General features: G+C 34.3%; 106 protein-coding genes, 3 tRNA genes and 1 riboswitch (1 of these 110 running past the window's edge). Of the genes, 46 read left to right on the plus strand and 63 right to left on the minus strand.

What is annotated here, in order from left to right:
- The first annotated feature begins 39 nt into the window (after positions 1-39).
- The 3 genes from ACW9JY_RS00005 (at position 40) to ACW9JY_RS00015 (ending at position 1,823) form a co-directional block, all read left to right on the plus strand.
- Complete coding sequence (locus tag ACW9JY_RS00005; protein ID WP_457283038.1) at positions 40-1,563, plus strand: sensor domain-containing diguanylate cyclase; 1,524 nt, start codon at positions 40-42, stop codon at positions 1,561-1,563.
- Positions 1,564-1,632: 69 nt separating this feature from the next.
- Positions 1,633-1,722 (plus strand) — tRNA-Ser (locus ACW9JY_RS00010).
- A 24-nt stretch (positions 1,723-1,746) separates the two neighbouring features.
- Positions 1,747-1,823: transfer RNA gene (locus ACW9JY_RS00015), tRNA-Arg, on the plus strand.
- 43 nt (positions 1,824-1,866) lie between these two features.
- Here the strand turns inward: ACW9JY_RS00015 and rpmB are convergent.
- The 11 genes from rpmB to ACW9JY_RS00070 form a co-directional block, all read right to left on the minus strand.
- The gene (gene rpmB, locus ACW9JY_RS00020) at positions 1,867-2,058 is read right to left on the minus strand and encodes a 50S ribosomal protein L28 (RefSeq protein WP_103076214.1); all 192 of its coding nucleotides are present in this window, start codon (positions 2,056-2,058) and stop codon (positions 1,867-1,869) included.
- 138 nt (positions 2,059-2,196) lie between these two features.
- Positions 2,197-2,598 (minus strand): chemotaxis protein CheX, encoded by a 402-nt coding sequence (locus ACW9JY_RS00025; protein WP_457282924.1) that lies wholly within the window; start codon positions 2,596-2,598, stop codon positions 2,197-2,199.
- Between the two features lie 96 nt (positions 2,599-2,694).
- Positions 2,695-4,086 (minus strand): cysteine--tRNA ligase, encoded by a 1,392-nt coding sequence (cysS, locus tag ACW9JY_RS00030; protein WP_457283039.1) that lies wholly within the window; start codon positions 4,084-4,086, stop codon positions 2,695-2,697.
- 14 nt (positions 4,087-4,100) lie between these two features.
- A complete protein-coding gene (gltX, locus tag ACW9JY_RS00035) occupies positions 4,101-5,567 on the minus strand; it encodes a glutamate--tRNA ligase (RefSeq protein WP_457282925.1) in 1,467 nt (488 codons plus the stop codon).
- A gap of 30 nt (positions 5,568-5,597) precedes the next feature.
- Entirely contained in the window at positions 5,598-6,128 is a 531-nt protein-coding gene (locus ACW9JY_RS00040; protein WP_457282926.1) for an NUDIX domain-containing protein, read from the minus strand.
- 375 nt (positions 6,129-6,503) lie between these two features.
- A complete protein-coding gene (cdd, locus tag ACW9JY_RS00045; protein ID WP_103076239.1) occupies positions 6,504-6,902 on the minus strand; it encodes a cytidine deaminase in 399 nt (132 codons plus the stop codon).
- The gene (locus tag ACW9JY_RS00050) at positions 6,892-8,241 is read right to left on the minus strand and encodes a hemolysin family protein (protein WP_103899121.1); all 1,350 of its coding nucleotides are present in this window, start codon (positions 8,239-8,241) and stop codon (positions 6,892-6,894) included. Before ACW9JY_RS00050 ends, cdd begins: the two co-directional genes overlap by 11 nt.
- A 17-nt stretch (positions 8,242-8,258) precedes the next feature.
- On the minus strand, positions 8,259-9,155 hold the full coding sequence (locus ACW9JY_RS00055; RefSeq protein WP_103079352.1) for a YitT family protein: 897 nt from the start codon (positions 9,153-9,155) through the stop codon (positions 8,259-8,261).
- Positions 9,156-9,176: 21 nt separating this feature from the next.
- A complete protein-coding gene (gene dnaJ / locus ACW9JY_RS00060; RefSeq protein WP_342750141.1) occupies positions 9,177-10,313 on the minus strand; it encodes a molecular chaperone DnaJ in 1,137 nt (378 codons plus the stop codon).
- A complete protein-coding gene (locus ACW9JY_RS00065) occupies positions 10,313-11,035 on the minus strand; it encodes a nucleotide exchange factor GrpE (protein WP_103079353.1) in 723 nt (240 codons plus the stop codon). The genes dnaJ and ACW9JY_RS00065 overlap by 1 nt, the downstream gene beginning before the upstream one ends.
- A 301-nt stretch (positions 11,036-11,336) precedes the next feature.
- Complete coding sequence (locus tag ACW9JY_RS00070) at positions 11,337-12,344, minus strand: hypothetical protein (RefSeq protein WP_457282927.1); 1,008 nt, start codon at positions 12,342-12,344, stop codon at positions 11,337-11,339.
- 250 nt (positions 12,345-12,594) lie between these two features.
- Here ACW9JY_RS00070 and ACW9JY_RS00075 point away from each other — a divergent pair, with 250 nt between their 5' ends.
- From ACW9JY_RS00075 to ACW9JY_RS00110, 8 genes are all read left to right on the plus strand, one after another.
- Complete coding sequence (locus ACW9JY_RS00075; protein WP_457282928.1) at positions 12,595-14,097, plus strand: UDP-N-acetylmuramoyl-L-alanyl-D-glutamate--2,6-diaminopimelate ligase; 1,503 nt, start codon at positions 12,595-12,597, stop codon at positions 14,095-14,097.
- The gene (gene murF, locus ACW9JY_RS00080; protein WP_103899116.1) at positions 14,097-15,389 is read left to right on the plus strand and encodes a UDP-N-acetylmuramoyl-tripeptide--D-alanyl-D-alanine ligase; all 1,293 of its coding nucleotides are present in this window, start codon (positions 14,097-14,099) and stop codon (positions 15,387-15,389) included. The genes ACW9JY_RS00075 and murF overlap by 1 nt, the downstream gene beginning before the upstream one ends.
- On the plus strand, positions 15,377-16,321 hold the full coding sequence (gene mraY / locus ACW9JY_RS00085; protein WP_103899115.1) for a phospho-N-acetylmuramoyl-pentapeptide-transferase: 945 nt from the start codon (positions 15,377-15,379) through the stop codon (positions 16,319-16,321). Before murF ends, mraY begins: the two co-directional genes overlap by 13 nt.
- The gene (gene murD / locus ACW9JY_RS00090) at positions 16,318-17,613 is read left to right on the plus strand and encodes a UDP-N-acetylmuramoyl-L-alanine--D-glutamate ligase (RefSeq protein ID WP_457282929.1); all 1,296 of its coding nucleotides are present in this window, start codon (positions 16,318-16,320) and stop codon (positions 17,611-17,613) included. The genes mraY and murD overlap by 4 nt, the downstream gene beginning before the upstream one ends.
- Before the next feature lie 453 nt (positions 17,614-18,066).
- Positions 18,067-19,407, plus strand: a complete 1,341-nt coding sequence (rlmD, locus tag ACW9JY_RS00095; protein ID WP_457282930.1) for a 23S rRNA (uracil(1939)-C(5))-methyltransferase RlmD — start codon at positions 18,067-18,069, stop codon at positions 19,405-19,407.
- Positions 19,408-19,651: 244 nt separating this feature from the next.
- A complete protein-coding gene (aspC, locus tag ACW9JY_RS00100) occupies positions 19,652-20,809 on the plus strand; it encodes an aspartate aminotransferase (protein ID WP_457282931.1) in 1,158 nt (385 codons plus the stop codon).
- Positions 20,806-22,158: a GlmL-related ornithine degradation protein gene (locus tag ACW9JY_RS00105; protein WP_457282932.1), complete on the plus strand. Its 1,353-nt coding sequence runs from the start codon at positions 20,806-20,808 to the stop codon at positions 22,156-22,158. Before aspC ends, ACW9JY_RS00105 begins: the two co-directional genes overlap by 4 nt.
- Positions 22,159-22,406: 248 nt before the next feature.
- Positions 22,407-23,270, plus strand: a complete 864-nt coding sequence (locus ACW9JY_RS00110; protein WP_457282933.1) for a deoxyribonuclease IV — start codon at positions 22,407-22,409, stop codon at positions 23,268-23,270.
- 25 nt (positions 23,271-23,295) lie between these two features.
- Here the strand turns inward: ACW9JY_RS00110 and gdhA are convergent, their stop codons facing one another.
- From gdhA to ACW9JY_RS00125, 3 genes are all read right to left on the minus strand, one after another.
- Positions 23,296-24,660 (minus strand): NADP-specific glutamate dehydrogenase, encoded by a 1,365-nt coding sequence (gene gdhA / locus ACW9JY_RS00115; protein ID WP_103899101.1) that lies wholly within the window; start codon positions 24,658-24,660, stop codon positions 23,296-23,298.
- 364 nt (positions 24,661-25,024) lie between these two features.
- Positions 25,025-25,099: transfer RNA gene (locus tag ACW9JY_RS00120), tRNA-Val, on the minus strand.
- A 176-nt stretch (positions 25,100-25,275) separates the two neighbouring features.
- A complete protein-coding gene (locus ACW9JY_RS00125) occupies positions 25,276-26,274 on the minus strand; it encodes an Rpn family recombination-promoting nuclease/putative transposase (protein WP_457282934.1) in 999 nt (332 codons plus the stop codon).
- Between the two features lie 307 nt (positions 26,275-26,581).
- Here ACW9JY_RS00125 and ACW9JY_RS00130 point away from each other — a divergent pair, with 307 nt between their 5' ends.
- Positions 26,582-26,794: a DUF2283 domain-containing protein gene (locus tag ACW9JY_RS00130; RefSeq protein WP_103899099.1), complete on the plus strand. Its 213-nt coding sequence runs from the start codon at positions 26,582-26,584 to the stop codon at positions 26,792-26,794.
- 79 nt (positions 26,795-26,873) lie between these two features.
- Here ACW9JY_RS00130 and ACW9JY_RS00135 read toward each other — a convergent pair whose 3' ends face one another.
- Entirely contained in the window at positions 26,874-29,510 is a 2,637-nt protein-coding gene (locus tag ACW9JY_RS00135) for a tetratricopeptide repeat-containing glycosyltransferase family 2 protein (protein ID WP_103899098.1), read from the minus strand.
- Positions 29,511-29,745: 235 nt separating this feature from the next.
- On the opposite strand from ACW9JY_RS00135, the gene ACW9JY_RS00140 reads away from it, so the two are divergent.
- Positions 29,746-30,564, plus strand: a complete 819-nt coding sequence (locus ACW9JY_RS00140) for a flagellin N-terminal helical domain-containing protein (protein WP_103899097.1) — start codon at positions 29,746-29,748, stop codon at positions 30,562-30,564.
- Positions 30,565-30,902: 338 nt separating this feature from the next.
- On the opposite strand, the gene ACW9JY_RS00145 is transcribed toward ACW9JY_RS00140, so the two are convergent.
- The 12 genes from ACW9JY_RS00145 to ACW9JY_RS00200 form a co-directional block, all read right to left on the minus strand.
- On the minus strand, positions 30,903-31,058 hold the full coding sequence (locus ACW9JY_RS00145; protein ID WP_158245392.1) for a hypothetical protein: 156 nt from the start codon (positions 31,056-31,058) through the stop codon (positions 30,903-30,905).
- 175 nt (positions 31,059-31,233) lie between these two features.
- Positions 31,234-31,767 (minus strand): hypothetical protein, encoded by a 534-nt coding sequence (locus tag ACW9JY_RS00150; protein ID WP_103899096.1) that lies wholly within the window; start codon positions 31,765-31,767, stop codon positions 31,234-31,236.
- Between the two features lie 1,015 nt (positions 31,768-32,782).
- Positions 32,783-33,112 carry a hypothetical protein gene (locus ACW9JY_RS00155; RefSeq protein WP_103898542.1) on the minus strand — a complete coding sequence of 110 codons (330 nt, stop codon included), beginning with the start codon at positions 33,110-33,112 and terminating at the stop codon, positions 32,783-32,785.
- A 20-nt stretch (positions 33,113-33,132) separates the two neighbouring features.
- Complete coding sequence (locus ACW9JY_RS00160) at positions 33,133-33,858, minus strand: hypothetical protein (RefSeq protein ID WP_103898541.1); 726 nt, start codon at positions 33,856-33,858, stop codon at positions 33,133-33,135.
- Complete coding sequence (locus ACW9JY_RS00165; protein ID WP_103898540.1) at positions 33,836-34,321, minus strand: MotA/TolQ/ExbB proton channel family protein; 486 nt, start codon at positions 34,319-34,321, stop codon at positions 33,836-33,838. The genes ACW9JY_RS00160 and ACW9JY_RS00165 overlap by 23 nt, the downstream gene beginning before the upstream one ends.
- 130 nt (positions 34,322-34,451) lie before the next feature.
- Positions 34,452-35,498 (minus strand): dTDP-glucose 4,6-dehydratase, encoded by a 1,047-nt coding sequence (rfbB, locus tag ACW9JY_RS00170; RefSeq protein WP_103898539.1) that lies wholly within the window; start codon positions 35,496-35,498, stop codon positions 34,452-34,454.
- On the minus strand, positions 35,495-36,367 hold the full coding sequence (gene rfbA, locus ACW9JY_RS00175) for a glucose-1-phosphate thymidylyltransferase RfbA (RefSeq protein ID WP_103078798.1): 873 nt from the start codon (positions 36,365-36,367) through the stop codon (positions 35,495-35,497). The genes rfbB and rfbA overlap by 4 nt, the downstream gene beginning before the upstream one ends.
- Positions 36,364-36,888 (minus strand): GNAT family N-acetyltransferase, encoded by a 525-nt coding sequence (locus tag ACW9JY_RS00180; protein ID WP_103078797.1) that lies wholly within the window; start codon positions 36,886-36,888, stop codon positions 36,364-36,366. Before ACW9JY_RS00180 ends, rfbA begins: the two co-directional genes overlap by 4 nt.
- A 186-nt stretch (positions 36,889-37,074) precedes the next feature.
- On the minus strand, positions 37,075-38,076 hold the full coding sequence (locus ACW9JY_RS00185; RefSeq protein WP_457282935.1) for a sulfotransferase domain-containing protein: 1,002 nt from the start codon (positions 38,074-38,076) through the stop codon (positions 37,075-37,077).
- Between the two features lie 24 nt (positions 38,077-38,100).
- Positions 38,101-39,210 carry a DegT/DnrJ/EryC1/StrS family aminotransferase gene (locus tag ACW9JY_RS00190; protein WP_103899371.1) on the minus strand — a complete coding sequence of 370 codons (1,110 nt, stop codon included), beginning with the start codon at positions 39,208-39,210 and terminating at the stop codon, positions 38,101-38,103.
- A complete protein-coding gene (locus ACW9JY_RS00195; RefSeq protein ID WP_103078794.1) occupies positions 39,194-39,619 on the minus strand; it encodes a sugar 3,4-ketoisomerase in 426 nt (141 codons plus the stop codon). Before ACW9JY_RS00195 ends, ACW9JY_RS00190 begins: the two co-directional genes overlap by 17 nt.
- Positions 39,620-39,822: 203 nt before the next feature.
- Positions 39,823-42,147: a glycosyltransferase gene (locus ACW9JY_RS00200; protein ID WP_457282936.1), complete on the minus strand. Its 2,325-nt coding sequence runs from the start codon at positions 42,145-42,147 to the stop codon at positions 39,823-39,825.
- A 794-nt stretch (positions 42,148-42,941) separates the two neighbouring features.
- On the opposite strand from ACW9JY_RS00200, the gene ACW9JY_RS00205 reads away from it, so the two are divergent.
- Positions 42,942-45,848, plus strand: coding sequence for a PolC-type DNA polymerase III (locus ACW9JY_RS00205; protein ID WP_457282937.1), 2,907 nt, complete (start codon positions 42,942-42,944; stop codon positions 45,846-45,848).
- 6 nt (positions 45,849-45,854) lie between these two features.
- Here ACW9JY_RS00205 and ACW9JY_RS00210 read toward each other — a convergent pair whose 3' ends face one another.
- Positions 45,855-46,307 carry a nucleotidyltransferase domain-containing protein gene (locus tag ACW9JY_RS00210; protein ID WP_103899094.1) on the minus strand — a complete coding sequence of 151 codons (453 nt, stop codon included), beginning with the start codon at positions 46,305-46,307 and terminating at the stop codon, positions 45,855-45,857.
- A gap of 507 nt (positions 46,308-46,814) precedes the next feature.
- Positions 46,815-47,024 (minus strand): TrmO family methyltransferase domain-containing protein, encoded by a 210-nt coding sequence (locus ACW9JY_RS00215; protein ID WP_457283040.1) that lies wholly within the window; start codon positions 47,022-47,024, stop codon positions 46,815-46,817.
- 165 nt (positions 47,025-47,189) lie between these two features.
- Between ACW9JY_RS00215 and ACW9JY_RS00220 the strand changes: the two genes are divergently transcribed.
- The 10 genes from ACW9JY_RS00220 to ACW9JY_RS00265 all read left to right on the plus strand — a co-directional run bounded on the left by ACW9JY_RS00220 (position 47,190) and on the right by ACW9JY_RS00265 (position 57,805).
- A complete protein-coding gene (locus ACW9JY_RS00220) occupies positions 47,190-47,618 on the plus strand; it encodes a hypothetical protein (protein ID WP_103078790.1) in 429 nt (142 codons plus the stop codon).
- Positions 47,619-47,702: 84 nt separating this feature from the next.
- Complete coding sequence (rpmE, locus tag ACW9JY_RS00225; protein WP_103076638.1) at positions 47,703-47,918, plus strand: 50S ribosomal protein L31; 216 nt, start codon at positions 47,703-47,705, stop codon at positions 47,916-47,918.
- Positions 47,919-48,162: 244 nt separating this feature from the next.
- Positions 48,163-48,534 (plus strand): S1 RNA-binding domain-containing protein, encoded by a 372-nt coding sequence (locus tag ACW9JY_RS00230; protein WP_103078789.1) that lies wholly within the window; start codon positions 48,163-48,165, stop codon positions 48,532-48,534.
- Between the two features lie 345 nt (positions 48,535-48,879).
- Complete coding sequence (gene hisS, locus ACW9JY_RS00235; protein ID WP_103899092.1) at positions 48,880-50,145, plus strand: histidine--tRNA ligase; 1,266 nt, start codon at positions 48,880-48,882, stop codon at positions 50,143-50,145.
- Positions 50,146-50,171: 26 nt separating this feature from the next.
- Positions 50,172-51,026, plus strand: a complete 855-nt coding sequence (locus ACW9JY_RS00240; protein ID WP_103899091.1) for a hypothetical protein — start codon at positions 50,172-50,174, stop codon at positions 51,024-51,026.
- Between the two features lie 109 nt (positions 51,027-51,135).
- Complete coding sequence (locus ACW9JY_RS00245; RefSeq protein ID WP_103899090.1) at positions 51,136-52,389, plus strand: DegT/DnrJ/EryC1/StrS family aminotransferase; 1,254 nt, start codon at positions 51,136-51,138, stop codon at positions 52,387-52,389.
- The gene (locus tag ACW9JY_RS00250) at positions 52,373-54,268 is read left to right on the plus strand and encodes a polysaccharide biosynthesis protein (RefSeq protein ID WP_457282938.1); all 1,896 of its coding nucleotides are present in this window, start codon (positions 52,373-52,375) and stop codon (positions 54,266-54,268) included. The genes ACW9JY_RS00245 and ACW9JY_RS00250 overlap by 17 nt, the downstream gene beginning before the upstream one ends.
- Positions 54,265-55,338 (plus strand): glucose-1-phosphate thymidylyltransferase, encoded by a 1,074-nt coding sequence (locus ACW9JY_RS00255; RefSeq protein ID WP_457282939.1) that lies wholly within the window; start codon positions 54,265-54,267, stop codon positions 55,336-55,338. Before ACW9JY_RS00250 ends, ACW9JY_RS00255 begins: the two co-directional genes overlap by 4 nt.
- An 89-nt stretch (positions 55,339-55,427) precedes the next feature.
- Positions 55,428-56,960 carry an alpha-amylase family glycosyl hydrolase gene (locus tag ACW9JY_RS00260; protein ID WP_457282940.1) on the plus strand — a complete coding sequence of 511 codons (1,533 nt, stop codon included), beginning with the start codon at positions 55,428-55,430 and terminating at the stop codon, positions 56,958-56,960.
- 68 nt (positions 56,961-57,028) lie between these two features.
- Complete coding sequence (locus ACW9JY_RS00265; protein ID WP_457282941.1) at positions 57,029-57,805, plus strand: inositol monophosphatase family protein; 777 nt, start codon at positions 57,029-57,031, stop codon at positions 57,803-57,805.
- Between the two features lie 62 nt (positions 57,806-57,867).
- On the opposite strand, the gene ACW9JY_RS00270 is transcribed toward ACW9JY_RS00265, so the two are convergent.
- The 8 genes from ACW9JY_RS00270 to ACW9JY_RS00305 all read right to left on the minus strand — a co-directional run bounded on the left by ACW9JY_RS00270 (position 57,868) and on the right by ACW9JY_RS00305 (position 71,561).
- Positions 57,868-58,203 (minus strand): P-II family nitrogen regulator, encoded by a 336-nt coding sequence (locus ACW9JY_RS00270; protein WP_457282942.1) that lies wholly within the window; start codon positions 58,201-58,203, stop codon positions 57,868-57,870.
- A 1-nt stretch (position 58,204) separates the two neighbouring features.
- Positions 58,205-59,530: an ammonium transporter gene (locus ACW9JY_RS00275; RefSeq protein ID WP_457282943.1), complete on the minus strand. Its 1,326-nt coding sequence runs from the start codon at positions 59,528-59,530 to the stop codon at positions 58,205-58,207.
- A gap of 135 nt (positions 59,531-59,665) precedes the next feature.
- Positions 59,666-61,186, minus strand: coding sequence for a glutamate synthase subunit beta (locus ACW9JY_RS00280; protein ID WP_457282944.1), 1,521 nt, complete (start codon positions 61,184-61,186; stop codon positions 59,666-59,668).
- A 30-nt stretch (positions 61,187-61,216) separates the two neighbouring features.
- Positions 61,217-65,797: a glutamate synthase large subunit gene (gene gltB / locus ACW9JY_RS00285; protein ID WP_457282945.1), complete on the minus strand. Its 4,581-nt coding sequence runs from the start codon at positions 65,795-65,797 to the stop codon at positions 61,217-61,219.
- A 117-nt stretch (positions 65,798-65,914) separates the two neighbouring features.
- Positions 65,915-67,240, minus strand: a complete 1,326-nt coding sequence (gene glnA / locus ACW9JY_RS00290; protein ID WP_457282946.1) for a type I glutamate--ammonia ligase — start codon at positions 67,238-67,240, stop codon at positions 65,915-65,917.
- A gap of 425 nt (positions 67,241-67,665) precedes the next feature.
- Positions 67,666-69,993 (minus strand): homocysteine S-methyltransferase family protein, encoded by a 2,328-nt coding sequence (locus ACW9JY_RS00295; protein WP_457282947.1) that lies wholly within the window; start codon positions 69,991-69,993, stop codon positions 67,666-67,668.
- Positions 69,983-70,504, minus strand: a complete 522-nt coding sequence (locus ACW9JY_RS00300) for a methionine synthase (RefSeq protein ID WP_457282948.1) — start codon at positions 70,502-70,504, stop codon at positions 69,983-69,985. The genes ACW9JY_RS00295 and ACW9JY_RS00300 overlap by 11 nt, the downstream gene beginning before the upstream one ends.
- Before the next feature lie 223 nt (positions 70,505-70,727).
- On the minus strand, positions 70,728-71,561 hold the full coding sequence (locus tag ACW9JY_RS00305) for an HAD-IIA family hydrolase (RefSeq protein ID WP_457282949.1): 834 nt from the start codon (positions 71,559-71,561) through the stop codon (positions 70,728-70,730).
- 556 nt (positions 71,562-72,117) lie between these two features.
- On the opposite strand from ACW9JY_RS00305, the gene ACW9JY_RS00310 reads away from it, so the two are divergent.
- The 4 genes from ACW9JY_RS00310 to murJ are packed head-to-tail and all read left to right on the plus strand — an operon-like array spanning position 72,118 to position 76,130.
- Positions 72,118-73,014 carry an aldo/keto reductase gene (locus ACW9JY_RS00310; protein WP_457283041.1) on the plus strand — a complete coding sequence of 299 codons (897 nt, stop codon included), beginning with the start codon at positions 72,118-72,120 and terminating at the stop codon, positions 73,012-73,014.
- A gap of 18 nt (positions 73,015-73,032) precedes the next feature.
- Positions 73,033-73,968, plus strand: a complete 936-nt coding sequence (locus tag ACW9JY_RS00315; protein ID WP_457282950.1) for a 1-phosphofructokinase family hexose kinase — start codon at positions 73,033-73,035, stop codon at positions 73,966-73,968.
- Positions 73,969-73,995: 27 nt separating this feature from the next.
- Positions 73,996-74,625, plus strand: coding sequence for a uracil phosphoribosyltransferase (gene upp / locus ACW9JY_RS00320; protein ID WP_103078773.1), 630 nt, complete (start codon positions 73,996-73,998; stop codon positions 74,623-74,625).
- A 20-nt stretch (positions 74,626-74,645) separates the two neighbouring features.
- Positions 74,646-76,130 carry a murein biosynthesis integral membrane protein MurJ gene (murJ, locus tag ACW9JY_RS00325; protein ID WP_457282951.1) on the plus strand — a complete coding sequence of 495 codons (1,485 nt, stop codon included), beginning with the start codon at positions 74,646-74,648 and terminating at the stop codon, positions 76,128-76,130.
- 3 nt (positions 76,131-76,133) lie between these two features.
- Here the strand turns inward: murJ and ACW9JY_RS00330 are convergent, their stop codons facing one another.
- The 5 genes from ACW9JY_RS00330 to ACW9JY_RS00350 all read right to left on the minus strand — a co-directional run bounded on the left by ACW9JY_RS00330 (position 76,134) and on the right by ACW9JY_RS00350 (position 81,647).
- Positions 76,134-77,147 carry an ABC transporter ATP-binding protein gene (locus ACW9JY_RS00330; RefSeq protein WP_457282952.1) on the minus strand — a complete coding sequence of 338 codons (1,014 nt, stop codon included), beginning with the start codon at positions 77,145-77,147 and terminating at the stop codon, positions 76,134-76,136.
- Positions 77,140-78,129, minus strand: a complete 990-nt coding sequence (locus tag ACW9JY_RS00335) for an ABC transporter ATP-binding protein (protein ID WP_457282953.1) — start codon at positions 78,127-78,129, stop codon at positions 77,140-77,142. Before ACW9JY_RS00335 ends, ACW9JY_RS00330 begins: the two co-directional genes overlap by 8 nt.
- 5 nt (positions 78,130-78,134) lie before the next feature.
- Positions 78,135-79,010, minus strand: a complete 876-nt coding sequence (locus ACW9JY_RS00340) for an ABC transporter permease (RefSeq protein WP_211287799.1) — start codon at positions 79,008-79,010, stop codon at positions 78,135-78,137.
- Positions 79,011-79,023: 13 nt separating this feature from the next.
- Positions 79,024-80,031 carry an ABC transporter permease gene (locus ACW9JY_RS00345; RefSeq protein ID WP_457282954.1) on the minus strand — a complete coding sequence of 336 codons (1,008 nt, stop codon included), beginning with the start codon at positions 80,029-80,031 and terminating at the stop codon, positions 79,024-79,026.
- Positions 80,032-80,141: 110 nt separating this feature from the next.
- Positions 80,142-81,647, minus strand: coding sequence for an ABC transporter substrate-binding protein (locus tag ACW9JY_RS00350; RefSeq protein ID WP_457282955.1), 1,506 nt, complete (start codon positions 81,645-81,647; stop codon positions 80,142-80,144).
- Positions 81,648-82,262: 615 nt separating this feature from the next.
- Here ACW9JY_RS00350 and dnaA point away from each other — a divergent pair.
- Positions 82,263-83,627: a chromosomal replication initiator protein DnaA gene (gene dnaA, locus ACW9JY_RS00355; RefSeq protein WP_103076615.1), complete on the plus strand. Its 1,365-nt coding sequence runs from the start codon at positions 82,263-82,265 to the stop codon at positions 83,625-83,627.
- 108 nt (positions 83,628-83,735) lie between these two features.
- Here the strand turns inward: dnaA and ACW9JY_RS00360 are convergent, their stop codons facing one another.
- The 4 genes from ACW9JY_RS00360 to ACW9JY_RS00375 are packed head-to-tail and all read right to left on the minus strand — an operon-like array spanning position 83,736 to position 85,568.
- Complete coding sequence (locus ACW9JY_RS00360) at positions 83,736-84,533, minus strand: family 1 encapsulin nanocompartment shell protein (RefSeq protein ID WP_457282956.1); 798 nt, start codon at positions 84,531-84,533, stop codon at positions 83,736-83,738.
- 32 nt (positions 84,534-84,565) lie between these two features.
- Entirely contained in the window at positions 84,566-84,928 is a 363-nt protein-coding gene (locus tag ACW9JY_RS00365) for an encapsulin-associated ferritin-like protein (protein WP_457282957.1), read from the minus strand.
- A 50-nt stretch (positions 84,929-84,978) separates the two neighbouring features.
- A complete protein-coding gene (locus tag ACW9JY_RS00370; protein ID WP_457282958.1) occupies positions 84,979-85,356 on the minus strand; it encodes a type II toxin-antitoxin system VapC family toxin in 378 nt (125 codons plus the stop codon).
- Positions 85,356-85,568, minus strand: coding sequence for a DUF2281 domain-containing protein (locus ACW9JY_RS00375; RefSeq protein ID WP_457282959.1), 213 nt, complete (start codon positions 85,566-85,568; stop codon positions 85,356-85,358). Before ACW9JY_RS00375 ends, ACW9JY_RS00370 begins: the two co-directional genes overlap by 1 nt.
- 241 nt (positions 85,569-85,809) lie before the next feature.
- Here ACW9JY_RS00375 and ACW9JY_RS00380 point away from each other — a divergent pair, with 241 nt between their 5' ends.
- Positions 85,810-86,523, plus strand: a complete 714-nt coding sequence (locus ACW9JY_RS00380) for a hypothetical protein (protein WP_457282960.1) — start codon at positions 85,810-85,812, stop codon at positions 86,521-86,523.
- Here the strand turns inward: ACW9JY_RS00380 and ACW9JY_RS00385 are convergent.
- The 11 genes from ACW9JY_RS00385 to thiD all read right to left on the minus strand — a co-directional run bounded on the left by ACW9JY_RS00385 (position 86,520) and on the right by thiD (position 93,839).
- The gene (locus tag ACW9JY_RS00385) at positions 86,520-87,884 is read right to left on the minus strand and encodes an ABC transporter permease (protein WP_457283042.1); all 1,365 of its coding nucleotides are present in this window, start codon (positions 87,882-87,884) and stop codon (positions 86,520-86,522) included. The genes ACW9JY_RS00380 and ACW9JY_RS00385 overlap by 4 nt on opposite strands.
- A 178-nt stretch (positions 87,885-88,062) precedes the next feature.
- Positions 88,063-89,040, minus strand: a complete 978-nt coding sequence (locus ACW9JY_RS00390; protein WP_457282961.1) for a thiamine ABC transporter substrate-binding protein — start codon at positions 89,038-89,040, stop codon at positions 88,063-88,065.
- 27 nt (positions 89,041-89,067) lie between these two features.
- On the minus strand, positions 89,068-89,865 hold the full coding sequence (thiM, locus tag ACW9JY_RS00395) for a hydroxyethylthiazole kinase (protein WP_103899306.1): 798 nt from the start codon (positions 89,863-89,865) through the stop codon (positions 89,068-89,070).
- Positions 89,855-90,517, minus strand: a complete 663-nt coding sequence (thiE, locus tag ACW9JY_RS00400; protein ID WP_211292727.1) for a thiamine phosphate synthase — start codon at positions 90,515-90,517, stop codon at positions 89,855-89,857. Before thiE ends, thiM (ACW9JY_RS00395) begins: the two co-directional genes overlap by 11 nt.
- A 273-nt stretch (positions 90,518-90,790) precedes the next feature.
- A complete protein-coding gene (locus ACW9JY_RS00405) occupies positions 90,791-90,931 on the minus strand; it encodes a hypothetical protein (RefSeq protein ID WP_211292728.1) in 141 nt (46 codons plus the stop codon).
- Between the two features lie 17 nt (positions 90,932-90,948).
- Positions 90,949-91,275, minus strand: a complete 327-nt coding sequence (locus tag ACW9JY_RS00410; protein ID WP_103899307.1) for a thiamine-binding protein — start codon at positions 91,273-91,275, stop codon at positions 90,949-90,951.
- A 3-nt stretch (positions 91,276-91,278) separates the two neighbouring features.
- Positions 91,279-92,115, minus strand: coding sequence for a hydroxyethylthiazole kinase (gene thiM / locus ACW9JY_RS00415; protein WP_457282962.1), 837 nt, complete (start codon positions 92,113-92,115; stop codon positions 91,279-91,281).
- A 1-nt stretch (position 92,116) separates the two neighbouring features.
- Positions 92,117-92,269 carry a hypothetical protein gene (locus tag ACW9JY_RS00420; RefSeq protein ID WP_457282963.1) on the minus strand — a complete coding sequence of 51 codons (153 nt, stop codon included), beginning with the start codon at positions 92,267-92,269 and terminating at the stop codon, positions 92,117-92,119.
- Between the two features lie 4 nt (positions 92,270-92,273).
- Positions 92,274-92,930, minus strand: a complete 657-nt coding sequence (locus ACW9JY_RS00425; protein WP_457282964.1) for a thiaminase II/PqqC family protein — start codon at positions 92,928-92,930, stop codon at positions 92,274-92,276.
- A gap of 1 nt (position 92,931) precedes the next feature.
- Positions 92,932-93,057, minus strand: coding sequence for a hypothetical protein (locus tag ACW9JY_RS00430; RefSeq protein ID WP_457282965.1), 126 nt, complete (start codon positions 93,055-93,057; stop codon positions 92,932-92,934).
- A complete protein-coding gene (gene thiD, locus ACW9JY_RS00435; protein ID WP_457283043.1) occupies positions 93,054-93,839 on the minus strand; it encodes a bifunctional hydroxymethylpyrimidine kinase/phosphomethylpyrimidine kinase in 786 nt (261 codons plus the stop codon). Before thiD ends, ACW9JY_RS00430 begins: the two co-directional genes overlap by 4 nt.
- Positions 93,840-93,910: 71 nt before the next feature.
- Positions 93,911-94,015: riboswitch (TPP riboswitch) on the minus strand.
- Positions 94,016-94,122: 107 nt separating this feature from the next.
- On the opposite strand from thiD, the gene deoC reads away from it, so the two are divergent.
- Positions 94,123-94,872: a deoxyribose-phosphate aldolase gene (gene deoC / locus ACW9JY_RS00440; RefSeq protein WP_457282966.1), complete on the plus strand. Its 750-nt coding sequence runs from the start codon at positions 94,123-94,125 to the stop codon at positions 94,870-94,872.
- A gap of 57 nt (positions 94,873-94,929) precedes the next feature.
- On the opposite strand, the gene ACW9JY_RS00445 is transcribed toward deoC, so the two are convergent.
- Positions 94,930-95,127 carry a cold shock domain-containing protein gene (locus tag ACW9JY_RS00445; protein WP_103067547.1) on the minus strand — a complete coding sequence of 66 codons (198 nt, stop codon included), beginning with the start codon at positions 95,125-95,127 and terminating at the stop codon, positions 94,930-94,932.
- Between the two features lie 313 nt (positions 95,128-95,440).
- On the opposite strand from ACW9JY_RS00445, the gene efp reads away from it, so the two are divergent.
- A complete protein-coding gene (gene efp, locus ACW9JY_RS00450) occupies positions 95,441-95,998 on the plus strand; it encodes an elongation factor P (protein WP_103078761.1) in 558 nt (185 codons plus the stop codon).
- Between the two features lie 44 nt (positions 95,999-96,042).
- Here the strand turns inward: efp and ACW9JY_RS00455 are convergent, their stop codons facing one another.
- From ACW9JY_RS00455 to ACW9JY_RS00465, 3 genes are all read right to left on the minus strand, one after another.
- A complete protein-coding gene (locus tag ACW9JY_RS00455) occupies positions 96,043-97,476 on the minus strand; it encodes an MATE family efflux transporter (RefSeq protein WP_103078760.1) in 1,434 nt (477 codons plus the stop codon).
- The gene (locus ACW9JY_RS00460) at positions 97,477-97,941 is read right to left on the minus strand and encodes a MarR family winged helix-turn-helix transcriptional regulator (RefSeq protein ID WP_457282967.1); all 465 of its coding nucleotides are present in this window, start codon (positions 97,939-97,941) and stop codon (positions 97,477-97,479) included.
- Positions 97,942-98,229: 288 nt separating this feature from the next.
- Entirely contained in the window at positions 98,230-99,594 is a 1,365-nt protein-coding gene (locus tag ACW9JY_RS00465; RefSeq protein ID WP_457282968.1) for an MATE family efflux transporter, read from the minus strand.
- Positions 99,595-99,917: 323 nt separating this feature from the next.
- On the opposite strand from ACW9JY_RS00465, the gene ACW9JY_RS00470 reads away from it, so the two are divergent.
- The 10 genes from ACW9JY_RS00470 to ACW9JY_RS00515 all read left to right on the plus strand — a co-directional run bounded on the left by ACW9JY_RS00470 (position 99,918) and on the right by ACW9JY_RS00515 (position 109,294).
- On the plus strand, positions 99,918-100,355 hold the full coding sequence (locus tag ACW9JY_RS00470; protein ID WP_103078758.1) for a MarR family winged helix-turn-helix transcriptional regulator: 438 nt from the start codon (positions 99,918-99,920) through the stop codon (positions 100,353-100,355).
- Between the two features lie 2 nt (positions 100,356-100,357).
- Positions 100,358-102,019, plus strand: coding sequence for a PEGA domain-containing protein (locus ACW9JY_RS00475; protein ID WP_103078757.1), 1,662 nt, complete (start codon positions 100,358-100,360; stop codon positions 102,017-102,019).
- Between the two features lie 2 nt (positions 102,020-102,021).
- Entirely contained in the window at positions 102,022-104,082 is a 2,061-nt protein-coding gene (locus ACW9JY_RS00480) for a hypothetical protein (RefSeq protein WP_457282969.1), read from the plus strand.
- Positions 104,083-104,097: 15 nt separating this feature from the next.
- The gene (locus ACW9JY_RS00485; protein WP_457282970.1) at positions 104,098-104,892 is read left to right on the plus strand and encodes a patatin-like phospholipase family protein; all 795 of its coding nucleotides are present in this window, start codon (positions 104,098-104,100) and stop codon (positions 104,890-104,892) included.
- 2 nt (positions 104,893-104,894) lie between these two features.
- Positions 104,895-105,668, plus strand: a complete 774-nt coding sequence (locus ACW9JY_RS00490) for a patatin-like phospholipase family protein (RefSeq protein WP_103076594.1) — start codon at positions 104,895-104,897, stop codon at positions 105,666-105,668.
- A complete protein-coding gene (gene lptC, locus ACW9JY_RS00495) occupies positions 105,665-106,291 on the plus strand; it encodes an LPS export ABC transporter periplasmic protein LptC (protein WP_457282971.1) in 627 nt (208 codons plus the stop codon). Before ACW9JY_RS00490 ends, lptC begins: the two co-directional genes overlap by 4 nt.
- 2 nt (positions 106,292-106,293) lie before the next feature.
- Positions 106,294-106,809: a hypothetical protein gene (locus ACW9JY_RS00500; protein ID WP_457282972.1), complete on the plus strand. Its 516-nt coding sequence runs from the start codon at positions 106,294-106,296 to the stop codon at positions 106,807-106,809.
- A gap of 25 nt (positions 106,810-106,834) precedes the next feature.
- Positions 106,835-107,239, plus strand: coding sequence for a hypothetical protein (locus ACW9JY_RS00505; protein ID WP_103078751.1), 405 nt, complete (start codon positions 106,835-106,837; stop codon positions 107,237-107,239).
- A gap of 158 nt (positions 107,240-107,397) precedes the next feature.
- Positions 107,398-108,666, plus strand: a complete 1,269-nt coding sequence (locus ACW9JY_RS00510; protein ID WP_103079385.1) for a HEAT repeat domain-containing protein — start codon at positions 107,398-107,400, stop codon at positions 108,664-108,666.
- A gap of 7 nt (positions 108,667-108,673) precedes the next feature.
- The gene (locus ACW9JY_RS00515; protein ID WP_103079386.1) at positions 108,674-109,294 is read left to right on the plus strand and encodes a ComF family protein; all 621 of its coding nucleotides are present in this window, start codon (positions 108,674-108,676) and stop codon (positions 109,292-109,294) included.
- Here the strand turns inward: ACW9JY_RS00515 and ACW9JY_RS00520 are convergent.
- Both ACW9JY_RS00520 and ACW9JY_RS00525 read right to left on the minus strand, forming a co-directional pair.
- On the minus strand, positions 109,264-110,187 hold the full coding sequence (locus tag ACW9JY_RS00520; protein WP_103079387.1) for a carbohydrate kinase family protein: 924 nt from the start codon (positions 110,185-110,187) through the stop codon (positions 109,264-109,266). The genes ACW9JY_RS00515 and ACW9JY_RS00520 overlap by 31 nt on opposite strands.
- Positions 110,188-110,278: 91 nt before the next feature.
- Positions 110,279-110,809, minus strand: a complete 531-nt coding sequence (locus ACW9JY_RS00525) for a dihydrofolate reductase family protein (RefSeq protein WP_103079388.1) — start codon at positions 110,807-110,809, stop codon at positions 110,279-110,281.
- Between the two features lie 322 nt (positions 110,810-111,131).
- Here ACW9JY_RS00525 and ACW9JY_RS00530 point away from each other — a divergent pair, with 322 nt between their 5' ends.
- The 4 genes from ACW9JY_RS00530 to glmM all read left to right on the plus strand — a co-directional run.
- Positions 111,132-112,373, plus strand: coding sequence for an ABC transporter substrate-binding protein (locus ACW9JY_RS00530; protein ID WP_457282973.1), 1,242 nt, complete (start codon positions 111,132-111,134; stop codon positions 112,371-112,373).
- 105 nt (positions 112,374-112,478) lie between these two features.
- Positions 112,479-113,381 carry a carbohydrate ABC transporter permease gene (locus ACW9JY_RS00535; RefSeq protein WP_103076585.1) on the plus strand — a complete coding sequence of 301 codons (903 nt, stop codon included), beginning with the start codon at positions 112,479-112,481 and terminating at the stop codon, positions 113,379-113,381.
- 13 nt (positions 113,382-113,394) lie between these two features.
- Entirely contained in the window at positions 113,395-114,246 is an 852-nt protein-coding gene (locus ACW9JY_RS00540; RefSeq protein WP_103076584.1) for a carbohydrate ABC transporter permease, read from the plus strand.
- Between the two features lie 6 nt (positions 114,247-114,252).
- Positions 114,253-115,343: the 5' portion of a phosphoglucosamine mutase gene (gene glmM / locus ACW9JY_RS00545; RefSeq protein ID WP_103076583.1), read on the plus strand. Its footprint extends 232 nt past the window's final position; the window shows 1,091 of its 1,323 coding nt (coding positions 1-1,091); its start codon is at positions 114,253-114,255; the stop codon falls past the right edge of the window.

Below are 115,343 nucleotides of genomic sequence, written 5' to 3' on the forward strand. Positions count from 1 at the left end.
TTTCTTACATGATACCAGATTATTTAATCATTTGTTCATATTTCATTTTTTCTACCCACACTTTTTGGAAGAGAACCAAAAGATTTTATCGGTAAAGATATCATAACTTTTTTTGAAATTGACGTTAAGAAACAGATCGAATATTTCTTTAGAAGGCACAATCAGAGCAAGTTGTTGATTTTTAAATCATACTTTCCCAACAGAAATGGAGAAGAAACACCTTTTGAATTCAAATTAGAAAATTTCCGGCCAAACGATGAAAACCTTTACATATTAATTGGAAAAGATTTAAGTGAAAGTGAAAAGTACAAAAAGGAGATCGAAATCATTCAAAAAAACCAAGGAACTATTCGAAAAGCTTTAGAAGTCTCTCAAATAGGAATTTGGGAATGGGATGTGAACTCCGGTAAATTCAATTATGACGAAAGATACAAAGAAATCTTAGGATACACCACAGACCCATTTGAAGGCAAATGGAGCAAATTCGAAGAGTCGATCAATGAAGAAGACACAGAATTGGTAATAAAAAATATGAGAGAACATTTTTTGACTAAAACAAGCAAATTTGAAGGAGCGTACCGCATAAAAGATGTGAACAATAATGACAAATGGTTTCTTTCAAGGGGTAAAGTTTTAGAACGAAACAAGTTTGGACTACCTTTGAATATGGTTGGTACTTATTTAGAACTAACTGAAGATAAGAAACAAATTGAAGAAATGAAGAAAGAGAAAGATTTTATTGAAAAAGTTGTTGAAAACATGGGACAAGGCCTGGTTTTATTAGATTTTGATTTTAACATTAAATATGCTAATAAATCATTCTACAAAATGGTTAAGTTTGAAGAAGAAATCTCAGATTTAAAAAAAGTTATAGATCAAAGACATTGTGAAAGTTTTTATGAAAATATTCAAAATCTAAAAAGAAGCACCCATAATGCAATTTCTTTCGAATCTAACTTAGTTACGAAAAGCGGTAACAAAGTTCCAGTTTTAATTACGGGTGTAACGTATGAAGAAGATGATGGAAGCAGAATTATTTTAGTCATAACAGACATCACTGAAAAGAAAAAAGTTGAAGAAATACTTAAAAAATATGCTACTTTCGACGATTTAACAGGTTCTTATAACAGAAGAGCAGGTTTTTATGCTTTAGAAAAATATTTTCAACTTGCCAAAAGAAGGCAAGAGCCTCTATCTATTGTTTTTATTGATGTAGACAATCTTAAATACATAAACGACAATCATGGCCACGATGTAGGAGATTATATTCTAAAAAAGGTAACAGATGTATTAAAAAGTACTTTAAGAGAATCTGATTTGATAATACGAGTAGGTGGAGACGAATTCATTTTAGGGCTTCCAAACGCTGAAGAAGTTGATGTTCACAAGATTTTTCAAAGAATTTTAAGCCAACTCAAAGAGGTAAAAGTGGATGGTAACATGAGGATTGATTTAAGTTACGGTGTTTCAGAATACAGAGACTTTCAAAAGGATATAAACCTTGAATTATTAATAAAAGAAGCTGATAATAAGATGTACGAAATGAAAAAAGCAAAGAAATGAAATGTTTCCTTGACAGTTGAGAATATCAATGCTATAATATTTCAGGGTTGAATAAGAAGCAAAAATCACGGAGAGGTGGCCGAGTGGCCGAAGGCGCTTGCCTGCTAAGCAAGTGTAGAGGTGACTCTACCGAGGGTTCGAATCCCTCCCTCTCCGCCATTTTTTATCAATTATTGTATTAATGTGCCTGTAGCTCAATTGGATAGAGCGTTGGACTGCGGATCCGGAGGTTGCCGGTTCAAATCCGGCCAGGCACGCCAAATTATGAAAATAAAATCGGTCTTATTTTAGACCGATTTTTGTTTATGCCTTTTGAACTTTTCCAGATTTTAAACATTTCGTACAAACATACATTTTTCTTACTGTACCTTCGTCGGTTACTACTCTTATCTTTTGAAGGTTAGGCTTCCATACTCTTCTTGTCGTTACTTTTGATTTAGCAACGGTGTTTCCAGTCGCCGGACTTTTTCCGCATATCTCGCATTTTCTAGACATTTATATTCCTCCTTAGCCTCTGCACTTTTTTGTGTCTTTAGAAATTCTACTAATTAATAATCAACTTTCTTTAAATCTCATATTTAAATTAACCTTTTGCCATAACTTTTTTTATAACGATAAGCCGAATTTCCCTTCCTAAAAATCCTTGTTCGCTTCTCTGTAAATAAAGTACAAATCCATTTCGTTGTCACCAGAAACGTAAACGGGAAACCCCAATATAACACCTTTAGAATTCACTTTTACAATCTTGCCAGTAAATACGGATGGAGGAGTTACAACTATATTATAACCATATTTTTCAAGATTAGTTGCTATGGAACCAGAAACCATGTTGCCAAGTTCTCCTATAGCGCTGATAGCCATATCATTAATCTCCTCTATTTTCATCATACCATCCATCATATTATTAACTATATCCTTTGCGACATTCTCGGTAAAGGAATAAAGAATATTTCCTTCAAGTTCCCCTGTAAAACCTATATTAGTAACCACATCGTAATGCTTTTCAATTTCTTTAACAATAGAGGGCTTTTCCAATTGAATATCTATCTTTGTGATTATCTTAAAGGTATTTTTGAGAGAGGCCAGTACTGAATTTATTATATTAACGTCTATTTAATAGCACCTCCAGTTCTAAGACCATTTTGTTCCTTCAGGGGTATCTTTTATTTCTATACCAATTTTGCTTAAGTTATCCCTTATGTAGTCAGAAAGATTGTATAACTTTTCTTCTCTAAGAGCAGATCTTACGTTTAGAATAATTTCCATTAATTGATTTAATTCTACCTTGTTCTTCTGCATTTGTTCATTAGTTTCAAAAACCCCTAAAATACTTCCATAAATATTCCTTATTATATAATAATTATTTTTTATTGTTTCTTCATCACGTGAATTTAACGCTTTGTTTAAATCTCTCGATAATTCAAAGATTCTTGCTACAACTGAAGGTGTATCAAAATCATTTGAAAGATTACTAATGAGATATTCTTCTTGTTCCTTAAAACAATTCATTTCCCGAGGATAAGGGACTTTTCCGTTAAAGAAAGCTTCAGCGTCATTCAATGATTCTTTAACTCTATTAACTGATACCTCTTGGTTATGAAGCAATTCTTCACTTACATCTATAGGTATCCGATAGTGCTTGCTGAGTACAAAAATTTTTAAGACATCCGAATCAAATTTTTTCAAAAGGTCTCTTAAATACCAAACGTTCCCTAAGGATTTTGACATCTTATCTTGTGCCATACGAATCATTCCGTTGTGCATCCAATATTTTGCAAAATCTTTACCACTTTTTGCTATAGCTTGAGCCCTCTCGTTCTCGTGATGAGGAAAGATAAGGTCGTTCCCTCCCGCATGAATATCGAAGATATCTCCCAATATTTCAGAAGACATAACAGAACATTCTATGTGCCATCCCGGGCGGCCTTTTCCCCATGGACTTTCCCAAAACGGTTCTCCTTCTTTTGAAGATTTCCATAGGGCGAAGTCCAAAGGATTTTTTTTGTATTCAGAAACTTCTACTCTGACCCCTACTTTCAGATCTTCAATCTTTCTGTGGGATAACTCTCCATATTTTGAAAATTTTCCCACTTCAAAGTAAACATCGCCATTTTCAGCCTTATAGGCGTAACCTTTTTCTTCAAGTTCCTTTATGTAAGAAATAATTTCATCAACATAGTTGGTAGTTTTTGGGTGAAAATTAAAAGCCCTTGCTTTAAGAGCCGTCATGTCTCTCCAATACTCAATTATATATCTTTTCCCTACCTCTTCGAAAGGTAGGTTCTCTTTTTTTGCTTGATCGATGATCTTATCGTCTATATCGGTGAAGTTCTGTACTAATGTAACTTTGTAACCAATATATTCCAAAAAACGCCTAAAGGCATCAAATATTATAATAGGCCTGGCATTCCCAATGTGTAACAAGTTGTAGACCGTCGGTCCACAAAGATAAATCTTTATTTCGCCTTCTTTCACCGGTACTAAATCAACTAGTTGTGCACTTAAAGTATCGTATATTTTAATTATAGGAAGATGCTTCAAATCTCGATCACCCTTTGGAGTCTTTCCAAAACCGTGTTTCTACCTAACAAAAATATCGTATTTATCAAATCAGGTCCATGAAATGAATCAGTTAAAATTTTTCTTAAAGACATGTAAAATGGTTTCTTTTGAGGATTGGCTTCATTCATGGCATTCTTTAAATTTTCCGTTATCGTTTGTACATCCCATTTGTCATCTTCATTAAAATACTTATAAACTAAGTTAATAGCTTCTTTTACTCCTCTTTTATTGAAGTATTCTTTAAATTCAGGATCATTTGTATCTGGGAATACATCTTTTAAAAAAACTTCCATTTTTTCGGGTATTTCACTTAGTATTTCAACAGAAGAAAGAATAGTTTCTAAAGCTTTAATAACCCATTTTTTGTTTACTTCATATTGTTCTTTACTTAGTAGTTTTGATCCAATCACAAAAGGTTCAGCCAGTTGATAGATTTCTTCCAACGATTTATTTCTTAGATATTGCCCGTTCATCCATTTTAATTTTTTCTCATCGAATATAGCTGGACTTGAATTAACTCTATCCAAAGTAAAATTATCAATTATTTCAGAGAGAGGCAATATTTCTTTACCTTCAGGATGAGACCAGCCAAGCAAAGCCAAATAATTGTCAACAGCTTCAGGCAAATATCCCTGAACCATAAACTCTTCGACAGAGGTAGCACCATGTCTCTTGGATAATTTTTTCCCATCTGGTCCTAAGATCATCGAAACATGTGCAAATATTGGGGGTTCCACCTCAAAAGCTTCATAAATTGCCATTTGTCGCAAAGTGTTTGGTAGATGATCGTCCCCCCTGATAACATGGGTGATTTTCATTTCTATATCGTCCACAACGACAGCAAAATTATATGTAGGTATACCGTTGCTTCTTAGAATTATAAAATCACCTATAGAACCTTTCTTAAAGATAACTTTACCCTTTATTTTATCATCGAGTTCATAATCTTTTTGAGGCATCTTCAAAAAAACAACGGGGTTTAACCCTTTGTAATTGTACTCTTCAATTCTCTCCTCTGTGTTGTACTTTGAAATCAAATCATAGGTATAATGTGGTGGTTTACCTCCGCTGATTAGCTGATTTTTTACCTCTTCTATTTCTTCTGGTGATATATATGCTTCGTATGCTTTACCTTTTTCTATTAGTTCCTTTGCTCTTCGTTGGTATATTTCTATTCTTTCACTCTGACGATAAGGTCCATAATCTCCACCATTTATTGGCCCTTCATCCCAATTCAAATTCAACCATTTTAGAGTGTTTATAAGTTGATCTTCAGATTCTTTTGTTGAACGTTCTATGTCTGTATCTTCAATTCTTAAGATAAATTTTCCTTCATTTTTTTTGGAAAAGAGATAGTTAAAAAGTGCTGTTCTAGCTCCACCAACGTGAAGATACCCTGTTGGACTTGGTGCAAATCTTGTTCTTACAGTATTTGAGATCATTGTTTCGTCCTCCAAAATTTTTTGATTTTATTAAAGAAGTAAATATTTGTAGAAAGCGCAAATACTTTTCGAATCTGTAATTTCGACTTTTTTTATCATATCTTTCATTTCATTTGTTGTTACCTTTAAAACTTCAACAAACTCGTCATCATCTGGATTGACTCCTACTTCAGTTAATTCTTTGGCCAGATATAAATATATTTTTTCCGTTGAAAAACCTGGGGTTGTGTATATGTATCCTAACTCAACCCATTTGTTTGCTTGCTTTCCTATTTCTTCTGCTAATTCCCTTTTGCCACATTCCAAAGGGTTCTCATTAGGTGAGTCAAACTTTCCTGCAGGTATTTCTATTAATACTTTTCTTATTGGGAATCTGTATTGTTTAACGAGGTAGATGTTTCCTTCATTATCTACTGGCAATATTGCTACTGCTCCAGGATGGTTAACAACTTCCCTGGTTGATGTGTTTTTGTTTGGTAATTCTACGTTGTATTTTTCTAAATCTAAGATTTTTCCCTTAAAAATAACTTCTTTTGATAACTCTTTTTCTATTAAATCCATAATAGTTAGACTCCTAAATTATGATTTTGTTGTTTTTAGAAACTCTAAAACTTGTGTTAGCGCCCCTTCGCCCCGCTGCCCACCCTTTTTAGGAAGGGACCTGCGGTCCTTAACCCCAAACATTAAGGGGTAAACCCCTTAAGATCCCCAAGTTCAAAATCAAAATTTATTATAAAGAAGCTTTTTTGCATAAAGCTGCAAAAAGGCTCCGCCCTGTGACCCATTTTAAAATCAAAATCTTATTTTTGAAAGGTGAACTTTTTTTCTATGTTGTGCTTAGTCTTTATTAGCGCCCTTTCACCCCGCTACCCCGCCCATAAGGAAGTATAAAAGGCTTTCCCACAGCTCCCAGCATTTAACAAATTTTTACCTATTTCACAAATCTTTGGGGCCAAAGGCATTTGGTAGTAACTCACTTACTTTCGTCTTTTCTATTTTCCCTTTTGTATTTGCTAGATAAACGTCGAAATCCCCGAACTCAGCCATTACTTGTCTACATGCCCCACATGGTTTTACAGGTGCCTCACCTTGTGCAACGATTAACATAGCTTTGAACTCACGTTTGCCCTTGGCAACAGCAGAAAATATTGCATTTCTTTCAGCACAAATAGATAATCCATACGAAGCATTTTCCACATTACAACCTGAAAAGATTTCTCCATCATTTGATAATAAACATGCTCCTACCTTAAAATTAGAATAAGGTGCATATGCATTTTCTCTTGTTTTCATAGCTTCTTCATACAATTTTTCAACAATATTTTTATCGTTCATCCTTCTCTTTATCATTCCCTTCTTGGTTTTCTGTTTGCATTTTTGGATGTACAGTTATTTTGACTTTATCGATCTTGTTAATGGTTACGGAAATTACTTCGAATTCATAATTTTCCAGATAATATATCTCACCAGGTTTAGGAAATCTTTTGAACCTTTCAAGTAAAAATCCACCAATGGTTTCAAACTCAGTTTCTGGAAATTCTATGTCCAACTCTCTTTCGACATCGTTAATTGGTGTTGTACCATCCACTAGTATAACATTTTCTGCTACTCTTATTATATTAGTTTCATCACTATAGTCATCGTACTCATCAAAAATTTCCCCGGTCATCTCTTCTATTATATCTTCTAAAGTAACTAATCCTGCTGTTCCTCCATATTCATCAACAACTATGGCCATATGTGTATGATTATTTAAAAACATTCTAAAAACATCTCTTATTTTCATCGTTATGGGTACAAAGAATGGTTTATGCATAATTTCCGTAACTTTTAATTTTTGCAATTTGGTAAAATCTTTTACCTCGTCTAGTTTTTTGAAAATATCTTTTGCGTAAACGATGCCAATAACATTGTCTAACGTTTCCTTGAAAACAGGAATCCTCGAGTATCCTTCTTCATTTATTATCTTGATCAATTCCTCCATAGTTTTTGTATCCTCAATGGCTAATATATCGACTCTTGGAGTCATAATTTCTTTAACAGAAGTCTCCTTCATTTCTAGACTTCTTTGCATCAGGTACTTTTCACTTTTCTCAATTACCCCTTCTTCATGCCCTATGTCCAAGTAAGAAATTATTTCGTCCTCTGTGATTAGTGGTGGAGCATTGGTGATGATCTCACCACCAAAAAGTCTAATAAACACGTTGGAAAGATTTACAAGCAACCATACAACAGGTGTTAAAAGTTGATTTAAAAAATTGATTGTGAAAAAGGTAAAGTTAAAATATTTTTCTCTATTTTCTCTAGCATATACCTTAGGTGTTATTTCTCCAAAAATCAATATTAATATGGTCATGATAGCCGTTACTAAACCAACAGCGCCACTATGAGAAGATGGCATTAATCTCACTGCAAAAACTGTTGCGGTAGATGTAGCTAAGATATTTACAAGATTGTTCATTACAAGTATCGTAGTTAAATAATGATTTGGATTTTCAACAAAATGTTGGTACTTTTTTCTTTTTTTCTCATCTTTTTCTTCATCGATCAGTTCTCTTATCCTGTATCTCCCTATTGTAGTCAAGGCAGTTTCAGATCCAGAAAAAAATCCTGAAAGAAACAAAAGAACAATTAACAAAACTAATGAGCCCCACAAACCACCGGGGTCATCCACTATCCATCATCTCCTTATTACGATATTTTTTTGAAACCATATCCTATAGCTTCACTATTTGGCAAAATAACCATAAACGCGTTGCTATCCCTCTCCCTTATAATCTTCTTAAGCAAGCCTATCTCTGACCTGGAAATAGTCACCATTATAACATTTTTTTCTTGATTAGTGTAACTACCTACTCCTTTTAAAAAAGTAACTCCTCTATCTAATTTGCTATATATATCCTCTTTAATTTTATCATAATAATCGCTAATAACCAAAATTGTTCTTGTCGATTCAAATCCTTCTATCACCCCATCTATAGTCTTTGCAGTTACGAAAATTGCGATTATTCCATACATTGGTAATAAGGGATTAATTAATATGGAAGACGCGGTTATAACGGTATCAGCAATCATAAGACCCGTACCTACACTCAAAGAGAGATATTTGTTGAAAATCATTGCGATTATATCTGTTCCACCGGTAGTTGCACCTTTCCATATAACTAGCCCCATGCCAAATCCAGCTATCAGAGCTCCGTAAAAGGCAGCCAATAAGGTCATTTCTAGACCTGCATTTCCTGTTTCTTTCATCAATGTAGGGATCAGTTGATCTAAGCCTAAACCATGCTGAAAAAAATCGGTGGAAAAAGAAAGCAAAGCAGCCGAGTATATGCTCTTTATTCCAAATCCTATTCCAAGCAACCAAAACCCCAAAAAAAACAAAATCAAATTATAAATGAACATTTGTATCCCTACCCACCAACCAAAAAAATTATTTAATATTATAGCCAATCCGCTAACTCCGCCAGCAATAATATTGTAAGGGATCATGAAGAGAACTAAACCCATAGCAGTTATCAAAGTACCCACCGTAATAATGATATAATCCTTGATAACTATTTTTTGATCAGAGATATTAAATTTCAATCTTTATACCCCCAAGCTGAATTATTCAACATTTGTTTCTTCTAAAAGTTGGCTGAGGATCTTCTTCTCTTTTCTAGATGGCTTGTTGATTTTCACGTTTATTTTGACATATAAATCTCCTCTTTTGCCACCACCAAATTCCGGAAGTCCCATATTTCTAAACCTTAAAATGGTTCCAGGGTTGGTTCCTTCTGGTAATTCTTCTTCGATGTCTCCCTCCAACGTGGGAATTTTGACCGTTCCTCCCAAAACTGCTTTCAAATAATTTATCGTGATCTCTGTTTCTAAATCTGCCCCTTTTCTGACAAATTTTTCATGGGGAAGAACTCTTACTTGAACAATTAAATCACCGTTTGGACCTCCGTTCTTACCTGCATTACCTTTCCCTCTTATCCTCATAGTATAGCTATTTGGAACTCCTGCAGGAATCGTAATTTCAATCTTTTCTTTTTTCAAAACTTTTCCGCTACCAGCACAATAAGGACATCTATGGTTGATTATTCTACCTTCTCCATTACAAGTTGGACATGTATATGTTCTAACAAAACTACCAAAAAAACTCCTTTGTTCCTCTCTTATAACCCCTTTACCATTACATCTCGGACAAGTTTCAAAACTGGTGCCGTTTTCTGCTCCGGTACCATGACAGTGCTGACATACTTCGTACCTGTTGTACTCAACAATTTTCTTAACATCGTACATAATTTCTTCTAATTTTAAACTGATTACTACATTAATATCTTCTCCACGTTCTTTGGCAACGTTTCTTTGTCTAGAAGAAGACCTACCTCCGCTTCCTTGTGTACCAAAGAACATATCGAAAAAGTCAGAGAATGGGCCTCCACCAAAATCTTCTCCAAATATATCTCCAAAAATATCACCTATGCCGCCGCCTGCACTACTTTGCCCTGTATAGGCGGTTCCTTCTTCTGGTACAAACCCGAATCTATCGTACACTTTCCTTTTTTGTGGATCACTTAAAACTTCATAAGCCTCCTGAATCTCTTTAAATTTGCGCTCTGCCTCTTCTTTATTTTCACGGTGTCTATCAGGATGCCACTCTTTAACTTTTTGTCTATACGCCTTTTTTATCTCTTCTTGTGATGCATTTCTATCTACTCCTAAGATTTTGTAATAATCTTTTCTTTCAGCCATAATTATTTATCACCTTCTTTTGAGTCGATTCCTTCCGCAGTTTGTTCCTCGGAACCGGCATTTTCGTCACAAGGGTTTTTCTTGTCTTCAACTTTTCCCTTGACCCCGTTCGGGGTGTTCTCCTTCGGTTTAACAGCAACTATAACCCTTGCTGGTTTTATTACTTCGCCTTCCAATTTGTAACCAATTGATTGGACATCGTATATGCAGTATTCGTTCACTTCTTTCGTTTCAAACTTGTCAATAACATCGTGTTCGAATGGATCGAATTGATCACCTTTTTGAGGAACGATAAATTTCATTTTCAAGGAGTCAAAGACCTTCAACATGTCTTTGTAAACCATCTCAACTGCCGAAACAAATTCAGGTTCATCTTTGTAATTCAAAGAAAGCTTCAACTTTTCAAAAGGAACAAGTAATTTTTCTATTATCTTCTTTGTTGTACTCAATTTTATTTGCTTTTTTTCTTTTTCCACTAAATTTTTGTAATCTTCAAATTTAGTTTTAAGATATATAGAATACTCTTTAAATTCATCTCTTTCTTTTTCTACCTTTTTTAACTCGTTTTTCAGCTCTTTATTTTCTTTTTCCAATTCCTCTACTTTCTTTTTCAACGATTCGATATCTTCTTGATTTGATTCTTTCTCTTTTGTTTCTTTCATTTCTTCTCTTTCTTCTCGCTGTGCTCTTTCTTCTCTTTCTTCAGCTTTGTCTCTTTTTTCCATTTCAGCGAAACACCTCCTAAAAACTGATTATTACTATTTTTAAGTTTGCGCCCTTTCACCCCGCAGCCCACCCATCTAAGGAAAGAGTCTGGAGCCCCTTAAACCCAGTATGGGGAGGGCTTCGCCCTGAACCCTTTTTAAAATCGAAATCTTATTTTTGAAAGATGTTCTTTTTTCTATGCTGCGCTTAATCTTTATTAGCGCCTCTTTCACCCCGCAGCCCACCCATAGAGAGTTTCGAACTGGGACCCTTTTAAAACCTTTTATCTCTTAAGTCTATAAACAAAATTATATACCATTTTCACAAATTTTTTGATATAATCTCTGAGAGCCTAGAAATATACTCTCTCAAAAAATAGTAATTTTTTTCATAATTACAGTATTTTTGAGTTATAAACAGCACCCTGCCAAGGGGATCGGCATTTAATTTATAAGTAGTGTAAAAAAATACCATTTTTTTTAGCGCTTTAGAGTTTAAATCTTCACCAAATAATATTTCTATATCATCGGTGAAATCTAAAAGTTTAAATATCCCTTCTTTGATTGTATCATTTTCAACCATTGAAGCCAATGTTTCGATAGCTTCCAAGTCTGGAATAGATTGAGAAATGATTTTTTCAAGACCGCTTATAATATATTTTTTTCTGTTAAACTCAGATGTTAAATGCCCCAAAATCTCTATGAAATTAGTCACCCTTAGATCTTCTGTTTCAAATTTTGGAGCTGAAAGAAACATGAAAAGTGAATGAAAAGATTTGCCAACAAGACCATTATTCAAAATATTTTCTAATTCCTTTGAAGGTGGCAGACCATATATTTCAACCGTCCTGGATACAGCTAAACCTAAATTTGTTAAAATAGTAATGACGTTATTTGTATCCATCAAAGGGGTAACTGTTACCCGTGTTATATATACATATTTTGGATTAGGATATTCAAAAATCACCAAACCTTCCAAGGTATTGGCTATTAGTTCACTCAAACTTTGAAACATAAGATTCAAATCGTAAAACTTGTACTTTTTTGGAATTTCGATATGTGTATCCTCTTGGTTGTAGGCGTCTTTTATCATTTGAAAATAGATCTTTAAAGCGGGATTTGTAGGAATTCTTCCACCACTTGAGTGTTGTTGATAAATGTATCCTAATTTTTGGAGTTTTTGCATATCGTTTCTAATAGTGGCACTACTAGCTTTTATATTTGAATTTTCCAAAACTTCATCAGAGCTAACTGGTTTTTCGTTTTTTATGTATAATTCAACAATAGTTTTTAGAATTTCCTTTTGTCTATCGTGTAGCACCTTAGCCATTTTATCACTCCTGCATATTAAGTGCTAATAATATGATACCAGGTCTTATATACATTGTCAAATATATTAATTTACTACATTGTAACAAGAGAATTTTTGGGTGAGGGACATGCAGGTCCCTCCTTAAAAGGGTGGGCTGCGGGGCGAAGGGGCGCAAACATAGATAGAATAAGTATTTTAACACTTGAGGGCCGTAGACCCCTTCTTTAGACTAGTGATGAGAAAAGCAATTATTTAGGAGGCAACATTAATGAAAATCCCTTCAAACGAATTAATACAACTTTTAAACGGTAATATAAAAAAGAAAGTAATCAACAATGAGATATTGAATATAGCAGATATTAAAGACAACAGTGAAAATGTTGAAAAAGACGATGTTTTTATCGCTTTTAAAGGTTCACGTTTCGATGGCCATGATTTTATCCTTTCAGCATTTAATAAAGGTGCTTCATTAATAATTGCTCAAGACGAAGAAAAGATTCCAACAAATGATTCTCTGCAATACATAATCGTAGACGATATTAAAAAGGCTGCTGCCGATTTATCTCACAAATTATTCGACATCTCTCCAGATGATTTTAAAACACTTGGAGTAACAGGCACTAACGGTAAATCTACAACGGTATCTTTAGTTCATCACATCTTACAAAAATCAGATAAGGATTCGACGCTAATAAGTACCGTAGAAATTCAAATAAAAGACGAGGTAATTAAGGAACCATACAACACCACTCCCAGTATCTTAGAGTTGTCCAAAATACTAAAAAACAGCAAAGAAAATAATATTGAATTTATTAACATGGAAGTATCCTCCCATGCTATCCATCAAAGAAGAATTGAAGGCTTTAAATTCGATATCATATCTTTCACAAACATCACAAGGGATCATTTGGACTATCATAAAGATTTTGAAGAATACAAAAATATCAAGTTGTCCCTGATAAACTATTTAAAAGATGAAGGAAAAATAATAATAAATCTCGACAGGTTGAACAAAGAAGACTTCGTTAAAAGCGGAAAAGAAGTTATCACCTATGGATTTAAAAAAAATGCAGACTTTGTTATAGATAATTACGAACAAACGCTTCAACAAATGAAATTCACGATAACAACAAAGGAAAATAAAAGTTTTGAAATACGATCCCACTTGATAGGGAAGTTCAACGTTTACAATATAACAAATGCCTTTGTAATAGCGACCCTATTCGGGCTGGATCCTGAAAAAATCATCTATCCCATTTACACATTTAAAGGTGTCCCTGGAAGGTTTCAAATCGTTCCCAACAGTCAATCGTTGGGATTTGTTGCGGTTATCGATTTTGCACACACCCCTGATGCACTTAACGAAGTATTAAAAACCGCTTCGTCAATAACTGAAGGTAGGATAATCACAGTATTTGGGGCCGGTGGAAACGCAGACCAAGGAAAGCGAAAGTTGATGGGACAAGTTGTAAGTGAGAATTCAGACGTCATAGTTCTCACCAACGATGATCCAAAGGACGAAGATCCCAACCAAATAATAGAAGATGTATCAAAAGGTATAGACAAAGATAAACATTTCATCATCATACCTGATAGAGAAACTGCTATAGACACAGCCTTAAGATTTGCCAACAAAGGCGACATGGTAATCATAGCGGGAAGAGGTCATGAAAAATACCAACTCTTCGCCCACGGAAAAAAGGTTGAGTTCAACGATTACGAAGTGACCAAAAAACTAATTGACAAAATAAAAAGGAGTTCGGGAAGGTAGTGTTAGAACGGTTAAAATATAAAGGCCACAATTTTCAAATTGACTCTCGAAAAGTCAACAAAGGTGACGTGTTTTTATGTTTAAAAGGCGAGAAAACAGATGGACATCTTTTTATAAACGACGCATTGAAAAACGGGGCGTCTTATGTAATTGTTGAAAAAGATGTTGCAGGTTTTCCAAAAGAAAAAATAATAAAAGTCAACAGCGTCTTGGAAGAAATGCTTATCTCTGCTTCCACATTAATCAATCAAAACGCTAAATTAAAGATTGGAATAACTGGGTCCACCGGGAAAACCACCACGAAAGAATGCTTATACTATTTGTTGTTAGCCTATTTCAAAACCTTTAGAAACGAGATGAACTTGAATACAGAGATAGGAATACCCTTATCAATTTTAAACAACTATAACAATGAAGAAACCGTCATACTAGAAGAGGGTCTTAGAAAAAAAGGAGATATTGAATTTCTATCGAAATACTTTAAATTAGACGTTGCATTCATCACAAACATAGGGGCTTCACATTTGGAATTTTTAGATTCTTTAAAAACGGTAGCTAAGGAAAAGATGAAAATAACAAGTAGCATGGATAAAGGGGTTTTGATAATCAATGGAGATTACTCGATATTAAAAGAATTGGCGCCGAAGCATCTGAAACAACTAACCTTTGGAACCAAAGATGAAAACGATGCCGTTTTACAAAGCTTCCATTACAATGAAAACCACACCACAACTGTTTACGCCAAAATTCTTAAAGAAGATTTCATGGTAACACTGAACAATTACTGGAGTGAAGGTCAGATATTAGACTTGCTTTCAGGATTGTTGTTTTTGAGATTCATCGACTTACCAATCGATCCATACTATTTATCCAACATTAACATCCCTCAAGACCGTTTTCAAACCATAAAACGTGGAAATCTTTTAATAGTGAACGACTCATACAACGCATCGTACGAATCTTTTAAAAGTGCTTTTAACAGCATAAGTAAATTTAGTCTTTCCCCTAAAATTATCATAATGGGGGAAATAAAAGAATTAGGAAAATACAGTGAAGAATACCACATTAAAGTTATAACAGAAGCCTTAAACATTTTTGACCATATTTATTTCTATGATCCACAAGAAAAATTCACTTATCTATCAAACGATAAAGTTACCTTCTTTCAAGAACTAAAAACAATTGATGAGATAATATCAAACACCACCGAAGGAGTGATCTATATAAAAGGATCTAACGCTACAGGAATAAACAAATATCTCAAGGAAAGTGACTTAATTTGGAAAGACTAATATTTTATATCACGTTAATAACTTTTATTGTTTTACTTTTTCTCTATCCAATATTTATAAAATGGTTAAAAAAAAGGCAATTTGGACAGTATATCAGAAAAGAAGGTCCTGATCTTCATAATTACAAGCAAGGAACCCCTACAATGGGGGGAATTTTATTCGTTCTCGCTATTTTTTTTCTGAGTATGCTCACTTACTTCATTCAAAATGAAGATTTATTTCTGATAATTGGAGTTGCTACTTTACTTTTTGGGTTTATTGGATTTCTCGATGACTATCTGAGTATAAAAAAGAAAGATTCAACAGGGTTAACAGCCATACAAAAATTGTTAATGCAATTCTTATTCTCCATCTTTATAGTATATCTCATATCAAAAATGAATCCCCATTCGATATTGAAAATACCTTTCACAACTAAAAGCTTAGACCTAAAATATTTCTATCCGCTGTGGGGAATAATATACCTAACAGGTATGTCCAACGCAACAAATTTAACTGACGGAATAGACGGACTGTCCGCAGGAATTTATGTAACATCAGCACTATTCACCACACTGATTGCAGGCGTGAATTTTAATTACATTCCCATATTGATATTGCCTGTAATAGCGTATCTCTTTTACAACATAAAACCGGCAAAAATATTTATGGGAGACACTGGATCTTTAGCTTTAGGTGGAATATTAGGTTCTTTAGCGTTATATTATTCTGTTGAACTTTTTACTATTTTAACCTGTTTTATATTTATTACAGAGATGTTTAGCGTTATAATACAAGTGGGAAGTTTCAAAATACGAAAAAAAAGAGTCTTTTTAATGGCTCCAATTCATCATCATTTTGAACTAAAAAAATGGAGTGAAGAACGAATCGTTCTAACATTCTGGACTATAAACTTATTAACTGGAATAGTCGCCTTAGGAGGAGTATTGTGAAGATTTGCCTTGTAGGATACGGAAAGAGTAACGCAGAGTTACTGACGAAGCTTTTAAAAACAAACCATCAAATCTTTGTCAGTCAAGACAGAGATTTTAAAAAAAGCGATGAAATATACTTTAAGAAAAACAACATTCAATATGAAACTGACCACAACGACCTTTTAAAAAACTGTGATTTGGCTATCGTAAGCCCTGGCATCCCTCCAAACAGTAAGGCTGCTAAAATAATATTTGAAAATAATATCGATTACACTACAGAATTAGAGTATTCATGGGAAAGTATAAAAAAAGCAAACAAAAAAGCTGTTTTTATTGGAATAACAGGAACCGACGGGAAATCAACTACCACCTCTTTAATAGGACATATATTAAAATTCGCAGATTCTTTAACCTTTGTAGGGGGTAATATTGGAGTTCCCTTAGCCCAAGCAGCAGAAACTTTAAACTATTACGTAGTTGAAGTTAGTTCTTTTCAAATATTCTGGTCAAAATGGTTTTCTCCTGAAATATCTGTATTAACGAACTTAGCACCCGATCATCTAAACTGGCATAAAGACTTGAATGATTACTACGAAACCAAAGCAAACTTATTGTTAAGAACCCTCAAATCAGGAGGAGTGGCAGTTATCAATGAAGACTCTGTGAATCTTTTAAATCTAAAAGATTATCAATCAAGTGAAAGGTTTATAACTTTCTCTAAAGACGTAATTGAAGGTAACTACATTAAATACAGAGACAAAAAAATACATGTCAACAACAAAATATTTGAACTGGACATCTTCAAAGAAGACATCTTGGCATCAGTAGTGACGACGTTAAATCTTGGAATCTCTGAAAAAATTATCGAAGAAGCAATAAACTCTTTCAAACCACTAAAGTATAGGTTAGAACTGATAAAAAGCAAAAACAGAGTCAATTATTTCAACGATTCAAAAGCAACCAACGCTCACTCCGCTTACAACGCTTACAAAAGTTTCAGAGGAAAGAGTTATATAGCAATCTTAAGTGGAATTCCTAAAAATGAAGACTTAACACCACTAATTGAAGAACTTAAAACATATGCCAAAGCCGTATTAGTATTTGGAGAAATGGAAAAAGAAGTCAAAAAATACCCATTGAATCACAAATTTATCTTCAAAAGTAATTTAGAAGAAGTATTCTTATACCTAAGTGAAATATGTGAAGTTGGAGACAATGTAGTATTTTCACCAGCTGGCGCAAGTTTTGATAAATATAAAAATTATGAAGAAAGAGGGGAACATTTCAGTTCTTTGGTAGCAAAATCGTAAATGGGTTACAGGGCGAAGCCCTCCCCTTGCTGGGTTTAAGGGGCTCCAGACCCTTTCCTTAAATGGGTGGGCTGCGGGGTGAAGGGGCGCAAACAATGATCCTTTTCCTCACGGGTGGGGAGCGGGGTGGAAGGGCGCTAATAAAAACCAAGCTAGCTTGCAAAAAAGTTCCTCTCTCAAAAATAGGATTTTAATTTTAAAAGGGTTACAGGGCGAAGCCCTCCCTTTCCTTAAATGGGTGGGGAGGGGGGGAAGGGGCGTAAACATTGATCCTTTTCCTTACGGGTGGGGAGCGGGGTGAAAGGGCGCTAATAAAGACTAAGCATAGCTTACAAAAAAGTTCATTTTTCAAAAATAGGATTTTAATTTTAAAAGGGTTACAGGGCGAAGCCCTCCCCTTGCTGGGCTAGGGACCGCAGGTCCCTGATAATTCCATATCTTGGAGGCATTTAGATGGATAATGAAGAAGTAAAAATCGTCATCGAAAAATTAGTCTACGGTGGATACGGCATGGCACGTTATGCCGGCAAAATCTACATGGTAAACAACGTTTACCCTGGAGAGTTTGTCTCCGTTATTCCAACAAGAACGAATAAAAATTTAGTATTTGCGGATCTAAAAGAAATCATACAACCATCCCATCAAAGGGTATCCTCCAAATGCAAACACTTCCCTGAATGCGGAGGTTGCCAATGGCTCGATTATGATTATCAATCCCAACTAAAATCAAAAACAGAGATAGTAAAAGAACAGTTAGAAAGAATCGGTAAGTTAGATAGTTCCCTTGTGAATGACATAATCGAAAGCGATTTAATCTGGGGTTACAGAAACAGAATGGAATACGCTTTTCAGAAAAATAATAACTTAAAATTAGGTTTAAATATTGCCAATTCAAACAAGGTTCTTGATATCTACTCATGCCCAATCTCACCTAATTTATTTGATAACATAAGAAATAAATTCAGAGAACTAGTTAATAAATTGAATATCGAAATATACGACAAAAACTCAAAAAAAGGAATCTTGAAACATTTAGTCATCCGAAGATCCTTTTCCAAAAATCAAACGATGGTTATTATAGTTACCAACACAGAGTATTTGCCTTATGAAGAAGAGATAAAACAGTTTTTTCAACAGAATTTCCATCCTTATTCACTCATTCACTTGATGAACAGTTCCGATAGCGTTGTACTACGGGGACCTTACAAAACGCTTCTCGGTGAAGGAGTATTAAATGAGGAGTTTGATGATTTTAAATTCCAAATTCCACCAACTGCTTTTTTTCAAAACAACTACAATGTTACACAAAAGCTATTAAGGCACATATTAGAATATTTCAAAAACAACACACAAAAAGATGACACTATGTTAGACTTATACTCTGGTGTTGGACTATTTTCAATATACTTTTTACCGCTCTTTAAACATATAGAATCCGTTGAAACCTCCAAAGTTTCAGTAAAAGCGGCGATCTCAAATTCTCATATAAACTTTATTAAAAACGTTAATTTCATATTAGCAAGTTCAAAACCGTATCTCATGAAAAATTCCGATAAAAGATTTGACTATGTCATCTTAGATCCCCCAAGAAAAGGTTTGGAAAAGAAAGAGATCCAATTACTATCTTCTATGGCAGAAAAAGGGATAATCTATGTATCTTGTGACCCTTCAACTTTTGCCAGAGATCTCAATATATTTACAAAAAATGGATTCACTCTAAAATCAGTTCAACCATTTGATATGTTTCCACACTCATACCACATCGAAAACGTTGGCATTTTAGAAAAAAAATGAAGTGAGTTACAGGTCAAAGAACTTCCCTTGCTGGGTTAGGGACCGCAGGTCCCTTTCCTTAAATGGGCGGGATGCGGGGCGAAGGAGAGCAAATAATGTTCCTTTTCCATACGGGTGGGGAGCGGGGCGAAGGGGCGCTAATAAAGACTAAGCATAGCTTACAAAAAATTTCCTCTTTCAAAAATAAGGTTTCAATTTTAAAAGGGTTCAGGGTAAAGCCCTCAACAATTGAAAGGAGGCTTCTATGAAATTTTCTACTAAAATAGAATCATTACAACCATCTGCAACTATCGAGTTAAACTCAAAGGCTTTAGAACTACAAAACAAAGGGTACGAAATAGTCAGGCTGACAGCTGGAGAACCTGATTTTGAGACTCCGCAACCTATAATAAACGCAGCTTACCAAGCCATGAAAGAAGGAAAAACCAAATACACCGACAACAAAGGAATAAAAGAACTCAGACAAAAGATAGCTCAATATATAAATAAAAAATACTCAACTAATTACAATGAGAACAACGTAATCGTAACTAATGGAGGAAAGCAAGCTCTATTTAACTCGCTCTTTTTGATAACAAACCCGGGCGATGAAATAATAGTGATTGATCCATCTTGGGTCAGTTACGACGCACAAATCAGAATGGTTGGTGGAATTCCCGTTCACGTTAAAACTACGAAAGAAAATAACTACATACCAGAAAAAAAACAGTTAGAAAAAGCCATCACCAAAAAAACAAAAGCTATTATAATTAATTCTCCCAACAACCCAACAGGTGTGGTTTACGATAAAGAGTTTTTGAGCTTTATCTCAAAACTCTCCATCGATCATGACTTTATAATCTTAAGTGATGAAGTATATGATGCCCTTGTTTATGACGGTAACTACACCTCTATGGCAAACTTTGAAAAATCAAGAGATAGAACAATATTTATAAACAGTTTCTCAAAAACCTGGTCAATGACGGGATGGAGAGTGGGATATACGATTGCCAACGAAAAAATCATAACTCAGATGGCTAAAATTCAATCTCATTCAACTTCTAATGTGAACACACCCTCTCAATATGCTGCACTTAAAGCCTTAGAAATAGACAATTCTTACATGGTAAAAGAATTCAAAAAAAGAAGGGACTACTTGTACGCTGAATTCATAAAACTCGGTTTAACTTTTCACAAACCAAAAGGTGCTTTCTATTATTTTATAGACATATCGAAGTATGGATTGAACGATAAAGAATTCTGTGAAAAATTACTCGATTATGGTCTGGCAGTCGTTCCAGGCTCGGCTTTCTTTTCTGACGGGCACATCAGACTTTCTTTTGCAGCCTCTATGAATGATTTGCAAAAGGCGGTCGAAATACTTAAAAAGTTCCTAACGGATTTGGAGACGGAAAACGTATGAAAATTGATTTATTAGTAGCTGAGATAGGAAGTACAACAACCGTGATCACAGCTTACCAACTCACGGAAAAGAGCGTTAAAATAATAGCTCAAACAGAAAGTTACACAACCATAGACAAAGGTGATGTAACCATTGGAATAGAAAAGGCACTAAAAAATATGGAAGAAAAAGTTAAAGATAAAATAAGTTGGGAAAAATTTTTAGCAACCTCTTCTGCTGCAGGTGGGCTAAGTATGACGGTCCATGGATTGGTGTACGATATGACAGTCAGGGCAGCGAAAGAAGCGGCATTAGGAGCTGGGGCTATTTTAAAATACATCACATCCGGCAAACTTAGAGAAACCCATTTGAAGCAAATTTTAAAGATTAAGCCAAAATTGATTCTCTTATCAGGTGGAGTCGATTACGGAGAAGCAGAAACCGTTCTTTACAATGCTGAATTACTCTCTAACTTGCCTTTAGACATCCCCATAATATACGCAGGAAACACTGCTGTAAAAGAAGAAATAGAAGAAATCTTCAAAGAAAAGAACAAAAATATAATAATAACAGAAAACGTCTACCCTAAAATAGATCACCTCAACGTTGAACCGGCAAGAAAAATAATCCAAGAGGTTTTCTCGAAACACATAATTCATGCCCCAGGTATGGAAAAAATCTATGATGTAGTGGATGAAGAAGTCATTCCTACCCCTGCGGCTGTTATGAACACCACTGAATTACTAAATGAACTGTATGGAGATGTTCTAACAGTTGACATTGGAGGAGCCACCACGGATATAGACTCTGTTACCGATGGTTCACCAGAAATTCAAAAGATTTTAGTATCTCCACAACCCCGTTCCAAAAGAACAGTCGATGGAGACATGGGAATATACGTAAACGCACATAACGTAGTTGAAATGATAGGCAAAGAACAAATAAAAAAAGACTTTGAAAACTACGAAGAGATACTAAAAAATCTATCCCCTTATCCACAAAACAACGAACAAGAAAAATTTGCTGCTTATTTAGCAAAGTTTTGTTTCTTGACATCCCTAAAAAGACACGCTGGAAGAATTGATTACATCTTTACCCCCACCGGAAGAAAAAAGGTGGCTCAGGGAAAAGATTTAACCGCGGTTAAAATCATCTTTGGCACCGGAGGAATACTATCAAGGTCAAAATACAAAAAAGAGATATTTGAAAGCTTAAAACAGTTAAAAAATTCAGATGACCTATTACTACCATCAAAAGAGGTAACCTTCGCCTACGACAAAAATTACATATTCGCTAACATAGGTGTTATCGCAAACCTCGACAAAGAAATAGCAAAGAAAATTCTACAAAATGATATAGAATGGGTATAGGGTGGGGTTTAAGGGCGAAGCCCTCCTTTCCTTAGATGGGTGGGGCGCGGGGTAGAAGGGCGCTGTTTTATAAAGAGTAAGCTCAGCTTACAAAAAAGTTCATCTTTCAAAAATAAGATATTACTTTTAAAAGGGTTACATGGCGGAGCCCTCTCCCCTTGTTGGTTATAAAGGACCGCAGGTCCTTCCTTAGATGGGTGGGGTGCGGGGGAAAGGGCCGCATATCAAAAGACTAGGAGTGAAAAAAAATGATAAAAATCGGCGCACATATGAAAATCTCAAAAGGCTTCAAAAAAGTCCCTCCTGACACAGCAAACATTGGAGGCAACACCTTCCAAATCTTCACAAGTTCACCACGGGTTTGGAAAGTAAACCCACCAAAAGAAAGCGATGTAGAAGGCTTCAAAAACGCAATGAACGAATTCAACATAAATTTTGAAGACGTCTTAGTTCATTCAAGCTACTTAATAAACCTCGCCTCTCCAAAAGACGACATCAGAGAAAAATCCATAAATGCAATGATAGAAGAAATAAAAGCCACAGACCAATTAGGAATACACCACTACAACTTCCACCCAGGAAGCCATTTAGGCGAAGGAGAAGGATTCGGCATAAACAAAATATTAGAAGGGTTAGATACCATCTTCAAAGAAGTCCAGAATACAAAAGTAACTATCTTGCTCGAAAACGTTGCACAAAAAGGTTCAAACATAGGATACTCCATGGAACAACTAGGAAGAATAATAAACAATTCACCATGGAAAGAAAGATTAGGCATAACTTACGATACCTGCCATGGATTCGATTCTAAGTACGACATAAGAAAAAAAGAAGAGGTACAAAGACTATTAGACGAAATTGACAAATACATCGGCTTAAATAAACTGAAAATGATCCATCTAAACGACTCAAAATATGACGTAGGCGCTGCTAAAGACAGACACGAATTTATAGGCAAAGGATACATAGGAAAAGAAGGATTTAAAACCTTCCTCTCTTTCGATGAAATATCTAAGCTACCTCTGATACTTGAAACCCCAGGAGATGATCCGGAGCATAGCCAAGACATCAAAGTAGTAAAAGAGATCTTCAAAGAATTAGGAAAGCTTTAAAAAATACCCCCATCTGGGGGTATTTTTAAACAATCCCTTGATCCATCATTGCTCTTGCTACCTTTAGAAAAGCTGTCACATTAGCCCCAAAAACAAGATCTCCGTCTTTCTTGTACTCTTCAGCTGTCGTCTTTATACTACTGTAGATGTTCTTCATTATCTCTCGTAGTTTTTTATCTACCTCTTCAAAACTCCAAGACTCCCACATACTATTTTGAGTCATTTCTAAGGCAGAGGTAGCAACACCTCCAGCGTTGGCAGCTTTAGCTGGGGCAAACATAACGTTATTTTTTTGGAAACATTCAATAGCTTCTGGAGTGCACGGCATATTAGCACCTTCTGCAACCGCTAAAACACCGTTATTTACAAGTGTTTTTGCTTCTTCTATATCAATTTCGTTTTGAGTGGCACATGGGAAGGCAATATCACATTCAATTTTCCAAATATTTTTACTGTTATCGTTATACTCTGCCGAAGGATGAGTTTTGAGATACTCAACTATTCTTCCCCTTCTTTTTTCTTTTATCTCAATTACAGAATTTAAATCTATTCCTTCTGGATCGTATACCATTCCATCTGAATCACTAAGGGCTATAACCTTTCCGCCGAGTTCTACAACTTTTTGAGCAGTGTAAATAGCCACGTTTCCAGATCCAGAAACTACTATCTTCTTGCCTTCGAATGTTTCACCAACATCTTTTAGCATTTCTTCAACAAAATAAACCAATCCATACCCTGTTGCTTCTGTTCTCGCTAAACTTCCACCCCAATCTACACCTTTTCCTGTTAGGGTGCCAGCTTCAAAACGGTTGGTAATTCTTTTGTATTGACCAAAGAGATACCCTATTTCTCTGTTCCCAACACCTATATCTCCTGCTGGAATATCCGTTTGTGCCCCTATATGTCTATATAGTTCAGTCATAAAACTTTGACAAAATCTCATAACTTCGGAATCTGACTTCCCCTTTGGATCGAAGTCACTGCCACCTTTTGCTCCACCTATAGGCCTTCCAGTTAAAGCATTTTTGAAAGTTTGTTCAAATGCAAGAAACTTCATGATTCCAGGATATACAGTGGGATGAAAACGCAACCCCCCTTTGTAAGGCCCTAATGCGGAGTTAAATTCTATTCTGTATCCCCTATTAACATGAACGTTCCCTTGATCGTCTACCCATGGAACACGAAAGATAATCTGCCTTTCAGGCTCAGTTAACCTTTCTAAAATCCCGTTTTCTTCAAATTCAGGATACAGTTCAACAACCGGTTTGATACTTTCAAGAACCTCACGTACCGCCTGGTGAAACTCAGTTTCTCCAGGATTCATAACAACTACCCTTTCAATTATGCTGTCAACATAATTTTCTTGGGTCAATTCAATAGAGTCTCGCATGGTTACCTCCTCCTTTTTTGCTTTCCCCGGTATACTTAATAAAGAACAAGAAATTATTTTCATAGTAAACAATTCATTGAAATATATTTCATTATTACTAATAAATGGTAATGAATATATTTACTCACTTGTTTCGATTATACACAAAACTTGCAAATTCGCAAAATTTTAAATTTTTTTGTTGAAAATGCTTAAAATTAGGTATTCATGGTATTTTTTGATGATATATTATTACTGAAGAAAGCGAATTAAAAAAATATTTATATTTTTTTAATAAAAGATTTATCTTTCTGAGATTCTTGAGTGGGTACCTGGAGGTATGCAGAAAGTATGAATCAAAACTTGTAAGAAGTACAAAAAAAGATGGTGGGCGCTGTAGGGTTTGAACCTACGACCTTCTGCGCGTGAAGCAGACGCTCTCCCACTGAGCTAAGCGCCCCAAAACTCTTCTAAACTATTATACAATATATTTCAAAACTTGTCATTAAACTTCCAGGTTTTTGTCAAATATGGTTGATGAAATTCTTGCATACAAGGGATGGGAAAAATATTAACCCTTATAAGATATAAAAGTGATATCATTTTATTTAAATACTTAAGAATTGCCTACTACCATTATTTCAACAATTCTTTTAGTTCTTCTATGGTTATTTCTAACAAGTTATCCCCTATGTAATCTATCGTTTTTTCATCCGCTTTTCTTATCTTATCTTTTAAATCTTCGGTTAATTGGTTACCAAATCTTTTACTTAGTAATCTAATTTCAAATTCTTTTCTTTCTTCTAATCTAGCTTTTTCTCTATCTCTTTTTGCTATCTCTTCTAATGTGTCAAACATTTTTGGCACCTCCATTTCTTCTAGCTCTTTGTACCTTTCTTCTATCTCTTCGTAATCTGTCCTCTTTCTAAGCAATTCTAAGAATGCGTTTCTGTGTTTATCAAACTTTTCTTTTTCTTCTTCTGGCAACTTCGATATTATCTCTTGATTTATAATCTTTAGCAACTCTTCCATTTTTTTTATCTTTACGTTTGGTTTGTCCGTTAATAAGATTACCCCTAGTGCCTTCTTCATGTTTATTATCGTTTCTTCTTTTATATTGCTTAAATTTATTAGTTCATAACTTGCTTTTATTAAGTACTCTTCCATGTTTTTTATCTTTGTTATCTTGTCTTTTACGTCCATTGGTGATGTCCATTTCACTTTCCCATCGTAAAAGACTATCCCTATTATGACTGGTAGTTTGAATCCTTTTTGTTCTGATTCTCTTTTGTGACTTTTTACATATTGTTCCCATATTCTTACCTTGTACGCCAACATCCTGAATGCCATCAGTTGGTCAACTTTACTTTGATGCTCCAACAATAAGTATATGTATACATCTTGCCCGTTTCCTTGAACCCCCTTCGGGGCGTTTCCTTTTTCTATCTTGTATAGTATGTCTGATCTTTTGATGGAGAAGTCTTTGCCTATTAGCTCGGTTTGTTCACGTTTTAAATCTGTCTCTTTTATTTGTTGTGTGATTTCTTTTGGAAGAAAGACCTTTAGAAAGTCGTAGAATATGGCTCTGTCTTCAAATAATTCTTTGAATATGGAATCTTTGATTGGATTAGACATAAGCTTCTCCTTTTTGGTTTGTTTTTTGTTGTATGGTGAAGTGTTTCCTTTTTTGTTTTATCTAATTATATCATATCTTTTTGAAGGTGTGTTATCTTATGCATTAGATCATATTAAATCTCTGTGAAAAGCTTTCATATCCTTACCTTTTCTCATTTAACTAAAAACGGTAAATTCATATTCCTAAAAACCTATGGTATAATTAAATTAAACACGATTTACCTTATCTTTTTTAACTTTTAGAACGAATATTTAATTCTTAAATCATTAAAAACAATTGGAGGATAAGCAAAAAGGAGAATATTAGATGGGTGAGAATATAAAAGTATGGTTTGATGAAGATAATGATATACTTTATATATCGCTTAGAAAAGGTGCCGCAGTAGATTCCGAAGAGGTATCAGATAATATAAGAGTAGAATATGACGCGCTCGACCAAATTATTGGAATAGAGATTTATCACATTTCAAAAATGTTGGCTAAGAACCTAGCAAAAGAATTGAAGGAAACATTGAAATAAATTTCTATGGCACTTATTAAGTCAACTACCCCCAGCCTATAGAGGCCAGGGTAGTTGATTATAAAGTCTTAAAACAAAATTACTCTTTATATGCTTCAATAAATCTCAAATTTCCATCAATAGCCTCAACTTTTGAAACCTTAAACCCTTCTTTCTCAAATAACGAAATCAACTCACCCGTCGTTCTAAGCACCCTAAACTTTGGAATAAACCAAACCACATTCTCTCTATCCTTCAAATCAGGAACATACACAAAGGCTAAAACCTTTTTTGCCTTCTTTAAAATATCAGTTACATCATAACTTTTTTCAAACTCCCCTACAATTAAAAGATTGTTAGAATTATCTTTTACAGAAATGCCCAAATCTTCAAAAACACCTTCATACTTCTCTTTATCAACTCCAAGAACCTTGACATCTTTAAAACCACTATCGATTAATCCCCTTAAAATAACTTCCTTTTTGATCTCCAAAGGAATAGACTTGTAAGTTTCTTTCTCACGCTCTTCGTAAATCCTTAAAGCCTCGTCAGAGGGATAAGGCGAAGCGTACATAAAAGTATCTGATTTCTTCCAACTCCTAATGGGATGAATAATGCCAAGCGTGGAAAATTTTTCAGAAATATTCCCTACCCAAATCATTTCATCATTGTTTTTCATTAAACTAATCTGAGTATTCGGATAAAGTCCAGAATAACTGTATATACCAAACGATATATCAGCAAGTTTGTTATTCTCTTCTACAGCTTTTATATGTAAATCCAAGGCTTTTTCAATGTCTTTTTTTTCGTATATCTTAGCAAGTCTATAATAATAAAAAGGAAATTCGTCGATATTTTCTACTTTTTTCAACAACGTTTCAGCCTTTTGTGGATCTTTTTCTATTAGTAAAGAAGCAGATGCATAATTAGCAAAGGAAATGTCCGAAATCAAATACAATTTTTCAACTGCATCTTCCCCGAGGTATTCAACAATATCAAAAATAAATTCATTTTCAGACGTATAAAAACTATACATCTCATCAAAAGCAATGTCAAACTCTGTGGATAACTTCATAGATAAATCCTCTAAAAGGGGCTTTATAAACCTCGATACCTCAGGATAAATATCTTTGGCTTTTTTGTAGTATTCTATTGCTTCTTTGTACTTTTCTAATTTTAGATAAGCATCTCCAATTAAAACATACAAAACCCCTCTAACCTCTTCACTTTCAACCTTTCTTAATCTTCCTAACTCTTTTAAAATCTCAACGTAGCTTTTTGTCTCTTCAAGAACATAGAAAAGAAACAAAAGACCGTATATTCCCGTTTCATTTACAAACTTCAAATAATCGTTTTTAGTAACAAAGTTTAAAAGCTGATCTTCAGATGTTTCAAATTTTTTTATTACATATTTTGATATTTCGTTTTTCCATTTAAACTTCTCCAACAAACTCTTTTCAACCTTCAGATTAAATTCTCCAAGCTTTTGGATAAGTTCGTCGAAGTACATTTGAATCCCTTCGTTTTCACTAACTTCAAAGATAACCTTAATTCCTGGAAGAACCTGTTCCATCTCTTCTTTAGATTCAACCACATCAACCAAATTTTTCATTAAAATCTGAATATTACTTTTATTCAATGCAAAATTTCCTTTTTCACTAAACGCTTTTGAAACATATTTATTAAAGTTATTAAAATCCTTTTTCATCAAAAAGGCTTTCGCTGCAAGCAAATAGGCTGTAGATATTCGCTTAAGAGACATAATTGTCCAACAATATGTTTCAACTTCATTCATAGCAGTATCTAGCACCTGGAAAAATTTATTACTCCAATCCAACAGTTCGTCATATTTTTTCTCTTTCTCACATAAAAGCATCATCCCAAAATAAGGATCGGGGTATTTTGGTGATAACTTAATTGCGTTTCTTAATAACTCTTCCCCCAATTTTTTCATATCATTTTCAATGCATTCTACGCCAAACAAATATAAAAATTCAAGGGTAATGGTTGGTAAATTATTTACCTTTTTTATCTCTTTTATCTCTTTTATAATTTTCCATGCCAACTCATTTCTTCTGAAACTGTATCTACCTATTTCCTCAATTTTATATAATTGAATTAAATAATAAATCCTATCTAAAGGTTTATTAGAACTTTTCAATTGTTCCCTTATCAATGTTGCTGTTCTTTCATGTTTCTTCTTTCGCAAATTCCTGGTCCAAATATATCCGTAGTGATAAATTGGAAAATTGGCATGGACTACTTTAGGTTTATATATAGCTTGATTATGTACAACGTTTTGATATTCAACGGTACCTTTTCTAAAAATTATAGGAATCGATGCAACTTCAGTTTTTGTGTGGTCCATATCCATATAACTGATAATGGGCAGATAAACAGTATTAACATCTTTTGGTAGTTTTTTAAGAAACTCTCTAATGTTTTTTATAAAGGATTCTGAAACTTCTTCATCAGCATCGTATCTCATAACCCACTCACAGGTTGGAAACTTCAAAGAATAATTTCGAGCCTCAGAAAAATCATTTTGCCACTCATGAAAGTACAGCTTATCGGTATACTCTTTAACTATCTGGGGCGTTCTATCCATAGAACCTGTATCAACAACAATTATCTCATCTGCCACATCTTTAATAGCCTCTAAGGCACGTCTAATATTAGCCTCTTCATCCTTAACAATCATAGCAACAGATAACAATTTTTCATTATTAGCACTCATACACTTGCCTCCCATTACAAAGCTTATTCTATTATATCATTCTTCTTTTATTTATTATTTCCTTCTACAATTATATAGTTTCGATTTAAAAAGACTCAAAGAGAATCCAAAAAAGTAAAGAAAATAATTAAAGTTATTAGAATTTTAACCGATAAATATAATGAAATATTCCTGGCCAGGAAATAAATCATCTAAGGAAAGGATAACACCAAAATCACATGGAGGTGAAGGTAGAATGAGAATTAACCATAACTTAAACGCTTTAAACGCATGGAGGCAGTTAGATTCAGCTAACAACGCTATGGGAAAATCCCTTGAAAAACTTTCTTCAGGTTTTAGGATCAACCGTGCAGGTGACGATGCAGCTGGTTTGTCAATATCTGAGAAAATGAGAGGACAGATTAGAGGATTAGACATGGCTGTAAAAAATGCTCAAGACTCTATATCCTTAATACAAACAGCGGAAGGAGCATTAACTGAAACACACGCTATTTTGCAAAGAATGAGAGAGTTAGCAGTACAAGCAGCAAACGACACAAACGTTGGTGCAGATAGACAAGCATTGCAAGACGAAGTAACCCAATTAACAGCAGAAATCAATAGAATTGCAAGTGACACCGAGTTTAACACCCAGAAATTATTAGATGGAACCTTTACTAACTCAACTTTCCACATCGGAGCAAACATAGGTCAGAACATTACCTTATCAATCGGAGCTATGAGTGCAGGGGCTTTGGAAATAAATAGTACTAATATGAGTATTGCAAATCAGGCAAGTGCAAATACCGCTATTAGTACTATAAACGCTGCAATAGTGAAAGTTTCTACAGAAAGATCCAAGCTTGGTGCATATCAGAACAGGTTAGAACACACTATAAACAACTTGCAAGTTTCCTCAGAGAATTTAACCGCTGCAGAATCAAGAATCAGAGATGTAGACATGGCAAAAGAAATGATGAACTATACAAAACAACAAATACTATTGCAATCATCGAATGCAATGTTGGCTCAAGCAAACACGGTTCCACAAAACGTCTTGCAATTGTTAAGATAATTGTTTTTATGCCTAAAAAGGGGCTACCGCCCCTTTTTCTTTTATATATTGCTAAAACTAACTAAGTATTTTTTCACCTATATTTTGCTCTAAATTTCATCCTCTATAATTCTTCTCACAAAACTCCAAATACTCCCTTGTTATAACTTTCTTTCATGCATATTTTTACAGCAAAATTATACAATTCAAGTTACTTTTCGATTTTTTGAAGAATTATTTCGATTTTCAAAGAGCATTTTGAATAATTATCCAATATTTTGTTCTTTTTCCTCTTGTCTTATTTTTCTTGAACCCCTTTCGGTGTGTTTCCTTTCGTTAATCGTTACTTTTACCTATTTTTAAAGTTGGTATTCTTTCTCAGCTCCTTTTAACATTATTATCTCTTCATCCATCAAAATTCTATCCACGTCTGTCATATGCTCTTTAATATATGCTATCTCCCTTTTTATCTCTTCTATCTCCTTAGGTATCAACGCAACATTAGCATCTTCCATACCTATCTGCTATACCTTTTGATTATATAAAACATTCGTTTTTGGTTATATAATAAAATTACAACACCTTCCGCTTCTTTCAGGAGGCAGGCTCAATTTTGGACAACGTCCATGGACATATGAGAAGTGCGAGGCGTCGTCGTTTGTCCGATGTTAGCGGAAGTGCCTACTTTTTTCATGGTAAGGAGATAGTCAAACCTGAATTTGGTCCAGGTGGTATACCTAAAGCTGGTTCTACCCCTTGTGATTTTCTGAGGTCTTCCAACAAAGCTTGCGGATCAATTCTCCTTCCAATCATTGCTTGGGACTCTTGGCGTGGTCGTTGAACTTGCTTCCCTCTATACACTATAACTTCACTTATCCCCTCAGCAATTGCTCTTACACATATACCGCGTGCGTAAAAGCGATTGAATTCACCTTCAGCTAGTGTTTCAGGAGCATTCACAGGAACTTTTGCTTTCTTTATTTCTCCACTTCGCAATTTCCTTTCCTCATCTGATTTCATACATTGTTGCTCATTTAACTGAGTAGCTAACCAATCATCGTTGTAACCAGCAATAGCATCTTCAAGAAGTTTAGCCCATTCAGATTGTCCAGTGGAATTCAAACGAGGGCTTATATATAGGGTTCCCTCCTTAACATCCTTTTCCATTTCCTTCAGCATAAATTTGCGTGTTTGCTCATCAAGATTTTTATACTGTATGGCCATGTTATTTCCTCCTCGTATAATATTTTTTAGTCTCTTAAGAAATTCTAAAACACTTATTAAAACATGGTTTTAAAAAATGTTTTTTACAAAGCACCTCCTTTCTCTTTATACGCTTTTATTCAGTATTTGAAATTCTCTTTTACTAATTCACCGAAAAGCGAGACATTTTATGGTATTCTCTAACCCTCATAAAAACCACCTCCCATTTTCAAAATTTTTGGTTCTCTTACAAAAAGTGTGCGTAAAAAAATAAAATATGAACAAATGATTAAATAATCTGGTATCATTTAAAAAAACAATAAAACTGATCCCTACACTTTTCCAAAAGCTACTTTCGTTCCAGGAGAAACTTTTTCAAAATAATTTTCATCCATGATACCTTTGTCAACCGCTGTTTTGATAAAAACACTTGTTGTTAATTTCATTCTCTAACGAAGATCTTTTTTTAGCATTTTGAATGACATCATATACATTATACATTACATCTTTTGGTTCTTCGGTTATATTAGATATTTCCAAAAATATGGCTATTTTCTCCCCTATTTTTTGATTTTCATATTCGATTCTATACTCTTTATGTCATTCTCCAATTTATCCCTATAATAATTTAAATCTTCAATCTTAATCAAAGAGATGTATAGATTTTCTGCTCCTATTTTCTATTTCCTCTTTTATAGCTTTTTGATAAGGTAATTTTTTGAAACTATCTGCGTTTACAGCTTCTTTAATATATTTTAAATTTTTTCTGATATTTCAAAGATCTGCACTACTAAACGAAAAAAATTCAGTTAGCAATAGCAATTGGAGATGTTGATTTTAACTTGATACGCTCTTTAAGTTTTTCTTTTGCTATAAATCGCACCAGGACTTTGCCTTGGGCTTCCTTCAGATTCCACCTCACGATGGATACCCTTGCCTCAACTAGTAGTTCCTGCTACCTGACCCACAATGGACTTTCACCGCTTAGTTATTGAGCATGCTGGGTGCACAAAAAATAAACTGTCTATAAGAGATATTATTTCTCTATTATAGTTAAATTTAATTTTTCCAATTCATCTTTAACTTCCAAATAAGTTGTTCTTTTTGCCTTACTAGAATCAATTTCCACTATTTCTGTTTTGTTGGCTAGTTCTTTGAAAGTTTCTGCAATATTATCTTTATTTACTAATTCACCGTTAACATATATTTCGTCAGATTTTATTGTTATTAATGGTATTTTATCTTCTTCAATTTGATTTCCTAGGCCCTTTGTACCTTGTCCTCCTCCCCCAAGTCCAAATCCTTTAAAAGCAAACCCTATAAAGAATAATAAAGCTATGATTATTAAAATAAGTAAAACAATCAATTTCTTAATAATATCACCCCTTAATTATTGTATAAAAATGGTATTTCTGTAAAATAAATTCGGTCAGCACCGTATTTATTCTGTATTTCCTTTACTGCTTCCAACAACAAATTATATGAATAAAGAAAAACATTATCATCCATCTGTTTTATAGTTATTAGAACTAATTGGGGAATTCCGTTGTTTTTCAAAGAACTTTCTATTTTCTCTTCAAGAATGTTTAATTTACTTTCTCTAGTGTTTTCTGAGGCATACTGCTCATAGGTTATGGAAAAGTCTATTTTCTGGGTGTTTAAGAAAACTTCGGGCTCCTCACCTTGAATGGTTATATCCAGAACAAAGAAGTTCTCTTTTAAAGCTTCGTTTTTTATAAAGTAGTCTAAGTTGATTTCTTTGTTTTCCAATAGTTTTTTTATTCTTTCGAATTCATCTTCACTAATATCTTCTGGTAGTTCCACATCTTCAAAAGCTTTTTCAATGATATTGGATAGCTCTATGTAAAAATTTTTATAAAAAGTATTTTGTTTTTCCAACTTTTCGTTTTTGTTAGCTATTTCTTGAAGAAAGTTTGATTTTTCCTCTAAATCATTTTTAAGTTCGAAATTTTCTTGTGCTAACTCTATACTTTTGTTTGTTGCAACTTCAGCTTTTTCATTGGTTTCAGATATGTTAAATAAAAAAGCGAAAAGAAGTATCAACAGTATATCTACAAAAGGTGTAAGTTCAATTATCGTTCTTTTTTTCATTTCTATCACTCGCAGTCTTGATCATTGTATCTATTATATAATTGTTATCCTCTATTTTATGCGCTAACACTCCTTCTAATACTTTAAATAGTATTGCAAAAAGAAGACCAAAAAATGTCGAAGATAAAGCATTCGCAAAATTTTGAGTTATTACTTCAGAAGTGATTTCTGAAAGTTTCAAAAAAGAGATTACTGTACCCAAAATCCCCAAAAGCGGAAAAATACTAGTTATAGAACCATAATAAGAAAAACACTTGTTAATAGAGCTATTTTCACCTTCGATATATCCAAAGTTATTTTTTGCGTTAGAATTTTTGTACGTATCTCTGAAAAATTCGTAAAGTTCTAAATGTTCTGCCCTGTTAGGTCTTAATTTAGAAGAAAGATTCTTTGATTTAGCAAGAATCCGAAAAAATAAACCGAAGTTTACAACCCCAAAAAAACAATCAACCAATTTACCCAAAAAGAACCAAGAATATTTCCCAAAATAAAATCACCCCTTGTTTAGATTCTATATCTTAGTTAATTCCTAATTTTATCCTTTTTTCCTGAAAAAGGGCTCAATACGTATCCATTTTTCATATAACTAACTTTCATCCCCCATAATTCCTCCTATAAAACTCCTTATAATCCCCTGTTATAACCTTTTCCATCCATTCTTTGTTTTCAAGGTACCAATCTATCGTTATTTTTATACCTTCTTCAAACTTCGTCTCTGGTTCCCAGCCTAACTCTTCTTTTATCTTTCTTGGGTCTATTGCGTATCTTCTGTCATGGCCTAACCTGTCTTTCACATGTTTAATCAAACCTTCGTTTATCTTTTCGTCTTTTGTTTTTTCTTGTAAGTATTCTATTATTATTTTTACTATCTCTATGTTTTCCTTTTCGTTGTGTCCACCTATGTTGTATACTTCTCCACTTCTTCCTTTTTCAAATACAAGCTCTATCGCTTTACAATGATCTTCCACGTACAACCAATCCCTTATCTGTTTCCCATCTCCATACACGGGTAACTCTTTGTGGTTTAATGCGTTGTTTATCATTAGCGGTATGAGCTTTTCTGGGAATTGGTATGGTCCATAGTTGTTAGAACATCTTGTTATGTTCGTATTTAGTCCATATGTGTCGTGGTAAGCCTTTACTATTAGATCTGCACTCGCTTTACTTGCAGAGTAAGGACTGTGTGGATCAAGGGGTGTTTTTTCTGTGAAGTATCCCGTTGGTCCCAACGCTCCATACACTTCATCGGTTGATACTTGTAAGAATTTTTGGTTTTTTCTTTCATCGTAGTATTTTTTGAATACATGCAACAACGTTTGTGTTCCCAGTATGTTTGTTTTTAAAAATATCTGTGGGTCGTGTATCGATCTGTCTACATGACTTTCTGCTGCGAAGTTTATTATCCCTTCTATTTCGTTTTCTTGGTATATCTTTTCCAACAGTTCTATATCGTTTATGTCACCTTTTATGAAGGTGAACCTATTTTTTTCTTCTTCGTTTAATTTGGATAGGTTATCCAAATTCCCTGCATAGGTTAGTTTGTCTAACCCTATTATTTTTTTGTCTTTGTGTTTTCTTAGGTAGTAGTATACGAAATTGCTTCCTATGAATCCAGCTACCCCTGTTACTAGGATACTCAATTCATATCACTCGCAAATCTTAGAATGTATTGACCATATTCAGTCTTTTCATATTCTTTGCCTAATTTAATCAATTCTTCTTTTGTTATCCATTTGTTCCTGTAGGCTATTTCTTCCAAACAAGCGATGTATAAACCAGTTCTTTTTTGAATGGTTCTAACAAAGTCAGCGGCGTTGGCAAGTCCATCGTAAGTGCCGGTGTCTAGCCATGCAAAACCTCTTCCAAGAAGTTCGACTCTCAATTGTTGCTCTTTTAGATACTCTCTGTTTAAATCAGTAATTTCTAATTCTCCTCTTGCAGAAGGTTTCAAATTCTTAGCCTTTTCAATCACAGAGTTATCATAAAAGTACAATCCGGGAATAGCGTAATTTGACTTAGGTTTTGAAGGCTTTTCCTCCAAACTTAAAACATTTCCCTGTTCGTCAAACTCTACAACTCCAAACTCACTGGGATTAGTTACATAATAACCAAATATAACAGCACCTCTTTCCACCTCAGAGGCCTTTTGAAGCTTTGGACCAAAACCTTGACCATAAAACACGTTATCCCCAAGGATTAAACAAACACTGTCTTTACCGATAAAATCTTCGCCAACATTCAAAGCGTCTGCAAGTCCTCTTGGTTTCTCTTGAATCTCGTAATCTATCTTTAGTCCTAAATGACTTCCGTCGTTTAATAGCCTTTTATACATATCAATATATTCTGGATTAGAAATTATTAGAATTTCTCTTATTCCAGAAATCATGAGAACGGATAATGGATAGTAAATCATAGGCTTATCGTAAATAGGCAATAATTGTTTACTTATTCCCTTTGTTATTGGGTAAAGTCTTGTACCATTTCCCCCTGCAAGGATTATGCCTTTCATGGTTTAAACCTCTTATCATTAAAATCATTTTTAAAATAAGAAAACCAAATTAAGTCAACATAATCACCATTTCTATAAACATGTTTTTTAAAAATGGCTTCTTGATTAAATCCATATTTTTTATAAAATCTAATTGCTCTTAAATTCGAACTTAAAACATTTAAATATATCTTATTCAAATTGAGGGTGTAAAAACCATAATTTAGAATTTTATCTGTTGCTAATGAAGCAACATTTAGACCCCAATACTTTTTTCTTGTTACTATTGCATATTCGGCATTTTTGTCTATATAGCTAATATTTTTTAAACTAATGGTTCCGATATATTCATCATTTTCATTTGCAATAGCATAATGTATATTTCTCTTATCTTCCCAAGAAGTCTTGATAAATGAAATCATATTTTCTGTTGGAAAAGGATATCTTGTAAAGAGTAAGTTTCTAGAAATATCTTCATCTTCAGTGAATTCTTTCATATAATCAGCATCTGTTAACTTTAAAGGTCGTAATTTAATATCCATCCTTCAGCGTCACTCCCTTTTGTAAAGAAGTCAATTGATAAAAAATGAATACTGAGAGTAATTAGACTTTATTAAAATAGGTTTTACAACAAAAATAGTAAGTAAATATCTGGAGTAAAATTAAGCTTACCGTTTATTTACCCACACTTTTTGGGAGAGAACCAAAATTTTATTTTTTCTCTTAAGTTAAATATATTGGTATTTTTTTAATTTATCAATACTTACACCAAAGTCTTCAGAAAGTCTAATGTTACTTTCTCTAAATTTGTTTACAATAATCTTTTTGTGTTCTTCTGTAAATTTTGGAATGAAAACATAATTTCTTTTATATAACAATTTACTAAGAATTTTAAAAAAGGAAATTTCGTTATCCCAAGTATTTTTATAGGTAGAAAGTAATACATCAATAACTCTGTTGTTAGGTAATTTTTTTAAAACATTTGTTATTTTCCTTGCTTCAACAATTTCAGCATAATAACCTTCTTTAGTTTTTCTTTTATTTCTAAGATTATTCATTGCTAAAAGATTTTCTAAAATACTACTTTGCACATCGATTATTCGACTTAATTCTTTACAAAAAAAATGTTGATCGTATTTTAAATCTTCGTAAAGCAAAATGTGAATATTTTTCCTACCGAAGATATTAGAATATTCTGTCAAAATATCTGAAAAACGAAAAACTCTGTAAATATCTGCTAGATTATCTATTTCTTTTAATAGAAACTTATTAAAAGAATTTCTTTTTTCATCGTCTTTGAACAAATGATATCTTTCTACGTAGCTTGAATATATTAATTCTGTTTGATTCCTTAAAGTTACAAATATTATAATTTCATCTGCAAAGTTTTCAAAATATGTTTTTAATTTTCTAGGATATAGAAAAGGATCTACTACCTTTTTTTTTGTTTGAATTTCTTTAAAATATGGAATCAAGCATAAGTCTTCATTTGAGATTATATTTAATTTTGTTTCAGAGATATTGACTCTTTCTTGAAACGGAATATCAAAAACAACAGAATTTATTAGAGAGTTTGATAAAATAAATTGTTTCCCTTTTGAATAACGGATAAAATTGGTTTTTCCTAAGTAATTTATTTTCTTTTTTTGATGTAATTTTACAAATACTGCTTCTTGAAGAGTTGTCGTAGCTGTTTTTGGATAACCAATATGTATAACGATTCTTTTCATTTTTTCTCCCTTTCCTTTTCTAAATTATTTAGAAAATAAATCCTTATAATTGTTAATTACTCTTATTACATAATCTACCTCTTCATCTGTCATCCCATCATATATTGGTAAACTTAAGACTTTGTTTGCCATTTCTTCGGTGATGGGGAAATCACCTTTTTTGTACCCAAAATGTTTGTAGGCATTAGAAAGATGCGGTGGTATAGGATAATGAATTTGGGTCCCTATTCCATTTTCTTGTAGATAATTTTGCAATTTATCTCTTTCTTCAGTTTGAACAACAAATAAGTGCCAGACATGATCTGATCCTTTTCTAATTCTTGGTAATATAATTTTTGGGTTGTTTATTTCATTTAAATATTTTAAAGCTATTTTTTCTCTTTCTTTCCTCAATTCGCCATAATGAGATAGTTTGACATTTAGCAAAGTTGCTTGAATCTCATCCAAACGAGAATTTACTCCTTCTATCTCATTGTAGTATTTTTTTTGACTTCCATAATTTCTCAACATTTTAACTTTCTCAGCAATTTCTTTATTATCTGTTACTATCGCTCCACCGTCGCCAAAAGCACCCAAGTTTTTAGTAGGATAAAAGCTAAAACAACCTATATCGCCAAATGTTCCCGTTGTTTGATTTTCAAATTTTGCTCCATGACTTTGAGCACAATCTTCTAATAAGTATAAACTGTATTTTGTGGCTATACTTTTTATTTTATTCATATTAGCCGCTTGACCGTATAAATGGACTGCCATTATAGCCTTTGTCTTGCCCGTTATCTTTGCTTCTATCTTATCCGTATCTATGTTGTAATATTCATCCGGTTCAATAAAGACGGGGGTTGCATCATTTTCAGTAATCCCCAATACTGTAGCTATGTAAGTATTCGCAGGTACTATTATTTCATCCCCTTCTCCTAAATTTAGTGCTCTAACTGCTAATATTAAGGCATCTAATCCCGAATTAACCCCTACACAATACGAAGAACCTATAAAATTTGCAAAATTATTTTCAAACCTTTTTACATTTTCTCCCAAAATGTACCAACCAGATTCCAACACATCAATAGCTGCTTTGTCGTATTCACTCTTATATTTTTCGTATCCTCTTTTCAGTTCATTAAAGTTTATTTTCATCTTTCCAATAACCTTCTTTCACTAATTTTAAAAAATTGTTGTAATCTCTGATGTAATCACTTTCATCATAATAATCAGATGCTGCAACACATAACACTGAATTTTCCTTTATCCAATACATATCATGCCAAATCCCTTTTCCTACCAATAAACCCTTTTCAGGAGAGTTCAACAAAAACTCCTTTTTCCCCTTGCCATCGTCTAAAATGACGTTTATTTTCCCATAAGGACACCAAAGAAGTTGATTTAATTCTCTATGAGCATGCCCACCTCGTTTTGTTCCAACAGGAACATAGTAGGTATAGTATATCCTTTTTATTTCAAAAGGTATGTTTTGGTTTGATTCAAAAAAAGAAAGGAAACCTATTTCTATTCTGCCTATTTGTTTAAAAGTAATTAGTTTATACATATTGATTGCCTCTACGCTCTTAATTTTTTAAGAAAGCCAGTTTTTTAACATAAAGAAGTTGCCGATATTTAATTCAAAAATTTTTAAGTGCCATTTCGGTTAGCAAAAAATTAATACTAATTTCAAACTAGCGAATATGTAATAAATTAATTTAATCTTAAAAAGAGCACACTCTAACCATTTCAATGAAAGTTTAACAAAATTCATAACAATTTTATAAGTTCGTTTTCTTGTTCTTTCGATAAATATTTACTACAATTCTTAAGTATGTATGAAATCATTTTTGTTTTTTCTTCTGGATTTTTGCAAATTTTTACTGAATAGATGGCACGTCCGAAGTAATTAAAATAAGCAATTTTTCTTTCTTTTTCATTTAAAAGATGCTCGTAATTCAACAGAATTTTATGTAATCCGATTATTCTTCTAAAACTTCCTATATGCTTAGATGTAACATTGTTACTATGTTCGTATCTAAATGATAGATCCTTGAAAACAAACTTTGGCTTAGAAATATTTACTAGTTTTAAGTAAATATAATAATCATAACCGTATAAACCTTTTTGAGATAGAAACTCGTCCTTGTCGTTAAGATAATCAATTTTCATTAAGTTTTCTTTATTAAATAGTACATTGGAATCTGTTCCTACATAATTTCCTTTTATAACTAAAAATTTTAATAAATCTTCTTTATTCAACTTGTTAGGATCTAATTCGAAATTATTCCAAATTTTCTTCAAATAATTTGAAACTATATTCTCGTCGGTTATATAAGTAAAATCATTTACTATAAAAGAATATTTATAAACATCATTTATTCGTGAAATTTCCACGGCATAACTTTCATATAATCCATCGTCTTGATGAACAACTTTAACAAAATCTCCGTTAGCCTTCTTCAATAATTCTTTTGTAGTTTGCAATCCCCCAAGATTTATGTTATTTCTAAATAATTTTATATTCTGAAATCGTTTTTGATATTTACTAAGTATTTTATAACTATTATCAGTTGATGCATCATCAATGACTATTATTTCATATGGTTCAATTTTTTGCTTTAAGATCGAACTTAATGATTTTTCTATAAACTTTTCACCATTGTATACAGGCATCACATAACTTATTTTCAAATCATTAACATTTTTTTTTAGATAATTGATAGATAAATCCTTCTTTGGATAAGAAATAATTTCTTCGATTTCATATATTTGCTGCTCCAACGTGTAATTATCTTCGATAAACCTACGGTAACTTTCTGAGTCGTAAGTTTCTTCTGTTACTTTTTCTACCGCTTCATCGATTGTGTTATATATAAGCTCATTAGGCCATAACGTTTTGGCACCGTCAAAATTATGAATTATTGGTTTTATTCCCCTTGCCATTGCTTCGGCAATGTTGTAACCAAAGCTTTCATGTATGCTTGTTGATATTATGTAGTTTTTGTCTTCTAAAAATTTTTCTACTTCTCTTATCCAGCCATGCAAAATGAAATTGTTTTCCATTTTCATTTCTTTCTTTATGTATTCAAAGTATACTTTGTACCTCGAGTCTTGAAAATCTCCTGCAATGTGTAGTTTATATTTGTTATCTATTTCTTTTAATTTACTTATTATTTGAATCCAAGCTGCCGGATTCTTTTTGTAGTTTATATGAGCTAACACAGCTAAGTTGTATCCTGGTTTGTGTAAAGAGAATTTGAATTTGTCTAAGTTAACCCCGTTGTAAACAATTTCTTCTTTGCATGATTGAAGATCAAGGTTAGAGTGTAATTGGTGAAATGTTAGTTTCATAGAATGTGCAACAAAGATCAATCGATCGATATTTCTCCAATTTATTTTTTCAGGCATGTCCGTAAAGGCTTCGTAACTATGCAATCTACAAATAACTTTTTTATTTGCTATTTCAGAGACTTTGTTTGTTGCAAATACTGCTAAGTCATTTGCCCATTCGAGCCAGACTATGTCCGCCCATTTTATCGCTTGCGTTATTTCATTTGCGTCTGTTGATACTACGAGTTTGACATCGTATCCCAGCGAGAAGGTTTCTACTATGTCTTTTAGGAAGTTGTCTAAGCCAGGTAAGCAAAGAAAGGCTATCTTCGTATCTCTTTTTATCTTGTTTCTTATTTCTAAGAACTTCTTTTTCATTTGTGGGTTATCAGTCTGTTGAGCTGCTTTTAGATAAAATCTTAAAGATGCTAGTTTGCTTCTGTTTTTGAATTCTATGTCTCCTAAGAGGTCATAAATTGCCCAGTCTTTGTCGTGTATCCTCATCAGGTATCTCCATGCTTGGCTTTCTTGGTTCATTTCTTTTAGTAGATACCCATAGTTGAATAATAGGTCTGAGTCAACAGGGTTTATTGTTAATCCTTTTTCGAATTGTTCTTTGGCTTTTTCGAGTTCTTTTTTGTTGAAGTGTATTAGTCCTTTTAAGTTGTATTTTTTCGGGTCATCATCGGATATTTTTTCTATTTGTTCTTGAGCTTTGTTTATTTCTCCTTCGTTTATCAATTCAAAGATTTCTTCGTACATAGGAATCCTCCTTGGCTTTTGAAGTTGTCTTTAGAAGTTCTAAAACTTGATAAATAGCGCCCCTTCGCCCCGCAGCCCACCCTCCAAAGAAAGGACTCTGGCCCTTTTCATCCCACAGCCCGCCCTTTAAGGATGATAGTATTTTATTGCCTTTTAATATTTCTTTTTAAGTAATTGTTTATCCTATTTTTATCGACTGAAATTGAGGGATTTTTAGCAGAGTTTTCCGAAAGTGATATTTTTGCCAAAAATTTTTGCTAAAAACTGTTGCTTTTAATTTTTAGTATGGTATAATATTTGTAAGATTTTTATATGTTTTGGTTATTGGTATAAGGGTTCCATTAACAGGGCTTTTTGCCCGGAGGAGGAAGGGTCATGGCAGAGGAAAAAAAGAAAAAGAAAGATAAGCCAAAAGATAAACCAAAGAAGTAGTTAAGTGATATTGATCGGAATGAAGGCAGATAATTATTTATCTGCCTTCTACTTTTTATTAGCGCCCTTTCACCCCGCTCCCCACCCTTCTAATGAAGGGGCCTGCGGCTCCTTAGACCTTGTGGGAGAGGACTTCGTCCTGTACCCCTTTGAAAATCAAAAACTTATTTTTAAAAATTATAAAGTTTCTAAAATAATCATTCTATCTACATTTGCGCCCCTTCGCCCCGCAGCCCACCCTCTAAGGATGAGCAAAAGGCTTTCCCTTTCACCCTGCAGCCCGCCCACTGCAGCTCCCTGTTGACTTCTTAGGTAAAATTGCGTATAATATTATATATACGTATGCCTAAGGAGGAAGTTTTATGTATTTTTTTAATAATCTTTCGGATATTAAAGGGCGGGAAGAGGAGTTTTTTAATAAGGAGATTAGTATAAAAGGCAAAATTTTTTATGTTGATGAGGCAAAGGATTTTTATTATTTGTTTGTTACTGATTATAGCTATTCTTTTTTGTGTAAGTCAGAAAGCGGGAAAACGCCCCGAACGGGGTCAAGGAAAGATGAGTGGTTTAGATTTGAAGGGGTATTAGAGTACGATAGTGAAATGGGGAGTTATTGTTTGAAGGTAGACACAATAAAAGTTGCTGTTCCATTATCTTGGCACGATCTTTCGGTAGAAAAGAGAGTTGAACTTCATGCGCATTCAAAGATGAGCTCAAAGTTGTCCATATTGGATATGGAGGAGTTAGTGGATGCTGTTTCTTCGTTTGGACAAAAGGCGGTTGCCATTACGGATAACGAGAATGTGCAGATGATTCCTTATTTCTATGAGTATGCTAAGAAGAAGGGGGTAAAAGCAATTTTTGGTTGTGAGCTGAATGTGCACGATGAGAGAAGAGGGATCGTAAAACACGTGAATGTGCTGGTTAAGAATAAAGAGGGGTTGAAGAATCTTTATAAAATAGTATCGATTTCACATATGAACGTTGTGAATAAAAGTGCGATAATTTCACTTTCTGATTTGAAGAATTTAAGAAAAGGGCTACTTTTGGGTTCTTCACTTGATGGATTTTTGCTTTACGACTTTCTGAATAAGTATTCTACTGATGATTTAAAGGAATGGGTAACTTTTTTTGATTATATAGAGCTTTTCCCGATGGATTGTTATAACGATTTGTGTTTGGAGAAGGGTAAGATTATCGATTATTCTAAAACAGTGTATGAGATTGCAAAAGCTTTCAAAAAGCTTGTTGTTATGTCGGGAGATGTTCATTATTTGAGAGAAGAAGATCGAGAGTATTTAAACGCTATGATCGTTGGTACCTCTACAAAGAGTAAACCAAGGAAGACTACGCGAAGTGTTAATTATTTTAGAAGCACTTCTCAGATGTACGATGCGGCATTTGAGATCTTTAAAAAGCACGGCATTGCAAAAGAAATCGTTGTGAAAAATCCGAATAAAATCGCTGGTGAGGTAGAGGAGTTTGCCCCTTTTGATTTTAAATTGAAGGCGCCTATTATCCCTTCTGCCGACCAAAATTTGAGAGATATCGTTTATAACAACGCAAAAAAGATGTATGGAGAAAAGTTGCACCGTATAATTATAGATAGGATAGAGAAGGAATTGAAAAGTATAATAGATAACGGGTATGCTGTGATATTTTTGATCTCAGCCGATATGGTCAAGAAGTCTTTAGAGATGGGCTATCCGATCGGTTCGAGGGGGTCAGTTGGTTCTTCGCTCGTCGCTTTTCTTTTGGGGATAACGGAGGTTAATCCTTTGCCTCCACATTATTTTTGTGAGAGTTGTGGGTTTATAGAGTTCAGTGAGGATTTAAACTTGAGTGGTTTTGATTTAAAAGAGAAGTCATGCCCAAATTGTGGTGCGATTTTGAACTCCGATGGGCATAATATAAGGTTTGAGGTTTTTATGGGGTATTCTGGTGAGAAGATCCCAGATATAGACGTGAATTTTTCGGCTGAGATATTCAACGATATACAAAGGTTCTTGGAAGAGAAATTTGGTAGGAACTATTGTTACAAGGCAGGTACGATAAGTACCATCTCGAGGTACAACGCTTTGAAGATGGCGTTCAATTATTTCAAGGATGAAGATATGAATTTTGCACATCTTTTCTGGGTTTCTCAAAAAATAAAAGGGACAAAGTTGAATACAGGTCAACATCCATCGGCTATGATAATAATCCCTCAAGAGTACGATGTTCACGATTTTACTCCTTATCAATATTCTGCAAATTCTCCTGAGATTGGTATTGTTACGACACATTACGATTTTAAGGCTTTAGAAAATGATTTGCTGAAAATAGATGTGTTGTCACATGATGGTCCAACCTTTTTAAAAATGCTTAAGGATTTAACCGGTTACGATTACAACAATATTTCGATGCACGATGAGCGGGTTCTTTCACTTTTCTCTTCTACAAAGGAGTTGGGAGTGGATCTTTCAGAGATAGGTACGGAGATTGGAACGTTGGGTGTACCGGAAGTTTGGACACCTTTTTCCCACAAGATGCTCACCGAGACAAGGCCCAAAACTTTTTACGATCTGTGTAGGACGAATTCACTTGCACACGGAACGGATATTTGGTTCAACAACGCCCGCGAGATAGTTTTGAAGAATGTTGCAGGTATCGATCAGATCGTTAGCTGCAGAGACGATATTTTGACAACGCTTGAGTATTTTGGAGTGGAACCAAAAACGGCCTTTATGATCATGGAAAAAGTGAGAAAGGGGAAAGAGCTTACAGAGAAAGAACTGAAGGCGATAGATGATTCAGAAGCTCCCGAATGGTACCTTGATTCTTTGAAGAAGATTCATTATCTATTCCCAAAGGCCCATGCGGTTGCCTACATGATAATGGCGTGCAAGATAGCGTTTTACAAGCTTTATCATCCTCTTGAGTTTTACAGCGTTTATTTCACTATCAGAACGAGGTTTTTTGATATTGATATTATAATGGATGAAGCATTGACGGTTCAGACGATTACGAAGCTTTCAAAAAAGGAATTCCAACATAATTACGAAGAGTCCAATTTTTATTCCACGCTTAAAACCGCCTACGAGATGAGAAAGAGAGGTTTTGGCTTTTTAAGACCGGATCTTTACAAGAGTGAAGCAAAGGTTTTTAAAATTGAAGGGGAATATTTGAGGATTCCTCTGACCAAAGTGAGAAATATTGGTAGTAAGAATGCCCAGCGGATCTTGAAGGAAAGGGGAGAAGCTATAACCGAGAATATAGAACTTTTTTGAGATATTTCATTTCTCCTCGAATTTTTCTAATACTTCTTTATGGTATAAATCGAGGACATATTTAAAATCCGCAGCACGCCTTAATATCATCATTTCGTATTCATCTTTAAAACTTTCTGATTCACTATATACACATATGCCTTTTAAAGCTTCAGTCTGGAATACAGAATGAGTTTCTTGTAAAAATACCAGATCTAATTTGTAAGGTTTAAATAATTCTTCTAATTCATTGTATATACTTGCATAAAGCTTGTATCTGTGCTTTATACTATCCAAATCAAACAAAAAAACTATTCCCACATCTATGTCTGTGAGAGGATCATCTATTTTTATATTGTAATCATCATTGTTTTTTAGCAACTGATAAGCCTTTTCTTTCTGCGAGCCGAACAAATAAACTAACCCTATTTTATATTTTTTACACAAATCTTTTAGGAATTCTAATTTGTCCTGAACCATGTTGTTCACCTACTTAATTCGACTGTATTTAAATCTTATACTGTCTTGGGAAACTTTAAAACGATAGATGTAGCGCCCTTTCACCCCGCTCCCCACCCATGAGGAAAAGTATCTTTATTAGCGCTTCTTCGCCCCGCTGCTCGCCCATAAGAGGAGTAAATTGTTTTCTTTGCTAATTTAATTATACCATATTTTTTGAAGGTGTGTTATCTTATCATATGACTCTCGTATAATAGCTTTTATAGCGCCCTTCCCCCCCCGCTCCCCCTTTTTTAGGAAGGGACCTCCTTTCCCTAACCGCGAGGATTGGGAGGGCTCCGCCCTGTGACCCTTTTAAAATTAAAATCTTATTTTTGAAAGAGGAACTTTTTTTGTATGCTGTGCTTAGTCTTTATTAGCGCCCTTTCACCCCGCTCCCCACCCGTGAGGAAAAGTATCTTTGTTAGCGCCTCTTCGCTCCGCTCCCCGCCCATCACAATTGGCTCTTTTTTGGCTCAAAAGTTTCTCTTAACTGAATCTACCGTCATCTTTCGATTGTTGCAGTTTGTGAACATTTTTCTCAAGCCATCCAATTTTAACTCCCTCATTAGTGGTGAATTCTGGTAAGTAGGGTTTTATATCCAAAACAGGGGTACCATCAATTATTTCTACATTTTGAATCTCCAGTATATTCTTTTCTACTTTTATTAACTTAACAACTGATAAAACAATGGGAATGAACTATGCCAATGGGATTGTATCTAATTTCAATCATACTTTTAGCTCCTTTCAAACTAATATTATCACATAAAAAGAAATTAATACAAATTTAATAAAGTTATGATATTATATTAATGTTACGTTTTTCATTTTCAAAAAAATCAAACATTAGGAGGGATCGGTATGAAAAAGATAGTGGTTTCTTTATTCGCTTTAATAGTTTTAACTGCGGTTGTTTTTTCGGCTCCTTTAGGGTTAGGTGTAAAAGTTGGTGAACCAACGGGTTTGTATATAAGGAGTTATACTAGTTCAACGAGTTTCGCCGGTATCACGGCTGCCTGGTCTTTTACCCACGACAGTTTCACTATACAGGCAGATTTTAACGGTGTTTCTCCAAATCTTTTTGGTGATATTGATTTTAGCTATGGTGCAGGTATTCATCTTGGTGTAAAAGACGATTTAAATTTAGGAATACGCTTCCCATTGGGTTTGAATTTTGCTATTCCTGAAACTCCATTGATCACATTTTTAGAAATTGCACCAGGTTTTAAAGTTACCCCTGAAACAAACTTTGATTTAAGCGGAGGATTAGGTTTATTTTATACTTTTTAATGTGCATTCTTCTTTTAATTTGACATAATTATCAGTTTATGATATAATAAGTTGACAAGAAATATAGATTAAGGAGTGTTAGACGTGAAACAAGGTATTCATCCAGAAATGAAGCTTATAACCGTAAAATGCGCCTGTGGCGCTGAACATACTATGTATTCAACAGTTGACAATTTCAGATTAGATGTCTGCTCTGAATGTCATCCTTTCTACAAAGGAGAATTAGGTTCACAAATATTGGATACAGAAGGTAGAGTTCAGAAGTTTAAGAACAAATACAAAGATTTTCTTGAAAACTAAAAATCTCTAATTTTCTTGTTGGGGGGGATTTATTAGAGTTAAGGAATAAAAGTATCAAGAGATGAAAAGCGTTATCCAGTTGGTCCTTGCTATTGGTAAATTTTTACTAATATCCAGCTGGAAACATAACAAAAAATCTCGGAGGTGAAAACCAACGCCTGGACCCAGGCCATCCTTTTATGAAGGGTGATATCACGACTTAGCAAGGTTCTCGTGATTAAGAAAAAAGGGCAAGGTAATTATTTTGGTAAATGAAAGTTTAGCAACAGGGGATTCTGTGAAAGGTAAAGTAGTCGATATCAAAAAGTTTGGTGCTTTTTTGGAACTTGAAAATGGTGAAGAAGGATTTGTACACATTTCAAAGATTTCAAAAAAGTATGTAAGAGAGATATCCAATTTTTTAAAAATTGGTGATGAAGTTCAAGGAAAAGTCATAGGAAGAACAAAAGATGGAAAGTATGAGCTGTCTTTAAAGGATTATGACGAGCAAAAAGAGGATACGGGAAAATCACACAATTTTGAAAAAAGATTGAACCAGTATCTAAAAGACAGCGAAAAGAAGATATCCGAGTATAAAAAGCACCTAGATAAGAAAAAGAATACACGAAGAAGATAATTAATTATAGGTTATGTATATATAGGATAACAACCGAGAGGGAGATTTTCTCCCTCTCAATTATTTTTTATGTCTTAAAAAATCTAAACTTAGACCTTTTCTTTTTAAAGTAACAAACTTTGTGGTAAAATAATTGAGAAAGAGGGGAGCGGACTGCGGCAAGTCTCCTTCCTTGGATGTATAGGAAGTGAGAAGAGGTAGTTCTCCTACCTTGGATGTGTGGGAAGCGAGGAGAGGTAGCTCTCCTTCCTTAGAAGGGCGGGGAGCGGGGCGAAGGGGCGCTAAAATAAGTTTTAAAGTGTCTACAAACAAGTACTATAATAAAGATCTAAGGAGGATTAGCATTTGAGTACTTATACAAGAATAAAAGGTACTAAGGACATTTTTGGCGAAGAAGTTAAGTACTGGGAATACATTGAAAATACCGCAAAGAAACTGTTTAAAATATACGGGTACAAAGAGATACGAACCCCATTAATTGAAAAAACCGAACTTTTTAGCAGAGGAATAGGCCAAGAAACAGATATTGTTCAAAAAGAAATGTACACTTTTGATGATAAAAAAGGAAGGTCACTAACTTTAAGACCCGAAGGAACCGCTTCGGTAGCAAGAGCTTATATAGAAAACTCTTTAATAACGTTTGGATCTCCTCAAAAACTATTTTACATAGGTCCTATGTTCAGATATGAAAAACCTCAAGCCGGGCGTTATAGGGAGTTTTATCAAATAGGGGCGGAGATTTTTGGAACAGACCATCCTTTAGCTGATGCAGAATTAATCACATTTGTCTACGATTTCTTCAATAAGCTAAAATTGAGCAATTTTAAAGTGAAAATCAACAACATAGGCACCTTTGAAAGTAGGGAAAAATACAAAGAAGTATTGAAAACGTATTATCAACCATTGTTACCCAACCTATGTGAAGATTGTCAAAGACGGTTCAACACGAATATTATGAGGTTGTTGGACTGTAAAATCGACGTGGAAGCGGCAAAAAACGCTCCTTCCATCTTAGATTATTTAGACGAAGAAAGTCGCGAACATTTCAACAATCTCCAAAAATATTTGAAGGCTTACAATGTACCTTATCAAGTTGATCCAAAGATCGTTAGAGGTTTAGATTATTACACAAAAACGGCCTTTGAGGTAGAACATTCTGATATGGGTGAACAAGCTGTCATAGCAGGTGGTGGTAGATACGACGATCTCGTCGAACAGTTAGGGGGTCCTAAAACTCCTGGGGTCGGTTTCGCTATAGGGATTGAAAGAGTAATAGAAGCATTAAAAAGAGAGAATGTCGAGGTTGAAAGTGAAAGTAAAATAGATGTTTACGTGGCTTTTCAAGGTGAAAAGGGTGAAATGGCAGCTGTTACTTTATCAAAAGAACTAAGAAAGAAAGGCATAAATACTTATCTAAATATATCGAAAAGAAATTTATCAGGGCAATTTAAACATGCCAACCGATTAAACGCTAAATATGTGGTTGTAATAGGAGAGGAAGAAATTTCTAGAGATATTGTCACAATAAAGAATATGAAAAGCGGAGAACAGACCCAGATTGAAAGAAATTGGGTGTCTGAAATCATTGTGGAAAAGCTTAGAGAAGAATAAAGACTTTTTTAACTGGAGGAAATAGAATGATTTTGCTGAGACCTTTTATTATTTTTATAACCTTTGTATTGTCATACATACCCGTCCTGCAATTCGTTGGATTGGCGTTATTATTTTTTATTTATCACGTTTTGATTAGAAATAGAAATCTTCATATTGAACGAATGAAGAAGGTCTATGAAACAAATAATTTAACCTTTCCAGATATAAAAGAGAAGAGCCCCATAATTTGGTTTATTTTGTACATGGTTTCTTTTTTGGTACTGAATGTTTTCTATCTATACTTGATACAACAAGTAGCAACTTTAACATTGGAAGAAATACAAACGTTCACCCTACCTAGTTGGCAAATTTATTTGCTTTTAGGAAGTTTTATATTAAGCTGGATCTCTTATGCCAGTATGATAAATAGGATTGACAAAGACCAATGGCAACTTCAAGAATCTGAAATTAGCAACAAAATAGTTAAAAATCGTTTCATCAAATTGAGAGACGGAAACGTCGTCATGTTATTGAGAATTATTACCCTTGATGTATACCAGTGGTTTCTTTTGTTTTTCTTAATAAGAGAAACAACGATACATTATTTTGAGGATGGAACCGCTACGGGAAGGTATCTTGAACTGATCAAAAAAGATGAGAAAGAAACACAAAACGAAACTTCAACAAATGGCGCAGCCGAGAAACCCGCACAAGAGGACCCTTATGAAAAAATAATCAATCAAATTAAAAATGTAGGGGAAGACGAAAGATATAGTACTATTTTTTCTCATGTTACGTCTATACCAGACAAAAAGAAAGCCGAAGAGATATTAGAAAAGTTACTAGAAGATGGTTATATAAAAGAAGAAGAATACAAAAAGCTCCAACAATTTTTATAATCTTTGTGGGGTGGGCAGCGGGGCGAAGGAACGCTATATAAAGAATTATAGAATATTTTTATAGGATCTTAATGGGGAACCCCCTTAACGTTTGGAGGCGATATCAACTATGTTTGTCCCACTATCCGGTGCAGATATTACTGACTTAGAAAAACGAACCATTATGGATGTTTTGAATTCTGAAAGACTTGCTTTGGGCCCTTATTTAGAAAAGTTTCAAGAAATAATAAAAGAATACACTGGTACGAAATATGCTCTAGCTGTAAACAGCGGGACATCAGCCTTACATTTGATTTTAAGGGCCTTAGATTTTCAACAAAATCAAAAAATGATCGTAACACCTTTCACTTTTATTTCTTCAGCTAACGTGGCTTTGTTTGAGAAAGGAGTACCGGTCTTCGTTGATATAGATCCTCATACTTACAACTTATCCGTTAAAAATTTAAAGGAGTTCATAGACAAAGATTACAAAGACGACGTTACGACCTTTATGGGTGTGGATATTTTTGGAGTTCCCTTGAAATGGGATGAGATACTTGAGATTCTTCCAGATGAAATTAAAATAATTGAAGATTCTTGCGAAGCCCTAGGTGGAGAATATAAAGGGCGTAAATTAGGAACTTTTGGAAAGGCTGGTACATACGCCTTTTACCCAAATAAGCAGATAACCACCGGTGAAGGCGGGGTTATCGTTACTGATGATGAAGAAATATTTGAGTTATGTAAGTCCATGTGTAACCAAGGTAGAGGTAAAAGTGGTGAATGGCTGATAAGTGAAAGGCTCGGATACAATTATCGCATGGATGAATTGTCTGCGGCACTTGGTTTTGCTCAAATGAAACGGATAGAAGAAATAAGTTCAAAAAGAAAAGAGAAGGCTATGAATTATTTTGGTTTGTTCAAAAATGAAGAAAGAGTAGTTCTACCTTTCATTCCTCAAGAAGTTACTTCTCAAAGTTGGTTTGTCTTCGTTTTGAGATTGAACTTAGATTGGGTATCAGAGTTAATTAATATACCTACATGGGTTAGAAATTTTGATCTACCAATAAAAATTGAAGGACAACAAAATCGAAAAGAATGGAAAGAATTAATAAATAAGATTAGAAATATCTTACAAACCTTCTTAAAAAAATTGAGTGAAAAGGGCGTTGAATCCAAAAATTACTTTTACCCTGTTCACCTACAACCTTTTTATAGAAAAATGTTCGGTTATGAAGAAGGAGATTACCCTGTTACAGAGCTAATCTCATCTTTAACTTTTGCGATCCCATTTTTCTCCAATATCAGTCTTGAACAACAGAATTACGTATATCAAATAATAACAAAAAGCTTAACGGAGATGAAAGATGAAACATTTGTCTAAAAGATCTTTTAGATTGATGATAATAGACTATATTTTGTTTTTCCTCGCTTACATTGTAGCAATGTTCATAAGGTTTCAGTTTGACTTTGCAGAGATGAGAGAGTATATCTCCCCCATCTTTTTCTTTCCTTTGATTATGGTAATTGTTTTTTATTACTCTGGAATATATAGATACATTTGGAGATTTGCCACTCTTAACGAATTAAGACCTGTATTTAACAGTGGTTTCATAGGTTTCCTTATCAACTTTTTTGTTTTTGAGTTTGTAAGAAGATATATAAGCGACATTTTCACTCTTCCTTTCAGTGTGGCAGCAACCGCATCGGTGGTTGGAGTGGTCTTTGTTTCAGCTAGTAGGATATATTGGTTTTCAAGGTATTCTCGAAATTATAAAAAACAAGTAGACGGAATTAAAAATGTTCTTATAATAGGAGCAGGCGATGCAGGAACTGAATTGTTGGGAGAGTACGAGAGGCATCCAGAAGAGGGATCAGTTGTAGGATTTTTGGACGATGACCCAGAAAAGATAGGAAGAAATATTCGAGGCTATCCCGTACTGGGGAAGATAAATCAAGTTATGGATTTTGTTGAAAAATACAACGTTGAAGAGGTTTTAATAGCTATTCCCAGTGCTTCATCTGATCAGATAAAAAAAATCATAGATTATGTTGATACAACAAAGGTTAGGTTAAAAACTTTACCGGGAATCTTGGAAATTTTAGATAACAAGTTATCACTTGGCTTTCTACGAGAGGTTGATATTTCTGATTTGTTAGGTAGAAAGGAAGTTAGTGTCGATTTAAAAGAGATCAAAGATTACATAAAAGGCAAAAAAATACTGGTTACAGGTGCAGGAGGAAGTATAGGCTCTGAAATATGTAGACAGGTTTTACCAATGGGGCCTAAAGCTCTTTTCTTACTTGGAAAAGGGGAAAACAGTATTTTTGAAATATCAAATGAATTGAGAGACAAGTTCTCAGATGCGTTTATAGAAGAAATTATCGCGGATGTGTCCGATGAAAATAGAATGAGGTATTTATTTTCAAAATATAAATTTGATGTTGTTTTTCATGCCGCTGCCCATAAACATGTTCCCCTCATGCAAAAAAACCCAACTGAGGCCTTCAGAGTCAACACAATTGGGACTTACACTGTTGCAAAACTTTCAGGAGAATATAATGTAGAAAGATTTGTATTTATCTCCACCGACAAAGCCATCAAACCAACATCCATAATGGGTGCTTCAAAGAGACTGGGGGAAATTATAGTAAAGACATTGTCCAACTTTTATCAAACAAAGTATGGAATAGTAAGGTTCGGGAACGTTTTAGGAAGTAGAGGGAGTGTAATTCCAATTTTCAAAGAACAGATACAAAAGGGTGGTCCTGTTACCGTCACACACCCAAATATGAAAAGGTATTTCATGACCATTCCGGAGGCTGTCTCTTTAGTATTACAATGTGGACAGTTTGCTCAAAAGGCTGAAATATTTGTTTTAGAAATGGGGGAGCCTGTCAATATTGACCGATTAGCCAGGGATTTGATCAGACTTTCCGGGTATATCCCTGACCAAGACATAAAAATAGTTTACACAGGAATCAGACCTGGTGAGAAATTATACGAAGAAATATTTTTAGAAGATGAAGATTACAAAAAAACTAAAAACAGACGAATCTTTATTTCAAAATCTAATAATCATGAAATAAATAAAGAGAAACTAAATGAATTGATAGAGCGAATAAATATTATGATAAAAAATAACGATTACAATAGTGCTATTGATATAATAAAAGATCACATACCTGATTCAAATATATCAAAGATCAGCGAAGAGTCGCTAACAACTACAACAATCAAACAAGGAGGCAAAAAGTTATGAAAGCATTAATACTCTGTGCAGGAAAAGGAACAAGACTACGACCACTAACCTTCACAAACGCTAAACCATTGATACCAATAGCTAACAAACCAACCATCATGTACAGCTTAGAAAAAATAAGAGATGCAGGGGTTACAGAGATCGGTTTGGTAGTAAATTCAGAAAATATAGAGGATTTTAAAAACGTCTTGGGAGACGGTAGTCAATTGGGTATAAAATTATCTTATATTATACAAGAACACCCCAAGGGCTTGGCTCATGCGGTGAAGGTTTCAAAAGAATTCCTTGATAACGACGACTTTATAATGTATTTAGGGGATAATCTTGTAAATTTTGACCTTAAAAATTTTATAGACCAGTTTAATCAAGGAAATTATGAATCTTTTATTCTCTTGACTTCCGTCGATAATCCTTCACAATTTGGAATAGCGGTGATGGAAGACTCGAAAGTGACAAAAGTTGTCGAAAAACCAAAAGATGCTCCATCGAATCTTGCAATAATTGGGGTTTACATATTTACCCCAAAGGTTTTTGAGGCAATTGAACATATTCAACCTTCCTGGAGAGGAGAACTTGAAATAACTGATGCCATTCAATGGTTAATAGATAATTCAAACAACGTCGGAGCTCACATTGTAGAAGGATGGTGGAAAGATACAGGGAAACCTGAAGACTTAATTGAAGCAAATAGAACTATTCTTAGCACCTTAAAAGAGCAAAAAATAGAAGGAGAAATAAGGTCTGATTCTTCAGTCCAAGGAATGGTACACATAGGGAAAAATACAAAGATAATGAACTCTATCGTCAGAGGACCAGTAATAATTGGAGAAGACGTTACAATAAGTAATGCGTACATAGGGCCATATACAAGCATCGGTGACAGCGCCTATATAAATTCTTCAGAGATTGAGAACAGTATAATCTTAAGTTATGCAAATATTTCAAATGTGTATATAAGGATAGAATCATCTATTATAGGGGAAAATTCAAAGATTTATTCAGCAGAAAGGAAACCATATTCACTAAAATTGGTGATAGGTGATTACAGCAACATACAAATACCAAAATAATAGATAATATCTTGGGGGTGTAAATAATAGACGACAAAATAGAAATAATAACTGAACTTTGGAATAAACTGTATTCTGATAACCATAAATTGGAAATTCTCTTAGACTTTTTAAAATCAAAAAAAGATTCTTTCACCTATACACCAAACGATAAATTTTGGTATAAGAAAGGTTTGGTCTATTCAACTTACGTTGATCTTTTCGCTGGTGATTTTGACAAAATGAAAGATAAATTAGATTATTTGAGTAATTTAGGTGTAACTATATTATGGCTTCTTCCCATTTTACAGTCTCCAATGAAAGACCAAGGGTTCGATATTTCTGATTTTTACAAAGTTCGAGATGAATTAGGCGGCAATGAAAGTTTTTTTGAATTCATCAAACTTGCCCACGAAAAAGGTATAAAGATCATTTTTGATGTCGCAATAAACCATACTTCTGACGAGCATCCATGGTTTCAGGAGGCAAAAAGATCAAAAGATTCTAAGTATAGGGATTATTACATATGGAGTGACACCAATAAAAAATACTCCCAAGCCCGTCTGCTTTTTAAAGGAATGGTAAACAGTAATTGGACTTATAACCCTGAAACGAATGACTATTACTTTCATAGATTTTACGAAATACAACCGGACTTAAATTACAAAAATCCTGATGTGTTGATAGAGATGATAAAAGTTTTTACCTTCTGGAAAGAACACGGTGTCGATGGTTTCAGAATGGATGCAGCACCGTTTTTATGGAAAGAAGAAGGTACTAACTGTGAAAACTTAATTCAAACCCACTGGATTTTAAAAATATTCAGGGCAGCTTTAGATTATCTAAAAGAAGGAACGGCATTGATCGCAGAAGCTAATCAACCTCCTAAAGACGTCGTTGCTTATTTTGGTAATTCTGATGAATGCCAGGTTGCGTACCATTTCCCTGTTATGCCAAAAATTTTTTTGTCTATTGCTGAAGGAAAACCAAATTATATAATAGATACTCTTTCTGAAAGAATCACCCCGCCTATTCCAGAAGATTGCCAATGGTTTGTTTTCCTAAGATGTCACGACGAATTAACCTTAGAATTCGTTGACCCAAAAGAAAGAGCAAAGATGTTGAAATACTACTTGCTCGATGAAAGATGGAACTTTAGAGAAGGAGAAGGGATCGCGGGAAGGTTGTACAACCAAATGGGTAAGGATTATAAAAAAGTACTTTTAGCTTATTCAATTTTGTTTTCTTTGGATGGAACACCAATAAATTATTATGGTGATGAAATAGGGATGGAGAACGACGAGGAATTCTATAAAAAAATGACCAAAAAAATAGGCTACAAAGATTCAAGATTTTTCAACAGGGGACCTTTTGATGAAGAGAAAAGAAAAGAAGCTCTTAACAACATTGACAGCGATAGTTATAAGATTTTTCATGGAATTAAAAAGATGCTTGATTTAAAAAAGGAAAACGAAGATTTGTTTTCAGAAAAGCCAATCTATGAAAATATCGATGGAGTATTTAAAATTACTCGAAAAAAAGGAAATAAAAGTATTGTTATCTATAACAACTTGACTGAGGAAAGCAGATCATTAGATAGTATCACTTTGCAACCTCATGAATATGTTTGGAAGATAAGTTAAAAGCGCCCCGAAGGGGCGCTATATAAAGTTTCTAAAGATAATCAAAACGCTTTTAGGAGGCAAATTAATTGACAAAAAATGATTTCATTGAAATAAAAAGAATAGTCCACGATGCAGGAGAAAAATTAAAAATGTGGAGCACCGAGAGTTTCCATGTTAATTCAAAAAAATCTCGAACCGATCTTGTAACCGATGTAGATTATCAAATACAGGAATATCTAATAGAAGAGATAAATAAAAGTTTCCCAAATTCATTATTTTTAGCAGAAGAATCAGGCCTAACCGAAACCCCTGAGAAAAATGAATATTGGGTTATAGACCCTATAGACGGTACGGTTAATTTTTCAAGGGGTTTGCCAGAACATTGTATCTCGGTAGCCTATGTTGAAAACAAAGAGCCAACGATAGGTATTGTTTATTCACCTTTTATGAACCTTTTTTACTCAGCCACAAAAAACAATGGCGCTTACTTAAATAACAAAAAATTGAATCCAAACTGGGCTAAAAACTTTGAAGATGCCATGATTTCCCTTGGAAATGAGAGAGGGAATACATACAAATATTTCAAAGCGTTGGAAGAAAAAGTTATGAGGATTAGATTGTTTGGTACCGCCGCCTTACAGATCGCTTATGTGGCGTCTGGTTTTTTGGATGCCTTTATATCTATAAGATCTCATCCATGGGATGTAGCAGCAGGACATCTAATATTAGAAGAAGCGGGCGGGGAAATTGTAGATCTCGACGGGAAAAGTGTAAATATTTTTCAATCTGACGCTCTCTACTGCAATCCTCACATTATTCAAGATCTGATAAATAATGTGAAAAATATTCAAAAATTTCAATGAAGGGTAATAATTCGCATTGATTCTCAAAACGAAACAAATGCGCCCACAGGGCGCATTTTTATTTAAGTAGTTCGTATTTTTATACTTTCTTCTACCGGTGTAATATAAATCTTCCCATCACCTATTTTACCTGTTTGCGCGTGTGTTTTGATAGTTTCTATGATTTTTTCAACTCTACTTTCTTCGGTAACTATTTCTAACTTGATTTTTTCTTTGAATTTTACTTCATATTCTTTTTTCTGTTTGTAATCTTCCATTTCTTTTTCTTCCCCTTTTTGACTACCATAACCATAGATCTTGTCAACGTTAATGCCCTCAATACCAACTTTTTCTAATCCTACGATGACTTCCTCAAATTTTTCTGGCCTGATAAAACATTCAATTTTCTTGTATCCCATATTATTCATCCTCCTCATCAATTTTAACTTTCACACTTCGACCTTTCAGCGGAGTTAAATCCGGATAACTGACAGATCCATGTTCTACAAAATCTAAACCTTCTATTTCACTAGCAGAATCAATCCTCAAACCTATTGTTAAATCGATACTTTTAAAAAGGATGTAGGTAGTTGCAAGGGTCCAACCTGCAACAGCCAGCACCCCTTTAAGCTGGGTTAAAAACAGGTTTACTCCTCCACCATAGAGTAATCCACCGTCCACAGCAAATACCCCAACCATTAATGTACCGAATGCTCCGCCAACTCCATGCACAGAGATTGCCCCAACGGGATCATCGATATGTATTTTGTCAAAAAATTCTATAGCTAGAACAACTAAACTACCAGATAAAGCACCTATTATAGCAGCTCCAACGTTAGTCACACTGGCGGTGCCGGCGGTGATCCCAACCAATCCAGCTAAAACACCATTTAGGGTAGAGTTGACGTCCGGTTTCTTGTAAATAAACCAGCCTATCGTCAATGCCCCCAACCCTCCTGATGCGGCAGCTAGATTCGTAGTCATCGCTATATCAGCGATTTTGAGATTTAAACCTGAAATGGTACTTCCCGGGTTAAAACCAAACCATCCAAACCATAGGATGAAAACACCTAATGCAGCTAAAACTAAGCTATGTCCTGGTATCTTATTTGGCGTTCCGTCTGATCTGTATTTACCGGTTCTTGGCCCTAAAACCATTGTTCCCATCAGTGCAGCCCAGCCGCCTACGGAATGGACAACTGTGGAACCTGCAAAATCTACCATATCTGATAACCAACCTCCACCCCATATCCAATGGCCAACTATGGGATATATAAACGCACTGATGAAAACACTGTAGATCAGATAACCAGTGAATTTAGTTCTCTCCGCCATTGCTCCAGATACTATAGTTGCAGCGGTTGCAGCAAATACCGTCTGGAATATTAAAAAAGCATTAAGCGGAATGTTTAACCCCAGATATTCAAAACTTCCTTGCCAACCTATGAAACCATTTCCAACTCCGAACATAATTGTAAATCCTACTATCCAGTAAAGTATTGAGCCCACTAAAAAATCTGTAAAATTTTTCATGATGATGTTTACCGTGTTCTTTGATCTTGTAAACCCTGCTTCCACTAGTGCAAATCCAGCTTGCATAAAAAACACTAAAAACGCTGCAAGTAAAGTCCACATAGTATCGATGGAACGTACCACGTCCTCCATAGTAATACTATCTGCGAGTAAGACGGTTGGAACAATAAAGGCAACCGACAACATAAACAAACTCTTCCAAACTCTCTTCATAATACCCTCACACTCCTTTTTTTATTTTTTACAAACCCCAGAATATGGTACTTAACGTAGACTTTTTTCACCTCCCGATGCAAAATAAAAAAACCGACGCATTAATTTTTCTGCGTCGGCTTTATAACAACAATACTACAGCGTTTTGAGCCGACGCTGTTTATTATTGTTATTATTGGAAGAAATTAAGTATTCATTACACTCTTTTGCCGCTTGTTTCCCTTCATTTATTGCCCATACTACCAAACTTTGTCCCCTCCTCATATCTCCAGCTGAAAAAATCCCTTCCACATTTGTCGAATATTTTCCTTCTTCTGTTTTAACGTTTGATCTTTTATCTGTTTCTACATTTAACTGCTCAATTAAATACTTTTCGGGGCCCGAGAACCCCAAAGCTAAAAGAACTAAATCTGCTTTCCATACTTTTTCTGATCCACCTATTTCTTTTGGAAACAATTTTCCTGTTTTATCCTGTTTCCATTCTACTTCAACCGTATGGACCTCTTTAACGTTGCCTTTTGTATCTCCAACAAATCTTTTAGTTGAAATGTTGTACAATCTCGGATCTTTACCGAATAGTTCTGCATATTCTTCCTGAGCATAATCAACAGATAAAACTTTGGGCCATTCTGGCCAAGGATTGTTTTGTCTCCTTAAAAGTGGAGGTTTGCCCATAATTTCAAACTGTATGACACTTTTACAACCCTGTCTTAAACTAACTCCCACACAATCCGTTCCTGTATCTCCTCCCCCGATTACGATAACGTTCTTACCCTTGGCAGAGATCTCCTCAATATCTTTTTCACTATTTAAAAGTTGAGACAGTATTCTCTCGTTCGCACTCTTCAAAAATTCTGTGGCAAAGTATATCCCGTTTAGGTTTCTTCCTTCTACATTTAGATCCCTCGCTTTAGCGGTACCCCCACATAATACAACACCATCAAACTCTTCTTTCAGCTTTTGAGCTGGGTAATCTTTACCAACGTTTATATTAGTTTTGAATTGTATGCCAGATTTTTCCATCAATTCTATACGCCTTTTTACAATCTTTTTGTCCAATTTCATATTTGGTATGCCGTAAGTCAATAAACCCCCAGGGTAATCATTCTTTTCAAAAACGGTAACTTCATGACCATATCTGTTTAACTCTGAAGCACATGATAACCCTGACGGGCCAGAACCTACAACTGCCACCTTTTTACCAGTAGAGTAAGATGGTTTATCCTTTTCTACCCAACCATTTTTGAATGCCTCTTCTATGATGTAATATTCAATACTTTTAATGGAAACCGGATCCTTTACCAAATTATTTACGCAAGCTTTTTCGCATGGAGCTGGACAGACCCTCCCTGTGAATTCTGGGAAACTGTTTGTTTCGATCAACCTTTCGTAAGCTTCTCTCCAAAGGTTTCTGTATACTAAATCATTCCATTCTGGAATCAAATTATTCAAAGGGCACCCCGAGACCATATTATTTATCAATATGCCAGAGTGACAAAACGGCGTGCCACAGTTCATACATCTTGCTGCTTGCATTCGGAGTTCATCTTTTTCCATTTCTATATACAATTCTTCCCAATCATTTATTCTTATTTTTGAGGGTCTTTCTTCAGAGGTTTTTCTTTCATACTTTAGAAATCCTTGAGGATCGCCCATATAGTGACCTCCTTTACAAATTTCGAATGTTCAATGCGTTTGAACCAAAGATTGTTGCTTGTAATTATCTTCAAATGCCTTCATAAGAGCTTCTTCACCGGTAATCCCTTCAATATGCATTCTATTTACAACATCCATCATTCTCTTGTAATCTTTGGGTATAACCTTAACGAATCTTTCCTTAGCCTTTTCCCAATTGTCTAAAATGTTTTTAGCCACATTACTACTCGTGTACTCGTAATGGTTTTTTATCAACTCTTTTATTTCGTTCTCTTCGTTCTCATCTTCAACTTTTTCCAACAAAACGGTATCTTTGTTACATTTGGATTCAAAGCTATTGTCTTTGTCATATACGTAGGCTATTCCACCTGACATACCTGCAGCAAAGTTTCTACCCGTTTTACCGAGTATAACAACCTTCCCACCTGTCATATATTCACATCCATGTTCACCAACACCTTCGACAACAGCAGTAGCACCACTGTTTCTTACCGCAAAACGTTCTCCCACTAAACCGCTGATGTATATTTCACCGTTTGTTGCTCCATATAATGCAACGTTACCAACAATTACATTTTCTTCTGCATTGAATCGAGAATTCTTAGGGGGGTATACTATAATTTTTCCGCCCGATAAACCTTTCGCTATGTAATCGTTTGAATCGCCTTCTAATATCAACGTTTCCCCCTTGGGTATGAAGGCTCCAAAACTTTGGCCAGCTGATCCTTTGAAATGTATTTTTATTGTATCTTCAGGCAAACCTTCCTCACCATATCTTTTAATTATTTCACTTCCCAAAATTGTTCCAACGGTTCTATTCACATTTTTTATATCTAAAGTGACTTCAATCTTTTCACCATTTTCTAATGCATTCTGGCAAATGGGAAGTAATTTAGTTATGTCCAAGGTATCTGATAAACCGTTGTTTATTGGTTTAGGATATCGACTGAATGAGTAATTTTTTATTTCTGGTTTGTATAATAATTTTGAAAGATCAATACTATGTGCCTTCCAATGATTTTTTATTTCTTTCTGTTTTAATTTATCAACACGTCCAACCATTTCACTAACCGTTCTGAATCCTAAGTTGGCCATATATTCCCTTACTTCAGATGCGAGAAAGTACATGAGATTGACAACGTATTGAGGATCGCCCTTGAAATTTTTTCTCAGTTCAGGGTTTTGTGTCGCAATTCCCACAGGACATGTATCCAAATTGCAAACTCTCATCATGACACAACCTAAGGCAACTAACACAATTGTGGCAAACCCGAACTCTTCTGCGCCCAGAAGTGCGGCAATCACTATGTCTTTTCCAGTTAGTAACTTACCATCCGTTTCCAAAGTGACCCTGTCTCTCAACTTGTTCATCACCAAGGTTTGATGAGTTTCAGCCAATCCTAACTCCCATGGCAACCCTGCGTGCCTTATACTAGTACGTGGTGAAGCACCTGTACCTCCATCAAAACCGCTTATCAATATTACATCTGCTCCGGCTTTTGCTACGCCCGCTGCTATGGTACCTACACCAGATTTTGAAACCAATTTTACATTTATTCGAGCGTTTCTATTAGCGTTTTTTAAGTCGTATATCAATTCTGCTAAATCTTCTATCGAGTAGATATCGTGATGTGGAGGGGGTGAAATGAGAGTAACTCCTGGAATAGAGTTCCTTACCTTTGCCACCCATGGATAGACCTTGTTCCCAGGTAGCTCTCCACCTTCCCCGGGTTTTGCACCTTGGGCTATCTTTATTTGGATCTCTTGAGCGTTGTTTAAGTAGTTGATCGTGACTCCGAATCTTCCAGAAGCCACCTGCTTTATTGAACTATTCTTCGAATCCCCATTTTGTTCTTTTGCGAAACGGTTTGAATCCTCCCCTCCTTCACCTGTGTTACTCTTGGCACCTATTCGATTCATAGCTATTGCTATGGCTTCGTGGGCTTCTTGACTTATTGACCCGAAAGACATAGCTCCTGTTTTGAACCTTTTGACAATCGATTCGACAGGTTCTACTTCGTCAATGGGAATTGCTTTCGTTTTATCAAAATTGAACTCAAAAAGACTTCTCAAACTATACAATTTTGCATCTTCGTCGACTATAGATTGTGAAAACTTTTTGAAAAGTTCATAATCGTTGTTTTTAACGGCATTTTGTAAATAATATATGGATTCAGGGTTATACAAGTGATACTCACCTTTTGCCCTCCATTTTATAAGACCTTCTGAATCAAGTAACGATCCTCTATTAACCTGATTAAATGCACTCGAATGGCGTTTAGAAACTTCTTGAGCTATTTCTTTTAGGCCTATTCCTTCTATTTGTGAAGTGGTTCCCTTAAAAAATTGCTCTACAATAGACTTTTTTATTCCTACTATTTCAAAGGTTTGAGCACCTTGATAACCTTGAAGGGTCGAGATCCCAAGCTTTGATAACACTTTTTGAATACCTTTCAAAGATGCATCTTTATACCTTTGAACGGCTTCTTCATACTTCAAACCTTTAATGTAGCCTTTATTGACTAAACTTTCAATACTTTCATAGGTGAGATATGGATTGATAGCAGAAGCACCATAACTTATGAGAGTACAAAAATGGTGTACTTCTCTTGGTTCAGCTGATTCCAAAATTATTCCAATCTCTGTTCTATTTTCTTTCCTAACCAAATGGTGATGCATACCCGATACTGCCAGTAACGCTGGAATTGGCGCATAATCTTGGTTAACCCCTTTATCTGTCAATATCAATATGTTAGCACCATCGTTTATGGCAGAATCAGCCCTTTGAAAGAGGTTTGTAATTGCCTTTTTTAATCCTTCTTCTCCATCTTTTACCTTGTATAAGATGGGTAAAGTGACGGCTTTAAAACCTTCTAAGTCAATATTTTTTATCTTTTCCATTTCATCGTTGGTAAGAATAGGGTTTTTGATCTTAATTTGCCTACAACTGATGGATGATGGATCAATAAGATTACCTTCAGAACCTATGTAAAGTTGGGTAGAGGTGACAATTTTTTCTCTTATCGCATCTATTGGAGGATTGGTTACTTGAGCGAAAAGTTGTTTGAAATACTCGTACAACAACTTTGGACGTTCAGATAAAACGGCCAAAGGTGTGTCATCCCCCATCGCTCCAACAGGGTCGGAAGCATCCATAACCATTGGTTCTATGATCATTTCAATGTCTTCAAATGTGTAACCAAAACATTTTTGTTTTGTATTTAAAGATAAATTATCAATTTCTGTATTTCCCTTTTTTGGATGCTCAGGTAGATCTTCAAGATTCACAATGTTCTCTTTCACCCATGAGAAATAGGGCTTTTCTGAAATTATTGGTTGTTTTATCTCTTCGTTATTTAGAATTCGACCTTTGTCAATATCCAGCAACAACATATTCCCTGGCGTGATCTTTCCCTTAGTTGAAATCTTCTGAGGAGGTATTTCAAGGACCCCAGCTTCTGAAGCAAGTACCAATTCATCATTCGTTATGTAGTATCTTAATGGTCTTAATCCGTTTCTGTCCAGTGTAGCACCTACTTTGGTACCATCGGTAAAAATAATCGCGGCGGGTCCATCCCAAGGTTCCATTAAGCAACTGTGAAATTCATAAAAAGCTTTCTTTTCTGCATCCATTGTTTGATTGTTTTCCCAAGGTTCTGGTATCATCATCATTATTGAATGAGGTAGCGATCTACCAGACAAATAAAGGAATTCTAAATTGTTATCAAACATTGCTGAATCACTACCATCCTCATCGATTATGGGGAAAATATCGTTGATGTTTTCTCCAAAGATATCAGTACTTACCTTGGATTGCCTTGCCCTCATCCAGTTAACGTTACCAATTATAGTGTTGATCTCTCCGTTGTGAACCATATACCTATAGGGGTGAGCCCTTTCCCAACTGGGAAATGTGTTCGTACTGAATCTGGAGTGTACAATAGAAAATGCTGATTTGAAGAGAGGATCAGTCAAATCTGGGAAAAAGTGCTTTAATTGTTCCGCTGTTAACATCCCTTTATAGACAATTGTTTTAGAAGATAGACTGGCTATATAAAAAGTTCTGTTTTCATCTGTTGGCGGTATTTTTATCTCCTTTTCACTTTTTTTCCTAATTAGATACAATTTTCTTTCAAATTCTATTCCAGATTTCAAGGTAGGATTTTTAGCGATAAAAACTTGAAGAAAAGACGGCATACTTTTTAATGCAGTTGGGCCAACAAAGGCTTTATTGATAGGTACATCTCTCCAACCTATCACCTTTTGGCCTTGATTGGTGACTATTTTTTCGAATTGCTGTTTGAAGATATTTGTAAGAGTTTTATCACGTGGGCAGAAAATCATACCCACGGCATATTCACTTTGATTTGGAAGAGTGAATCCTAAGTGTTTTGATTCTTTTATTAAAAAATCATGGGGAAGCTGCAGCAGTACCCCCGCTCCGTCCCCATCATTTTCTCCTCTGCCTCGTGCACCACGATGAGCCATATTTTTTAAAACAGTCAACGATTTGTCAACTATTTCGTGTGACTTTATTCCTTTTGTACTTGCAACTAATCCAATTCCACAAGCATCATGCTCAAATTTTGGATCGTAAAGTCCTTTATTCATTTTAACCCTCCCTCCTATATTGGAGACTGCCCCAATACAGTGTGTTTCTGTACAATACTTTTTGGAACCCCGGTTTTATGCACAAAAAAGAAAATAATAATAGATATTAAAGGCTTATCAAAATTGGTTTATGTACTTACTAATCTCCCAATCTGTTACCGCTACCTTATACTCTTCAATTTCCTTTTCTTTTAATTCTATAAATTTTTCAAATATATGTTCTCCCAAGACTTCTTTCATAAATTCATCATTTTTCAAGGCTTCCAAGGATTCTTGGAGCGAACCAGGTAAATATCTAATATTTTTTTCGTTCTTTTCTCTGTGGTCCATTTCGTAAATATTTCCATCAACGGGTTGAGGAGGTTCGATCTTGTTTTTTATACCTTCTAAACCAGATGAAAATACGCTTGCTAGCAGTAAATAAGGATTTGCCGTTGGATCTGGAGATCTCAATTCCGACCTAGTTCCTTCCCCTCTCGACATGGGTATCCTCACTAAAGCACTTCTGTTTGATACTGACCACGCAATGTTAACAGGGGCTTCGTATCCTGGAACTAACCTTTTATATGAGTTTATAGTAGGATTTGCCAAAACGGTTATCGCATCAATATGCTTAAAAACACCTCCGATAAACCATCTAAGCTCATTACTTAACTGATAAGTACCATTTGGATCGTAAAAGATATTCTTTCCGTCTTTAAAGATACTCAAATGGGTATGCATCCCTGAACCATTCATACCAAAAAATGGTTTAGGCATAAACGTTGCCCATAGTCCGTTCAATAGGGCTATCGTCCTTACAACCAACTTAAAAGTTTGAATATTGTCAGCGGTTCTTAAGGCATTGTCGTACCTGAAATCAATCTCGTGTTGAGAATTAGCTACTTCGTGGTGAGCAGCCTCCACACGAATACCCATATTTTGTAGAGTTTCCACCATGTTTTTTCTAACCCTTTCCCCCAAATCTATGGGAAGTAAATCAAAATAGCCTCCCTTATCGAGAGGAGATAATACGGGTTGCCTCGTCTTCTCATCCCTTGGGAGAATAAAAAATTCTGGTTCCGGACCGGCATATGGGGTATAACCGTACTCTTTCATCTCATTCATGACTTTTTTCAACACATATCTGGGGTCCCCTTGGAAATGCTTTCCATCAGAAGTGTGAATGTCACAAATGAATCTACCCACTTTTTCCCTTTCAACGGTCCATGGTAAAACTGTAAAGGTGTCTATATCAGGTTTAAGCAACATATCGGATTCGTTGATTCTCACTAGACCTTCAATCGATGAACCATCAAACATAGTCCCGTTTGTCAAAGAAGATTCTAATTCTGTAGATGGAATTTCGACGTTTTTCAAGGTGCCGTTGATATCTGTAATTTGGAGTCTAATATACTTTATACCTTGGCTTTCTATTTGTTCCAATAGTTCCTCTTTTGTCATAAATTTTTTCCCCTCCCAATAAAATTTTGTTATTAGTAACTCTAAAACTTGATTTAGCGCCGATCGTTAAGGGGTAAACCCCTTAAAAACCTCAAATTAAAGGCCAAAATCATTTAAAAATTTAGTTTGCATACAGCAGCAAACGCTCCCGCCTATTAAGATATTATTTTCATTAATTAGCTTAAATTGAAAAATGTTTCATTATTTCTAATTATTGGTAAATATTTATGATTAGAAGTATTTATTTGCGATTATACACTGAAATCTCCATTTATCAAAATTTGAAAAAAATTTCGTTATATTTGCTCGAAATCTTTTATTTACAGGTATTTCAAGAAAATTGATAAATTTTATCATATTTTATCGACATAAAACTTTTTCTTTTTATTAACTTTTTTGATATATAAAGATCGAAAGAGGGACAATTATGAATTCAAATTGACCCAGCTTTTACATATCTTGAGTCCTTCGCTTGCATCTTTAGCATAGGCATCGCAGCCAAAGGTTTCAGCAAGTTTTCTGTTCATCGAGGCACCGCCGGCAATAACTTTTACTTTAATACTTAATTTTTTTAGTTCATTTACCACCTCTTCTATTTTTCCCACTGTAGTTGTCATCATAGCCGATAACCCTAAAATATTTGGTTTCTCTTTTTGTACAGCGTTGATTATTGTAGAAGTTTCTACATCTTTGCCAAGATCTATAATTTTGAAGTTTGCGCTTCTTAATACCGCTGCCACTATATTTTTACCAATATCGTGTATATCTCCTTCTACCGTGGCTAGTACTACCTTAGCTTTTTTATCGTTTTGAGATTCGGGAATCAAATTGTTTAAGTAATCAAAAATTGGTTTGACAGTTTCGGCAGCTAACAACAACTCTGGGAGATATATGTTCCCTTGTGCATAAAGGTCTCCGATCTTTTCCATTGCTTTACCAAGCACATCTTGGCTAACTTCTAACGGACTTTTCTCTTTTAACTGATTTTCAATGATTCGTTTTACTTCACCTTCTTCACCTTGTAGGATCTTCTCGGTTAATTCATCTTGTTTTTCAACCTTACTTGGTATTACAATATTTTTATCCAACAATAGGTTACCATTCAACGTGTTCATAAGGAACTCATCTTCGGGATTTAAGATAGCTGAAGTCAAGCCTTTACCTTTTGCCCTTGAAAGAAAGGCTGCATTTATATAATTTCTGTTTGGTAAACCGAAACTAAGATTCGAAAGACCCATAGTGGTATTAAACCCATTTTGCGAAAGTAACTTTACTGTCTCCAATGTAATATTTGGATCATTATTGGCAGCAAGGGACAACACCAAGGGATCAACTATAATTCTATCTTTAGTTATTCCTTTACTTTCTATGTACGGCCATTTTCTTAGCACTAGTTGTAGTCTTTCTTCAGCAGATTCTAAGATTTCTTTCTCGAGTGCTAATACAATTAGTAATCCGCCATATTTTTTAATTAACTCGAGTTTTCTATCCAGATCTTTTTTACTTAATTTAGAAGAATTGATTATTGGTCTTCCTGGATATTCTTTTAAAGCGGTTTCTAAAAATCCAATATTTTGAATGTCAAAAGAAATTGGAAGAGAAGAATGTTTGTCTAGTTCTATGATAATTTGTTTGAAATGCTCTTCATTCAAAATCTTTTCGATACCCAAGTTAACGTCTATTGCATGGGCCTTTACGCTTTTTTGACTGTTGGCTCTTTTTATTACATTCTCGAAGTTGAATTCTTCAATTTCATTTTGAAATTTTTTATTCCCGGCAGGATTTATTCTCTCCCCAATAACGGTGAAAGGATGAAATTTGTTTAAGATCGTTCTTGAAGAGTACATAATAGGTATTTCTTTTACTATTTTTTTAGGTCTTCTTTTTACCATATTTCTAATAACTTTTATATGTTCTGGAGAGGTACCACAGCAACCTCCAATTATATTTACTCCTAAATCTAAATAGTCTTCTACAAACATTCCGAATATTTCAGGCGTCATTTTGTATTCCAAATGTTTTCCATCGAAAATGGGTTTACCAGCGTTTGGTTCGACTGATAAGAACTTGTTTGTTGAGAGTGATAGATGTTCAAAAACCTTTAAAAGTTCCTCTGGACCCAAAGTACAATTAATCCCTAATACATCTACATCCAAATCGTTGAAAACATTCGCAAAGATTTCCACAGAAGTTCCCGTAACAGAACGGCCGTTCTCTTCAAACGTCATATGAGCTATTAAAGGTAAATCTTCTGTGACTTTTCTTATTCCATATACAGCAGCTTTTAACTCTTTTATATCCGTCATTGTTTCAACGATAAATCCATCCACACCGCTTTCAAACAACACTTTTGCCTGTTGATAATACTCATCTATAGCTTCGTCCATTTCAAGCAACCCCATAGGCTTTGGATACTCTCCTAGGGAGGATAGATCTCCAAAGACCAAAGCCTTACCTTTCGATGCTTGCTTGGCAATTTCAACTGCTTTGACGTTAACTTTTTCGAACGCTTCTTCATAATTTAACTCTTTGAGTTTTTTTCTATTTCCACTGAAGGTATTTGTTAAAAGAATGTCTGCTCCCGATTTTACGTATTCACTTTGTAGATTGTAAACTACTTCTGGATATCTGATGTTTAAAATTTCAGCAGGGATATTTTTATATCCTCTTTTTATGAATTCAGTGCCATATCCCCCGTCTAAAATAAGTATCTTTTTATTCAATATTTGTGCAAAATCTTTTCTATTCATCATACCACCCTATCATACATACAGTACTTTTTCTAGGAGTTATAATACCGGTATCTTTGTTGACAACTACTATCTCTGTTTTGAGTAAATTACTGACTATATCCCAATTTTTTCTCACATCTATATCTGAATATCCAGGAGAAAATCTTCTGGTACCTTTACCGAAATCTTTCCTCAACTTTTTATCGATAGATTCGTTGAATGCCTCTATGGCTTCTGAAGCCCAAGCATCCATTAACATTGAAGAGAGAGTATTTGCGTTTGATATATAGTTGTCTATTTCGTATCCTAAGGTGGATACAAAAAAAGTGATAGACTTAACACCTTGGAAAGATTTAGGAATAAGTTCTGTAGGAATTGCCTCTATTTTATATGTGTCACATACGGCTTTTGGTTGTGCTAACTCTAAACTCAACTTGTATATTTTATTTATTTCATCTTTTAATTTGTCGTTGATTTGAAATTTAGATCCATTGAAGCCAGCTCGGAGTAAGTATATTTTTTTCTGAGGCATTATTTCATAAGTTTCTGGAATGTAGATTTTAATAAAATTCTCCCTCCTGTTATTTCGATAATAACATCTTTAGAAAGCCTTGTGATAGCGCCCCTTCGCCCAGACGTTAAGGGGTTCCCCCTTAAAAACCCCAAATTCAACGTCAAAATTATTTAAAAACTTTGTTTGCACACTGCAGCAAACCAATCCGCACCCATCTAAGGAAAAATAAAAAACTACTCCTTTAGCCACTTTCTTCACCCATGATGAGATCCGCAAGTTGTCCTAAATCGTCAACTACAAGATCTGGCTTTATTGCAGAATATTTTAGATCCTCTAATTTTGCTTCCCCGGTTAATACTAATGTAGATAATGTACCAGCGTTTATTCCAATTAATATATCGGTATACAACCTGTCTCCAACTATACAAGTTTTTTCTGGGGTTACTTGATAATTTTTCATTATCATTTCTAAGATCTTGGGATCTGGTTTCCCAAAGACGATGTCAGGTTCTTTATTGCATGCTTTCGATACCACACTTGCAATAGCGGCTGTATCGGGGATTGGCCCTTCTTCGGTTGGACAGTTCAAATCTGGATTGGTAATAAAAAAGAAGGCTCCTTTAGATACAAATATGGAGGCTTTTGCCAATTTATCATAGGTTAAGCTTTTATCGAAGGTAACTACAACCATCTCAGGGGAATCTGCGACAATTTGATGGCCTAATTTTTCATATTCTTTTATCATTGAGGGAGTAGCCACCAAAAAAATTCTTTTTGGCCCAAACTTATCTTTTATATATTCTGCAGCAGCTATGCCCGCAGTGTAGATCTCGTTTTCTTTAATCGGATAGTTTAAGGCGTGAAACTCTTGTAGGTATTCTATCTTGGATTTGTTGGAGTTGTTGGTTAAAAAGACAAGCTTTTTATTTAGTCTTTTCAAAAGGTTGGAGAATTTTAGTGCACCGTTAACTAATTTTTGACTGATATAAAAAGTGCCGTCTATATCTAAAACGAAGAGTTCTATTTGTTTTAATTTTTCGATTGTTTTTATATTGTTTATCAGAATAAAAACCACCTTTTTTAAAATTTAATTGCGCGTCCTGTGATTCTTTTAAAAACAGAGCTTTTTGTAAGTTAATTGCTTAATGGTTTTTACATAAGTTACGCTTAGCCTTTATTAGCGCCCCTTCGCCCCGCTCCCCACCCATAAGGAAAAGATTTTTTTGTCATTTCATCCAGCTCCGCACCCATTTAAGGAAGGGGCATACAGCCTTTCGACCCTCGTGACGGAGAACTTTGCCCCGCTGGCCCACCCATAAGGAAAAGATTCTTTGCCCTTTCATCTAGCTTCGCACCCACCTAAGGAAAGAGAAGAGAAGTTTACTCTATTTCCCACCCATTCGGAAAAGATTCTTTTGTCATTTCATCCTAATCCACACCCATCTAAGGAAAAGGAGCTTTTACCCTTTTGATCCGCAGCCCAATTATACATTTAATTATATCAAAAAATTAAAAATTTGTTGCTTTTTTTATATTCCAAACGATAGCTAGGAAGAAAATATGTTATAATAAATCGATCAAAAAGTGTGGAAAATTCTTTTAAATTGTGAGGTGAAATAATGAGTGAAACAATGCAAACAAACGTTTCTAATAGTGGTTTGTATTTATCAAGAATAGTACAAGGGATGATGAGACTTAGAGACTGGAATTTTTCAACAAAAGAAACAGAAGATTTTATTATGAAAGCAATAGATTTAGGAGTAACTACTTTCGATCATGCCGATATTTATGGAAATTATACTTGTGAGGGTTTATTTGGAGAGGTTTTAAAATCAAACCCTTCTTTAAGAGATAAGATACAGATTGTAACCAAGTGCGGTATAGTACTCCCCAACAAGGAGACAAAAAGAATTCATTATTACGATACAAGCAAAGATCATATTCTGAAATCTGTAGATAATTCCCTTCGTAACCTTCATACAGACTATATCGATTTACTCCTTATACATCGCCCAGATCCCTTCATGAACCCAGAAGAAATTGCAGAAGCCTTTTTAGAGTTACATAAATCTGGTAAAGTTCGTTTCTTCGGAGTGTCAAACTTCACCATCAATCAATTTGAAGCTTTACAATCAAAATTGAACCTTCCTTTGGTGACTAATCAGATAGAAATTTCCCCATTCAATTTAGAACATTTTGAAAACGATAATATTTATTTTTTAAAAGGAAAAAACCTCAATCCAATGGCTTGGTCGCCTTTGGCGGGAGGAAAGTTATTCGATGTCTCAAACGACAAGTCAGTAAGAATATTGACGACGTTGAAAGAAGTTGGCAAAGAACTCGGTATCGATTCTATGGATACTCTTGTATACGCTTGGCTTTTAAACCATCCTGTTGGAGTAATTCCTATTTCAGGAAGCGGTAGATTAGAAAGGCTTAAAAATGCTGTAGCTGCTCTGAACATAAAATTGTCGAGAGAACAATGGTTCAAGATATATGAAGCCGCATTAGGTCATGATGTACCGTAAAGGAGTTGATGATTTTATATGATATTTACAATAACCCTTAATCCATGTTTAGATAGATACCTTTATGTGGATAAATTAAAAACAGATGATACTACCCGTGTTAAAAAGATAAAAGATTATCCTGCGGGAAAGGGAATCGACGTTTCCAGGGCAATCAAAGAATTAGACGGGAAGTCCGTGGCTATTTCTTTTCTTGGTGGTGAAAATGGAAGAAAGATTGAGGAAATGTTGGATAGAGAAGGTGTAATATATACGGCTGTTAGAATTACCAAAGAAACTAGAATGAACATCATTTTACAAGAACAAAGTTCTCAATATCGGCTGAGTGTTCAAGGTCCAAAGATTCCAAAAACTGATTTGAACCAACTGTATGAGACTCTCAAACTTTTAATCAGAGAAAATGATACCGTTGTTATTTCAGGAAGTTTGCCACAAGGAGTAACCCCAAATTTTTATGCAGAAATAATTTCTTACCTTAAAGAGAAAAACGCTAGGATATATTTTGATGCCGACGGTGAAAATTTAAAAGTCGGCGTTGAATCACACCCAGATTGTATTAAACCTAATTTATACGAGTTTCAAAGAGTTCTTGGCAAAAAAATAAATGGGATTGACAAAGACCAACTTGCTAAATATGGTTTGGATCTAATTGATAGGTACGGAATAAAAGAAATATTGCTTACTCTAGGGTCAGAGGGCGCTATGTTTATCTCAAAGGGGAGTTGCCTATATGCTCCTTCCTTAGATCTACCTGTTCAAAGTGCGGTTGGATCCGGAGACTCCTTTCTTGCAGCTTACGTTTTAAAACGTGAAGAAGGAGCAAATGAAGAAGAAGCCTTTAAATGGGCAAATGCATCAGGTAACGCCTCAGTCATGACTCCTGGAACAGAACTTTGTCGAAAAAATGACGTTTTAAAGCTTTTAGACGAAATAAAAATAGAAAAGATATTCTAACAAAAATTTGGGAGGTGCAATTTTTACATGGATAATCTTCACGTTGTTGATCATCCTTTGATAAAACATAAACTTTCTATAATGAGAAATAAAGACACAGGACCTAAAGAATTCAGGGAACTTTTGAATGAGATAACCCTTCTGCTAACCTATGAAGCAGCCAGAAACCTTCCTACGATGGAAGTTGAAGTTGAAACGCCAATTGCAAAGACAAAAGGAGAGATGGTTGAAGATAAAAAAGTTACCATAGTTCCTATATTGCGAGCAGGTTTAGGTATGTTGGATGGTGTTCTTTCATTGGTTCCAAATGCTAGTGTAGGTTTTCTGGGTGTGTATAGAGACCCAGAAACTCTCAATGCAATAGAGTATTATGTGAAGTTTCCACCTTTGACAGAAGACCATCAAATCTTTATTCTCGATCCTATGCTTGCCACAGGACATTCTATGAACCATGCTATAAAGCAAGTGAAAAAACAGGGAGGACAGAATATCACTATTATGTCCTTGATAGCAGCTCCCGAGGGGGTTAACGTAGTTATAAGTGAAAACCCAGATGTGATTATTTACACCGCTGCTTTGGATAGTAAACTCAATTCAAAAGCGTATATTGTTCCCGGCTTGGGAGATGCAGGAGATAGATTGTATAGAACAAAATAAAGAATATCGGGGGCAATTGGATGTCGAAATTGTTGAAGCATACATTTCTTTTTTCTTTGGCAACTCTTATAAGTAGATTATTAGGCCTTTTACGGGATGCTACCTTTGCTCATTATTTTGGAATTAGTGCAGAGTACGATGCATATTTAGTAGCAATAATTCTTCCTTTCTTTCTTCGGAAAATCTTCGCTGATGGAGCCCTCTCCTCAGCTTTTATTCCTTTGTTTACAAGAAAACAAGGAAAAGATTCTCAGGTTTTTCTCAGCACCACAATATGGTTTGTATTAATAACGACTGTTTCATTATATATACCTGTTTATTTTTTTTCGGACCAAATAGTTTTAGTTTTGGGAACTGGCTTGTCTGAATCAACGATGGAATTAACCTCTTATTTGTTGAAAATTACATATCCCTTCATAATTTTTATCTCTTTGTGGGCAGTAGCTACAGGCGTTTTAAATAGTAACGATATCTATTTTGGACCTGCATTCGCTCCGGCTTTATCTAACCTTTGCAGTGTCGTGTTTATCTTTTTATCTTCTTACTTTTCCCCAAGAATATTAGGACCAACTATAGGATTCACAGTAGGAGGAATTTTACAGTTTTTGTTAGTTTTTTATATCTTAAGAAAGATTCATTTCCGGATGACACTTGATTTTAATTTCAAAGATCTGAAAAGTATAATGAATTTGTTTGGTCCCGCATTATTAGGAGTAGCTGTGGCTTCCTTGAATACATTGGTTGATACCAATATCGCAACATGGACCGGTACGGGAGGTGTTTCGACCATTCAATACGCTCTAAGAATTTATCAGCTCCCTTTAAGCATATTCGCCATAAGTGTTGCAAACGCCCTTTTACCTAAATTATCGTATTCTTCAAGTATTAAAGATGAAAATGAATACAACAAGAATTTGAAAGATAGTATAGAACTAACTTTATTCTTTGCGATTCCTTCCATGTTCGGTTTGATATTTTTAAACAATGAGATCGTGGCTTTGATATATCAACACGGTAGTTTTACTTTTGAAGATACGTTAATAACAGCAAAAACATTGTTATATTATTCTCTGGGGCTTCCATTTTATTCTTTACATACTATCTTTATCAGAACTTACCACTCTAAATTAAATACAAGATATCCTTCTTTAGTGGCAGTGGTAATGCTTTTAGTGAACGCGACTCTCGATGTTTTGTTGGCTTTCAGATATGGTGTTGTAGGTATCGCATTTGCAACTGCTATTTCCGGTATTATCGGCATGTTCATGACAGGTTTCAATATTATTAAAGGTTTGACTGGCGAGGATTGGATGGAAATATTTAAAATTTTCATCGCAAGCGCTGTTATGTCTATATTCATCGTGACTAGTAAAGGATTTTTTGATTCTAGACTGTTAGTCGTTCTTCTAATTGCTCTAAGCGTCCTCGTTTATTTCTTATCAGCGTACCTTATAGGTTCAAAAAAGTTAAAATTAGCTATAAACCTTTTCTTTAAAAGAAAATAAGGTCTAAATGACACTCTTTTCGTATTCCGAATCATATAGATGACAAGCAACTTGTTGATTTTCAACATTTTTCAAAGTGGGTTCTTGAATTTTACAAATCTCTTTTGCATATGGGCATCTAGGATGAAACCTACAACCTGTGGGGATATTAACGGCGTTTGGAACTTCTCCTTGAGGTATTATTCTTTCTTTCTTGCTTTTAGGATCAGGTTCGGGAACCGCTGATATTAGAGCTTGAGTGTACGGATGTTTAGGTTTTGTGTATATTTGTTCAAAATTTCCAACTTCGACAATTTTGCCCAAGTACATTACGGCTATTCTGTCACAAATATATTTAGTCGTAGCTAAATCGTGTGTGATGAAAAGATAAGTCAAATCAAAATCATTTTTTAAGTTGATCATCAGTTGTAACAATTGAGATCTAACAGAAACATCCAACATCGCAACTGCTTCATCCGCCACTACAAAGGTAGGTTTTAAGATCAAAGCCCTAGCTATTACAACCCTTTGTCTTTGGCCACCGGATAAATCACGAGGATATCTGTAATAATACTCACTTGCTGGTGATAACTGTACCCTTTCCAACATTTCCATAACAAGCTTCTGTTTTTCGGAACGGTCTTTCCCAATATTGTGTATTTGTAGAGGATGCATCACAGCCTCACCAATCCTCATATGAGGGTTCAAGGCTGCAAGTGGATCCTGAAAGATTATTTGAATCTCTTTTCTTATATGTTTTAGTTCTTTTTTTGTTAATGTACTGATGTCTTTTTCTTTGAATAAAATTTTTCCTTCAGTAGGATCTTCTAATCTTGTAATTAACCTACCTGTAGTAGTTTTTCCGCTCCCTGATTCACCAACTAAACCAAGAGTTTCACCTTTTTTTACTTCAAAATTAATCTCATCTACCGCCTTTACATACTTAGGAGGGGTTCTAGTTAAAACTTCACCCACTGATCTTTTTAGAGGAAAATATTTTTTTAAACCTTCAACTTTTAAGATTGCATTTTCAGTCATTAGTACCACCTACATTTACATGTTTTATATCTTGAGAATTTTCATATAGCCAGCATTTAACTTCTGAGCCTTCGATTAAAAAGCTGTTAGGCTCTTGTTCATGACAGATGTCCATTGCGTACTCACACCTCGGAGCGAATCGGCATCCTTTTGGAGGTTTACCCAAATCTGGAGGACTTCCGGGTATGTATTTTAAATCTTTGTCGTTGATATCTGTATTCGGAATAGACTCTAAAAGTGCTTTTGTATAAGGGTGCTTGGGATTGTAATAAATATTTTCCTTTGAAGATATTTCCACCAAATGACCGGCATACATGACTCCAATCTTATCTGCAAGTTGAGCAACTACACCTAAATCATGTGTTATAAGCAACATGGACATTTGATATTCGTCCCTTAATTTATTCATCAACTCTATTATTTGAGCTTGAACTATTACATCCAATGAAGTAGTTGGCTCATCGGAAATAACAAAAGATGGTTTTAAAACTAATCCTAGGGCGATCATCACCCTTTGCCTCATACCACCACTGAATTGAAATGTGTACTGATTCATCCTGCTTGGGTCTATTCCCACATCCTTTAGGACGCTACCTCCCATTTCTATAGCTTTTTGCTCAGATATATCAGGAAAATGAGCTTTCACAATCTCAACAAATAGGTCTTTAACTTTCATAATTGGGTTCAGGGAAGTCATCGGATCTTGAAAGATCATGGTTATATCTCTACCACGAATTTCTCGCATTTGTTTTTCGTTCATTGTAGTTATATTTTGACCATTTAATTTAATTTCTCCATACAATTGTGCATTTAAAGGCAATATTTTCATTATAGCTTGTCCCAAGGTGGATTTCCCGCAGCCTGATTCTCCCACTAGTCCAAGTGTTTCCCCATCTTTTACATTAAAACTAACATCGTCAACCGCTTTTATAATCCCATCTTCACTTTTATAATAAACTTTCAGATTTTTTACTTCAAGCACGCTTACTACCTTCTTTCCCTAATTGTTGGATTCAGCATCTCGTTTAGACCTTCACTGAACATAGAAAATCCGAGTGTAACAGTCATTATAGCAACACCTGGAAATGTCAAAGCCCACCAAGCACCACTCAAAATGAATCTTTGACCATTACTCAAATCAAAACCCCAATCGGGAGTTGGAGGAGCTATTCCCAATCCCAAAAAGCTCAATCCAGCTTCTGTCATTATGGCGTCTGCTAGGTTCATCGAAAGCACAACTACAACGGATGGAAGTACATTTGGAAGTATATACCTCCCCAAAATAGATAAGTTCGAAGCGCCTATAGCTCTGGCTCCATCGACATAAAGTTCGTTTTTTACTGAAGATACTTGATTTCTAATGACCCTAAAGTATGTGGGTATGTAAACAACGGCTATGGAAATAGCGATATTCATAATACCTGGCCCTAAAAATGCAGCTATCGCTATGGCGAGAATTAAACCTGGAAAGGAATATATAGCATCCATAACTATGGTCATTATTCTATCGAATATTCCTCCCACGAATCCCGATAATAAACCTAACGGTATACCAATTGCTGAAGCTATTGCTACGGAAACAAAAGCTATTGTTAAGGCAATTCTAGCTCCATAAACAACCCTGCTAAACACATCCCTGCCAAGATTGTCCGTTCCAAACCAAAACTCACTACTAGGAGAAGTTAGAGATCTTCCAACCCTTTCTGTAGGGTCGTAAGGAGCTATTTGAGGAGAAAAAATGGCCAAGAAAATATAAAAAATCAAAATAACCATACCTATGAAGGTAAGCCAAGCATTTGAACCTCTAAAGAATCTGGAGAAGCTCTTTCCAATCTTCGATGAAATGAATTTATGTTCTTCCAATTTTATACCCTCCTCAGTACCTTACCCTTGGGTCTATTAAAGCGTTGATAATTTCTACTATAATGTTAATTATTATTACAAAAATAGCGAAAAAGACTATCGTTCCTTGAATAGCAGGGAAATCTCGGTATCTGATTTTCATGATGAGATAACTTCCAATCCCTGGCCAAGAAAAAGTTGTTTCAGTTAAAACAGCTCCAGCCATCAATAGTGCAAGCTGTAATCCCATGACCGTTAAAATAGGAACTAAAGCATTCCTTAAAGCATGTCTATACAATATTCTATTTTCAGGTATCCCTCTTGCTTTAGCAGATTTAACATAGTCAGAGGTTAACGTTAAAATTGTATTATTTCGAACCATTCTTAAAAAAATACTCGAGATAACTAGGCCAAGAGTAATACCAGGCAACAACAAATGTTGTAAGACATCCCAAAAAGCTGTCCAATTCCCTCTTAAAAGAGAATCCAGTAAAAACAAACCTGTAATTTCTTCAAATTGAACTGTAGCCCCGATCCTCCCGGCAATGGGTAACCATTTCAACTGCATTCCAAAAATGAATTGCATCATCAGACCAAACCAAAATACCGGTACAGCATACATGAGCATCGAAAATCCTCTGGCAATTATATCTACGGGTTTATCTCTTTTTTGTGCGGCTTTTGAACCCCAAAAGATCCCTATAACTACAGCTATAATAAATGCAAAAATCGTTAATTCAAGTGTGGCAGGAAATCTTTCTAATATCTCATCAAGTACGGGCCTTCCCGTCATTGTTGAAGTTCCCAAGTCACCTTTGAATAGCCCCCCTACGTATTTAAAAAATTGAACCAATATGGGATCGTTAAGTCCTAATTCTGCTCTCCTGGCTTCAATAACCTCTTGAGAGGCTCTCCCACCTAACATTGCTGCAACGGGATCTCCGGGAATTATCCTAATAACGAAAAATATAACTACTAAAAGAACAAAAAGCATGGGGATTGCCAACAAGATTCTCACAATAATATAATTTCTCAGAGACACTTAGATCACCCTTCTTTTCTGAGATTGGTTTTCTCAAAATTGCCCCGATTATTAAATAAATCGGGGCAATTGTCTTAGTTTCAAATCTTCAAAAGAACTTTAAGAAAAAATTATTCCTTGTAAAGCAAATAATATCTAAAGACCTGAGAAGGTTCCAACAAAATTCCTTTAACGTTATTTTGGGCAGCTACCGTTTCCACACCTTGCCAAAGTGAAACGTATGGTGCGTTGAAAGCTAGATCTTGTTGGACCAATTTGTACAATTGAGATCTAACTTCTTGGTCAGTCGCTACTCTTGCTGCTCTCATCACACTTTCAGTTACTGGGTTGACATAAAAACTACCCATCGATCTAGCTCCACTTTCACTTAAGAATGGCCAGAGGTAATCATCAGGGTCTATGTAATCAGGATACCAACCCAATAAGAACATACCCATAGTTCCGTTTAAAAAATAGTCAACGTAGGTTGCCCATTCCGCATATTCTAAGTTGATATCGATAATTCCTGTCTTTTCTAAGGATTCCATTAAAACTTGGGCTACATCTGCTTCTGTTGTTCCATAATGAGTAGGGCTGTACCAAAGATCAATCACTAGTTTGTTTTTTTCGTCGTAACCAGCTTGATACAGAAGTTGTTTTGCAGCCTCAAGATCTCCTTCTTGGAAGACATCTTCGTGACTCCACATTCCCATTGGGACAAGAGAATATAATGGTGATGCCATATTCAAAAATACATCTTCAACGATTACATCTCTTTCAACAGCCAAGGAAATCGCTTGTCTTACCAAAGGATCGTCGAAAGGTTCTTTCTGTGCATTGAATACTAGCATTCTGATTTGTGGACTTTCCCCCTGAATAACTTGAACACTTTTAGAACTTTTTAAATCTTGTATGTCTCTTGGGTCTAAATGTCTGAAAGCAATATCTATTTCACCGGTTTCCAAAGCCAATCTCAACGTTGCAGCGTTTTCGTAGAATAAAATGATGATTCTATCTGTTTTTGGTTTTTCACCAAAATATTTGTCATTTGCTTGCAATGTAATTCTTACGTCCCTTATCCATTCGGTGACTTTGTATGGACCAGAAGCGGAAGGCGCTCCATCATAAAAACTATCTGCTGAGAATACGTTTGGATTGACAGGCCAGCCAACAGTGTAACCTAATACTGAAACAAAAGCTGAAAAAGGATACTCGAGAGTTACTTTGAAGATATAATCATCGACCACTTCGGTTGTTTTAACTATATCCGAAAGTAAGAATGCAGGATCTCCTCCAAGTTTTATAACCCTATCGAAGGAGAATTTAAATACGGATGCATCTATAGGGGTTCCATCTTCGAAAACTACACCTTTTCGAACGTGGAAAAGATACTCTAATCCATCTTCAGATACTTCCCAACTTTCGAATAAATTTGGCTCAATTTCCGTGGAATTAACCTTGTAGTCTACTGGTCCAGATAAAACATTTTGTAAAATATTACTGGAAAAGTAGTCATAACACAAAGCTGGGTCTAGAGTTCTAATTTTGTCTGTGGTACCAACAACTATGGTAGATTGTGCCCAAACGCCGACAAATAAAACCAACATAACGAATAAACTTACCAAATACTTTTTCATAAAATCCCTCCTCGTAAAATATGCTGATATGAAAAACTTAAACACTTGTTCTGCAACAATACCTTATAACATTTCTTATTAAATCTGCGACAAATTTTACAGATATATGAAAAAAATTTCACAGCACGTCTCATATTGACAAAAATTTCAAAAATAAAGCCTCGATTGGTAACTTAATTTAAATTAAATTAATTATTTCTATTATACAATTAATATCTTTAAGAGTCAAGTAACAATAAAAAATTATAACTAGCGGGAGAAGGAACAAAAAATATCAGAAGATTGGATTTAAGCATTGAACCTTTTCTAACTTTTAAATAGATCTATTCTTAAATTAAGTTATTTTAAATTAACATAATATATATTAACACTTCTTATTATTCTAAAATTAATACGTTTGTATATTATACATTTCTATTTTTTAAAACAAAGATTTAACAATTTGCGTTCCACAATTTGCTTCTTAAATCTTTTGAAGACGAGGGATCTAAAAATTTTAAGTTCTATATCAAGCATAAATAGCGTCTAATCAGATTTTTAATCAAAAATTTTCTTGATTAAGTTTCTCCCTTATGATAAAGTATATATTGGGTTTTATTCCAAGGGGTGAAAATAATGGAAAAGCATGAACTAATAGAAAAACTACGTTCCAATATGTCTAGAGATACCTGGAATAACTGGCTTACAACGGCTCAAATTTTGGAATTAGACGATAAAAAGGTCGTTGTTGGATTGGGAAATTTATTTATTAAAGAGGCTGTCGAGAAAAGATTCGGCTCAATAATAAAAGAAACTATAAATAATATTACTGGAAAGCCTCTAGAAGTTATTTTTAAAGAAATACCCATTAGTAAAGAACAGAAAAATGCAGTAAATGGTCCAATAATAAAAAACAGGCCTTTGAAACTATCAGAGTTTAATCCTGAGTTCACTTTTGATAGCTTTGTTACGGGAAATTCCAATAGGATAGCTTATTATTCAGCCTTGGAAGTTTGCAAGAATCCTGGCAAATATAATCCTTTATTTATATATGGAGATGTTGGACTAGGTAAAACACATCTTTTACATGCAATAGGGAACTTTTTGATGGAAAATGCCCCTGATTTGAAGGTTAAGTATGTAACAGCCGAGGATTTTATGAATCAAATGATGGATGGAATAAGAGCTAGCGATATGGAGAACTTCCGAGAACGCTTTAGAAGGAATGTAGATTTTTTATTGATAGATGATGTTCAATTTTTAATTGGAAAAAATACCGTGCAAAGTGAACTTTTTCATACCTTTAATTCTCTTTTTAACTCAAGAAAACAGATAGTAATATGTTCCGATAGAACACCTGATGAATTGGCAACCTTTCATCCCAGATTGATTAGTAGATTTGAAATGGGTTTGATAACTGATATACAAGCACCTGATAAAGCAACGAAGTACTTAATAGCCAAGAAAATGGCACAAATGATTTCTCTTCAACTAACCGATGATGTTGCTTATTATTTAGCCGAACATGTCGATAAAAACCTAAGAAAACTTCGGGGCGCTATTATGAACCTTCTATTGCAAAGCCAAATTTCGGGTGCGCCAGTGAATATTGAATCTGCAAAAACGATAGTCAATTCAATGATGAGAATGAACGCAAACAAAGTTAGATTCCAATCACCAGAAGTTCTGGAAACTGTCAAAATAGATACCGTTATAGATTTGGTCGCTGCTGAATTTAATATTAATAGAAAGGATATCTTCTCATCATCCAGAAAAAAAGAAATAGCATTAGCACGTCAAGTTTTAGCTTATCTTTTTAAGACTACTATGAAGTTAAAAACCAAAGATATCTCCGAAAAATTAGATAAAAATCATTCCACTATTATTCATTCCATCAAAAAAATAGAACATTCTTTGTTGATGGGAAATGAAATGATAAAAAATAAGATCAATAACATCAAGAACAAATTGGAAGACGAAAAAGGGATTCTTACTTTATAAAAATAGAAGAAATCGGCCTCAAATTATGTGATTTAAACAAGAACAAATTGAGGCCGATTTTTTTATTTATAATAATCAGGTTGTTTCAGCAAATGTTTTAAAAGTAAGTTACATTTCTAATCCAACTATAGCTTCCGGCGTTACTACGTGGAAAGTTAAACTTTCAGTAAAGAAAAATTTGAGTTGCTCATCAAACTTGCTATCATATCCTAAGGAAATATCTTGTCCTAAAATTAATTTAAAGTCTCCACCACGATTAGAAATTACAAAACTTTCATCGACATCATGCATAGGTTTCACTTTGGCATCTATAATTTCTTTTACAACTAAATCCAAAGGATACGATAGATTCATGGAAAATAAATCTTGCCATATTTCTTTGTTAATCACTAAAGTATATGGCCCTTCAATCCCTTGCTCCATGAACCTTTTTTTTACTTCAAATAAGGATTTAACAAAATCTTTTACGCTTTCTTTGGAACTTTCTACAGAATTCTGCTTAGCTAACGTTTGTAAGCCAATTATATTGGCTTTTTCTATACCTTTTAAAATTAATTTATTTTCAAATGAAGCCAACTGCTTAGCAGCGGTTTCTAACCCTTCCAAATCCGGAGTTTCTAAACCCCTTTCGATATTATCAAGCTCCCATTGTTTCAAAACAAAGGGGTTTCTAATCTCTACTAGAGGTAAAACTTGTCTTATTCCCCATCCCAATCCATCTCTTGGGTTTTCAACGAGTTCGTTAGTACCTAAATTGTATGAAGAATAATCCCATCCATAAGGACCTTCTACATCAATAATTGGTCTTATTTTTAATTTGTTCTTAAAAATCTCCTTTGCCCTTTCGTCTAATTCTTCCCAAGCTTCTTCAGCTATTGGAGCTAACTCTCTTTTAAGAAAATCCATTTTTTACCCCTCCTTCATCTTTAGTATTTTTTCTACTTCAATCCTCTTAGTCCTAAATCACCTTTTTTATTTGAAGAAGACTCTTCTTTGCTTTCTCCTTCAACAGCTTCTTCTTCTACTTCCAGCAATGGTTTTTCTGTGAAAAGATAAGTCCTCAGTTCTTCATCCCATCCATTCATGTTTCTTCTTAACCATTCGATAAGCATTACCGCATGTTCAATTTCTTCATCTCTATTGTGCTCCATAATTTCTTTGATGGTTGGATCTTTAGAAACAGCTGCCCTTTGGTTGTACCAATCTATCGCTTCTATCTCCTCTTTTAAACTGTTTAATGCATAGACGTAAGAACGATCTTTGTCACTTAGTTCTTCATAAGGTTCATGGTAATCTTGCATTTAGTTTCCCTCCTTTTAATTTTTGATTTACTGCTCTGTTAAGTAATGTCCTATAAAAACAAAGTTTCTACATCCTTTATTCTCTCAAAATCCTTGTCCATTGTAACTACTTTCAATCCATGGTATTTAGCTATGCTATATTGATATGCATCATCAAAATCTAATTTCAGGATTTTTCTTACATTTACAACTTCTCTGTATAGCTCCTTCGGTAAAAACAGAAGTTTGGTGTTAGGCATGACATCTTCAACAAATCTCCGGAAGATATCTTCTTTGCCATATCTAAACAGGATTACGCCGATAGAATGCAGGGAAAAATCCGTTATGTTGAGATTTTCGATATTGTTATTGAGAAACGCCTTGCAATCATCTTTCTTGTCCTGATTGAGGAGAATTTCTAAAAATACGTTCGTATCAACTAAAAACATTATCTCCACTCCAAAGCTTTGTGTTGCAGTTCAACAGAAGTGAATTCCTCTCTTATCTCTGATAGGCCTCCTTCCCAGTCGAACTTGAATTTACCTCTTGAATTTTCTCTGCCTTGATATTTACCTAGTAAAAAGTCCAAATAATCTAAAACCTCTCGCCTCAAATTTTCGGGAAGCTTTTGAATTTTTTCCTCGATTTCTTTTTCATGCATGATCTTTACCTCCTTTAATTTTTGATTGACTATTTTTAGAAACTCTTTATATAGCGCCCCTTCGCCCCGCAGCCCACCGCACCCATTAGGAACGCAACCTGCTCTACAAATTTACTTTTTCATTTAAAATTATACCATTTTTTTATTTTTTTCAAAAAATTCCTAGATAAATCACAATGTATGTTATAATTAATGTGGAAGAGAAATATTTTCATTGAAACTTTGTTTGGAGGAATGTATTATGAGCGATCACGATGAAGAAGAATTTAAAAAATTTTTAGATAGATTGTTTAAGGAACACCCTGAGCTTCAAAAATTTAATCTTGAATTTTTAAAAAATGCAGATCCCAGTGAAATGGATGAAATTATAGAAAATTTAAAAGAGGCGGCTTACAAATTCAAAGAAGCAGAGATCACTGTACGGTCAGAAGTTGAGGAAAAATTAAATTACAATATCGATGATTTAGAAATTAATTTTGATAACTTTTTAGAGACTATAACTATATTTCCGTTTGCATTAACTATCAACAGTGAGATGTTGAAAGAAAAGGATGCCAAAGGGAGATTGAGCGGAAAATTTTTTGGAATGTATATTAATTTTAAATACGATAATGTTTTTGAACTTTTATCTATTAGAAAGATTGGCGCAATGAAAATTGCTAGTTTGATGAGAAATAACTTTTTTAAATTTTTACCAATAAAACAAAAGATATACAATTACATAAAAACTGCTGTAAATAATTATTTAAAGGCTACTGGACTCATAAAATATTTTGAAATAGACGAGATTAGAGAATTCAATATGTTAGTTATATTGAGAAATAAACTTAATATTCCTAACGATAAATTGTTTGAAGAAATTTTAAGTACCGAGGAAAACGAAAAATATTATATGATGAAAGCCTATTTTATTACGGAGTTTGCTATTGCTGTAGTAGAAAAAGATAATATTTAAGTTTCTGACTTTTTTGCAAACTTATTGCTTATATAAAAGATAAAGAAAATTATAATTATGTTCAACCCGCTTAAAGCATTTGCTTCTTGGTATAATCTCCCTGAGGAAAGAGAATAATTAACCACACTGACAAGTGGGAAGTAATCTCTTACTTGCATAGTATAACTGATGGTGAATTCACCAAAAATTATTGCAAATATTTGAAGAAAGGCACTTGTAAAAGAAGAAAACAGAAGAGGTAATTCTACTTTTAGAAAGATGATTAGTTTGTTTGCTCCGTCTATCTTTGCAGCTTCAACTATTTTATTGTCAAAGCCAAGTATCGGTTGGAACAAAAATGAATACGCGATAGGTATGGTTATTAAGAAATATCCCAGGATCAATAACAATACGAAGGGAATATCAAACAATATATTTAAATAAAGTAGAGCCATACCTAAAAATGCTGATGATATACCCAAAGTGGCCATTACGCTCACATTTATGAGTTTACTGTAATTTTTCAATAGAAAATATGCTGTTATTACGGCAAAGGAAGCTGATACTGTCGAGACTAAAAAGGAATTTAAGATTGATCTAACCACTGGATATATACGATTCAATTCTTTAGAAAATAAATTCAGAAATGAAGATATATCAAATTTCATATTTATAAAATCAAAAAAAGAAGCTGCAATGCCTACCAAAACAATTGAATATTCAAAGATCAAGTAAAAGATGGATAGTGTCCTACTTAAATATCCAGATTTCTTTTGAGATAATGGTTCATATTCAAAAGAGATAGGTTCAAATTTTGATATAAAGATATTAAGAATCGTAAGGATTAAGAGTTGAATCAATGCGTAAGACAAAGCCTTGGGAAAATCCAGTGTACTTCTCAATGTTGTAGAAATAGCCACTTCCAAAGTTGAATATTTTACCCCACCTAAACTTAAAACAATCGCGAAACTCGTGAAGTTATATGTAAATACTAAAAATAAAGCCCTAGAAATGGACGGAATTATCAAAGGTAATTCTATGTTTATAAAAGTTTTAAACTTCCCCGCTCCTTCCATACTGGCTGTTTCTATAAAACTTGCAGGTACTCTTCTAAGAGCTTCCGATATGTAACGAACAAATATGGGAGAGTTATAAAAGACATGGGCTAATATTATTGCTTTCAAAGTGTACATAATATCTAAACTAAAACCCAATTTTGAAAGAATACCAACTGAAGAATAAACAAGAGTGAAAGCCATAACTGCCGAGACGGGTGGGAAAAAGAAAGGAATAAAAATGGTATTATCTAATAATTTAGATATGATCCCTTCATTTCTTGAAGCAAAATACGCTGGAATTAAAGTTATAACCAATGACAACACAGATGAAAGAATAGCTTGATAAAAAGTAAAACCAAGGATCCGCCACGTACGCGGATCCAAGAAATTCGCTAAACCTTCTAAACGAAAAAAATCTTTAAATAAAAAAGAAAAAGGTATTAACCACAAACACAAAAATAAAATAAACAGTAAATTCTTGCTTCTTCTATTGTTCATAAGTTCAGTATAATAGAGCCTCCCATTCTTTCAGCCATCTTTCTAGATTGTTTGAAATTTCTTGGGCTGGTATAGTCAGAATTTTTTCGGGAACCACTGCATATTGGTAAACCTCAGGAAGTTCAACATCAATTACTGGGAACATCCATTGTTTTAAAGGTATTTCTTTTTGAAAATCTTCTGTCAACATAAATTCTATGAATTTCTGAGCTAAATCTAAATTATCAGTACCTTTAACGATACCGGCACCTTCTATCTGAACATAAGCACCTTCTTTGGGGATAAAAACCTTGTACTTACTAGATCCATAGTAATATTGTGAGTATGCACTATCAGTTGCATAGCTGACCATCATGGGTGCCTCACCAATTTCAAATTTTGCAAAGGAATCATCCCAGCTAGGACTTACTGTTAATATTGCAGGCATAAGTCTTTCCCAAAAGTCTTTCCACTCATTTTCATACACGGCTATTGTCCATAGTAAAAAAGCTTGACCAGTGCTTGATGCTCTTGGATCTTGTATTATCAACGAATTTTTATATTTAGTTAAATCTTCAAAAGATTCTAATTCATCTTGTATCTTTTCTGGATCGTAAATAATGGCTATAGCTCCATAGTCGTAAGGAATTACATTATATTGGGAATCAAATAACAACGCTTTGTCTCTAACATTTTCAATATTTTTTGGTTTGTAAGGGATCAATAAATCCTCTTCAACAGCTTTTGCAGCAAGTGATTGATCAAGCCCAATGACTACATCCGCTCGAGGATTTTTCTTTTCCAAAACTAGTCGTGTGAGAACGTTACCTGCATCACCCAATTTTACCACTTTTACATCGCAGTCGTTCATCTTTTCAAACTTTTGAATCGTTCCTTCTTCAATCCAACTGAGACTTTCGTAAACATAGACAGTCAATTCCTCAGAAAAAGCAAAAGATAACAAAACAACTATAACACCCAACATCGCTAAAAACTTCTTCACCTTAACTCACCTCTTTTAAATATTTATTTAGTTAACTTCTCCTCGTACCTTTATACCCCTACTTAATTTTTCGTCTGTTAAGTTATATATTTCATCAAAGAACGCTTCTTTAAAAGAAGCAGGGCCTTTCACCTCTGAACGTGACGCAGCTAATTCACCAGCTAGTCCAAATGCAACCATTGCTGAAACGGTAGCCTGTAAATAATCAATTTCCACAGCACAAAAATTAGCAATAACAGACGTTAACATGCAACCTGTACCCGAGATAGTCCCTAACATAGAATGACCATTATCAACTTTATACACTGTATTACCATCACTAACAATATCTGTAGCACCTGAAGCTGCAACTATACAATGATACTCTTTTGCAAAGTTTTTATATGACTCTATATTTTCATCGTTACTTTCCGCTTCTACACCTCTGATTTTTCCACCAGAACCCGTTAGAATACCAATCTCTGCTTTGTTCCCTTTTATAACGGATATTTGTACTTCATCTAATATTTTTTTAGAAGCATCTGTTCTTATTTTTGTTGCTCCTGCACCAACAGGATCAAAGATGACTGGAATATTAAGTGAATTGGCTTTCTTCCCAGCTTTTATCATGGCCTTTACTTGTTCTAAAGTTAACGTACCGATATTAAGTACAAGCGCTTGGGAATTAGATACCATCTCTTCGACTTCCTCTATTGCATGGGCCATCACTGGAAGCCCTCCTACCGCTAAAGTTACATTGGCACAGTCATTTATTGTTACCATATTTGTAATATGATGTATCAGAGGTTTTTTCACTTTTACTGTATCTAAAATGTTATTTACCATCTTTTTGGCTCCTTTCGTTAACTATTTCAACTTTTTCAATTACCTTGCGTATACGTTTAGCATTTTCTTTAACATCACCCGAAAAAAGTGCCGATATAACAGCAACGCCATCCACATTTGTTTCTCTCATGAGATCATATAAATTTTCAGCAGTTATTCCGCCAATCGCTACTACAGGAATGTTGACAGACTCCTTTATTTTTTTAACTTCAGCGATGCTAATTGTTTTCGCTTCTGGTTTAGTAGGAGATGGGAACACCGGACCTACTCCCAAATAATCAGCTCCATCCTTTTGTGCCTGGATAGCTTGTTCAACATTTTCAACCGATACTCCTAATATTTTTTCTTTTCCTATGATCTTTCGAGCTATTTTTGTAGGAAGATCCTCTTGCCCAACGTGTACACCGTCAGCTTCTACAGCTAAAGCAATGTCCACTCTATCATTTACTATCAACGGAATACCATAATGATCCGTTACTTCTTTAACCTTCAATGCTTGATAGTAAAAATCCCTTGAATTTAACTCTTTTTCTCTGAGTTGAAGTACAGTTATGCCCCCTTTTATTGCTTTTTCTATTGCGTCAATCAAATTCTGATCCTTTAGATATGATCTGTCAGTTATTCCATAGAACTTCACATTCATATTTTTCATCTCTCTAAAGCCTCCAAATCTTTTGATAAGCAGAACAATAAGGTTAAAAATGATTCACTGCATCTTAGACGGCATGGCGTCCAGTCTGACTCTGTCTAAAGCAAAAAATTACTCCTTCAATCATATCTTAATCTGTTTTTCACTTAAAACTTTATGGCCTACTGTAGAATATAAGTTCCAGGCTTTTACCAGATTAGCGGTCGCCGATTTTGGATCATCAGCTTCAGATATAGCGGTGACCACGAAAAAACCATGAACCCCGGTTTGAGCTAATTATGGACCGGCATCAAAATAATCAGTCTGAGATGCATCCGCTGCTTTGATATATTTGAATAACTCATGTGTTCTTGGTGATAAGCCAATAATAGAATCTTCTCCTAAGTATTCCCGACAAACTTCTATCAGGGCCCACAACTAAGTATTCCGATATATCAAATGTTTTTCTGATGCTCATTATTTTTACCGTCCAAAATATCGTTGATTTTATTGACTTTTACATTCATCATATTTTTAAACCCAGGACGTATGTCAGCTTTTAGAACAACTTCGGTACGGATACCCTCGTTAGCAAGTACAAATGTTGCATCTTTAACGACTTTCATTACTTCATCCCACTCACCTTCTATCTCTGTAAACATAGAAGTTGTGTGATAAGGTAAACCCGAATCACGAATTACTTTTATAACTTCAGCTACTTTAGGTGCAAGCTCATCACCTATACCAATAGGTGCTATGGCAACAGCAATTAATGTATTCATAGATTAAACCTCCTCAATTTCAAATGGATTGTTAGCAATGTCACCCGCGTTCGCTTTATACAGTTCATCAAGAAACTGAATTTGAAAACTACCGGGACCGTCCACCTTTTTTTCAGCACGAGTTCCCGCTAAATTATAAACTGCACTAGCAGTAAGCGCCGCAATAAATGGTGAAGTGGCCGTTGCATAGACCGCAACGACTCCACCCAACGAACAGCCCGCCCCAGTAATTTTCCCCATAAAATGTGACCCTCCATGAGAAAAGGCTATGACGGAACCATCGGTTATTAAATCCGTTTTGCCTGATACGGCCACTGCTCCTCCTGTACACTTTGCCAGCGCAACAGCCGCATTCTTAGCAGAAGTTACGGAATCCGTTGAGTCAACACCGCGAACAGTGGATAGAGCTGTACCACCTTCTAATTCCCATAAGCCTGCCAATGCTAGAATTTCCGAAGCGTTCCCTCTAATTACAGTAGGTTTATACTTTTTTAATTCCAGCAAAAGCTGAGTTCTAAGGGAACCGATACCCACTGCTACCGGATCAAGTACCCATGGCTTTCGTGCTTCATGCAAAGCTTTTGATACACGAGGTAAAGTTTGCTCATAAAGTGGTATAAATGTCCCAAAGTTTATATAAGTAGCTTCACTGGCTTTTGCCAAAAATTCACCTTCATCAGGTAAATAAACCATAGCAGCGGAACCACCGACGGCAAGTTGAGCATTAGCCACAAAATTAATTGTTACAGTGTTGGTAATTGATCCCACTATAGGATTTTCCCGTCTTACTATTTCAACCGCCTGAATTATTTGGTTTTGAATATCCTTTTTATTAATCATTTTATCTTTTCCCTATCTCAATAAATGTTTTGTTTTTCTTTATACAGCTTTGACTTTCATAGAATTTCAAGATTATCATAATGTATCTTAAAGCAGTAGTTCGTATAAATTTTTCAGTAGTTATTCCATAGAACTTCACATTCATATTTTTCATCTCTCTAAAGCCTCCAAATCTTTTGATAATAGGCGTCTTCAAGAAATTCGTATTCGAACTTAAGAGAATTTTTATATGCTTGGGTTATTTCTTCTTCTTTTTCTGAATTTAGATATAATTCAAAAATATAAATTAGATCTCCAACTAACTTCTTGTATTTTGCTTCATCATAAGTCGATGCCCATTTTAAATATATATCATTTTCATTATTGCTAAGCTTGTCTTTGTGATACTGGTATATTTCTAAGTAACTATAATAACAAGGCAAAAGGGCTGCCATACCAACTACAAAAGATTTTTGTGCACTTTGAGAAATAAGATAGTTACTATAAGCAATATTCGCTCTAGTAAGATCTATACTTTTTAATGTTGAGGGATCTATATTCAAGGATTCAAGCAAATTTAAATAATTTTTAAATTCTATTTCTGACTCGTTATATAAAATATTTATTAACATCCTTCTTGCGGTCAGATCTTCCGCTTTTGCTAACAAAATCCCCATATTTTTCATTGATTGCTCTAAGTAATAAAAATCTTGTTTTAAAAAGAATATGAATTTATCAAAAGATAATTCTCCAGAATAGAGTTCTACCATAAAAGGATGATTAATTAATTTTTCTAATTCTTTTTTTGTGTGATCTTTAATATTAGAAAAATTCATTTCATTTAACTCCTTTAAATACTACATAGCTACCTTTTTTATAACCTGGAATAGATTCTTCAATCTCTTCATCACAGTATTTCGGGTTATTAATTAATGTTTGTACAGATTGGATATCCCTATTCACAAATTCCACCTCCAGAAATGATTTGTTGGTCCTACCCCATGACCTATAGATAGCGAATTTCTAATTGCACCCGTGATGTATTCTTTAGCTCTTTTAATAGAATCAAAAAGATCGTATCCTAAAGCTAAGTTAGCAGCAATTGCGGAAGAGAAAGTGCAGCCTGTGCCATGAGTATTTTTGGTTGGTATCCTTTCGGAAGAAACTTCAAAAAAATCCTTTCCATTATAATATACATCGATGGCGTCTTCTATCAAATGTCCTCCCTTCACTACCACACTTTGAGCTCCAAGCTCCACAATTTTCTTTGCAGCGTTTCTCATATCGTGTACAGAACCAACTTTTATCCCCGTTAGTACTTCGGCTTCCATCAAGTTTGGAGTTACTACCAAGCTCAACGGAATGAGTTCACTTTTTAAAGCATTGATAGCGTCCTCTTTTAACAAATGAACTCCACTTTTGGAAACCATTACTGGGTCCAAAACAATATTTTTAGGCTTGTACTCTCTTAATCCATTTGCTATAGTTTTGATTATCTTTTCATTGGAAACCATTCCTATTTTCACTGCATCGGGAAATAGATCTTCAAAAACAGCCTTCATTTGCAACAATACCATTTTAGGAGTTAAATCTTCTATGCCCAAAACACCCATCGTGTTTTGAGCGGTTACAGAAGTAATAACACTCATTCCAAAAACGCCATGGGCAGAAAAAGTTTTAATATCTGCTTGTATACCAGCACCTCCACCTGAATCAGAACCGGCTATCGTTAATCCTAGTTTTATAATATTCACCTCCTGTTATGCAAAATAAAAATCCTGTTCTTCACCAGCAAAGTGAGAACAGGATTAAATTGAATACATATTTTTAGCCTCCCTTCGCTGGTATTATCCAGATCAGGTAGTCAGGGTCGATGTCTGTTATGCATCCTCTCAGCCTTTCAGCTCCCCTGGCTATTTATTATTCACTTTTGATTTCATTATACCACATTTTTTTCAAATATGATAAAATATTTTAGTAATTATTTTTGAAAAACAATTTTATTATTTAGGGAAAGGAGTAATAAAAATGAAAATTTCAGAATTAGAAAACATAATCAAAAACGAAACAAAAAGAGTTGAAAATGAATTCACTTTTGAGGAAAGACAGGCAAACTTAAAACCCCAAGAAGTAGCAAAATATATTGATCATACATTGCTTAAAGCCTTCTCAACACCTTCAGATGTAGAAACACTATGTAAAGAAGCCAAAGATAACTATTTCTATGCGGTTTGCGTTAATCCAACTTACGTAAGTTTATCAAAAGAAGTCCTTACAGATAGTAATGTGAAAGTAGCAACAGTAATTGGATTCCCATTGGGAGCCAATACTATAGAAACAAAAGCCTATGAATCTGAAAATTCGATTAAAAACGGCGCAGATGAATTAGATATGGTTTTGAATATAGGAAGGCTTAAGGCACAAGAGTATGATTATATTTATGATGAAATACATGCTATTTCTTCATTGACTAAAGATGCTAAAAAATTGTTAAAAGTTATAATTGAAACATGTTATCTTTCGAAGGAAGAAAAGATAGCCGCCGTTGTAATTTCAAAATTAGCTGGTGCGGATTTTGTTAAAACCTCTACCGGCTTTGGAAGCGGTGGTGCCGAATTGGAGGACGTGGCATTGATGAAGTTCCTCGCAGGAAAGGAAATGAGAGTAAAAGCATCTGGAGGCATCAGAGACTTGGAAACAGCTTTAAAAATGATTGGCTGTGGAGCAGATAGAATAGGAACGAGTTCAGGACTAAAGATAATTCAAGGAAGGATATAAATAAAGGAGCGCTTTCGCGCTCCTTGGTGTATTTTGGGTTTAGATTATGGTATACACTTATAAGGGTCTTACATTAGAAGCTTGAGGACCTTTGTCGCCTTCAACTACTTCAAATTCAACTTCCTCATCTTCTTCTAGCTTTCTGTAGCCATCCATTTGAACAGCTGAGAAGTGAACAAATACATCGTTCCCATCTTCCCCAGTGATGAAGCCATAACCTTTCTTTGAATCAAACCACTTTACTTTACCTTTCACTTTGTTACCTCCAAATTTCTACCGTGCCACCCATTGCAGCATACGGAATGTGTTCCAAAATTATTATAATACAAAATAGATAGGAATGCAAGTTAATTTTTTATAAACAGAAGATGAAGTATAAGTAAATCTAATGCAAAGATAATTAGCTACAAGTTTTTAAAAAAATATACAAGAAAAGACTTGACAAGTTAAAAAATAATTGTTAAATTTATTCTAGAATAAAGTTCTGCTTATTTTTAATTATAATGATTTTAGGGCGATAGCTTCTTAATTATTGCTCGAATGACTGAAAAACCAAGGAGGAAATTGAATGATCGACGTAGGAGACTTAAGAAAAGGAGATTTCATCGTTTATCAAAACGAAGTTTATCGTGTAGTTGAAGCCAATAAACATTTTATGGGAAGAGGTAGTGGTTTAATTAGAACCCGTTTAAAAAATGTCATGACAGGATTGATAAAAGAGGTTAGTTTTTCTAGCGGAGAAAAGGTTCAGGAAGCTGATATAAGTTTTAGGAAAGCCCAGTTTTTATATAATGATGGTGATCATTATTACTTTATGCTACTCGATACATATGAACAATATTCTTTGCCTGCTCAAGAATTAGAAGAGGAAAAATATTATTTAACCGAAAATTTGGAAGTTGATCTAATCTTCTTTAACGGGAATCCTATTTCCATTCAACTTCCCACCGTTGTTATTCTAACCGTTACAGACACAGAGCCTAACTTTAAAGGAAACACCGTGTCAGGTGGAGGCAAACCAGCAACGTTAGAAACTGGATTGAAAACCACAGTTCCTTTCTTTGTGGAAAGAGGTCAAAAAATAAAAGTAGACACCCGCACAGGAGAATACATAGAGAGAGCATAGAAAGACCATAGATTAAAGGCTCGATATATTTTTATCGAGCCTTATTATTTTTCTTGGGGTTGGTATTCATGTTTACCTTCGGATGTATAAGATTCTTCAATTTCTTTTCCTTCATCGTTAATTTGAATTTGCTTTTTCTGTAGAGTATTCAGAATTTTGATCTCCCTGATTACAAAAAATAATGTCAACAGGGCTGATAAAACATCAGAAACAGGAAACGTGTACCAGATGCCCATTAATCCAAAAAAGTGCGACATAATAAAGACCATCGGAATAAATATCAATATTTGTCTTGACATTGATAACAACAACGCCGGACCAGCTCTACCAATAGCTTGAAATAAAGCAGATCCTACAACTTGAAAACCTACGATCCATATAAACATCGCGTCTATCCTTAAAGCGGGAATCCCTTCGGTAATCAAAGATGGATCCGTTGAAAATATAGAAAGTAGAAAACCTGGAAACAATTGAACTAATGTAAACGAAACTGTAGACCATGTAATAGCAGCGATTGCTGCTTTTTTCAAAACTTCTTTTACTCTGTCATATCTTTTAGCTCCGTAGTTATAACCGGCTATTGGTAAAAAACCTTGTGCGATACCGAACATAGGCATAAAAAAGAACATAAAAAGTCTATTTATTACCCCGAAAATTGCTATATGCAGAGAACTCCCGTACGTTCCTAGCAAATTATTTAAAACTATTGCTAGTAAACTCCCAGCAACTTGCCTAACAAAAGCAGAAGCTCCAACCGCTAGTGTTTCAGACATAATGTGCCAATCTAATATGAAATTCTTCCTGTGAAATTTCAAAGAACTTTTCCCACTGAAAAAGTAGTATCCTATATAAACAACCCCAACAAACTGAGAAAGAACAGTAGCTACTGCTGCACCTTTTACTTCCATATTTAAGCCAAATATAAAAATAGGATCAAGAATAATGTTCAATATCCCTGGAATTATCATAGATATCATTGCATATTTTGCGTTACCTTCTGCTCTCATAACGTTGTGACTTGCCATTGCAATTGAAAAGAATATCGCTCCATAAAGGATTACACTCATGTAATCCTCTGAGTATGAAAGGATATCAGGAGTAGCACCAAAAAGATTTAAAATTGGATCTAAAAAGATTGTCCCCAATATAGAAAGACCTATGCTTAAAACAAATATAGTAGTAAAAATGTTCCCTAAAGCCTTCTCTGCGCGTTCTGAATCCTTTGCTCCTAAACTTCGGGATATTAATGTCCCCCCACCTATTCCTATCATTCCAGCAGTAGCCATAATGATCATTTGAATGGGAAACGCAACAGATACTCCAGCTATTCCAAGTGTACCAACACCTCTTGCAATGTATATAGTATCGACAAAATTATATAATGCTTGCACCAACATGGCAGCTATAGCTGGTAATGATAATTCCATTAATAACTTCCCTATCTTCTTGTTTTCAAGCTTTTTAGTATTTTCTTCCAATTACGACACCCCCTGATGATCTTTGACTTTGTATGTTAGTATATTATCGAGCATTTTATTCAATATATCCTGAACCATTTCTTTTTCTTCAAGTGAAAGATTATCTGTTATAATTTTCTCCCAATAGTTATTCAACTTTTCCATTTCGTTATAGATATTGTAAGCTTTATGAGTCAAGAATATCCTATTGATCCTATGATCGTTATCATCGATTTTTTTGGTAAGATAACCATTTTTTATAAGTTTCTTGATCGCTCTGGCAGTGGTAGCTTTGTCAAAATTTAGATTTTCCTTTAATTCTTCTTGACTTATTCCATCTCCATTTTTAAGTAAGTACATAAGAAAGTGAAATTGACCCCTTCCAATGTCATACTTTTCAAGTTCTTTTTTCATCATAGAATTCATCGTTCTGAATAAACAGGATATCTTGCTAATAACTGATGTATCTTGTTCAGAGTTAAACAACTTTTGATTTTCGCCTCCTTTTAAAATCTTATTTATAGTGTCTTTAGAAACTTTAAAACATGTTTTAGCGCCCGTACATCATTTGCTTCGCAAATGAGAATTTGGAAATTATTTCAAAGGCATTATGAAAAAACATGGTTTGCATACTGCAGCAAACACTCCCCGTCCATAAGGTAAGGGAAGGAAAGTTGCCTAAAATAATTATAAAAAAAAATTGTTGCATATACAACCATTTTCCCGTTAAGATTTGGTTGCATGTGCAACTAATATTTTCTGGTGTTTTATATTTTACTGCCAAGCTTTTTTCCCTTTCCATCTGCCCTTTTTATAAAAATAAAAAAGAATAAGAGATTCTGCAATATCGCCAAACATATAAGAAAGCCATACCCATGTTAAGGACTGATTAAAAATATTAATAGCTACGATTAAAATGCATAATTGTATACCCCACCTTGAAATAATGCTGGATAAAAGAAACGGAAAGTTGTATCCCGACCCAGAAAAAGCACTCGCAAGACCAAATCCATATCCTAGTACCACTAAACCCACTGATCCATACTTTAAAAATTCTGTTCCATATTTAATTACAATAGGATCGTTTGTGAAGAGAGAGATCACATTTTCACCAAATCCAAAAGCCATTAGAATGAAAAATAACATTACAGCTGAACCCAGTATTCCCGTTAGATTTGCAGCTTTTTCCGATCTTCTTATATCTCCTGCTCCGATTGTTTGACCAACAACAGAAGATGCCCCCATAGTGAGGCCAAATAAAGGAACAAAGGCAAAGCCAAATATCCTGCCAGCAATCCCATTTGCTGCGATAGCCTCATTACCAAAAAGTGAGACAAAACCTAATATAACCACATTGGATAGATTCCTAAAAAATATTTCTATACCATTGGGTAGCCCTATAGTTATTAATTTGATATCAATATCTTTATTTAGTCTAAATAAACCTTTTATACGAGGTTTTACTTCGTGTGTTCTGGTAAAAAGTATTAAAAAACCGATAAGAAAAGCTATGGTCTGGGAAACGACGGTTGCTATTGCGGCACCAAAAACTCCAAAACCCAAGCCCGGTAAGTTGATAAAAGGCACTGTTTCAAAGATAAAAATCGGATCAAGAAAAAGGTTTAGTATGCTAACCGTTATCATGATAATCATAGGAGTTTTAGCATCGCCCAAACATCTAAAAACGGTGTTTATCGAGTAAGAAGAGAACATTATCGGTAAAAAGAATAATCTTAAATAACCATAAGCTAAACCGTAGTCTACAACAGTTTCATCTACAAAAAGAGACATTAATGGTTCTAAAAATATTGCCATGAAAGTTGCAGCTATTAATGCAACCAAAAATTTGAAACTTATCGTTTGTTCAATTGATCTCGCAGTTTGATGATAATCTTTTTTACCGTAAGCTTGAGACACCAATGAGATTGAACTTACACCAATAATCTCATTTAATGAATCTACCATCCAAAATATTGTTGAAAAAACTGTTACCCCTGCTATCGCCTCACTGGAAATCATACCAATCCAAAAGATATCCACTAAATCGTAAACCATTTGGGCTGCCATACCAACCATTGTGGGCAAGGCCATCAACAAAATATTCTTTATTATACTACCCTTTGTTAGATCTTTTTCCATATATTCCTCCCATAAACATTAAAATAATTTTATTAATAGCGCCTTTCGCCCCGCTTCCTACCCAAAAAAATTAAAAGAGTCTTTGCTCTTAAAAATACTTTTTAAGAGCCTTTGAATATTTTACCATTTATGTTTAAATAACTCAACCTTGTAAATTGTCAGTTTGATTTTCCAAGAATATGATATACTATATTAGATATTTCATTTTGATGATGGTTAAATCCAGGAAACCTAAAAAATTCCTTTATATTTTAATAATAGGTACTTTAATCAATTTTTAGAGTTTCTAAATATGGTAATTTCATAATTTCGGGAGGAATAAAATGGAAAATAATCCTTCAATTCAAATGGAAAAGTTAATTAGAGAAATTTGTTCAAAAGTTAAAAGTGAAGGAAGGAAAGTCTTAAAAGAATTCAACATTTCTCCAGCTCAGTTTGATGTTTTGCAAACCGTTTATTTCAAAGGTCCTAAAATGCTCAGTGATATCAGTAAAAGATTGGGAGTAACTAAAAGCACAACAACAGGACTCATTAGAAGATTGGAGATTGCAGGATATTTGGTTAGAGAAAAATCCAAGAAGGATAAAAGGGTATACGTTGTCCAAATAACTCAAGAAGGAACTAATATAATAGAAAACGTGATAAAAAACAGGGTAAAATTAATGGAAAAAGTATATGAAAAATTGGGAGAAAAAGAAAGAAGCATAGAAATATTAAATGAGATCAATAAGATTTTGAATGAAAAACGGGGTGAGATTTAACAGTGTATAGAAAGTTGATATTGCTTCTTTTATTAATCTTTACCACATTACTTTTTTCTTATACAATAAATATAACAGCATTAACTGGTAGTGAGATTTATTTTGATTCTCAATTTATGGGAACTGTTACCGAAACACCTTTTACAATCGAAGTACCTGATGATAAGTCCGGTTATCTAGAAATAAAAAAACTGGGATACAGCGATTTTATTGCCTATATAGAGCTTTTAGGAAACGAATCCCAAATTACAGCCGAACAAGTACCTTTAACTAAACTTATTTTTGATATCAACGTTGATTCTGTCAACATAAAATACACCTTTTTAAACCAAAATTACGATATACCTTTACCCCCATCTTATGAAGTTGATATTCCCTACACCGTAGAAAAAATAATTATAGAAAAAGATGGATTTTTTGCTAAAGAGATAAACCTTGAACTGAAACCATTTGATAAGAAAAATTTAAGTATCGCTTTAATTCCAATTGATGAAATACTGCTCGAATCAAATCCTCCTCAAGCAAACGTTTTCGTAGATGGAAAGTTAGTTGGAAAAACACCTATTACCGTAAAAAGAAGTAATTTCGATATAATTTCGTTGGAAAAAGAAGGTTATTTAGTCAACACATTAAAAGATTTGCCTCAAGATGATAGAATATTAGTTGAATTAGAAAATGGAATAGAACTTTTTGTTGATAGCGAACCAAAAGATGTGGGCGTATTTTTGGATAATGAATATGTAGGAAGTACTCCAATGAAAGGTTTATTCCCTACTGGAACATATAATTTAACATTATCTAAATTAGGATATGTATCCACAAATTTGATGATTGAATTGACACAAAACGGTTTGAATAAATATTATGTTGAACTGAATCCACTTTTAAATACAATAAGTTTTCTGAATTCTGAAAATTATGAATTCAATATCGATGGAAAATACGTAGGAAAAGGAATTGATTCGATTATTTTGGATGATTCACCACATTTTGTTAGGATTATATCGGGAAAGAAAAGTTTAGAATTTCCGATTTATAGAGATTTTTATGACAAAATGGAAAGTATAGATTTAAATAAACTGAGTACAGTAAATGTTTATTCTCTACACAATACGCCCGTGAGCTTTCTAGGAAAAACCCAAAAGACTCCTGCATTTTTTCTTTACAATATGTTAAACAATCCTCAGTTTGTAAACGTAAGGACATTAAATAGAACGTATAGCATCCTTTTGGAACCTTCTGAAAGTGTGGATATTTATACCGGAAGTGATTTTGGTAACCTGTTTATTACCACAAACGTTAAAGATCCTCTTATTTACATTGATGGCCAATATTTGAATTATAAGGATTGCTTTGGTTACCCGTTAAAATCAGGAGATTATACGATAGAGGTCAGAAAGTTCAATGAAATCAAACAACAAAAAGTGACTATAAGCCCTGGTGAAAAGAGTTTCGTACATTTTGAATTTGACTCTCATGTACCTGTGAAGGTAGATTTTACCGGGGAGAAGTATACTATCAATGGTGAAGAATTTACTCACACAGAGAAAGTGCTTTATTTACCTTCAGGACCAAATTTGTTTTCAAATGGAGAAATGTCTGTAGTAATTTTCGTAAACGAACCTATGTACGTTGATCTAGACAAACTTTTTGGAGGGTTATAAATATGGCGAAAAAAATAGTTTTATTTTTGTTTTTTACTTTTATTTCATTGAGTTTGTTATCCCAAACCAACATAGTAGATTTACAACCATCCTCACCGATATATCCTCAAGTGGTGAGAATGGTTGAATCAGGAATCATGTATCTAGACAATCAAGGCCGTTTCAGAGGTTCTCAGCAAGTTTTAAGATATGATTTGGCAGAGTTTGGTTCAAATATGCTCGATTATGTAGATGGACTTTATGGTCAAGAACTCGAAGAAATAAGTAACAGATTGCTCAACCTCGAAAATTTAAATGCTGAAAAAAGATTGTACAATTTAGAAAGTACCGTTTTTGCCCACGATGACCGACTATCTTATCTGGACTCCTCTATCCAAAATTTAGGGAAAAATGTTTCAGATATTTTAGCGGTAATTGATCCTAGTCAACCAATTAACGAAGACAACGTTATCTTCCAAGAAATTTCTCAAGGAGCGATCGATATTGCAAAAAAAACGGCACAAGATGAAGTACAAATGATTGCTGACTCTTCAATGGCATCCTTGACAATTTTTCAAGAACGCCTCAATCATTTCGAACAAGAGGTAATGAACTTAAACGCTAAATACGATCAAACTATTGAAAGTTTGGAATCTGTATTGATAGATTCAACTCAATCGAATAAAGAAGAATTAAAAAATTATATAGACATGAGATTAAATCTCGAAATAGATGGGTTGAAAACCTCTTTGACAAACATCGCTAAAAACGAAGTTTATCTTTATAACGACACATTGTCAGCTACATTGAATAATCTTGAGCAAAGGATTGTAAGGATAGAAAGTGAGATACTTCCATATAAAAATAGTTATAATGAACTGAATAAAAAGATTAATGAAAACGAGGCTAAGTTGAATTTCATCTTATCAAACGTTTCAACAAGTATTTCAACAGAAACATTAAACGATGAATTGTTGTTGGGAATAAGAGCCGATATCGAAGGAATGAAAGTAAAAACTAATAATCTCTCGAACGATCTATCTGTATTATATGATCAAGTGGCTTCAAACCAATCTTACATAGAAACTTTCGATGCAAGGCATGCCTACTACAACTCTAAAATATTAGATTTGCAAAATAAATATAACACTCTTTCTGAACAAATAATAATTCAGAACAAAAAATTGGACAATATAATTTTTGAATTATCAAAACTCACACCAACGTCATCAGAGATGGTTGATTCCCAATATACTCTGGATATAAAAAATTTGCAAGAAAGAGTTTCGAGCTTAGAAAGAACGATTGGTACTTATTATGATCAAATTGGTGAACTGACTGTATATGCTACGATGTTCGAAGAATTTAAAAATAATTTGGACGAACTTTATTTGGCATTAGAAAAAAATAACGGTGATATTCAAAATTTAAAAGAGAAAACAGAAGTGTTAGATGCTCAAATATCCTCTTTAGCAACCTTGACTAATTTAAATAAAGATACATTATCACAAATAGGGGATATAACAAAAATTGCTGAAACAGTTGATTATTTGAATGATAACTACCAAAATCTGAATAGAACTAATGCGCAGTTACAAAATGATATAATACAGGTACAGAATAGATTATCCAATATTGAAAATACTTTGAACAATTTTCAAATAACTTCCTCTGAGATAGAAGAGCTTAAAAATTCTTATAATTCTTTACTTGAAAAATACTATGAAATTAAAAGTGAGACTGAATATTTGAACGATCCTATGATGTTAAAAAACGATCTAAAGGCAGAATTATCTCAACAGTTAGCAACGGAGTTAGTTTCCCTTGAAAAAGAATTAAACAATATCGAAGATAAACTTTCAAGTGTTGAATCAAGGCTTTCTAATATCGAAAAAACCGTTTTTCTTCACGATGAAAGTATTGCCACGCTCTCACAAAAAACAGATGAGAATGTAGAAAAAATTAATAATTTAGAAAGTTCTATACAACAGATAGAAAAACCTAATAAAACTTATGTTTCATCGATAATTGCGGGACTTGTTGGAGTATTGGTTGGTGCAGGAATTGTTTTATTATTCCAATAATTACAGGAGGAAAGAATGGTTTACGGAATAGCTTTAGGAAGTGGCGGTGCAAGAGGGGCTGCTCACGTTGCCTTAATAGATGAACTGAAAGAAAGATCGATAAAAGTCGAAGTAGTAACAGGGTCCAGTGTAGGTGCTTTAGTTGGGGCCCTCTATGCTTTAAATCCTGATGTAGAGCTATTTAAAATATTCAAAGACTTGACACTTAAAAAGAAAAAAATGATAGATTCGCAGTTTAGAACTCTAAACAACAGAATTACTAATTTCCCTAAAATGGTTGCAGGCAAGAGCTTTTTAAAAAATGATTTCGTTTACGATATTTACAAACAGTTGTATGGACGTAAACGCTTCTCTGATTGTAAGATAAAACTGGGAATCGTTTCATATGATTTAGAAAGCGGAGAAGAAGTTGAGATCACAGAAGGGTACATAATCGATGCTGTTATGGCTTCTTCAAGTGTTCCTGGAGTTTTTCCGCCTTTAAGGTTAGGGGGCATGAGCCTTTTGGATGGAGGTGTTTTAACTCCTGTTCCAGTAAAATTAGCTAAAAAGCTAGGAGCAGATTATATAATAGCAAGTAATTTAAATGGCGAGGTTAAGAACGATTTTAAATTTAACGACGGATTGGATTATATTATTTCCATAGAAGATTTTAAAAATGATTTGATGGTTAACTATGAAATAAATAAAGCAGAAGAAGTTTACACATTCCCGATAGAGTATTCATGGGAGGGTTTTTCTTATTTTAATGAAATATACCAAAATGCTAAAAACTTTTTAAAATCTATGCAAAATAAAGTGAGGGAGTAACGTTGAACTTAGTAATGGGAGGATTTTTTGAAGGTTTTTATTGGGAATCTGGCGTCTTAGAGTCTATAGCAAAAAAAGAAAAAGTCTTAAACCTATATACCTCTAGTTTAGGTAGTTTAAGAGGTTTATTTTATTCTATGTACGGGGTGAACTTTTTCGGCCGTTTAAAAGATTTCATATACGAAAAAAACAACCCTTTACGTGAAGTAATTACCAATACGGAATTATACAACAGTAGATACGCTCAAACAACGGCATTGATAAGATTGGGAAGAGGAAAAATGTCCCTTTACAATCCAGATTCTTTAAAAAAGTTTTTGGAAGATTATTTTGGTGATCAAACGCTTTCTTCACTTGAAGCAAATGTAAGTTTCGAAGTCTTCGAGCTAAAAAAAAGAGAAGTAATTATACTGGAGAACGAAACAAGAATTGTTGATATGTTAATGATGGAATTAGCTTTTCCACCTTATTATAGTTACTATGAATTTCAAGGTGGATTTTTTATTCCAACCTCATATATATCGTTTATTCCTCAAAAATTTCCTAAAGATGCAGTAATAATATCTTTTGATCCTGCTTTAACTTATCCATATCCAAAAAATACCGTCGAAATTCTTTTAAAAACTTCTTACTCTAGAACATTAAAAAATTATCGTTTATTGACTGAAGGTTTTAATACTATTGAGCCACAAAAACAATTGAAAGATTATTTTAATATGTCGGCTTTTTTTGATGGTCAAAATCAAGCTAATAATTTTTTGGAGGCCAAAAAATGAAGCGTTTTACTGTATTTTTTTTAACGCTTATATTAACAAATTTGATCATTTATTCTGCGCAAATAAATGTAAGAGCAGATGAAGTAAAAGGGGAAGAAAGTAGGTATATACTGAAAAATAATGTCCTTATACAGAAAGAAGATCTTTCTATTTCAACGGATTTTGCCACCATCACACTCGTTGACGACGAGTGGCGAGATGTAAACACCGACAAGGTTTATATAACAGGTGACACGTTTGAAGCCACATCCACTTCTATGAGCTTTGACCTTCAGACTGAAAAAGGAACACTTTCAGGGAATGTTTTAGCTAAGATTTTTTTGGAAGAATCAGAGATTGAAATAGATTCTAACGAACTACTTATAGATAACAATAACAAAAGATACGAAGGAAGCTCTGAAAATCCGGTTTTTATTAAAAAAGAAGATTATATAATAAACGCAAAATCCTTTGTTTTTGTTGAAAACGAAAACTTGCTCACGCTTTCTGAAAATGTCCATATCATAAATTCTGTAAAAAAAATTGATATGACATCAACATATGCCACTTTCAATACGCAAAACAACGATATAGAGGCTCAGGCGGTTAATTTAATTTTGGAAGTAGCAGAAGAGGAGGAATGATCATGAAGAAGATTTTTGTTGTTTTTTTCTTACTTTCTCTCTTTGTTCCGGTTTATTCTCAAACGTATTACGACGTAGGTTTTTCTTTGCTGAATTATCCTGATGGTTTCAAATTTGCTTTAAAGAGTGGATTGGAGTCAGATTCCTTCAACCTTGATTTTGATCTTAGCCCAAACTTTGGAGAAACGTTCTCTTTGATCACGGTTACGGATGTTTCTGCTAAACTTTTAGATATAAACCCGAACACTTTTTTAGATGTTGGTTTATTATGGGTGTATGGTGAAGATTTTCCAGGGACTCTTGCATATGGAGGCTTTAATTTGAATTTTAATAACATTTTAGGAAAATTGTACGTGGGATACCCATTCAACAATACTGAGGATCCCTTGAACTATTTCGCTATAAAATTCGGTTACGTAGTTCCAAAACCTGCTGAGTTCATCGATGATTTAAAGTTGGAGTTAAGGGTGGTAAACGGTAGGATTGACTTTTCAATCTTTTTAGTAGAACCTTTGTAAAATGAATAAAAATCAAGGGTTTCTAATGATAGAGAGTATATTTGAAATTTTTATCGTTTCTTTATCAATGCTGATCGTAATAGGTACTTTTTTCGGTACAATCAACATTTTAAAAAGTTCGTTAGATGAAATGGTTAATCTAAATCTTATTTCCAACGCCGTTATGGAAGTGATAGTTGTTGCAAAAAATGAGATTACTAATGTGACCTCCTACGATTCTTCAACCGTCTTAGGAAATTCATCTGATGGCAACATAGTTGGTTTTTCATACAATAAATTCACACAAAAGATTAACCGTTACAAAGATTCAGGGTGGGATAAAGGGTCCACATTGATTTCAGGAAATATAACAACTTTTTCATACGATGGAAAATTTTTAAATGTAACATGGGATGATGAGTATGAGTTAAAGCTTTTCATCCCTTTTTAGAGTTTCTAGAGAAAGATCCTTAAATGGGTGGGGAGAAGGGGAAAAAGAAAAAGCTTTTTTATCCTTATGGGTGGGGAGCGGGGCGAAGGGGCGCTAACACATGTTTTAAAGTTTCTAAAAACCCCAAAAGATAAAACTTAGGAGGAAATCAGTAATCAATGGCTAATGAAATAATCGAAACCTACAAAATTTTAGAAGAAAGAATAAAGTCAGAGAATATTCAAATTTACTTTGATATGTTGGATTCTCCTTATCCTTCTTTTAAATCCAAAGCTATTCAAGAATTAACAAAGCAAAAAATTGATGCCCCAAGGATTAAAGAGTATTTAAAAGATCCCGATAAAAATGTCAGATTTTCTGCATATAGGTACTTAGATAAAATGGGTCTTTTGGATGAGAATACTATAAAAGAGTCTTTGAAAGACATTTCAGCAAACATTAGAAAAGAAGCAATTATCAGCTACATTCAAATGGATATAAAACCTATAGAATTTATTTTGGAGTTTACCGAAGATCCCGATCCAATGGTTAGATATCAACTGATATCCACCTTTTTGGAATTCTACCCCGAAGATTCAGAAAAGATTATTAGTAAAATGAAAAACGATCCCTATATTAAAATAAAACAGCTGATTTCTGCTTTGCAGAACATCTCTGAAACCTTAAAATCCGAACAAGTAGATAAAAGCGTTAAGGTTATGGCGCTAAGAAGATTTTATGAAAGAGAAGATGCCTATACCTTTTTTAACTCTTTAAAAGAAACTTATTTTGATTGCAACAATGAAACAAAAGGTATAATAATAAAATTCTTTTCTGGTTTACCGTGTGAAGTTATAAATAAATTCATCGAAAAAATCTTGCAGGAAGAAAAAGATATTCACATTCTTCAGCTTGCTGCAAATACCTCAAAGAAAGTTTGTGGAATTGATTCTATTCCTACCTGGTTGATCGACCAATTGGTGAACAGTGAAGAGGCAAAAATCGTTAAGTTTGGATTGAAATTAGCTACTGAAAAGGAAGATATGAGTTATGTAGATTTTTGTAGAGACTTATTATCTGCCGTAGACGATGACTTAGTCATCGGTGCAAGTGACTATCTCATTTATTTTCAAGACTATATGCTTAAAGATTACGTTCCTAACTTTCTAAATTCATTATCCTCCAAACGAATAAGGGAAGGGTTGAAAATAATAAGAAAATTAAAATTAGATAATTTTATAGAAGATATATCATTAATCGCTCTCAACAAAATGTATCCTATTTCCCTAAGAAAAGCCGCCGTTAATCTACTGAAATTTTTTAAAGCAAAAGATTATTGGGAAATCCCAAATCAAATACTTAAAGACCCTTATGAAAACGGTAATTTAAAACTTGCTGCGTTAAATGCACTTCTACGTCTAAATGCGGAGATGGTAGTAAATTTTTAAAAAGATAATGACCGCAGTTTTTGAACCTCACTGCCTGGTTTGTGAAAAAGCGGTAGACTTTGGAGAACTTATTTGCGACAATTGCAGAGGGAATCTTCACTCACCTTCTCTTTCAGAAGGTGATTTTAAAGTTTATCATTATGGAAAATACGAGTATCCTTTGTCCAACTTAATAAAAGAGTTCAAATACCATTCACATCCAAAAATTGCCCAAATTTTTGGAAATATGCTAGCAAAGTTTTTTATAGATTTAAAATTTCCAGAACTAAATTATACTGTGTCATATGTACCTTCAAATTTCTCAAGTATTCATGAAAAAGGTTTTGTACCCGCTCACTTAATTGCTCACCATTTTTCTGACATCTTAGGCTTCCCTATAATAAATCTCTTTTCCTCAAAAACTCATAAAAGACAAGCTCAATTGGATTATCGAAAGAGAAATGAAAACGTTAAAAACAAGATAAAATTGATTCACGTCCCCCCGAAGAATATTATTATTATAGATGATGTGTACACTACAGGGGCTTCGATGAACGAGGTGGGTAATTTGCTCATTAATAAATGTGATGTTTTAATTGGCATTACTGTAGCAAAAGCTTATAGGTATTCTTTTAATAGTTCTTTATAGTTTTTTATATCACATATCGCTCCCACATATTTTAACTTTTCTGCTGAAAAGGCATTCCCCAACCTGGCGGCTTTTATAACATCTAAACCTATAATCGTTCCTATGTACAAACCTGACCAAAATGCATCCCCTGCTCCCGTTGTGTCTATTACCTCTTTTGCATAGGACTCAAAATGTGTATTTTTTTTACCGTCAGAAAATATAAATCCCTTTTCACCTAATGTAAGAATTACGTTTTTTACTCCTAGCTCATGGAAATGATTTATGTATTCTTCTTCATTTTTATTTTCCTTGAAAATATGTATACAATCATCTAGAGAGGGTTTGATAAAATCCACGTAAGGCATAATCAATTTTAGAACATCTTCTATTTCTAAAGATGTTTTCCACAATATCTCTCTATAATTGGGATCAAATCCTATCAAAACATTATTTTTTTTGGCAACTTTTAACAATTTGAGTGTATTTTTTAGGTTATTATCAGAAGATAACGACCAAGAAGAAAAGTGAAAGATATTTGCTTTTTTTACAATATCAAGATATGAATCAGTAATATCTAAATTTAAAGAGGCAGATCTCAATGGATAAAATTCGGGAGAAGATTTAGACTTCAAAACATAAACAATGTCTGTAGAAAATCGTTCATCTTGTAAAATAGCCTGTACATCCACATTATAATTATTTAATTGTTCAAGGATAAAATCTCCAAAAGGATCCTTACCTATCCTCGAAATCATAGCAGATTTGAAACCTTGTTTAGAGATGTTAACAGCTATGTTACTTGGTGAACCTCCTAAAAATTTGTCAAAGGAAGTTGCATTTTTCAATCCTCTTACATAATCTTTAGAGATGAAGTCTATCAACACCTCACCAAAAGAGACAAAATTAACCACTCTATTCCCACCTCTTTTTTGATCTTTTTTTAGAGCCCTTTCCCCTCACTCCCCATTATATCTCTGAAAAATTCTTTTATTTCGTAAGAGGCTATTTTTTATCATCAGTTTTCAGGTAATGCAAAAGAATAGTATCTTCATTTAATTTTTTAAAATCATTTAGCTTGAAATTATATTTATCATTCACGTATTTGAAAATCGATAGATCACCTTCAATAATCACCGGTTCGATAGTTAGAAAGATTTCATCAATTAAATTTTTTTCTAAAAACAAGGAGTTTATTGTAGAACCCCCTATTAATGCAACTTCAGTGTGTCCTTCCTTCTCTAGTTCATCCAATAATATCTCTGGAGGTTTGTCTGTAAAGTAAAGATATTTGTCATATTTCAACTCAACGTCTTTATATTTTTCAGGATTTCCTGTCAACACAATATTAATTCTTTTTTTTAAAGGAGAACCTATCTCTTCAAATGTTTTTCTACCCATAAGTACTATGCCAATATCTCTGGTTATATTATAGAAATGTTCTTTATCTTCTACCGAGGACCAACTTCTTTGTGAATCATCTGACATTCGAATTTTTCCATTCATACTTTGAACCATTATTAACTTTACTCTCATATAATTAATCCTCCCTAAACTTCTATTCTTTTATAATTAATAATCTTAGGAATAGTAAAACTCCTTTAACGTTTTAAGCTAAGTAGATTAGTTCGAAATGTTAAATTATTTTTGTTTTTTCAATAAGATTTATAACAGAATTTATCATTTTCAAAGAAAACTAAGATTTTTGGCTCTAATCGCTTTTAATCGGATTTAATCAGTTCTAATAGCTTCTAATCCTAAATAATTCCCTTTTGAGATGAAAGTTACATGTGATAAAATATAAAATGATCAATTTGTTTATTTAATTTATTATATCATATCAGGAGGTGGCAGTAGTATGAAAAAAGTAGTTGTTTTATTTGCTATATTGACAATGGTTTTGAGCGCTTTTTCTATTACCATAACGATAGCGGCTGGTGCAGTAGGAAAGGAATTGGAAGTTCTCTATGAACAGGTGGAGATCTTTAGTAAAGAGAATCCAGACATAACTGTAAATGTGCTTCCAATGCCCAACAGTTCTACGGATAGGCACGATCTTTACGTTACTTACTTAGCTTCAGGTACACCGGATCCAGATGTATTAATGCTTGACGTTATCTGGCCAGCAGAATTCGCTCCATTCTTAGTAGATTTGACGGATGACTATGATTATTTTGGACTTGATGGATTTTTCCCTGGAACTGTTGCTTCGAATATCGTAGATGGAAGTTTGGTATCCGTACCATGGTTTACTGATGCTGGTATTCTTTATTACCGAAAAGATTTGTTGGAAAAATATGGTTATGATGTTCCAGAAACCTGGGATGAACTGTACACAGCTGCAAAAGATATCTCCGAGAAAGAAGGAATTGAAGGTTTCGTATGGCAAGGAGCCAGGTATGAAGGTTTAACCTGTGACGTTATGGAATTCGTTCACAGTTTCGGTGGAGAGATAATGAAAGAGGGAGAAGTTGTCGTTGATGATCCTGAATATTACGATAACAATGTTGCAGCAATAACTTTCATGGACAAATTGATAGAAGATGGCGTAAGTCCAGCGGGAGTAACTACCTACATGGAGGAAGAAGGTAGAAGAGTTTTCCAAAACGGCGATGCCGTGTTTATGAGAAACTGGCCATACGCATGGCCTTTAGTTAACGCTCCTGAGTCACCTGTTGCTGGAAAAGTTGGTATAACGGTTCTTCCAAAAGGACCCGAACCAGATGGAAGAAATTCTGCTACGTTGGGTGGATGGAACCTTGGTATAAATGCAAACTCTTCGCCAGCTGAGATAGAAGCTTCTAAAAAATTGGTCAAATTCTTGGTTAGTAAAGAACAACAAGTTTACAAAGCCGTTCATGCTGGTCAAACACCAACTTTGATCGAGGCATACAATGATCCAAGAACTATTGAAGCGAATGATTTCTATGCTGATCTTCTAGATGTTTTCTTGAATGCTGAACCAAGACCAATTTCTCCAATATATGCTGAAATTTCTTACGAGATACAAGTTGCTGTTCACGAAGTTCTAACACAGCAAGCTGAACCCGAAAAAGCCTTAAACAACTTAGCAGAAAATCTCAAAGCTATAGTTGAATAAAAACAAAGAATTTGATATAATTTTTCATAGGTGGGCGGTAAACGGAGTTCCTCCGTCTACCGCCTTTCTGTATAATATAGTAGATTATAATTAGGGGGTGCGTCAATGAAAGTGAAAGGTACGTATAAAAGATCCGATATCTGGCTTGCATTTTGGCTCATTATTCCAACTTTAATTGCTATCGGTATTACCGCCTTTTATCCTTTAGGACAAACTCTTTATGATAGTTTCTTCAAATGGTCTCTTAGACCAGGATTTGAAAGAGAGTTTGTAGGATTTCAAAATTATATCAATTTGTTTCAAGATCCGAGATTTTTGAGTTCTTTATGGAACACTATATATTTTACTTTTTTTTCTGTACTTATAGAATTCCTTTTGGGATTAGTAACAGCGTTAATATTGAATGCAGACTTTAAATTGAGAGGTTTGGTAAGAGCAGCAGTTTTAATTCCATGGGCAATACCTACAGCGGTCTCTTCCCAAATGTGGAAATGGATGTATAATGACCAATATGGTGTAATAAGTTTAATGCTATATAATCTAGGAATACTCGAGGAAGGTACCCCCATTCTAGGAACTCCAGGTATGGCTATGACTGCGATTATAGGCGTTGATGTCTGGAAAACTACTCCATTTGTTGCTCTCTTACTCCTTGCAGGACTTCAAACCATACCCAATGAGTTATACGAAGCAGCTAGAATTGATGGCGCCAGTATATGGAAGCAATTTACTTCTATCACTTTGCCTGTATTAAGGCCTACGATTGGTGTAACGTTAATATTCAGAACTTTGGACGCTTTGAGGGTTTTCGATATCGTTTACATCATGACACAGGGTGCAGTGGGAACTGAAACTTTGGCAGTTTACAATAGGTCACTTTTAATGGATAATATATTCTCTCCAAGAGGTTTGTTTGGCTACGGCTCTGCATTATCGGTCGTAATATTTTTAATAATTGGAATATTTACAATAATTTATATGCGCTCGTTGAACATTAAATTAGATTGAGGAGGGCAAAAACATGAGATGGGGAATGCGAGCAAAAAGAAATACTCAACGTACAATTTTATATATTCTGGTTATATTGATGGTTATCTTTTACATTTTCCCTTTCTATTGGGCAATCAAAAGTTCTTTTACTGCCGATCAATACCTTTTTACAAAAAACATTACGCTTTGGCCACAAGGTTTCACCTTTGAAAACTATATAAAAGTTTTCACAGAGAGACCTTTCGGATTAAATATATTAAACTCTATAATAGTGGCCGGAGCCACGACTATTTTCTCCATAATCGTTGGTTCTTTTGCAGCTTACGCAATAGCTCGCTTAAAGATTCCTGGGAAAGGACCTTTGATGTTACTAATACTTGCAGTAAGTATGTTCCCTCAAGTTTCTATATTGGGTGGTCTTTTTCAGTTGCTCAGAAATTTAGGATTGATAAACACTTATCCTGGCTTGATAATACCATATATCGCTCTGAATTTACCTTTAACAACTTGGATATTACAAAATTTCTTCAGAGAGCTTCCTAAAGAGATAGAAGAATCTGCGTATATAGACGGATGTTCTAAATTTGAAACTTTGTGGAGAATTGTTTTGCCTCTTTCTGCCCCAGGGTTGGTCACGACTGGTTTGTTAGCTTTTATTCAAGCTTGGAATGAATTCTTATTTGCTTTAACTTTCATGCAAACCCCGGAAAAATACACAGTTCCAGTTGCGATTGCTATGTTTACGGGTAAAACCTTCTACGAAGTTCCGTGGGGGCAACTGATGGCTGCGTCAGTAATAGTTACAATGCCATTGGTTATTTTGGTTTTAGTGTTCCAAAATAGGATAGTTCAAGGTTTAACAGCCGGAAGCGTAAAAGGATGATGTAGAATGAAAGTTTTGTTTGGCACAGATGGCATTAGAGAGGTCGTTAATGAAAAGTTGACTATTGATTTGGCAATGAAACTTGGAAATTCACTTGCAAGTTTGTTTGGTTCGGAGTATAAAAAATTGTATATCGCAAGAGATACACGAAATTCAGGAGAGGTATTGGAAATGGCCGTTGCTTCAGGAGCATTGGCGGGCGGAATGAATGTAGAATCATGCGGAGTTCTAACCACACCAGGATTGGCGTATATAACTAAGAAAGAAAAGTCTATCGGCGTTGTCATTTCTGCATCTCACAACCCTCCAATGTACAATGGATTAAAAGTTTTTTGTGAAGGGTTTAAAATTTCCGATGAAACAGAAGAAAAATTAGAAGAAATAATTTTGAATGGTTTACTTAAATACTGTGATTATAGAGATATTGGAAGATACATAGAAGATTCCTCAAAAAAAGAATATGTTGATTACGTAGTTTCTTTGTACAAAGAAAATATACAAGGTAATGATTTAAAAATTGCTGTTGATGTGGGTAACGGAGCCGCTGGAGCGATAATAGATGACATTTTTGGCGAACTCGGTTTGAACTATACAGTATACCAAAATGCCCCTGATGGTTTCAATATCAACGAAAACTGTGGTTCTACTTCACCTCAAACTTTGTCTAAAATCGTTAAGGAAGAAAAGTATGATCTTGGAATCTTGTTCGATGGGGATGCGGACAGATGCCTTTTTATCGATCACCACGGTAATCTTGTAGATGGGGATGTTTTGATGGCTATCAATGCTCTGAAATTGAAAGCTCAAGAAAGATTAAAAAACAAGATCGTTGTTGCAACCATTATGAGTAATTTAGGTTTGGAAGAGTATTTAAAGAAAAATGAAATACATCTTCTACGTACAAACGTAGGAGACAAATACGTTTTGGAAAAAATGCTACAAGAAAATGCTACAATCGGAGGCGAACAATCAGGACACATTATATTCCTTGATAGATCTACAACAGGAGACGGAATAATTACGGCTTTAGAGACTTTGGAAACTTTGAAATATTTCTCTAAATCGCTTGATGATTTTCTTCAAGAAATTCCTAAATA

The organism is Petrotoga sp. DB-2, assembly GCF_054051725.1.

Excerpts from the sequence above, each read along its gene's own strand:
- rpmB (WP_103076214.1), bottom strand. The coding sequence starts at position 2,058 with ATGTCTAGAAAATGCGAGATATGCGGAAAAAGTCCGGCGACTGGAAAC.
- gltX (WP_457282925.1), bottom strand. The coding sequence starts at position 5,567 with ATGATCTCAAATACTGTAAGAACAAGATTTGCACCAAGTCCAACAGGG.
- ACW9JY_RS00040 (WP_457282926.1), bottom strand. The coding sequence starts at position 6,128 with ATGGATTTAATAGAAAAAGAGTTATCAAAAGAAGTTATTTTTAAGGGA.
- cdd (WP_103076239.1), bottom strand. The coding sequence starts at position 6,902 with ATGAACGATAAAAATATTGTTGAAAAATTGTATGAAGAAGCTATGAAA.
- ACW9JY_RS00065 (WP_103079353.1), bottom strand. The coding sequence starts at position 11,035 with ATGGAAAAAAGAGACAAAGCTGAAGAAAGAGAAGAAAGAGCACAGCGA.
- ACW9JY_RS00070 (WP_457282927.1), bottom strand. The coding sequence starts at position 12,344 with ATGGCTAAGGTGCTACACGATAGACAAAAGGAAATTCTAAAAACTATT.
- ACW9JY_RS00075 (WP_457282928.1), top strand. The coding sequence starts at position 12,595 with ATGAAAATCCCTTCAAACGAATTAATACAACTTTTAAACGGTAATATA.
- rlmD (WP_457282930.1), top strand. The coding sequence starts at position 18,067 with ATGGATAATGAAGAAGTAAAAATCGTCATCGAAAAATTAGTCTACGGT.
- aspC (WP_457282931.1), top strand. The coding sequence starts at position 19,652 with ATGAAATTTTCTACTAAAATAGAATCATTACAACCATCTGCAACTATC.
- ACW9JY_RS00105 (WP_457282932.1), top strand. The coding sequence starts at position 20,806 with ATGAAAATTGATTTATTAGTAGCTGAGATAGGAAGTACAACAACCGTG.
- ACW9JY_RS00110 (WP_457282933.1), top strand. The coding sequence starts at position 22,407 with ATGATAAAAATCGGCGCACATATGAAAATCTCAAAAGGCTTCAAAAAA.
- gdhA (WP_103899101.1), bottom strand. The coding sequence starts at position 24,660 with ATGCGAGACTCTATTGAATTGACCCAAGAAAATTATGTTGACAGCATA.
- ACW9JY_RS00125 (WP_457282934.1), bottom strand. The coding sequence starts at position 26,274 with ATGTCTAATCCAATCAAAGATTCCATATTCAAAGAATTATTTGAAGAC.
- ACW9JY_RS00130 (WP_103899099.1), top strand. The coding sequence starts at position 26,582 with ATGGGTGAGAATATAAAAGTATGGTTTGATGAAGATAATGATATACTT.
- ACW9JY_RS00135 (WP_103899098.1), bottom strand. The coding sequence starts at position 29,510 with ATGAGTGCTAATAATGAAAAATTGTTATCTGTTGCTATGATTGTTAAG.
- ACW9JY_RS00140 (WP_103899097.1), top strand. The coding sequence starts at position 29,746 with ATGAGAATTAACCATAACTTAAACGCTTTAAACGCATGGAGGCAGTTA.
- ACW9JY_RS00145 (WP_158245392.1), bottom strand. The coding sequence starts at position 31,058 with ATGGAAGATGCTAATGTTGCGTTGATACCTAAGGAGATAGAAGAGATA.
- ACW9JY_RS00150 (WP_103899096.1), bottom strand. The coding sequence starts at position 31,767 with ATGGCCATACAGTATAAAAATCTTGATGAGCAAACACGCAAATTTATG.
- ACW9JY_RS00160 (WP_103898541.1), bottom strand. The coding sequence starts at position 33,858 with ATGAAAAAAAGAACGATAATTGAACTTACACCTTTTGTAGATATACTG.
- rfbA (WP_103078798.1), bottom strand. The coding sequence starts at position 36,367 with ATGAAAGGCATAATCCTTGCAGGGGGAAATGGTACAAGACTTTACCCA.
- ACW9JY_RS00180 (WP_103078797.1), bottom strand. The coding sequence starts at position 36,888 with ATGGATATTAAATTACGACCTTTAAAGTTAACAGATGCTGATTATATG.
- ACW9JY_RS00185 (WP_457282935.1), bottom strand. The coding sequence starts at position 38,076 with ATGAAAAGAATCGTTATACATATTGGTTATCCAAAAACAGCTACGACA.
- ACW9JY_RS00190 (WP_103899371.1), bottom strand. The coding sequence starts at position 39,210 with ATGAAAATAAACTTTAATGAACTGAAAAGAGGATACGAAAAATATAAG.
- ACW9JY_RS00195 (WP_103078794.1), bottom strand. The coding sequence starts at position 39,619 with ATGTATAAACTAATTACTTTTAAACAAATAGGCAGAATAGAAATAGGT.
- ACW9JY_RS00200 (WP_457282936.1), bottom strand. The coding sequence starts at position 42,147 with ATGTACGAAGAAATCTTTGAATTGATAAACGAAGGAGAAATAAACAAA.
- ACW9JY_RS00205 (WP_457282937.1), top strand. The coding sequence starts at position 42,942 with ATGTATTTTTTTAATAATCTTTCGGATATTAAAGGGCGGGAAGAGGAG.
- ACW9JY_RS00210 (WP_103899094.1), bottom strand. The coding sequence starts at position 46,307 with ATGGTTCAGGACAAATTAGAATTCCTAAAAGATTTGTGTAAAAAATAT.
- ACW9JY_RS00220 (WP_103078790.1), top strand. The coding sequence starts at position 47,190 with ATGAAAAAGATAGTGGTTTCTTTATTCGCTTTAATAGTTTTAACTGCG.
- ACW9JY_RS00240 (WP_103899091.1), top strand. The coding sequence starts at position 50,172 with ATGATTTTGCTGAGACCTTTTATTATTTTTATAACCTTTGTATTGTCA.
- ACW9JY_RS00245 (WP_103899090.1), top strand. The coding sequence starts at position 51,136 with ATGTTTGTCCCACTATCCGGTGCAGATATTACTGACTTAGAAAAACGA.
- ACW9JY_RS00250 (WP_457282938.1), top strand. The coding sequence starts at position 52,373 with ATGAAACATTTGTCTAAAAGATCTTTTAGATTGATGATAATAGACTAT.
- ACW9JY_RS00255 (WP_457282939.1), top strand. The coding sequence starts at position 54,265 with ATGAAAGCATTAATACTCTGTGCAGGAAAAGGAACAAGACTACGACCA.
- ACW9JY_RS00270 (WP_457282942.1), bottom strand. The coding sequence starts at position 58,203 with ATGGGATACAAGAAAATTGAATGTTTTATCAGGCCAGAAAAATTTGAG.
- ACW9JY_RS00275 (WP_457282943.1), bottom strand. The coding sequence starts at position 59,530 with ATGAAGAGAGTTTGGAAGAGTTTGTTTATGTTGTCGGTTGCCTTTATT.
- ACW9JY_RS00280 (WP_457282944.1), bottom strand. The coding sequence starts at position 61,186 with ATGGGCGATCCTCAAGGATTTCTAAAGTATGAAAGAAAAACCTCTGAA.
- gltB (WP_457282945.1), bottom strand. The coding sequence starts at position 65,797 with ATGAATAAAGGACTTTACGATCCAAAATTTGAGCATGATGCTTGTGGA.
- glnA (WP_457282946.1), bottom strand. The coding sequence starts at position 67,240 with ATGACAAAAGAGGAACTATTGGAACAAATAGAAAGCCAAGGTATAAAG.
- ACW9JY_RS00295 (WP_457282947.1), bottom strand. The coding sequence starts at position 69,993 with ATGATGAATAGAAAAGATTTTGCACAAATATTGAATAAAAAGATACTT.
- ACW9JY_RS00300 (WP_457282948.1), bottom strand. The coding sequence starts at position 70,504 with ATGCCTCAGAAAAAAATATACTTACTCCGAGCTGGCTTCAATGGATCT.
- ACW9JY_RS00310 (WP_457283041.1), top strand. The coding sequence starts at position 72,118 with ATGCAAACAAACGTTTCTAATAGTGGTTTGTATTTATCAAGAATAGTA.
- ACW9JY_RS00315 (WP_457282950.1), top strand. The coding sequence starts at position 73,033 with ATGATATTTACAATAACCCTTAATCCATGTTTAGATAGATACCTTTAT.
- upp (WP_103078773.1), top strand. The coding sequence starts at position 73,996 with ATGGATAATCTTCACGTTGTTGATCATCCTTTGATAAAACATAAACTT.
- murJ (WP_457282951.1), top strand. The coding sequence starts at position 74,646 with ATGTCGAAATTGTTGAAGCATACATTTCTTTTTTCTTTGGCAACTCTT.
- ACW9JY_RS00330 (WP_457282952.1), bottom strand. The coding sequence starts at position 77,147 with ATGACTGAAAATGCAATCTTAAAAGTTGAAGGTTTAAAAAAATATTTT.
- ACW9JY_RS00350 (WP_457282955.1), bottom strand. The coding sequence starts at position 81,647 with ATGAAAAAGTATTTGGTAAGTTTATTCGTTATGTTGGTTTTATTTGTC.
- dnaA (WP_103076615.1), top strand. The coding sequence starts at position 82,263 with ATGGAAAAGCATGAACTAATAGAAAAACTACGTTCCAATATGTCTAGA.
- ACW9JY_RS00360 (WP_457282956.1), bottom strand. The coding sequence starts at position 84,533 with ATGGATTTTCTTAAAAGAGAGTTAGCTCCAATAGCTGAAGAAGCTTGG.
- ACW9JY_RS00365 (WP_457282957.1), bottom strand. The coding sequence starts at position 84,928 with ATGCAAGATTACCATGAACCTTATGAAGAACTAAGTGACAAAGATCGT.
- ACW9JY_RS00370 (WP_457282958.1), bottom strand. The coding sequence starts at position 85,356 with ATGTTTTTAGTTGATACGAACGTATTTTTAGAAATTCTCCTCAATCAG.
- ACW9JY_RS00375 (WP_457282959.1), bottom strand. The coding sequence starts at position 85,568 with ATGCATGAAAAAGAAATCGAGGAAAAAATTCAAAAGCTTCCCGAAAAT.
- ACW9JY_RS00380 (WP_457282960.1), top strand. The coding sequence starts at position 85,810 with ATGAGCGATCACGATGAAGAAGAATTTAAAAAATTTTTAGATAGATTG.
- thiM (WP_103899306.1), bottom strand. The coding sequence starts at position 89,865 with ATGGTAAATAACATTTTAGATACAGTAAAAGTGAAAAAACCTCTGATA.
- thiE (WP_211292727.1), bottom strand. The coding sequence starts at position 90,517 with ATGAAAAATATGAATGTGAAGTTCTATGGAATAACTGACAGATCATAT.
- ACW9JY_RS00410 (WP_103899307.1), bottom strand. The coding sequence starts at position 91,275 with ATGAATACATTAATTGCTGTTGCCATAGCACCTATTGGTATAGGTGAT.
- thiM (WP_457282962.1), bottom strand. The coding sequence starts at position 92,115 with ATGATTAATAAAAAGGATATTCAAAACCAAATAATTCAGGCGGTTGAA.
- ACW9JY_RS00420 (WP_457282963.1), bottom strand. The coding sequence starts at position 92,269 with ATGAAAAATATGAATGTGAAGTTCTATGGAATAACTACTGAAAAATTT.
- ACW9JY_RS00425 (WP_457282964.1), bottom strand. The coding sequence starts at position 92,930 with ATGAATTTTTCTAATATTAAAGATCACACAAAAAAAGAATTAGAAAAA.
- deoC (WP_457282966.1), top strand. The coding sequence starts at position 94,123 with ATGAAAATTTCAGAATTAGAAAACATAATCAAAAACGAAACAAAAAGA.
- efp (WP_103078761.1), top strand. The coding sequence starts at position 95,441 with ATGATCGACGTAGGAGACTTAAGAAAAGGAGATTTCATCGTTTATCAA.
- ACW9JY_RS00465 (WP_457282968.1), bottom strand. The coding sequence starts at position 99,594 with ATGGAAAAAGATCTAACAAAGGGTAGTATAATAAAGAATATTTTGTTG.
- ACW9JY_RS00470 (WP_103078758.1), top strand. The coding sequence starts at position 99,918 with ATGGAAAATAATCCTTCAATTCAAATGGAAAAGTTAATTAGAGAAATT.
- ACW9JY_RS00480 (WP_457282969.1), top strand. The coding sequence starts at position 102,022 with ATGGCGAAAAAAATAGTTTTATTTTTGTTTTTTACTTTTATTTCATTG.
- ACW9JY_RS00485 (WP_457282970.1), top strand. The coding sequence starts at position 104,098 with ATGGTTTACGGAATAGCTTTAGGAAGTGGCGGTGCAAGAGGGGCTGCT.
- lptC (WP_457282971.1), top strand. The coding sequence starts at position 105,665 with ATGAAGCGTTTTACTGTATTTTTTTTAACGCTTATATTAACAAATTTG.
- ACW9JY_RS00500 (WP_457282972.1), top strand. The coding sequence starts at position 106,294 with ATGAAGAAGATTTTTGTTGTTTTTTTCTTACTTTCTCTCTTTGTTCCG.
- ACW9JY_RS00505 (WP_103078751.1), top strand. The coding sequence starts at position 106,835 with ATGATAGAGAGTATATTTGAAATTTTTATCGTTTCTTTATCAATGCTG.
- ACW9JY_RS00510 (WP_103079385.1), top strand. The coding sequence starts at position 107,398 with ATGGCTAATGAAATAATCGAAACCTACAAAATTTTAGAAGAAAGAATA.
- ACW9JY_RS00515 (WP_103079386.1), top strand. The coding sequence starts at position 108,674 with ATGACCGCAGTTTTTGAACCTCACTGCCTGGTTTGTGAAAAAGCGGTA.
- ACW9JY_RS00525 (WP_103079388.1), bottom strand. The coding sequence starts at position 110,809 with ATGAGAGTAAAGTTAATAATGGTTCAAAGTATGAATGGAAAAATTCGA.
- ACW9JY_RS00530 (WP_457282973.1), top strand. The coding sequence starts at position 111,132 with ATGAAAAAAGTAGTTGTTTTATTTGCTATATTGACAATGGTTTTGAGC.
- ACW9JY_RS00535 (WP_103076585.1), top strand. The coding sequence starts at position 112,479 with ATGAAAGTGAAAGGTACGTATAAAAGATCCGATATCTGGCTTGCATTT.
- ACW9JY_RS00540 (WP_103076584.1), top strand. The coding sequence starts at position 113,395 with ATGAGATGGGGAATGCGAGCAAAAAGAAATACTCAACGTACAATTTTA.